A 115,343-nucleotide genomic window follows, 5' to 3' on the forward strand; every position below is an offset into this window, starting at 1 on the left:
TCGCGATATCACTGCAAAATGGGTCACGCTGCCAAACTGGGCACGGATTCGCAACCAATTGGCCATTCGCTTTGACGGACGCTTTCCGGGGTAATGGGGCGAAATACACAATCTACTTGACAGTCCCGTCATGACCGATACCCTAGGTGCGGTCACCACCTATACCTATGATGATGCTGGCCGCACGATTGCCGTCACCGATGCGCGGGGCGCAACCACGCAGACTCACTATGATGCAGCAGGTCGGGTGATTGCCAGCACGGATGCCTTGTCGCACACCACGCACACGACCCGTGATGCCGTGGGCCGCGCGATTCGGGTGACCGATCCGTTGGGCTTTGCGACCGTGACCAGCTATGATCGGCTTGGCCGCGTGGTCGCGACCACCAATCCACTGAGTCATACCACAACCTATCAGTATGATGCCATGGGCAATACCGTGGCAATCACCAATCCGCGTGGCTTGGTTAGCCGCACGAACTACAATGTGCTGGGGCAGCGGATTGCCGACGAGAATCCCCTTGGTCAAGTCACCACCTATCAGTATGATGGCATGGGACGGCTGACAACGGTCACCGATACCCTTGGGCTAGTCACGCAGACTCAGTATGATGCTGTGGGCCGCACCGTGGGAACCAGCACATCGATGGGCTTCAGCACTGCGATCGCCTATGATGTGCGGGGAAACCCCAGTCTGATCACGGATACCTTGGGCATTACCACGACGACGGCGGTCGATCAGCTGGGCCGCACCACGGCGGTGACCACCGCTGGTCAATTCGTCACCCAGACACGCTATGATGTGGTCGGGAACGTGAACCAGGCCATCGATGCCAATGGGGTGACCACGGGCTATCGCCATGATGCCGCTGGCCGCGTGACGGCGGTGATTGAGCATGAACAGCCGGGGCAGCCATCCACCACGACCACGAATGTGGAAACCCTGATTGGCTACGATGCGGTGGGCAATACGATCGCGATTACCGATGCCAACGGCCATGTCCGCACGACTCAGTACACCCTGCTGAACCAGCCAGCGCAGATCTGCGACGGCCTCCAGCGCTGTACCACGATCACCTATACCGCGCGGGGTGAGCGGGCAACCGTGACGGATCCACGCGGAGTCGTCACCACCTATACCTATGATCCTGCTGGACGAGTCGTGACGATCACCTATTCCGATGGCACGCCAGCGGTCAATTATGGCTACAATCCGACCAATTCGGTGATCGCGATGGTGGATGGCAGTGGCCTGACCACCTATACCTATGATGCCCTCGAACGGATGACCACGCGCAGTCAGAATGGCGTGACGATTACCACCACGATTGCGCCTGATGCACGCAGCGTCACCACTGAGTATTGGGGGACGGGCAGCGTTGAGGCCACGCGTGACCCCATGGGCCGGACGACGACCATGAGCGCATGGAATGCACCCGCAACCCAGTATACCTATCGTGGGGCAACCACGGCAGTCACCGCGATGGATCGACCAGCGCTCGGGCAGCAGACCACCCACCGCTATCGGGCTGATGGGGCGCTGCTCCAGATTCGCTATGGCCCCAATACCGACCTGACCTATACCCGCGATGCGGTGGGCTTGCCCACGATGCTGGCCGAAACGCTGAATGGGCAGGCGCTGACGACCCAGCTGGCCTATGATGCGCGTCAGCGCGTCGTCGCAGTGACCCAAACCAGCGATCTGGCGAGTGTGCCAGCGAGCAGCCAGCACTATACCCTCGATGCCGTTGGCAACCGTCTGCACGATGGGACAGCGGCCACCACCCATACCTACGATGCGGCAGATCAGGTGCAGGCCTTCACCTATGATCAGGCGGGCAATCTGCTTGATGATGGGCAAACGATCTATAGCTATGATGGGGCCAATCGCCTGCGCCAAACCCAGAGTGCCACCATGACCGTGGCTTATGGCTATAACGGCTGGGGCACGCTGGTCACCGAAACGATCACCCATGGCCTTGTGGTCACCCACACGCTGTTACTCTGGGATGAAACAAGCACTTTACCGCGCTTGCTCGGCACGCAAGCCTCCAATGGGGTTGAAACCCAGTATGCCTATGGCCCTGAAGGCGTGCATGCGGTGCGTGAGCGGCAGCACACGGCCCCGTGGCTGGTGGCCTATACCCAACTCGATGCCCAAGGCACGATTCGCGCCTTAATCACCCCAGCGGGCGTGGAGCAACAACGGACGCATTTCAGCATCTGGGGCACGATCCGCAGCCAAACCGGCACCAGCAGCAATCGCTTGGGCTATACGGGCGAGTTGATGGGCCATGATGGCACGGTCTACCTCCGCGCCCGTCATTATCTGCCAACGATGGGCCGCTTTCTCCAGCAAGATAGCTTTGCGGGTATTCCGACCAGTCCGCAATCACTGCATAAATATAGCTATGCCCACAATAGTCCGGCGTGGCATACCGACCCCAGCGGCAACGTCGTTCCGTTGCTCTTGGCGGCGTGGGCAGCCGTTGAAATCACCCTCTCGGTGTATGATGCGTTTACGACGATGAATACCCTGCTCGATCCGTGTGTCAGCGGCTGGGAGAAGGCATCAACGGCAGGACTTTGGCTTGCGGGCATGTTTCTGCCGGGTGGTGGCTATGCCAGTGGTGGGAAGGCGGCCAAACGCGCCATTGTCAATAATCTTGACCACGCTGATACTGCCCTGTATCGGTTTAATCACTATACCGACGATGTGATCGATAGTGGGAAAGCGGTGACCCATGTCGATGATGCCACCCACGTGGCGCATCAGGCGGATACGGTCGCCAGCCAACGTGATGAGTTAATCAAAGTTACGGATAATCTTCCCTGTGTGCCGGGCAATAGCTTTGTCGCAGGGACGTTGGTCGAGACCAGCCATGGCCTCGTGCCGATTGAAACCTTGGTGGTGGGCGATACGGTCTGGGCGATCGACCCCCAAACCAACCAGGCTGGCTATTACCCGATTACCTGGACGACGGCCCATACCGCTACCTTGGTGATTGAACTAACCATCCAGCCGCTCACCGATACACTGGGGTTGGCGCAGGAACAGATTCAGGCCACCGACCATCACCCGTTCTGGGTCTATGGGCGCGGCTGGATTGATGCAGGTAAACTGCGGGTTGGCGATCGGTTGTTGGGTGATGCGGGCTATACCATCACCGTGGTGGATGTGGGTGTGGAGTTGCAGCCCGTCATGGTCTACAACTTCACCGTGGCTACCCTCCATACCTATACCATTGGCCATGCGGGGATTCTCGTTCATAATACGGGCTGTCTTGAATTTCTTAAGAACGAGCTTGATACCTATGCTGATGGATTTATTCAAAGAGGGGATTTAGACCACTTAGCACCAGGTGAGAGTAAAACAGTAGCGATTTTCAAATCACCACACTCACCGCGAACATTTAAGGCAATAAGCGGAGATACAGGATCTCCATTTCCTGAAGAACTCCGTAACAGTCTTGGCCATAATAAGAATAATACTAGTGGTCCGAAAAAGACACATCGTATGCGCTGGAATTGTGCAGAAATGAATTGTCTCAGGGATATACTCGCAGAATCAGGGGTTACTGATACAACACCCATAAGAAAGGTACGGCCTATCTTAAAGGATTTTGAATTTACCACGATGAATATAGAACGAACATCCACTGGATTTCTAAAACAGTATATCCCTCCATGTCCTGGAAAGGGAAATGTCATTGGATGTCATGACGTACTCGATAAATTAAATATGCTTGAAGGCCTTCTGGAGTGGGAGCCTAGAGTTCGATAAAATAGACTTTCTTGGTAGCCAATGCAGTCGAATTGCAACCGATGGGAAATGGACAAGAGTCCATTTCCCATCGGTTGCAATTCCGAAAGGAATTCTATGAGTAATGATCTCGATCTGATTCCATGGCATACGCTGAGCCATGCCTATGGTGCTGCCACCGATACACCCCAGCATCTACGCAACCTAACCGATCCTGATCCAGTGGTGATCAAGCAAGCGTATTCGGCGCTCTCGATGTCGATTGTGCATCAAGGCTGGGTCTCACCAACGGCCATCGCGGCATTCCCCTATCTCCTCCGGCTGAGCCTAACATCTTCGGGGCCGACCCGATCCTATGCTGCGGTGTTCGCCATGATCATTATCGAAGGGATTGCCCCACCACACGCATCGAGCGTTCCTTGTGGCTATTTTCTCTCTTCCAATGGACAGATGGAGGATAATCTGGATGCCGTTGAAGCACGGGCCATCCTCTATCCGTTGGTTATCCAAAGCTTCCCAGCATTATTGCCCTTGTTGCACGACCCTGATGAAGATATTGCGGCCAAAATGCTTCACATCGTCGCGTGCTGTGTGACAACCGATGAGACCGTATGGTCACAGATCGCTCCCTATGCACAGACCGAACAGCGCCTGACATTTCAGGCGAGTTATCAGGTCATCGCATGGCGCAGCGGCAATCCGATGGCGCGTGCATGGGTGGCTGAAACTTTTGCGCAATCGCAGGAGCCGCTGGTCACGCTCACCGCAGCCTTGGTGCTTGCCCACACGAAGCAACCGGTTCCTGAAGTGGTTACGTCATGGCTGGTCACGATCAGTCAATCTCACGATCAGACGCTGATCAAACAGTATAATGCGCTTCGACTCACTCGCTGGTACTGGTTCGATTGTGCGCTGGTGCTCTATCATCGGCCATTGCCTGAGCGAACCATGATCGTTCGCCAATGGCTTATCCACTTTGACTCCCGAGGACTATCGGTGAATGATGCGGAGGCTATCGCACTCCTCATGATGGCCTTTGGGCGGCTCCAGTATAAAAAGTCGGCTGTTGAACACGGTGATATCCAAGCAACGGTGATGTTGTGGCTCGCACAGCGTGCTTTTACTCGTGCTGACCGGGATCATGGAGTCCCTGAACGGATACTCCGTGCGTTTGGCCTTCCGTGGAAACCCGCCGCTATCAATGGCTTTTTACGGCTGCCGAACGCGACCCATCCTGCATTCGCTACGGAGTAAGCGAGCCGATCTGTGATGGTTTGCGCTGAATTTTAGAGGGAAGAGAACAGGGTAAAAATGGGTTCATCCCAAGGGCTGACTTTGCAACCAAAACACCCCGCCATGAAAATAGACCCCATAGCGATAGGCAAATTCCGTCACCAGGCTCGTTTTGCCAATCCCGCCTAGTCCGGTGGTCACGGCTGGCATGACGACCGCTGGCTGCGCCGTGCCAATCGCCTGCGCGAGCGCTTTTAATTCCGTCTCGCGCCCAACAAAGTGCGGACTGGCTTCAAAGGGCAAGCGTGAGGCTTGAGGGAGATCGGAACGGGGCTTGGGCACATCATTCAATGGAATCGAGGCAAGGGCCGCAAGCGCAGCGGGTAGCGGGTCAATCGGCTGGGGGAGCGTCACCGTGACATGCACCTGATTTCCGGCATGCACATCACCAATCGTAATCGTGGCATTGGTAAGATCATTGTTCTGGCCAAGCAGCATGGAGATCGTATTGCCACCAAGCAGCGTGGGATGGCCCGCAAAAACCGATTCGAGCGCCACCGTGACACTCACCCGATCATACTGCGGGCATTGAAGCAGAATCGCATCGACCAGAACGGCACTAAGGGCTGGCAATTCCATCGGGGACTCCTCACACGGCGCTTACGCTGGGGTTTGTTATTAATAGATACATTGCATCACAATTTCTGGGATGGATGGCGCAAAAATCACCCGTATGGGTGAAATTCACGCAGCGGTAGTCATCGCCGCTCGCCACCATGCGTGTTTCCATACAGCGGTACACCATAGATACTTATTTCGGCGGCTGCAACCCAAGTACGAACGCACGATCGTGTGCATCAAGCGCCCCTTGCTCCAGCATCTGCCAAAGCATACTACGCACACTTTTTGGTGCCATTGGATCGGGATTCCATACCGCCTGCGCTGCCACGCGGGTTCGTGCCTCGGCCATTAGTCGTTGCAAGCCATCAAGCCCTACCACCGCGATCAACCGACGCAAGGTGTTGTAGCGTTTTGGACTTAACTCCCCAAGATCGATACGGATATCGACTGGAATCTCCTCAGGTGGGGATCTGCGACTGGCGGCACTCCTGCCTGACTCCCAAGCGTATAGTAATCATCAACGTAGGTTCCATCAAGTGTGGTCCAGAAATGATAGTGACCAAGCAGCATGGCGGCTCGTCCACGCACGGCAAGCATAACCTCAACTTGGAGTGGACGGCCTGCGTCGAGCGGGAAAACAAGCTGGACCTGTGCCGTATCAAGCGTCAGCGTGTCCGGTATCCATGCCGAAGTATTGGTTGGCTGCTCGCGTTCATGCGAAGCGAACACGCGATGCCCCTCAGCATGGGCCAGTTCAGTTCGTCCGTTCATATCGAGCGCCCAGCGCAGTGCAGCGACGAGTGACGCTGGGATAGAAGCGGCGGGGGTTGGCGCATGCCAGAGGGTGCGGACGAGCCGTCGAGCCATGGGCGTTGACATCATACCCGGACAGCGGTGCACGTACCCGATCCGCAGCAGCCTCCTGGCGTGACAGCCAGCGATCACGCGCCGTTTGGGCCGTATCGATCGTGAGGGTCGTCGTGGTGATCCAACCACGCAGGTCTGTTTCGAACCAAAATGTTCCGACATCCACGAAATCGCCATGCCGACCCCTTCGTCCATCGGGGATGCCAATATCAATGCTGGTCAGCATATGCGCTTCATCTTCGGTGCGCAGATCAAGTGCCAATGAATGGGGATAGAGCGCAAGCCTATCGAGTGCCAGCGGGTGCGCAGTGGTGCGATACCACTGCCGAAGCGCATCGGCAGCGGCATCGATCGCGCGGGGAACCAACCACTGCTGATTCAAGCGGGTCTGCATCAACACAATTCGTGCATCGGTATCCAGCATCTAGTTCCTCTCACAATCGATCGTTCAACGGCATCGAGGACGGGCAGCAGGCAGGAATCGCATCAGACAACCGAGTGCCGCTCCATGGCGATTGCTCGCATGCATGGCCGAAAAATCGCGTCCATGTCCATCGCTGACCGTCATGGGCTGGCTCGCACGTGGTGGCACTCCATGGTTCAAGCAATCGACCCGCGCCATACCTGAACCGCATGCAGTACAACCGTTCGCTGCATGATTTCAGGGCCACTTGGGTTCATACGTGCAACTACACGAGCAGTAAAAACTCGGAGGCACTACCCCGATAATGGCAGCGATGGCGCACTCATCGGATCAGACCGGAAACCCGCATACCACCCGCGAACGGTCGCCTCCCAATCACCATTGAGCACCTGGGTTCGCACTTGCAGCAGCAGATGTGCCCCCTTGGGTGTCCACTACATCTGCTGTTTTTTGACCATGCGTTTGCTGACCACATACTTCACCGTTGACTCCACAAAGCTCGTGCTCATCCGCTCGCCCTGCCGGTAGCGCTCCCCATAATTGATCATTGACCCGCTGTTGTGTTCAATGTAGGTGCTAAGGTCATGGACATACCGCCCCATCGTTGCCGCTGCCGCGCTCCCCGGCTGGATGGTATCACCCCATCCTCATCGTCATCCTAGCCATCCAACCACGCGGCAAGCGTGTCCACGGCCTCCAACGCGCTGGCCGTATCCCCATGCCAGAGGTGGTGTTTGATCCGCTCGATACTGTCTGCCAATGATCGTCCATCCCAGGGTTGGGAGGTCGGGCGGACGGGAAGACCACGAGCGCACTGCTGGAGCACGGTCAGCCGCATCGTGAGATGAAACCAATCCAGCACCTGCTCGGCCTGCGGGTACAGGTCATCGGGCAGACGGCGGACGGTATCGCCCCCATCCATGAAGAAGGTCACCTGCTGATTGGCGTGCATGCCCTGGGATCGGAGCAGGTCAAACAGTCGCCGGCGTGGCTTCCGATCATAGCGCTGGACCAAGGCGAAACATTTACTGGTTGGCGGCGGCACGCCCTCCGGCTCATCCCGGCGAAAGGCGAGGATACTTTTGCCCGCGATGACCTCAAAGGAATCGACAGTAAATTCCCCATGCGCATCAAGCTTATGTTGAAAGGACGCTCCTCTGGCATCATGGCTGTGCAACCAAACACGATATCCAAGCAGCGTCCATGGAGATCATACCGCAGATCAGTCACGCCATGCACACCCTGTTGACCACCACGACTGAGGCAATCGCCGCCGCCCAGCAGTACGGCAAACACCCTGACCGCGCCGAATGTTGTCCCAGCACCTTAGTCCAAACCCTCGTCTATGACCATCTGGCCCAGTCGACCGCGACCGTTGAGCAGCTGGCCCAGATGGCCTGCTGCATCGGGGTCGATGTCTCACCGCAAGCGATTGATCAACGCGTTACCATGGCCACCGCCGACCTGCTCCACCAGCTCGTCCTCGCCAGCATCCAGCCCGTCATCACGACGCATCCCGTTGCCCTGACCATCCTCCAGCGCGTTGCCAGCGTGCGCGTCCATGATAGGCTTGCCCGATGCGCTCACCCGCACCTGGCGCGGCTGTGGGAATGCAACGACGGGCGGCAGAGTCACGCTCAAATGTGGCATCCAACTTGATGTGCGCACGGGCGCGATCACCGCGCCCGATCTGGTCAACGGACGGGCCGCCGATCGGGCGCTCCCGCTCCAGCAGCGCGATCTGCCGCCGGGGAGTTTGCTGCTCGCCGATCGCGGGTTTTACCATCTGGAGCGCTTGCCCCAGCACGACCAGCACGGGGTCTTTTGGATTACCCGTCTGCCCAGCAACACCCACGTTGCCTATCCGGGGCACGCCGCGCAGCCGTTGACCACATTTGTCCGCGAGCTTGGCCCGGTGGCAACGTGGGATTGTGCGATCATCGTTGGCAAGGAGCAGCACGTGCACGCTCGTTTGGTGGTCACGCGGGTGGCGCAGGCGGTTGCCGTTCAGCGGCGGGCACGCATTCGCCAGCATGCCCAGCACCAGCATCGCATGCCGTCGGCAACGGCCTTGGCACTGGCGGACTGGAATGTGGTGCTTACGAATGCGCCGCGCACGCTGATCAGCCCGACCGAAGTCTGGGCGTTGGTGCGGGTGCGCTGGCAGATTGAGCTGCTGTTTAAGCTGGGGAAAAGCCATGCCCGCCTTGATGACTGGCGCACGACCAATCCGGCACGGGTCTTGGGTGAAATCGATGCGAAATTGATTGGGTTGGTCTTCCAGCATAGGTTTTAAGCCCCCTCATCCCCAATCCCTCTCCCACTGCGGCGTTTAAGGGCGGACAGGTTGGCTATTGGATAGCAGTATATGTTAGGTCATATCCATGCCCAGTCGTCCGCCCCGCGTCACCATCATGGCCCACGTCTCGTGCAACGCGGTTCCTGCTACCACCAGCCGCTCCCCCAGCGCTGGTCTGCCTCCCATCCAGACCCACCGCAGGAGGCCGTACCGTCCCAACCGAAACAGACTCTCCCGCGCTGCCCATGGGCGCGGCGATGGAGTCGCACCACGCTCAGCCAGCACTGTCTGCGCCTCTGCCGTCCCGATCAGCAGCATGAACACTGTCGCCAGTGCCATGCCCAGTACCAATGCCTCCTGCGTCGCCTGATCGCGCGACTGGCTGGCTTCCCACTGCCAGCCTGCCGTTTTCCAATCGCGAACCAGCGCTTCAATCGCCTATCGCCGCCCATAGCCATGCCGTCCCACCCCGATTGCTGACCAGCAGCAGCGGTTCCGCACACGCCACCTGCCACGTCGCCACTACCGTCACCGATCGCCAGCCCACCTTTTTGAAAGCGTGCCCCCACCGCACCACGTGGTGGCCTCGCGTCACGAGCGTGCGGATCATGGTTTCGGTGTGCCCGCGCAGCTGGATGCGGGTATGACCTTGGACGCGCACGACCCAGCCCCAGCCATAGGCCGCCACCTGATCGGTGAAGGCCGGACAGCCGAAGGCCCGGTCAGCCACCACAACCACGGGCGTGGTGGGGGGGGATGACCTGCCGCACGCGATCGAGGAGGGTGGCGGTATCATCCACAAGGCAGTGGCACGGCGGGTGTTGCCCAGATGGAGCATCCACGCAAGCGGGATGGCGCGACCGTGATACCAGAGGGCGGCAGTGAGCAGCGTCCAACGGTCGGTGTGGGTGGTTTCATCGATGATGACGGTGACGGGGTCGTTGGGGGCGAGGTGCAGGGTGGTGGCAAGGACAACGCGATAGAGCGACCACTGAAGCTGGGCATCCCGATAGGTGCGGCGCAGTCGGCGTTCGTGACTGGCGGCGTGGGCAGCGGTGGACAGTCCCAAGGCACAGCCCCAAGCCACGAGGCGGGTGGTGATGGACTGCATAAGCAGGATACTGACGAGCCAATCGGTGAGGCGACGGGCAGTCCAAGACGACAGGGTGGGGACGGCGGTGATCAGGATCGTGTTGATCCAGTGGGTAAGGGCTGGTATACTCGACATACGGCCTCGGGTGGGAACGGATATGGTGTTGCGCCATCCAGTATACTAGCACGAGGCCGTTGTTTGTCCCGTTCTTCCCCACCCTGTCCGCCTTAAACACTGTGGCAGGCGAGGGGAGTTCCAATCGTCATGATTGTATGGTTCCCCCTCGCCTCGCGTGCGGGCTAGGGGGTGAGGGCATGAAAATCGTAAAAACAGCAACGCCCAGAGCAATTGCCCTGGGCGTTGACTGAACCTCGGAAGTAAGAATTAGAACTTGCTCCAGAGGAATTGGTTGGTTACTTCGTGGTGGAATTGAACTTCCGAGCGTTTGATCAACGTGCCCAAGCGATGTGGACAGCGATCAGCCGAGGCAATCTTCAATTCAGCATACTTGGCTTGAATTTCTTCGCCCAAGACTGAAGCGATAATTTCGCTTGCCTGGAAGGCTTCGATTGCATCGTAGATGTTGTCGGGCAATACTTTTGCGCCCTTGCGAACTGAGGTATCGGCCTTTGGCCCTTCTAATCCAACCTTCAAGATCGAGTAAATCGCCATGTGTGGGTTGGCATCTGGGGCAATCGAGCGCACTTCAATACGAGCTGAACGAGCATTGCCCAATGGAATCCGCACCATCGAACCACGGTCGATCGCCGAAGCCTTGATTTGGTTTGGCGCTTCGTAGTGTGGGTCGAGGCGGCGATATGAATTGACGCTGGAGTTCAGTAACAAACACAGATCCAAGCCGCTGGTCAAGATGCGATCAACATAGCTCCAGCCATATTCTGAAAGGCCTTCTTCGCCGTTAGCATCATAGAATAAGTTGGTATCGCCCTTGGCCAACGACATGTTAGTGTGCATCCCGCTACCATTGACACCCGTCACTGGCTTGGGCAAGAAGCTGGCGGTCAAATCGAGTTTGTAGGCCAATTGGCGACAAATCAATTTATACAGCAACACTTGGTCGGCTGCGACTGAAGCTTCGGTGTAGGAGTAGTTCATTTCAAACTGTGAAGGCGCAACTTCTGGGTGATCTTTTTCATTGGCAAAGCCCATTGCGCGTTGTGCTTCAGCCGCAGCATCGATAAACAAGCGCAGCGGATCGCCTGGCAATGAGTTGTAATACCCGCCAGTGCTCACAAATTCAAAGTGACCAGTATCGCGGTAGTGTTGCTCGGCGTTGCGGCCCTTGAATAAGAAGCCTTCAATTTCGTTGGCAACATTACAAACAATGCCTTGTTTGGCAAACAATTCAGCGGTGTAGGCTTGCAAGCGTGAGCGGAAGTCGGCAGGATACGCCGAACCATCGCGTTCCAACACTTGCCCAAACACCAAGACTTTACCAGGCCCAAAGATATCGGCTGGCAACCAATAGAATGCACCCCAATCGATGCCCAAGCGCAAGTCGGATTCTGATTGTTGTGAGAAGCCACGGATCGAGGAGCCGTCAAAGGTCAAGTTATCAGCTGATTTCAACAAGAATTTTTTGTCGTAATCAAGCATGTGCAAGCGGCCTTCAAGGTCGGTGAAACAAACGGTCACAGCCTTGATACGCTTTTCATCGTTTAAATAGCGCATGCGCTCTTCTTGCAACTTGTCCAATGGGGTACGACCAACCCGTTGAGCTTTAGCAGCTAGGTTCAGTTCTTCCAACTCTTCGTAGGGAATTTCGAGAAAATCGCGAAGTGTCATGGTGTGTCATCCTTTGTACTAACAAAGCCATACTCGGTGTCCCGCGAGCATGGTGGTTTAGTATTGTGCTTGGGAAGTTTTGGGATATTGCCAAGGAACGCGCGATCCATTCAACAGGTCGCATTATACGCAATCCCACCACACCAGAACTTGTGTATTCTATCCAAACTTTAAATCACGCTATTTGTACAAAGTGCACAAAAGGTTGTTAAATTGCTTGCCACTAGAGGCCTTAGCCACCATGCTTAAATTTCCAAACCATGTAGCAATTTGCCTAATCAAGCGCCTCAACCAAGCATGGAAAGACAATGGTAAAGATCGAGCCTTGGCCAAAAACGCTTTCAACTTGAATTGAGCCGTTCAAGAGTTCGATAAAATGGCGACAAAGCGCCAAACCCAAGCCTGTGCCACCATAGCGCCGTGTGGTCGAGGCATCGCCTTGGGTAAATGGCTCAAACAAGCGCTGCATTTGGGCATCACTCATGCCAATGCCCGTATCGCGCACCCGACATTGCACATGTTGACTGGCTGGATCAAAGCTCACGCTGATGTTAATTGTGCCTTCTTTAGTAAATTTGGCAGCATTGCTCAATAAATTCAGCAAAATCTGGCGTAACATTGAACGATCAGTATGAATTAACGGCAGATGTTTGTTTGGCTCGAAATAGAGGCTGTTGGCATTTTTCTGGGCCATCGGGTTAATTGTGGCAATCAAATCGCGTACAAGGCTGTTGAGATCAAAAGTTTCGGCAGCAATTTGGTACTTGCCAGCCTCAACTTTGGCCAAATCAAGCACATCGTTGACCAAATTGAGCAATTGATGACCTGCATCATTAATTTGAGCAATATCGTGATGAAACTGTTCAACCATGGTCGGGTCAGCAAAATCTGTCTCGTCCATCAGCAATTCGCTGTAGCCAATAATTGCATTCAGTGGTGTACGTAGCTCGTGGCTCATATTGGCCAAAAAGGTGCTTTTGGCATGATTGGCGGCTTCGGCAGCATCACGGGCATGGCGTAAAGCCTCCTCGGCCTGTTTGCGTGCCGTAATTTCTTGAATTGTGCCTTCGGTGTAGAGCACCGAACCATCATCAGCATAGACCAAACGTGAGGTTTCGCTGATCCAAATCCGTTCGCCAGTTGCAGGCCGATAGACTTCCGATTCAATTTCATCATACGAGCCATTGGTTTGCAGCAGCTCACGCAAATCGTCAAAGCGCTGTGGATCAACATACATGGTGGTTAAATCGGCCACATAATCGACCAATTCATGTTCATGGGCAAAGCCTGCCAAGCGCACCAAAGCTGGGTTAGCCCGCAACACCCGTCCATCGGGCGTAATCCGAAAGATGCCAATTTTGGTGGTTTCAAAAATTGTGCGATAGTCACGCTCGGCCACGCGCAAGGCCTCAGTTAATTGATGATGCTCAGTTACATCTTGCAGCGAGCCATAAATTTTAATCGGCTGACCAAACTCTAGCTCAACTCGCCCGGTAAAACGCCCCCAAAACGAGCGCCCACGAAACGTCCGCATTTCGACGCTCAGATCAAACGAGCCACGCTGCTCGATCATTTGGCGAAAAATTGCTTCAAGTTGAATTAACGTGGCATTGGTATGGAAAAAATTCTGATTCTCAATTGTGGGCGTATATTCATGTGGGGTGGTATCCAAAATATGGTACATTTCGCGCGTCCAAAAAACTTGATTGGTCCTTAAGTCGATCTCCCAGCCACCGACGCGGGCAGTTTGTTCAGTTTGTAGCATCAAGCGCTCAAGCCGATTGCTCTCGGTAATATCGCGCACCAACCAGACCTGACGATGGCCATGCGAAGCCAAGGTGCATTCTAAAAGACAACTTTGGTTCTGACGATTCACAATAAATCCATGGATAGTTTGGCCTAAGGCTGCTGCCGAGGTTGCAGCATACAATTGGCGCATGCTAGCAGCTTCAGAGCCATACAAGGTGCTAAACCATTGCTCAGTCGTCGTAATTTCAGCATTGCTATAGCCAATCATCGCCGTGACCGCTTGATTAAAAAAAACCTGTGAGCCTTGAAACCAAACCAAGCCAACCGGAAATTGCTCAAGCGTTACATCTTTACGGCGAGTTGCTTTAATCAAGCGGCGTTGCCATGCGCCAGCGAGTGGCCATTTCAATTTCCGAGGCATAACGATCCTCACAACACAAGTTTCAAGCCTAAGGTCTATGCTGTATTGTAGTATGAGAAAGGCCACGATCCAAGTGGTTTTAGCGGCTTTTTAAGCCAATTTAGGGGTACACTATTAATATATGACGCACTGCACAGCAACCCGCAACGACCGTGCTATAATGAGTTTCCCGCAGCACAATTCAGATCGTAGGAGGCGTTGTGGAATTAATTAAGAAATACGGCAATCGGAAGCTTTATCATACCAATGCCAAACAATATATTACGTTGCATGGCATTGCCAAGTTGATTCGGGCAGGCAGTGATGTTCGGGTCGTCGATAATGTGACTGGCGAAGATCTGACCGTGCAAACCTTATCGCAAATTTTGCTCAATAGCAAAGGTCGCCGCTCAGGCTCGCTGCCAATTCCGATTTTGTCTGATCTGATTCAAACCAGCGGCGAGACGCTCTCGCAGATGCGCCGGAATCTGTTTCAGTCGCTGGGCGGGAGCCAAATTGTTGATGCCGAAATTCGCTTACGCCTCGAACATTTGCTCGATGAAGGCAAAATTAGCGAAGATGTCTGTCAACATATGGGCCAATTATTGCTGAAAGATTCGGGCCATGCCCACGCCGAAAACCTACCTGATCGCTCCGATGTTGAACGCTTGAAAAGCCAAGTTGAGCAACTAGCCAATTTAGTTGAGCAACTGTTGCACGATAAATAATCAATCTTCGTTTCACCATTTCGTTTGCTGATTTATCGCCCATGGCAATGAGGCCACGATCAATGAAGAAATCAACCCCATCCAAACGCGCTCTTGTCCTCGCTGGTGGTGGCATCTCTGGTGCCGTTTACGAAATTGGCGCTCTCCGTGCCATTGATGATCTCCTCACAACCCTAAGCATCAACGATTTTGATATGTATGTTGGCACAAGTGCTGGCAGCCTGATTAGCTCGTGCTTGGCGAATGGCATTACTACCCGCGAGTTGCTACGCATTCTCGAAGGAGCCTTGCCCGATGCCAAGCGGCTGCAACGCGACCAAATTCTAGCGCTCAATTTGCGCGGCTTGATCAAGCGTGGTCGCCGTTTGCCGCGCCTGCTAGCGCAACGGGCGATCGAAACCTTGCGTCGGCCACAAGATTTTGCCCCCCTCGACTGGGCTTGGAAGTTGCTCGAAGGCTTGCCCAACGGCATTTATTCAACCAACAGCTTAGAGCGCTATCTGCGCCATTTCTTGACTGAGCGGGGTAGCAACCACTTTGCCGAGTTACAACGTGAGCTTTATATTGTGGCAACTGAGCTTGATAGTGGCGAACGGGCGGTGTTTGGCGAAGGCAGCCTGCGCAATGTTCCAATTTCGGCGGCGGTTGCAGCTTCTAGCGCTATGCCAATTGTCTATGAGCCTGTTCGGATCAATGGGGTTGATTATATTGATGGTGGCGTGCGCGGTACTGCCAGCCTCGATGTAGCAATTGATCGCGGAGCAAAACTGATTGTCTGTGTCAATCCATTGGTAGCCTTCGATAACCGCAAGCATCAGCTTGGTAGCCGGATCGCCGATGCTGGCATTCAGGCGATTGGTAACCAGGTATTTCGCACCTTTATTCAGGCTGGCTTGCACTATCACATCAAAAAATTGCGCCAGCAGCACCCTGATGTTGATATTATTTTGATCGAGCCACGCGCCGATGATGCGATTGTATTTGCCGAACATGTGCTGCATTACGATGAGCGTATGTTGCTCGCTCGCCATGGCTACGAATCAGCCACAATTCGTTTAGCCGATAAATATCAAGATTACAAGGCAATTTTGGCTAAACATGGCGTACACATCAGCCGCCAACGGGTCGCAAAAGAATTACATCATCTCTTTGCGAGTGACGATGCCGATACTTTACACTCGTTATTAGAGAACGATCCCAATGGCAAGCGTCTGACTCACCCGCAGAAAAGCTGGCGTACTGTCAACCTAGCCCACACCCTCGACGACCTTGATGCCCGCCTCGGCAATTTAGAATAGTAAATGTGTCCTCACCTCTCTCTCACGCTGCCGGAGAGGGGGATCATCCAAACAAACGATCTGCTCCCGCTGTGGCGGGAGCAGATTTGGGAATGAGGGAATATAGGCTCCTGACCCCTGCCCCCGTTATTGCAACTTCAAATTCATTTGCTCTTGAGATTCAGTTGCCCGCCAGCAAGCCACAAAATGGCCGCCACCATAATCGTGGAAGGGTGGATCTTCGGCTTTGCACTTGTCGATCACAATTGGGCAGCGGGTATGGAAGTGACAACCTGTGGGTGGATTAAGCGGGCTGGGCACATCGCCCTGCAAAATAATCCGCTGGCGTTGCTTCTCGACCTCAGGATCGGGAATTGGTACAGCCGAGAGCAAGGCTTGGGTGTATGGGTGCATCGGGTTGGCATATAAATCTTTCGAGGGAGCCAACTCAACCATTTTGCCCAAATACATCACCGCTACCCGATCGCTGATGTGCTTGACCACGCTCAGGTTATGGGCGATAAACAGATAGGTCAAACCAAACTGACCCTGCAAATCTTGCAGCAGATTGATAATTTGGGCTTGAATTGACACGTCAAGCGCCGAAACTGGCTCATCGCAGACGATAAAATCTGGTTCGACCGCCAAAGCGCGGGCAATCCCAATCCGTTGGCGTTGGCCACCTGAAAATTCATGCGGGTAACGGTTGATAAAGTAAGGATTGAGACCGACCACCCGCAGCAATTCCTCGACCCGCGTGCGGACATCTTTACCGGTGCGTAGGCCGTGTACTCGAATCGGCTCACCAACAATATCGCCAACGGTCATGCGTGGGTTGAGCGAGGCATAGGGGTCTTGGAAAATAATCTGGACTTTACGGCGCATTTGGCGCATGGCCTCGCCTTTGAGTTTGGTCAAGTCCGTGCCATCAAAACTTACCGTACCAGCGGTGGGGCGATGCAACTGCAAAATTGCCCGCCCAGTTGTTGATTTACCACAGCCTGATTCACCGACCAAGCCGAGGGTTTCACCACGTTTGACTGAAAAGCTCAAGCCATCAACTGCTTTAACTGCCCCGATCGTGCGGCGTAATAAACCGTTGGATTTGACCGGGAAGTGCATTTTTAAGCCGTTGATATCGAGCAGAGTATCATTTTGTACTGCCATTTGGCCTTCCTCTGGTTCTACGATGCTTGTTCGTGGGCTAAAACATCTTCAAGCGCAGCATCCAAGGCGGCTTGTTCTTCGGCAATTTTCTTTGCGGCCATCGCTTGGCGCTGTTCACGATCAATCTCAAATAAACAGGCTGCGGTATGTTCAGGCGCAACTTGGCGCAAACTTGGCGTTTCACTCCAACATTGCTCTTGCACAAAATCACAGCGTGGCGCAAATGGGCAGCGCTCGGTTTTCTCCAGCAAATCCGGTGGCAACCCTGGAATTGGCGTGAGGCGGGTTTGGATTCCATCAAGCCGTGGAATCGAATCGAGCAAGCCGATGGTGTAGGGCATACGCGGATTGTGGAACAGCTCGTTGGTTGAAGCCTGTTCGACCACCCGCCCAGCATACATCACAATCACCCGGTCGGTCATGCCCGCCACCACCCCAAGGTCGTGGGTAATAAAAATAATCGCTGTGCCTGTCTCGTTCTTGAGACGGTTAAGCAATTCTAAAATTTGGGCTTGAATAGTTACATCGAGTGCTGTCGTTGGCTCGTCGGCAATCAATAGCTCAGGGTTACAAGCTAGACCCATAGCGATCATCACCCGTTGGCGCATCCCACCAGAAAATTGATGCGGAAAATCATCAAGGCGTTTGTCAGGAGCCGGAATCCCAACCATTGAGAGCAAGTCAATGGCGCGGTTTCGGGCCTGTTTAGCAGTCATACCCATGTGCAATTGCAGCGATTCAGTCATCTGCCGACCAATCCGTAGTACCGGATTGAGCGAAGTCATGGGGTCTTGGAAGATCATCGAAATCCGATTACCACGGATTTTACGCATCTCCGACTCGCTAAAATCGATCAGATTATCGCCATCGAATAAAATCTGGCCACCAGCAATTTTGCCTGGGGGCGAGGGAATCAAGCGCATAATCGAAAGTGATGTAACGCTTTTGCCTGAGCCAGATTCGCCGACGATGCCTAAGGTTTCGCCGCGATTGACCGAGAACGAGACATTATTGACAGCATTGACCACGCCATCGGCGGTTTTAAATTGAACTTGTAGGTTTTTGACCTCAAGCAAAGGTGCTTCAGCCATATATGCTCCTCATGATGTCGAGCAATTTGCCTTGATCTATTGACGGGGATCAAGCGCATCACGTAAACCATCGCCCAAAGCCACAAAGGCAATCGTAATTGAAGCAATTGCAATCGCCGACGCGATCAGAATCCATGGTTGCGAATCAATCGCTGACTTACCTTCCAAAATCATCTGGCCCCAGCTGGTTGGGAATGGATTATTGGGGTTGGTATCAGGCTGGATACCAATGCCCAAAAAGCTCAAGGTTGCTTCGGTGACAATCGCGCTTGGCACAATAAACGCCCCTGCCACAATAATTGGCGCAAGCGTGTTGGGCAAAATATGGCGGAATAAAATTGAGCCACGTCGAACCCCAACCGCTTCTGCCGCTTCAACAAACTCTTTTTCTTTCAACGAGAGCACTTGACCACGCACCAAGCGCGAAACACTGGCCCAGTTCACCGCCGAGAATGATAAGAAAATCAATAATAAACCATTGAAGGTTTTACCAAAGGCAGTTTGATTGAAAGCAGTTTGCACAATAATAAAGAACAAGATATCAGGCAGCGAAAAAATGATATCAGTAAAGCGCATCAGCAAACTATCGAGTTTGCCGCCAGCAAAACCTGAAATCAAGCCAATCGTGATCCCAATTGTCAGGGTAAAGATCATGGGAATAAAGCCCACAACCATCGAAACCCGCGTACCATAGATCAAGCGACTAAGCACATCGCCGCCAGCAGAATCAGTGCCGAGCGGAAATTTCCAAACCCCGCTGCGTTTAGGATTTTTCTCATCAACAATCCAAGCAGCTTGACGATAGGTGCCACGTTCGCGTAATTCGGTTGAAGTTGGGCGGCTAGGCGCATGCGGGGCAATGACTGGTGCGAAAATTGCTACCAATGCCAGCAAAAACAAATAAACGATACTTGCCATTGCTAAACGATTGCGCCGCAAACGCAGCCAAGCATCGCTCCACAGACTCCGAACAGGCCGCGTAAATTCTTGGGCTTGGGCAGGGTTTTTGCCTGCCACATTCGATGCGGTTGCCATACGTTCGGGTCTCCTAGCTGTTACGAATCCGTGGATCAATCAAGCCATACGAAAGATCAACCATAATATTGCCCAAGGCTACCAGCAATGAGAAAAACAGGGTTGAACCCATAATCATCGAGTAATCGCGGCTGCCAATTGCTCCAATAAATTCACTGCCAATCCCGGGCACTCGGAACACTGATTCAATAATAAACGAGCCAGTTACCAAGCCTGCCACTGCTGGCCCAAGAATCGTAATCACTGGAATCAAGCTATTGCGCAAGATATGGCGCAAAATCACCACCCGATCACCGAGACCTTTGGCACGGGCCGTGCGAATATAATCTTGGCGCTTGACTTCGAGCACACTACTGCGGGTCAAACGCGTAATATAGGCCATCGTGCCCAAGCCCAAAATGATTGCTGGTGGAATATACGAGCTACTGAAGCCTTCCCAAACTGAAGGATCTTTAATCGGAGCCACCCCAAATACCTTGCTCATAACCAGCAGCAACAGCAAACCAGTTACAAAGGTCGGCACCGAAAAGCCAATTGTTGAGATGATTAGGCTAAAGTAATCAAAAATCGTATTTTGCCGCAAAGCTCCCAAAATACCGAGGGGAAAGCCCACCAGTAGGGCAAAAGCCAGCGAAATCATGCCAAGGCGCAGCGAAATCGGAAACGTTTCTTTAATTTTATCTTGAACTGTCTCGGTGCCTTTCGAAGCATAGGTTGGGCCTAGATCGCCTTGGACTGCATTGATCATATAGTTGCCAAATTGGCTGTCGAGCAAGCCCCGCAGCGCCGAAAAGGGGTTACCCTCGGCACTCAAGCGATTATTAAATTCTGCCGAGTTGAGCCAAGCGGGTTTATCTAAGCCAAATTTACGATTCAGCAGGGCAATCGTTGACGGGGCAACTTCCTTTTCTTGATCAAATGGCCCGCCTTTGGCCTGTTTCATCATAAAAAAAGTAATGAGTGCCACAAGAAACAACACCGGAATCATCGCCAAGACGCGACGAATTATAAAGCCAATCATGCCATGCCTCCATTGGCGCGAGAGCGTGCCGGGGTGTTGCCTCGCGAGCCTTGATTGCAATTTAACAGGGTGCTTGCAAAGAATTAATGAGTGGGAGCTAGGTTGGCGGGGAGCAGCGCAGGTCCGCGCTACTCCCCAGAAGTTAAATCAATTACTTGATTTCGATGCTGTATGATGTCCATTGGCCAGGGAATTGATCGTCAGCGGCGGTTTGTGAGAAGCCGCTCACCCGTGGGTTGATCACATATTTGTTGACCCGGTTGTACATCATAGCGGTTGGCAAATCACCAACAATCAACTTTTGGGCAGCGCCATAGGCTTCCAAGCGAGTTGCGTCGTCGGTGCTGGTGTCGGCCTTGGTCAAGAACTCGTCAACCGCAGGGTTGCCGTAACCTTGGCGTTGAGCAAAGGTTGCTTTGCTATTCCAGAACACACTCAACCAGTTTTGAGCATCTGGATAGTCTTGAATCCAGCCACCCAATGAAATTTGAGGATAGGTTGCGTTATCTTTCTTGGCAGCGCTCAAATCTTTGCTTGGCAATGGTTGCAACTTAACTTCAACACCCAAGACTTCGCGGAAGGTGTTGGCCAAGAACTCGTGGCGAGCTTGGTTGGCAGTGTCGTTGCTGCTGTAGGCCATGGTGATTTCAGGCAACTTATCGGCTGAGCCATAGGTTGATTCAGCCAAAGCCGCTTTCGCCTTTTCAGGGTCGAAGGCAAAGCGATCTTCGGTTGCATCATAACCAGGAATCCCTTGAGGAATCCAGGTCAAGGTTGGCAAACAGTCGCCGTTGCGGATAACTTCGCAGAAGGTTGCGCGATCGATCGCATAGGCAAATGCTTCACGTACCTTAGGATCATTGAATGGTTCCTTGGTCGTGTTGAACTGCAAACCAGTGGTGTTTGCACCTGGATATGAAATGTACAATGGACCAAGATCAGCATCGCTTTGGACGGCTGGAATTTGGCTTGGATCTGGAGCGAAGATATCAAGTTGACCTTGGCGATAAGCTTCCAAAGCAACCGATGAATCGTCGATGTAGATCATGCTGATGCCATCAAGTTTGGCTTTGTTCCAGTAGTTTTCGTTACGCACAAAGTCAATTTGTTGGTCTTCAGCAATCCGGCTGAATTGGAATGGGCCGTTACCAACTTGCAAGCTGGCATCTTTCCACCAGTTTTCGCCACCTTTTTCGATCAACTCGGCTTTAGCTGGATACATCACCCACAAGCCAGCGATGGTTGGCAAGTAAGGAGCAGCTTGGACGGTTGAGATGACGATGGTTTTATCGTCGGGAGTGCTCACGCCCAAAGCAGCCTTAGCTGCATCGTATTGAGCAGTATCGGTTACAACTGCGCTAGCGAAATCGGCACAGCCAGTGATATCAAACAAAATTGATTGATATTCGCCAGCGGTTACTGGGTCACAGGTGCGTTCGATCGCATAGGCAAAGTTCTTTGAGGTCAGAGCTGAACCGTCGCTGTATTTGAGGTCAGGGCGCAAGGTGAAGGTAAACACGGTACCTTCAGCGTTTGATTCCCATTTTTCAGCAGCACCAGGTACGGTTTCCAGTTTGTCATTGAGGCGAGTTAGGCCTTCGTAGTTTTGCGACAGCAACACAATTTCGGCGCTGTACGAACTTTTCTGTGGGTCAAAGACATCTGGATAGGCAACTTGGTGAACCCGTAAGACATTTCCATCGGTAGCGGCTGGCTCAGCGGTCGCTTCGGTCGTGGCAGTTGCTTCAGCCACAGGAGCGGTCGTGGCAGTTGCTTCAGCACCAGTAGCAGGTGCAGTCGTTGCGGTAGCAGCGGCAGGTGCAGTCGTTGGAGTTGCATCCCCAGCGCCACAAGCGGCCAAGGTTGGTACTGTCAATACCATTAAGGCCAATAAGCGGGTCAAACGACGTTTGAGCATGAAGGCTATCTCCTTAATTCAAAGAGTCCGAAAACTAACACGATCTGAGAACTTGCAGTGTCACCCATCACCCCCTTTCAAACGCCTGGTTGATCGAGCAAAGCCTAGGCTGGCATAATGCTCCATGATGCGCGTGATGAATTCATCACATAAAATAGCAAATAAAAACTTGAGCAGGGCTGGCCACCAGGGCCGCCACCACGCAGGCGCGGCTCATAACTTGGCGCAGATTTAATCCGTTGGGGTAAGCTCACTTTTGGTGCTGAATGTGTTAGTTCTTGCTTCAATGCATCACGAAACAGCATGTCCACGGTAGTATCTTCAAGATCGTTGTGAACTGGCATAAGCAGCTTCCTACCCTAATAGAGCAAAGAGTCGGTTAAACCTACCAAGGTCGTGCTTGGTAGTTGGGCAAGTTGGCGATGCAACAAGGCCTCAATTGCGGCGCTATGCTGCGGTTGCCCCCAAAGCCTTAACAACAATTGGCGTGCCATGACAAATGAATAGGCAAACTGGGCGTTGTTAAGCACATCATATGGAATAAAAAGTCCGTGCCCTTCTATGGTAAAGCTATTTGCCACAGCCCGCAACATGGTACTACGCCAAGTCTGGGTGTAGGTTAAGTTACTTTGCCACAAAATTGCCATCAACTCACTGGGCGGTTGCAAAATATCGTCAAGATGTGGGCCAAGCAAGGCGTGTAAACGCTCAGTGGCAGCCTCATCACTGCGATACTGTTGCTCAAGCAACAAGCGTTGCATGCCAACCGGAGCCATGCGTTGTTGACGTTTAACTGTGCGAATATTGCTTTGCAACCATTGGGGCTGCATATAAACACAGTTAATTTGGGCTAAAAGGGCGCTTTGATCACTATCAACCGGATGTTCAGCATCAAGCGTTCCCGTGATAATGACATTACTGGGCAAGGCGGGCCATTTATCAGGTGGATAACCCCGCATCACCAAGCGCGTAATTCCATCAGCATCACGGCTCACATTGGCAAAGTAGGTATATACATCATGGGGTCGCAAATTATCGAGACATAAGAAGAACAAACGACCAGCATTGGCCGGAGCAGCGGCGTTCTCCAAGGTCTCGACAAATTTCATCCAACCAAAACGATCTTGGATTTCGGGTGCTTGCAGGCTACTCCCTAAGTTCACATAGGTATATTGATCATCAAAGGGATGGATTAACGCCTGGGCAAACAGCCGTGCCAATTCAGTTTTACCCTGCCCAGTTGGCCCAAACAACAAAACAAATGGGCTGGTTTTGAGCGCAATTACATAATCAATCACTAGCAAGGGCGGGATGGCATAACCAGCGGCGTGGCAGTAGGTCAACACCTGAGCAATCAACCGATATTCATCGGCGATCAGATGGTGAAAGCCAGTGCCACGCTGCAAACTGGTTGGTGGGGACATCCTGTTCCCTGCTTGATCATGCATTACTGAATCGTGCTACCAAATGTAATAACTGATGAATCACCGACGTTAAGGTGTTGGAATTCGCCTTTGATATGCGCTCCTTCACCGATAAGTGAGCCTTCCAAGGTTGATGATTGAATGCTGGCTCCTTGATTGATAATCGAATCACGCACAATCGAATCGACAATCACGCTATGGTCAGCAACTGAGACGTATGGCCCAATAATTGAGTTGCGAATCTCAACATTCTCGCCGATAAAGACTGGCGGAACGATGATCGCACCATCACGTTGTTCGACGTTGCCTGTTTCGTGTTGCAATAAATAACGATTGGTACGTAACAAGGCGGGGGCGGTGCCACAATCTTCCCACATGGTTGCAGTTTCGGCACTAAATCGCGTGCCATTGCTAATCATGAGTTGGAGGGCATCGGCCAAATAAAACTCGCCTTTGGTTTGAATGTTCTGCTCGATCAGCACATCGATCGCTGCGAACAATTCTTTGACTTCACGCACATAGTATGCGCCGATTAAGGCCAAGTTGGAAACTGGCGTACTTGGTTTTTCCACCAGCTTGGTAATAATCCCATCTTCGAGCAATGCCACCCCGAAGCGCGAGGGATCTTCAACTTCGCTTACATAGATCACACCATCGGCATCAGTTTGGTTCAAAACATTCAGGTTAGCTTCAAAAATCGTATCGACAAATAAAATCAAGGTTGGGCCAGAAACCATCTCGCGGGCCAAAGCAATGGCATGAGCTTGGCCTTTCAGCTCGGTTTGTTCAACAAAATGGCTCTTGAAGTTATAGTTCTTGCGAACATATTCCTCAATTTGTGTACCCAAATACCCGGTAATAAACACCACGTCGTCGAGTGGTAGCACCTTGAGCTTATCAAGCAGGTGGCCAATCACGGCTTTGCCTGCAACCGGAACCAACGGCTTTGGACGGGTATGGGTATGTGGACGCAGGCGGGTTCCAAGACCGGCGGTAGGAATAATTACATTCATACTGCATTTTACGGTGGTGTGATCACGTTAAACGCGCCACCAAACCGTACTCCCTTTCATTGATTTGCAGAATTTAGCTCTTATTTTGGAATGCATGCACGCAGTTTTTTCAGCGTGGATTGCAAACCCACGGTACACTGAGGACGCATTGAGTATATCAGGCAGCCTGATGATTGGCAAATATCCCAATCGACTCTAGTCTAGCATACAAGCTGCATGTTAAGCCGAGCCTAAGGCCAATTTCACCCTATGGAGTGAGATCGTATCTGCCCCAACTAGCCCATTGCTTAAACGACGGCTACGGACTAAGGAACCATGGCGCTTATGCCCGAACTTGCATATACTTTAACTAATTAAAGCCGATCACTTATTAATCACGACCACCAGCCTAACTAAACTTACAATCGACCAAGAGTCCTGCCTGTAAATTGGCTAGTAAGGTTGTATCGCTATAGTACGTTTGGATACGAGTAACGAGAAGGCCCAAATTTAGGAGATACCCATATGCCAACCATCTTAGTTGTTGATGATATGCCTGACAACCGTCAGCTTTTAGGAATAATGCTCCAACGGTCTGGTTATACAACCGAGATGGCTCGTGATGGGGTTGAGGCGCTGGAAGCGATTCAAAAAAGCCGACCAGACCTTATATTGCTTGATTTGAACTTGCCACGTATGGATGGCTGGGCAGTCTGTCGCACCGTTAAATCCGACCCTCGCTTGGCACATATTCCAATTGTGGCATTAACCGCTAGTTGCAGCCCTGGCGAAGTCAAGCAATTGATGACCCCCGATTGGACTGATTATGTCAGCAAGCCTTTCGACGTTATGTCATTAATGGAGAAGGTTAAGCTTTGGCTGGCTGGGTCCAATCAATCCAAGCCATGGTATGGTTAAGCTTTCAAGCAGTAATCAAGCTTAAATAAATAGCGCTAGTTGAATTGCTTCAACTAGCGCTATTTCGTGTCTTTGGTTGATTATCAATTTAGGTCGAGGGTGCTTCGATAAACTGCAACATGGCATTCCAAAGATCGCGCAAATTAATCGGCTTGGAAACATAGCCATCACAGCCAGCGGCAATCGCCTTTTCAGCATCGCCCTTAAGCGCGTTGGCCGTCACCGCTACAATTGGAATTGTGGCTGTTTGCGGAGTATCACGCAAGCGACGGGCTACCTCGTAACCATCAATATCAGGCAAGTTAATATCCAACAAAATAATTTGCGGATTATGCGCCAAAGCTAGTTCGATCCCAGTTGAGCCATTGATTGCCTTGAGCATTTGACAACCACGGGCAATCAACAGGCGCTCCACCAACAGCATATTATCAGGGTTATCTTCGATATATAAGACAACGGTTGTACTCATTGGTCCTCACTATCACGCTCTTTGTGTTCAATGACACTCACAACCTGTTCGACAAAGGCAACTGGTGAAAGTGAGCCTTTTTGATACACAGCACGGGTATGGGTTGCTAAATGATGGCGCTCGGCGGGCGTAATATCCTTGGCGCTCACCACAATAATCGGAATATCGCGGGTTTTGGGGTGTTGGCGTAAGGTGCTCATCACCTGAAACCCATCCATATTTGGCATCATTAAATCCATCACAATCGCATCGGGCAAGCGTTGAATTGCTTGTTGCACCCCATCGGCTCCATCGGTTGCCCGATAGACGCGGTAGGCTTTACGCCGCTCTAAAATGCGCTGCACCAATTGAGCATCATCAGGATTATCATCGATCAACAGCACCGTTGTCGCTTTTTCATTCAATTGTTCCAGCGCCGCCTGAAGCCCTTCTTGGGGCGCTGATTGCTGGGTATCACTGACATGTACATCAATATGCCATTGATCGTTTAGCACATGTTTATCGACAGGGAAGGTGTGCCCAGTACAATTTACCACAATTAATTCTTCAGGGTTAACTTGGCCTTGAGCAACCATTTTTTGCAGACCCGCAAAGGCCACAGCCGTCGCTGGCTCAACTGAAATGCCTTCAGTTCGCGCCAATAAGCGCATTGCACTGAAGGCCTCTTCATCAGTGACGGCTTCCATTGTGCCGCCCGATGTTTGGATGCGTTGCCAAAGCCGGGTATAGATCTTACCAGGATCGCCCGTTGAGAGAATCGCAATTCGGGTATTTGGCACAACTTTTTCGGCCACCGATTTGCCAGCCTGAAATGCCTGGACCATCGGAGAGCAGCCTTCAGCTTGGATAATTGCAGTTTGGGGTACGCGCTGGGTCAAACCCATGGCATGCAATTCGGCAAAGCCATGATACACGCCTAATGGCCCCAAGCCACCGCTAACTGCCTGAATATACCAATCGGGCGCTTGCCAGCCGAGCTGCTCGCAAATTTCGTAGCTAATCGTTTTCATAGCTTCCCGCGCCGGAATGCTGTTAGCTCCACGATCGTAGATAATGTTGCGGTTTTGGGCAAAATCAGCGGCAATCTGCTTGGTTTGATCATAATTGCCACTAACTTTGATCACCTCAGCCCCAAACAAGGCCGCTTCACGCAATTTTGCTTCTGGTACCACGCTGGTCATAAAGACCCACAGTTTGATCCCAACTGCGGCACAAGCCGAGGCATACGCTACCGCCGCATTACCAGTCGAGGCAATCACGCACTCGCGAATATCATTCGAAACCAAGGCTGCCACGGCCAAGGCGGCTTGGCGATCTTTAAACGAATTGGTTGGGCTATAGCGCTCATCTTTAATATACAAGCGGGGCAAGCCCAACAAACCACCAAAGCGTTGGGCATGCAACAAGGGCGTTCCACCAACATGGGTTGGTGCGACGGGCGGTGGCACAGGCAAAACGCTACTATAGCGCCATAAGGTCTGGCCGCTCAATTGTTGATTGCGCACCAAATCGCAAAAGCCGGCATAATCGTAATGCGTCTCAAGCCAATCATTAGCACATTGGGCACAGCTATTCGAGCTACGAAAGGTGTATGGCTGAATATGGCCACAGTTTTGGCAAACTAAATCTGTCATAACGCCCTTACCACGCGCTTATGCCGCAGCACAATGCGCATAACCATTATTCTACAGACATAGGTTGATTGGCTGGCGCTGCATTAGGATTAACTTCATCTTCGCTGGCGTTGATTGGCAATTCGATCGTGAAGAGTGAGCCTTCACCAGGGTTGCCGCTACTAACCATCGAAAGTTTGCCGCCATGCATTTCGACAAGGTGGCGACTAATTGGCAAGCCTAAGCCCGTACCACCCGCCTTACGGGTTGTCGAATTATCGACCTGATGGAATTCCATAAAAATCGTGTCTTGATTATCCAGCGGAATTCCAATGCCTGTATCTTGGATTTTAATCATACGGGTCGTTGGCGTTGTGTCAATGCCTATTGTCACCGAACCTTGCTCGGTAAATTTCAAGGCATTGCCTACGATATTCAATAATACTTGGCGGATACGGAAACGGTCGGCGTAGACTGGCAATTTGAGATTTGGCTCAATATCGACCAGTAGCTCCAGATGTTTCTGAGTAGCCAACGGCCCAACAGTGCTTGCCACTTCATGCAATACTTCAACCACATCGAAGGTTTCACGGAAGAGCGTGAGCTTGCCCGATTCGATCTTAGCCATATCCAAAATGTCGTTGATTAAGTTGAGCAAGTGGCGACCGTTACGATGAATAATGCTCAAGTCATTATGAATCAGGTCGTTGATTGGCCCGTTAATACCTTCGAGAATTACCTCGGTAAAGCCAAGGATCGAATTGAGCGGTGTGCGTAACTCATGCGACATATTGGCCAAGAAAGCCGATTTAAGTTGGTCTAGCTCTTGCAAGCGCTGCATGGTAGCCGTTTGTTCAGCAAACAAGCGAGCATTTTGTAAGGCAATCGCAATTTGGCTCGCCAAAGTGGTTTGAATCTTACGATCATCGTCAGTAAAAATGTTGCTTTGGTCGGATTGAACGTCAAGCACGCCGAGCAGCATCGAGCCAGCAATCAGCGGTGTTGCCATTTCAGCGCGAGTTTCGGGCAACAGTGGGTGTGGCAAGAAGTTCGGGTTAGAACGCACATCATTTTCAATAATCGAGCGCCGTGCCCGTCCAGCTTGAGCCACCAATGATTGTTCACGATCTAATGGAATCGTGCGGCCTTCCTTGACCATTGTGCGGCCAATTTCGCCAGCACCGAAGGCCAATTCTAAGAGTTGGCTCTCAGGGTTGTACAAGTAGATGTGGGCATGGTAGAGGCCGAAACGGTGTTTGGTGAGATCAACCACGGTTTGCAGCAATTCTTCCACATTCAACAAACCTGCCGCCGAGGTACTAACTTGAGCCACTGTTTCCAATTCGAGTGCCCGATATTCCACTTGGCTCAAAAGTTGTTCACGTTCGCGTTGAGCATTACGCTGCTCAGTTACATCCTGAATCAGTGAAAGTACACCAGTCAGTTGTTCTTGTTCATCAAACATGGGAACCGACGTTGAATCGACTGAAACCCGTGTACCATCAAAGCGCATCACATCGACCAATTCACGCGATGGTTTTTTAGTCGCTAAGGCTTTGAACAAACCAGTGTCATGGACATCCAATTCTTTCTCAGTGCCTTCATACAAGAACTTAGGTCGTGGCAAATCCGCTTGGTCTAAGACTGCCGCGCCCATTTGGCCGGATACCCCCAGAATCTCAATCGTCGAGCGATTGATCATCTGGCTGACACCCTTGTTATTGACCACATAGACCCCAATCGGCATGTTATCGAGAATCGCCTTGAGCAAGCGTTCTTGTTCGATTGTGGCTTGCAGCAAGCGTTCACGTTCTTGCTCGTTGATTTTGCGGTCAGTAATATCTTGCAAGAGTGCAATCCCGCTGATAACGTGGCCTTCGCTATTGAAGATTGGTGCACCGCTACTTAGCACGGTAAAGCGACGACCATCATCATGGACAATATCAAACTCAACTTGGGTACGTTCACCAGTATTCATCGCATGAAATACTGGAATCGACTTTGGATCAAATGGCGTATCCGTTCCTGGTACAAACAACGTATATGTTTCGCTATTTACATCAAGTTCATCGGGGTTGGTATCTCCAATAGGACGACCAACAATCAATTCAGCACTCTGATTTTGAAGCTGCATTTCAAACTGGGTGTTGTAGACAATAACACCCACTGGCAGGGCTTCGAGAATCCCTTGCAATGTTCGACGTTGGCGGTCAGTTTCAACCAAGTTGCGCTCGCGTTCTTGTTCGTCACGCTTGCGGTCGGTAATGTTACGGCCAACGCTCATAATCAATTCGGGACTGCTCGTTTGATCATCCATAATTGGTAGTAATTGGAAGTCGAACCAGGTTTCTTCGCCATTGACCATAAACATCGATTCACGATTGAGGTTTTGGGCGGTGCTGAAAATAATCTCGGCATCAGCCCGTCGCGATTCGACCGTAGCAGGGGTAAGCATTTGCTCATCAAGCAAGCCAATTAGCTCAGCGGGCGTGCGATTAAAGATGCTCGCCGCAAATTCGTTGATATATTGCAAACGGTGTTCGCGGTCGAAGATAAACACCACGTCGCGCGAGGATTCAGCCAATGATCGATAACGAGTTTCACTATCTCGCAAGGCTTGTTCTTGTTGTTTTTGGTTACTAATATCGTTGGCAATTCCCAAATAGCCAGTGACATTCCCTTGTTGATCACGCAAAGCAGTAATTGAAAGCTGGACTGGGAATCGGCGGCCATCTTGAGCAATATACGTCCATTCTTTAACCGAAGGTTGACCTTGTTTGGCCTCATACACAATTGCATCAAATGGTTCGATTGCGTAGCCTAGTTTTGACCGCAACGCTTCAGTATGCTGCATAACTTCAGCTTGATCATGAAATGCGCCTGCGGGACTTTTGCCAACCATATCGTGCGCACTATAGCCAAGTGCAACCTCAGCACTACGGTTGAAAGAGGTAATCTGTCCATCAACCGTCGTTGAGATAATCATATAGCTAGCACTATCAACCATGGTCTTTTGGAAACCTAAGGATTCCTGCAAGGCTTGCTGAGCCTCAACCCGTTCGCTTACGTCTTGTTGCACCCCGATAAAGTTGATCAACTCGCCGTTTTCATCAAAAACAGGGTTGATATCGAGTTCGTTCCAGAATAGGCTGCCATCTTTGCGATAATTGCGCAAAAGCACCCGTGTAGCGCGTTTTTCCCGCACTGCATAACGCAATTCGCGCAAGCCTTGTTGGTCAGTATCATCGCCTTGCAGGAAACGACAATTTTTGCCAAGCACTTCTTCAGGTGTATAACCCGTAATCCGTTCGAAGGCTGGGTTGACATACACCACTGGCATATCAAACTGATGTGGATCGACAATCACAATCCCGTCGTTACTAGCGGTGATCGCCCGTTCGCGAATTCGCAAGAGTTCTTGAGTGCGAGTAATTTCTTCAAACGATTGAGCGTTTTCCAAGGCAACTGCCACTTGGGCTGCAATCGATTGGAGCAAGGTCGCATCATCGTTGGTTAGCGAATTAACTTCAGCATTTTGCACGTCCAACACACCGAGCACTTCATCGCCAAGCATAATTGGCACAGCAATTTCAGCCTTGGTTTCAGGGAGCAAGGGGTTGGCCAACCAGCCAGCTTCACGGCTCACATCAGGCACCAACACCACAGCTTTGGTGTTGGCGGCACGGCCAACCAAACCACGGCCTTGCGGAATGCGGTGATTACGCGCCAACAAGGTCCGCCCAGCTTGGCCTGTACCACCCATCATCACAAACTCATTAGTCTGTTGGTCAACCAAATAAATGTGGGCGTGATAATAGTTAAAGGTATTTTTGAGCTGCTCAACCACTTCCAACACCAATTGATTGGGGTTCAAAATCGTTGAAAGTCGGCGGCTGACCTCGTTCGATGTTTCCAAGGCAATTGTGCGTTGTTGCAAACCTTGCAGAGTTTCTTGCAACTGATCAGACATACTATTAAAGGTGGTCGTCAGTTGGCCAATTTCGTCTTGGGAGCTAACTGGAGCACGCGTTGATAAATCGCCTTGGCGGAAACGTTCAACAAATTCCGTCAAACGCTCAATTGGATTCGTCAAAATTCGCGCTGCAAACACAGCGATCATACTAATTCCAACCAATAACGCCAACACAATCAAGGTTGTATAGCGCTCCGATTGGCGAATTGGCGCTAAGAAGGTTGCTTCGCTTTGGTGATAGAGAATCCGCCATGGCACGGTTTTGGTCGCGGTGTAGGCATAAATATCGTTACCTTCAGGGTCGGGATCGCCGGGTTTATCCTGTTCCGCAATCGTACTCGAAATCGAAATCACTTCGCCATTAGTTTGCGGATCAAGCACAATCGCTTTGATTGCATTGATTAATTCAGGATATGGCACAAGCAGATTTTCTGGATTAATATTCTGCAAACGCCGTTCATCTTGGAGCCGTTTAATTTCATCAGGCTGCAAATTATCGGCAATTTTATACAAGAGGGTTAATTCGCTGCCCTGAGCAATCCGCATACCATATTCATCAAGTACAATCCCAAACGAGTTTTGACCAGCACGATCATTACTCCGGGCGACCAATGATTGAATAATACTAGCGCTATAACGAATCCGTAACACACCGATAATTTCTTGGCTTTGGGGATTACGAACGGGCGTACTGAAATAAATTGAAGGCAGGTTATCGTTACCGAAGGTTACTGGTGAGATAATGCTCTGACCAGTACGAATTGCATCTTGATAATATGAAAGCCCTGAATCATTAACTCCAACGTTGGTTGGCACAGTATCGACCAAGACCACACCACGATTATTCAGCAAAGCGACCGAGAGTGTATCGTTATTTTCGGTGGTAACTGCACGGAACAAATTACGGGTATCGCGATCTTGGTCGGGAACCAAGGTATTTTGTTCGGCAGCCAACAAATATTCGCTTAATTCAGGAATGCGCGAGAGTGCGCTAACCCGGTTAATATTCCGATTAACAAAATCATCAATTTCATTGGCAATATTCGTAGCATTAACCAAAATCAAGCTATTGGCCTGATTTGTCAGCGAATCACGGGTTGAGCGCAACGTAATAAACGAGATAATCGCAATTGGTAGGGTTGTTACCAACACAAACGAGATCAGAATTTTGTTGCGAATCGAGAGTGTACCAAATTCACGAAACACAAAGAAAAGCAAAATGGCAATTGCAGCAATGCTCATCAAAGGCATGTAAATTTCTTGGCTGCCAGAAACTCGCACTTCTTGAATATTCAAGAAGGTTTTGAGCAAGGTGGCAATCACGCCAAGGCTAATCGTGCCTAAGATAACTGGGAAAATATGGCGTTCAGGCAGGGTTTGGATCGAAATAACCAGCACAAAGAACACATTCAGAATCGAGAGCATAAAGCCAAACTCAGCAATAAAGAGTTGGCTCGGAAAGGTAGCAACAGCAATTGAGACGATTAAACTGTAAGCACCTGCAATCAACCAGCCTTTTTTGGCCGAAATAGTAGCGCATAAGCCACCAATCGCTGCCACAACAATGCTGATGACGCTCATGTAGTTTTGCCACGATGGCAAGCGCAAAGCTTCTAGGCCATAGGGCACGGCCATGATTACACCAATAATCATGGTAAAAATCCCAAAGCGCAAAATACGCTTGAGCCGAATGCTATTCAATGCGGTATCAGTCAGTCCACTAGCCATAACCCTACCTCGTATACTGTGCCAAAAGTTACTTTTGTGCTGTGTTGATTCAGGCCAACGTACCAGCGTTGTTCAAGGTTAACCAACATTAGAACAACTGCGCTTTGTGATTATACCTATTTCCTCCCCAAACTGACTGCTATTGTGATTTGTCCTTAGTCCCGTTTATGATGCGGATTGGGGGGGATTTTTATTGACCCGTTCGTTGGCTACAAGGTTTAAAAGCATTTCGATGCGCTGGAAGGCTTCAATATAGCCATGCTGTTCATAGGCTGCCAAGTGTGGGTCATCGCAGCGAATATTCTCGGCTTGGGTATCCAATCGGCTATGGCGTTGATGAACATGGGCCAGTAGCGCTGAGCCAACCGCATTGGGATCGCCAACCTCGGTATGCAAGCGAATATGCGAGAGCACCAAGGGTTGGCGACGAAAAATGCACCAACCACGGCCACCATCAGGCAAATTGACCCGACATCCTTCGACCATGGCCATGTGATCATATGAATCAGCTTGGTTTGTCCATGGTACGCCCCGAGGTTGTTGGCGCACAAGTCGTTGTAATTGCGACCAATCGAGCCATTCGATTGAGCCAACAGCAGGCTGTTTAACTGGGCCTGGCGGTCGCCGCATCACCAAAAGCTGGTTGGTTTCCTCAAAGCCCAGCGCCAAAAACAGCTTATGCGCGGGAGTATTATTCAAAATAACTTCAAGCTGGACATATTTGAGCCAATGTTGGCGGGCGGCTTCAACCATGGCGACCATTAACGCGCGGCCAATTCCACCTTTACGTCGATTGGGCAACACCCCCAAACGAGTGACCCACGCATGATCGCGGCGCACGCCCAACATCGCGAGGCCTAAAATGTCGCCATCGGCCTTGGCGACAAACGAAGCATCCAAATTAACATCATATAACCGAATATATTCAGCGAGCCGTTGGCTATTCATTGGCATTGGCACAATATAATCGATCCGAGTTTGGTTATAAATTGCGACCAATTCATCAATGGTAAAGCTGGCTGCTGGCGTAAGCTCTATGGCCGAACCATCGTGAAAACCATCTGTAGTCATATACATCCTTGATATATGGTGCTAAGCCTTTTAGGAAAGGTAACTGGCAATCGCTTGAGCAAAATCGATCACTGATAAAGGTTTGCGAATAAAGCCATTGCACCCATAGGCACGAACCATTTGGCGGGCGGTTTCTTCGGGCCAAGCGGTAAAAACCACAATCGGGATGTTTTGAGTCTCGGGTGTACCACGTAACACTCCGGCCACGGTTTGGCCATCGGCATCAGGCAGCCCCAAATCAAGCAAAATCAGGTCGGGATGTTGTTCGAGGGCCATATCCAGCCCACTGGCAGCATCAGCCGCCTCAAGCACCGAATAGCCATAGGCATTCAGCACCCGACGGGCCAAAGCTGCATTATCGGGAATATCTTCAATCACTAAAATCGTCGGCATATATACCTCTATTCTTGATCATACCGTCGTCTATTGTAACGGCTTTGGTAGATCGTGCCTAGACCTTTTGCTGACGAGATCTTAACAATTTGTCCCAAATTGGCGTTATAGTTCGATCTTGGTTGGTGCGATACCGTTATTGTAGCATAGCACTTAGGCTTTTTCAGTAGCCAATTCTTGCATAATCGCAGGCAGTACTTGCTCAAATGGCGTTGTCGGGCGCTGGCTCATAATCAGCCATTGGGTCTCGCCCAAAATTTGAATTAGCTTGGGTTTGAGTTTATCAATTGCAGCATGAATTTCACTATCAATTGCTTCATGATGCAGCACAATCTGAATCAAGTGAGCGCTGGCATCAGCTTGATTGGTCGCCAAACGCCATTCAGCCAAAGCCACCAAACTATGCAAACAGACTAAAGTCATGTGTTTGGCATAACCCAAGCTCAACGCTTGATGCAAATAATGGCGGGCTTCATCCCAAGCTTGTTCTACAATCGCTAAACCACCCAAATTGAGTTGATTGACGGCGATGCCAAAATCGTGGCCTTGCTCGATTGAAATTGCTAAACCATCGCGATAAGCTTCACGGGCAACTTGATAATCGCCCCGCGCAAACGCCACCACGCCAACATTACTAACCCCGCTAATAATTCCGCTGGGATAATTGGCCTTGCGTGCTCGGGCTACGCTGGCTAGAAAATGTTGTTGGGCAGTGTAGAGGTCACCTTGGACATAGGCAATGTTGCCAAATTGGCGCAGCACATCGGCTTCACCAACCCCATCACCAATTTGTTGCGCGGTTACCAATGCCGCATCCAAATTGGTCAAGGCCATACTATGGTCGCCCAACCGCCAGCGGGCTTGGCTCAGATTAAATTGCATGCGCACAATTTGTTGCTGCGCGGCAAAATCATCATCAATTGCCAGCAAATGCAAGGCTCGCTCGAAAAACGGAATCGCCTCGCGATAGCTACAGCGCACAAGGGTTTGCTCACCCGCCCGCCGCAAGGCATCGATCGCAGGCTGACGGCTTTCCGGCTCATCAGGATCGATTGCATGGCTCCAGTGATGGGCCAAAAGGCTGCTGCCTGCCTCAACCAAATGCGGATGTTCGCGAGTATACCATTCGGCAATTGCCCGATGTAAGGCCCGCCGTTGGCCAAACAACAACAACGAATAAGCCACATCATGAATAATTGCCTGACTAAATTGATAGCCCTCGGCAGCCTCGTGAATAAAACCCTGTTGCAGCAACAACTCAAGGTGCGCTGGAATCTGCTCACGCTCATGGGCTACTGGATAAATCGCATCAAGCACCGCCAAACTAAAATCATGGCCGATGACGCTGGCGATTTTGAGGGTTAATTGAGGTTGCGGCGGCAGTTGATCGATACGGCTGACCAGCACGCCCTGAATTGTACTTGGGAGATTGAGTTTTTCCAGTTGGCTAAATTGATCGAGCTTGCAAACCCCATTGTTGACTCGAATCATACCAGCATTGCGCAAGGCTTGGGCTAGCTCGATGCTCCACAACGGGTGGCCTGCTGAACGCTGATTGATAAACAAGGCCACGCTTGGCGGAATCGCCTGTACGCCCAACGATTGAGCAACCACCGCGATACACGCCACCGGATCAAGTGCTTGCAGATGGATGGTTTGCTGGGGCTCAAGACATGCTACAGTGGCTGGCGCAGTCGTGATCAGAATAATGTCGCCATGCTGTTGCAATAACAATTCAAGCGTCGCCAAGGCCAACGAATCGAACCACTGCAAATTATCAATGCATAAGACCAACGGGCGTTGGGCATGCAGTTGATACAAGGCATGGCCAATTAATTCATGGATGATTTGAACCTGCTGAGCGTGATCAGTCGCATTGGCTTCAGCGCGACCTGGTAATTCTAAAACATCGTGCAACAGTTGCACCGATTTAGCTAGATGTTCAGGCAATTGCAAACGCTGAATAATTAATTGATAGCATTGAGCCGCTTGATTGGGCCATTGCTCAACCGCCAAACAAGCCTCAAGCAACAAACGCCAGCCTGGATACTGCGCCGATTGACGCAGGCTGCTGCTGGTAATCAACATAGCTTGGCGTTCGTAATGCTGGGCAATTTCAACAGCCTCATACAACAAAGCCGATTTGCCCATGCCGCTATCGCCAGTTATCGCCACATGTTGAATGGTTGACTGAGTTTGGCTAAATAAAGCCTCAATTTGCCCACGCTCGCGCCGCCGCCCGATCAAGCGTCGAGGCCGAATTTGGTCGGGGCTGTGGTTGGTTTGTTGTGGGCGATAGATTGTAATTGGCTGGCTTTTGCCTTTAATCGTAATTGGCGGAAGTACTTGAAAGCGCACATGCTGTTGGCTAGCTTGGGCGGTGGTTTGATCGCAGAGAATTGGCGCAAGATTGGCTTCCATCAAACGCGCAGCGCGATTGACGACATCACCAATCATGGTAAATTCGCGGCGCTGGCTATTGCCAATCTCGCCGCAAAAGGCTGGACCAGTGGCAATGCCAATCGTGTGAGTTAAGCTGAGTTTGCTCAATGCGGCTGAGGCTTCTAAAGCCGAGCGCACCGCCCGTTCAGCATCATCGCGATGCGAGAGCGGCGGTAAACCAAAGGCCGCCAGCAAACTTACACCTTTATCATCAACCGACAGTTTGTCGATGCTACCTTCGTAGCGAAAAATCACGGTTTGCAAGGCACTGACTGCGGCTTGCACTTGCTCTAACGTGGTAAAAAAGCTCAAAGCTGGCACGTTAATAAACATCACGCTCAAATGGCGTAATTCGGCCAGCCATTCGTGCAAACCGGCATTAATGCGGGCAATCACCGCCGTGGGCATAAACGGGGTCAGTTGTTCCGTGGGATAATCAGGTATAGTTTGATTAATTGTTGGCAAGGGCAAATTTTCGGCCATCGCAGTTAGGCGAAAAGCCTGAGCACGTAAATCTTCGCCCAGTCCATATTTGCGAATCAACGAACGCGCTTCGGGCGAAATGATCACTTGGCCAGCAAAGCTTTGCGAGCCAAGCAAATGCACTTGTAACAGCGCCTCGCCTGTAATCAATTGCTCCCAATGATTGTTCACACCGCCCACGATAAAACTTGAAATCGAGCCAGCCCCAATTTGCACCCGAATCGCCAAACGCTCAGATTCACTAGGATTGTTAAAGCTTGCTTGAATCGCTAGGCCACATTGAGCTGCAAGCTGGGTATTTTGGGTTAATTGATCAAGATCGTCAGCCATCCAAATTGCAATTAATGCATCGCCAGCAAACTTCACCACATCGCCGCCGTGGGCAATCACCGTGTCGATTAGTTGACTAAATGAGTCGTTGAGCACATCGGAAATATATTCGAGGATTGTGGTTTGATCGTAGGCAAATTGCTCGCTGAGACGACTAAAACCAGAAAAATCGGCAAACAAAACCGTTGCCAATTGATCTTCGGCTAGCGGCTGGCGCGGTTGATGCTCTTCGATAAGCCGTTGTAGGACATAGCGTGGCAGAAAGCTGCTGATCTGAGGGTTGGCGGCCATGCAGGTGCGTCCTTTATCAAACGATCAAGCATACGCAGAAATTCTGAACATGAATACATCCATCCTAGCGGCAGTAGAGTAGGATCGCAAGAGACGATTTTACTATTTCAGGGGTGAACTTTGTGGCTAGTCTACGTGTGGGGCATTGGGTTTGGGTGGGCTACTTGTTCGTTTGGGCTTGGAGCGTGCCATTATTGGCCTTTGATCTAGTGCCAGCTGGCGGCGAATTTATGGCAACCGTGATGCTGGTCGTGCCGGGCGGGCTGGCAGCTTGGTGGCTAATTCAACGTTATGGTAAGCTAGGTTGGCTCAGCAGCCTGATTATTGCGGTTGGTTCGTGGCTTACCGAGCATCTCGGGGTTACCACAGGTTGGCCGTTTGGTGCATATCAATATAATGCTGTGCTTTTGCCCGAAATTGTTGGCGTTGTGCCCTTGGCGATTCCGTTTGCATGGCTGTTGGTTGTGCCAGGCGCACTCGAATTAAGTCGAATGCTCATGCCAAAAGTTGGTTTTTGGCCAACGGTCTTGGGTGCTGCCAGCCTTGCCATGCTGTTTGATTTGGTGATCGAGCCAGTGGCGGTGTATGTCAATCGCTATTGGACTTGGCTCGAAACCGGCCCGCTGTTTGGAATTCCAACCGCCAATTTTGTAGCGTGGTGGGGCTTAGCCTTCATTTTAGCCTTGGCAACTGAAATGCTTGGGCAAAGCACAACCAAAGCAGCCCAAAGCCCCAAACTCAACTTGCCAATTGCAATCTATTTGCTCAATTTAGCACTGTTCACGCTGGTCAATCTGACCCATCAGCAATTAGCTGCGGGAGCCTTGGGTTTATTGTTGTTGGCAGGCTTTGGCTGGCGCTTGCAACAACGCCAGATTGCTTGGCATTGGCGTTACGATCAATTAATTCAATAACAATTATGCCAATAAATTTCGTAGCCGCGCCGCCAAACGATCAAGCAACGGCGCATCGTCATCAACTAAGCCAAGTTGGGCAGCTTTATGACCAATCGTTTGGGCGATTGAATGGTGGATGGTGACGGTATTAATATCCCACAATGGCTCACGTTGCGGTTCCAAGCGCGGCCAGCCCTGCACGCGGCTCAGGTGATCGGCATAGCCTCGCGCGGCCAAGGGCAAACTATGCTTTTCGGCGACATAACGGCGGGCATTGGTTTCCATGGCCTCGCGTAGGGCAACATCGGCCCATAAACGCTGGGCATAGGCCGCGATCAAGGCAACTTCATCGCGATCGACGGGAACATGCGCCACCACATCGGCGGGCAATTCGCTAAATGTAGCAATATCGCTAACTAACACTGCGCGGCCAGCACCCAACAAGCGCAACAAACTGGCCGAAGTCTCGCCAGCCGAAGGGTAGCGCCCATTGAAACAAAGATCAGCCGCCGCAACATAGCGGTTAAAATCAGCATGATCAACATAGCCCGTGACTTGGACGCTTTCGCCAAGCTGCAAACGTTGGAGCAAGGCCTTGAGATCGTAGCTCGGCGAGACGCTACCAACTAAAATATACCGTGCATCGGGATAGTTACGGCGAAATTGGGCAAAAGCCTGAAGTGCCTGTTCAATCCGTTTATAAGGGTTGATATGGCCGAAACTGGCCCAAATTGGAATGTCGGCGGGCAATTGGAGCGCTTGACGCGCAGCCAATCGATCAGGCGGTGGCAGCAAGGGCACACCCATTGGAACCAGCGAAGTCGCCAAATTGAGACGCTGTTGCTGCACTCGATCAAGCACATATTGGCTATGGGCAATCAGGCTGCTGGCTTGGGCGATAACTGGCTCAGAAAGCGGAAAATCGAATACTGCATCGCCAAGTTGACCACGCTCCATACGTTGGGCAATGCTTGTGCCGTTCTCAGCATAATAGTGCTGGATTAATTGGCGGTAGCTTGTGACATTTTTCAAGCGATTGGCAGCATGCCAAAGCATTAAATGGTGTAAGACATAATCGTGTAGCACCACAATTCCAGGCAAGCTTTGCAAACTTTGCCAAAAACGACTGTGGGCAGGGCTATTGCCCATATGATAGATAATTGCATCGAAGGGTTGCCGCGTATGCTGCTTGGCTAAATCGCTAATGCGGATAATCGGCAGTTTCGCGAGTAGTTGTTGATTGGTCGGCTGAACCTCAGGATCAACCACCAAGGTCAGATCAACATACTGCCCCAAGTAGGGCAATAATTCCTCGCTATAATCCGAAATACCCGATTCAACTGGATTGACTGGGGTGCAAAAAGCCACACGCTGCATGACAGGCCTCAACTAGCATTTTGGCTATAGTACCTTAACTGCTGCCAGTTGGTGCAAATCGTCCAAGCGATTGAGATTATGTAAATGCTGATACCACGGACTAGTGCTGGTGATTGGCCAAACTTGGGGCTGGAGTTGTTCAATCAGTTGGGTTAATCGATATTGACCAGTGGTCAACGCCTGCTCAAAGTGGGGCAAGCAAGCGCGTTGATAGAGTGCACACAATGGTTCCCACCCACCACGCTGTTGCGAATCGGCTTGGCGTTGCGGTACGACTGCCAAGCTATGGCGTGGCAGATTCAGCAATTCTTGTAACAATCCGGTTGAGAGTAAGGGCAAATCGGCGGCTAACACCAACGTCCATTCAGTCGCAAGTTGGCGCATGCCCGCTACAATTCCGGCCAGCGGGCCAGCATCAGGCACAGCATCTTGAAGCAATGGCACACTTAATTCAGGCCACTCAGTCGGATCGTTTAAGCTTATGACAACTTGATTGGACATCGTTTGAGCAACTGCCAGCGTATGTTCGAGCAAGGTTAGGCCATGCTCGCCCCACAACCGCAGGCGGCGTTTATCACTACCAAAACGTCGCGCCTTGCCGCCAGCAATAATTACACAACCAAGCTCAGCCATCATTGGCTCAATTCCGTAATCCGCTTTTGAATTTCCGCAATATCTTGGCGCAAGTCATCTTGTTGGTTCAATAAATGAACAGGCACGCCAATCCCATATTTAGCAATTTGCATCTTGGTGTTATGTAAATTCTTCTCTTTGAGCGCCAGCAATTCACGCTCTGCTGCTAGGGCTTGTTGCTTATCATTCGCTGAACTTGGAGTATTTGGCTGGCTAGAACCATGATTGATAGTCGTTTGATTATGATTACCAGCCACCACGTTGCCAAAAGAGAAATTACCGCCACTAAAGGTATTGCCGCTGCCCATGAAATTATTGATGCTATTGCCAGAAGTTGGCGTTGCGGGAGGAGCGGTTTCGTTCGTTGGCGCTGTGGTTGGGGTTACCACCTGATTACTTGGCGCTGGAGGATTAGGAAGATTGAACAACACTCCATCATCAGCCCGCATATACAGCGTCGCCAAGCCCCAATCAAGCTGGCCAAAATTATAGGCAATAATTGCTTTACGTCCTTCAGCAACACAAGCATCAATTGGCGTACCGGTTGCGAGTACCCGATAAAATTCCTCAGCAAAGGCCTTGCCTGCTGTATCTAAAATTGATGATTGCATGGCCACAACCGCCGGAATATTGGCTGCCATCAGGGCTGGGGCAATTCCGCGCAGCAAGGCAGTTGAGGAAACCGTACTGGTTTTACAAGCATTCAGCACCACCAAACGCACCGAGGAATTGCGCAAGAGCGTTGCTAATGTACGAGCAGTTGAAAGATGTTTTTTACCATTGCCATCATCGAGAATTAATGCTCCAGTTGTGCCTTGGAAATCGCCATGACCTACATAATGCACAATATGTGGTCGCCATTCACGCACAAGCCGCTGAAGTTTCGGCGCAGTTAATTGAGTTTCTTCAATAATTTCAACTTGATTTTGGGTAACCAACGGCTCTAACGAACGATGAATCGCCGCTAGTTCACCTTGAATATCGACAGGATGGGTAGTAGCCATTTCGGCTGGCAAGGCTCCCACTAAGGCGATCCGTAATTTTTCTTGGCCCAAACTCAAAACTGGCACCGATTCAGGAAAAGTCAAAAATCGACAGATTGAATGATCGGTTGTCAGGGGAATTCCCGCGCTATCGCAGGCAAACTCCCATGGAATCGTGGCAACTGTAGCTAAAGCAGGGTTGTTGGCATCAATATTGAGTTTAATCCGCAATGATTGACCTTGGGAGCGAGCCGTCTCACGGGCTGTTGTAAATAACGCCCAAATTTTGCCTTTCAACAATGTTTCGTAGAGCACAATTCCAAAATCAACCACCTGATCTTCAGTAAGAGGGGTGTTATAATCCAAGGCGGTTTGAAAGGCCTGATAGCGCGGATCATCAACGGGCAAAATTAGGCTATCGCTATCTTGCATGCCTTTGGCTGTGCGCCCATGCACTACAAAACTATTTTCAGCATCTTTTGGGTTGATCGTTAATTCAAAGTCGGCATAGCTACTCATACGCAACAACTCCATAGCGCTACAGTGCGAAACTAGCAGCATCATACACTTAAAGGGCTTGTTGGGGCAAGAGTGAGCCGAGGGATTAAAACCAGCAAAGAATTATTTGTTTTTTGCGGTTAGTAGTCTAATCAGCAAGCACACGACGTTTATGGTTTGGAGCAACCGCATAAATAATAGCTGGACGAGCCAATCACTTAATTGATAGCTCATCCAGCTATTATTTAAACGTAAATGCTTAGTTTAGGCGGCTGGGCCAGCCACACCAATCACATAGCGTTCGCTGGAAAGCAAGCGTTTAGCAGCAGCATGAATTTGTTCAAGCGTGATCGATCCGATAATCTCGGGATAGCGCTGCACATAATCGAGGCCTAAGTTGTAGCGCTCGATATTCAGCAACATATTAGCGATGCCACTGTTGGCCTCAAGGCTAATCCCCAGCATGCCTGTGAGATAGGCCACTGAATCGCTACGTTCGAGTTCGCTAATACCTTCGGCCAGCAAGTGATCAACTTCCTCTTGGATGGCACTCAGTGCCCGATCAACATTCTTGGCATTGATCCCAGCATAGATGATCCACGCGCCAGCCCCAACATCAGCATCGATCCGGCTGGTGGCATAATAGGCAAGGCCTTGTTTATCGCGCACATTTTCGCCTAAACGCCCCATCAACCCCAATTGACCAAGCACTAAATTGGCCATCATCGCTGCATAGAAATCGGGGTCGGTGCGAGCCAAACCTGGCACGGCCCAAACCAAGTCGGATTGGGTTTTGCCTGCGACCTCGATTTCGCGGCGCAGCACAGTTGGCGGCAGATCGACAGTTGGTACGGCGGTCGTTGGTGGCTCGCCTTGACCTTGCCAATCGCCAAACCAACGCTCAACTTCGGCCAAAATCGCCGTTTCGTCAATAGCGCCAACAATTGCGATGGTGGTGGCGGCAGGGTGATAACGTTTGGCAAAGGCGGCAAGATCAGCAGTAGTAATCCCAGGCACGGTGTCTAACGAGCCGTTGGGTGAAAAATAATAAGGATGATTGCTGGGATACAGTTGTTCCCGCGCAGCTTTCGATGCCTGCGAACGGGTATCTTGCTCACTTTGGCGCAGCATGGTGGTAAATTGGGTACGCAAACGCTCGATTTCACGCTCAGGGAAAGTCGGGTTGCGCAGCACATCAGCCAATAATTCTAAAATTAATGGGGCATCATCGCTTAAGGCTTTGCCCCCAAACGAGGTGGTGTGACGGCCTGCACTAGCGGCAATCGAGCAGCCGCGATCTTCGGTAAGATTGGTAATATCGTGGAAACTGCGGGTGGTCGTGCCACGAGTGAGTGCGGCAGCAGTAAACACCGCCACACCATTTAATGCACTTGGCTCGTGCACTTGACCCAGCGCAATTTCGCCCTGAATGCTGACGGTTGGGCTATTGGGGTTACGCTGCAATAACACCACAATGCCGTTGCTCAACACATGGCGGGTTGCTGGCGGTGCATTGTTGGCGGCAGCGGTGGCTTCAGCTTCAGCCGCCTTGGCATTATAAAAACTTAAGGCTGGGTGAAATGTGCGAGCAGTTGGGGTAATTTGGCCTCCGCCACTGCTATTGCTTGGCGTAAAGACCCCAACATTGCGCTGTTTTGGTGCGAGATACTGCTGAGCAACTCGTTGAACATCGGCAGCAGTTACCGCCGCAATCTCATCCAACGAACTATCAGCACGTTCATATGAGTCAAGGGTTTGCCACATCCCCAACATCATGGCTTGATTGCTAATCCGTTCGAGGCTGTAGGCTTGTTGGGCCCGCACTTGGCGCTGAATTTTGTGCAATTCAGCCTCGCTAATTGGCGTTTGTTGCAGCTTCTCGATTTCAGTGTAGAGCGCTTGCTCAACTTGCTCGACTGTACGATCAGGCCGCACGGTTGCCCCAATTTCAAATAAAAATGGATCAAGCGTTGCCATAAACGATGAATAAGCGCCAGTTGCCAATTCGCCCTCAACCAAGGCCCGATACAAACGGGCTGAGCGATTGGTTTGAGCGCCGCCGCCCGTGAACGAAGGCGATTTACCACCTGTCAAGACGGCATCAAGCACAGTCAAGGCGGCCCAATCGGGCGAGGTGGCTGGTGGTGCATGGAAAGCCATTTGAATCATTGAGTTGGGGCCAGGCCGCGAAACATGCACACGGCGTTCACCCTGTTGTTCTGGCTCCTCGCCACGCACTTCGGGCAAGGGCAAGCCTTGGGGAATCGAGCCATACAATTCTTCGATTTGTTTGAGCACTTCGTCGGTGTTGAACGCGCCGACGACCACCAAAACTGCGTTGTTGGGAGCGTAAAAGGTCTTGTAGTGGGTATATAAATCTTCGCGGGTCATGGCTCGCAGGTCGCTCTTCCAGCCGATAACCCCATTGCGATAGGGATGCACTTTGAAGGCGGTTGAACGCAATTCTTCATCAAGCCAAAAACTCGGGCTGTTTTCGTTGCCCTCGCGTTCCGAGATGATTACTGTGCGTTCAGAAGCCACTTCATCAGGATCAAATGATGAATTGACCATGCGATCGGCTTCGATTTGCAACCCCAAACTGAGACGATCGGCTGGCAAGGTTTCATAATAGGCGGTGTAGTCAATCCAAGTAAAGCCATTGAATGTACCGCCATTACGGGCAATCGTGGCATCAAACGCGCCTTTGGGCATCGATGGCGTGCCCTTAAACAACATATGCTCACACCAGTGCGAAATGCCCGAAATGCCCACCCGTTCGTTGCGCCCGCCAACTTTATACCAAATCCAGTTGGTCGCGATTGGTGCGGTATGCACCTCGCGGGTGAGCACAGTCAAGCCATTGGGTAGCCGATGAAGATTGGTTGCAAGTGTCATTCAGCTGTCTCCTGCAAAAGAAACCTGTCAGTATTATAGAGCCGAAAAGCTGACCGTGCCGCTTGCAAGCTATTAACATTGGCAAGCGTAATTCACACTAAAAGGGGATTTAGTACGGGCGCATAAACAGGATTGCGAGCACGATTATTCTAGGCTATGATGTTTTTAGCCCTTGGTAATCAACTAAATACATTAGCGCCACTCTGATCAATCGCTATGTTCGATCAATGATGCCGCAACAACGGAGCCTATCGATGCAATCTATTCTTGAGCATATTCAAGCGCACCTTGATCGCTACGTTACTACCGCCACCGATCGCGTCTTCGCAGCCAAAATTAATTTGTATCGTAGTTTTGGCTATGATCAATTGCAAACCTCAATTCGCTATGCCTACATGGCCTTTGTGAGCGATCTCAGCACTGGTAAAGTTGAGGCGATGCCCAATTTTCTGATGCGAATTGGTCCACAACGCGCTGAACAAGGTGCAACTGTTGAAGATATTTTGTTCGGCATCAACATGGGCGTTGAGGTAATTACCGAAGATCTGAATGCGACATTTGCCGATAATCCTGCTGCGCTTTTGTGGTGGATGCAACAAATGCATGCGATTGTCTATACTGGGGCGATGAAACTCTCGGATACGATTCTCAAAGCGCGGGAACAGCATATTCGTGAGCAGGCCAGCCAAATCGCCGAATTTTCAACCCCAATTATTCCACTTTCGCAAGGTGTGTTAGTTGTCCCATTGATTGGCGTTTTGGGCGAACAACGGGCCAGCCGCATTACCGAAGCCTTATTGCAACGCATCAGCGAGGAGCAAGCCTCAACAGTATTAATTGATGTAACTGGGGTTCCGGTAGTTGATACCCAAGTTGCCCACAACTTAATTCAATCGGCGCAGGCGGCCAAATTGGTCGGAGCCGAGGTTTTATTGGTGGGCATTCGGCCTGAAATGGCCCAAACCTTGGTGCAACTCGGGGTAAATTTGCAGGGCGTGCGCACTCAAGGCACCTTACAGGCCGGGGTTGAATATGCCTTTGAACGCCAGAAACGCCAAAGCAGCAAACCGATGCGGCGCTAACTCAAGCCCAAATCTGACCTAAATTGGTAGTACAATGAGTGCCAACAGAACCTGTGTGCGGCTCAGCGCCGAGTTGTTGCTAGGTTTTCTCGCTGTAGCAGCCAGTTTGTGGCCGTGAGGGAGCATTCATGATCACTGGGGATTTCTTTGATCAAGTGATTGATCGAGTTAACACCAATTCGGTAAAGTGGGATATGCGTGAGCAATTCTTAGGTGGTGCTGATGTGCTGCCGTTATGGGTTGCAGATATGGATTTTCGCTCGCCGCCAGCCGTGACTGCGGCGCTGATCGAGCGGGCACAACACCCAATTTATGGCTATGCGGCGAGACCTGAGCGCATGTTCAAAGCCATTCAACATTGGAATCAAACTCGCCACAATTGGGAAATCCCCCAAGAGCAAATTGTGATTAATCCAGGGGTAGTGTTTGCATTAAATGTCGCTGTGCGAGCTTTTACCCAAGCTGGCGATGGGATTGTCGTTCAGCCACCAGTCTATGCACCGTTTTATGGCGCAATCACCGAGAATGGCCGCACAATTATCGAAAATCGTTTGCTCGAAGTCGATGGTCACTACCAGATTGATTTTGCTGATCTTGAGGCCAAACTTGCTCAAGCCAAAATGCTGGTTTTGTGCAGCCCACACAATCCGGTTGGCCGGGTTTGGAACACCGATGAGCTAAATCGAATTGCCGATTTGTGTCTGCAATATAACGTGATTGTAGTGAGCGACGAAATTCACTGCGATTTGGCCTTATTTACTGAATTTACCCCGCTTGGCCGTTTACGCCCCGATTTGGCCGACCAGCTGATTACCTTGGCTGCTCCCAGCAAAACCTTTAATTTACCTGGCCTAACGACTTCGTATGGCGTAATTGCCAACGAGGAGCATCGCCAGCGTTACGAAGCCGAAAAAGGCCGCAGCGGCTATCATGTTGGCACGGTTTTTGGCGATATTGGCCTAGCGGTAGCCTACGAATCGGGAGCTGAATGGCTCGATGCGCTGCATGACTATCTGCGCGAAAACTATCGCCTGATCGAACAAACCTTTGCCGACAATCCATTGGTACGGCTAACACCACTCGAAGGCACCTACTTGGCGTGGCTCGATTTTCGGGCAACTGGCTGGAGCGAAGAGGAATTGACCGAGCGTTTTCGCACCCATGCCAAAGTTGGTCCAGAAAAGGGCGGCTTGTATGGCGAAGCTGGCTTGGGCTTTTGGCGAGTCAATTTTGCCACGCCGCGCTCATTGTTGGCTGAAGGGTTGCGGCGCATGCAAGTGGCATTGGAAGAACATAGAACATAGAGCATAGAACATAAGAATGGAGATTGGGGATCGGGGATCAGGGATCGGTTCGGTTGTTGGCAGTTGGTGATGGAGTTATGATTGAAGCTTTCAATCATAACTGGATAAGCATCAAAAACAGCCCGAGATTCGATTGATTCTCGGGCTGTTTGGCTTTATTGGTTAGATTATGCTAGGGAATTACGCCAATATCGCTATTCCGATCGCCATCCCAATTACCAACAATGGGATAGTTAGCGGGATCGCCATACATAAAGGATAGATCGGCCCAGCCACCATTGAGATTATTGGATAGATACCACATATTGCCACGCACAACTCCAGGGGTATCATCGCCATCGCCATCCCAATCGCCAACGATGAATTTATCGCCTAGCTCACCAAACCCAAGCGAAATATCAGCCCAGCCACCATTGAGGTTATTGGAAAGATACCATGTTATGCCGCGCACTACGCCCGGCGTATCTTTGCCATCGCCGTTCCAATCGCCAACGACTGGAATATCACCAGCCTCACCAAACCCAAAGGAACGATCGGCCCAGCCGCCATTAAGGCTATTCGAGATATACCAGATTGTTCCACGAACAAGCCCAGGGGTATCTTTGCCGTCGCCATCCCAATCGCCAACCACTGGAATGTCGCCAGCCTCACCAAAGTTAAAACTAATAGTATATGGCTCACCGTAGCTGTTTGAGAGATACCACATATTGCCACGTACAACGCCAGGGGTATCTTTGCCATCACCATCCCAATCACCAACAATAGGAATATCATTGGCTTGGCCATAATTGAATGAGAAATCGGCATTTCCGTTTGATAAGTTGTAACGCATATGCCACTTTGTTTGATGTTGAGGGCCACTCGTATTGACCCAAACTGATCCTGATTCATAGCCTTCTAAGACACTGATTCCTCCTGTTGTTGAAACAGCACGCGCTTGGATTTGATAGCGACTAGCAGTAATTCGTGATGTGTCCCAAGTAAAACTCCAGCCAAAATTACCACCTAAATCATTACGATATTCACCATACTTAGCATTACCAAGTTTGATGAAATTTTGATAATTTGGGAGATACATCCAAATTTCAACTCGTTCAATTGCGCCACCACTGGCAGGTTTATAGCTGTTCGTCTGGAAAGTTCTAGTAACCTTAGCCCAGCCACGAATGGAGACAAGACCTGCTACTGTGCTATTTGAGGCTGGATTTTCGATCCTGCCAGTATCAGGATAGGTTGGCATCCACAAATTGGTTGTATCAGGATTGATTCCATTGTTTTCCTGATAAACCCAAAAATGGAGATGATTGCCTGTGGCACAACCACTATTGCCACTCTTACCGATTACTTCACCAGCAAAAATCTGGTCGCCAGCTTTCCATTCTTGGCCTGTACGTGGATTGATTCCAAATGAACCAAGATGAAGATAGCCAGTACCATAGCTATTTTGATGATCAATTCGAAATTCGCGTTCAAAAGTACCATTAAACGGAACCCCACTACCACAATTCCGCCGAGGATTTGTGCCTACACGATTAACCACCCCATCACCGGCTGCCACAACCGGGCTTGTTCCAGTTGGGAAGTCTACTGCATAGCCGTTGTGATAGCCTTGACTACGATTGTATACACTCCATGATGGGTTACGCAGAAACTGTTGTGGTGGGGCTGCTTGGCTCGTATTTGGTTCTCCAATACTCATCAAACTCAGACCAAACCAAAGAAAGATCAACAAAGATAACCGTTTGAATTGCATAAATTGACTCCTAAATGCTAAATTAATCCATACGTAGCTATGGTTGCTATCTTTCCCTCCTTTACCTTAATTTAAAGCTTAATCTGATTGAGCAGAGTATAGTGATTGCGCTATAATTGCGCTGCTAGGATCTCCTAGCTTTTAATGGTGTATGCTAGGAATCCCTAGCATGCTGAGTGGGTTCAATTGCTAGATAGGCCAGTGTAGCACTCACTCGATTATCAACGTTGAGTTTGCTATAAATTCGATGCAAGCTGGTTTCGATCGTGCCTTCGGTTGTTTGCAGCATGTGGGCAATCGCTTTGTTGGTTTTGCCTTGAATTAGGATTTGCATAATCCGCTGTTCGCTGGCGGTGAGCTGAGTTGTTGGTATTGGCATAACTACTCCATGTTTTAGCGCAACCATTTCGATGAGCTTGGTCAATTGCTCGGCCTTGGGATATTGCTATGATAGGAAATTATCCATGTATCCACATCACCAAAATTAGCGATTTTTGGCTGTTGTTGCTTGTTGTAATACAGCTATGGCGCGAGCTGCATGGGCTGCTTGTTGGCGCGATTTCACACCTAGCTTGCTAGCACTACTGCGCAGATGCGTTCGGACTGTCCAGATCGAAATCGATAAACGCTTGGCAATCTCAGCATCACTCCAGCCCTGATCAACTAATGCCAAAACATCGCATTCACGGGCACTCAGGCTATGCATACGTTAGGTCTCCTTATATCAATTGAGCCTTCTGAATGGTCTGAAGCCATATGCTGCGCAGCACAAGAACTTATTGGAATGACTGTAACAGGGGCGGGGTTGGACGAGTTATATTTTTTTAGCACTCAGCTATGAATCTGCGATTTACCTAAAATATGGATGGGTTCTTGGGTGCATGCCTGTGGATTTATTGGGGGAACCATGGATCATCGCTATCAACCATATACTTTTGCTGAATTGCTACGGCTGTTCTTTGAGCGGAGTCGTGATGAACATGTGAACCAGAATCTGCTAGCCCAAAAAGTTGGCGTAGCAGTGCCAACCTTAAGTAATTGGTTTAATGGCAAATATACGCCGCGCTTTAAAGATCAGGTGTTGCGGCTGGCTCAAGCACTTGGTTTGACCGCTTTAGAAGCAGATTTAATGCTTTGTTCGGTCAAGCAAGCATGGAATACCTATGGCACGCCGCATGATGTGCTCCAGAAATACACAATTGTGCGCTATCGCGAAGAATTGCTTTCAAGTCGGCATAGTAACAGTGCCGAGGATATTTCGCTGGCAACGGTACAAGCCACTTGGCAGCTCTATTTTCATGATCTGTTTGTCGGCAATAATCAACATTGGGGCTTGGGCTATAAAGATGATGGGGTATGTCGGGTTGAGCGAACGATCGCTGATGGCGCTTATCAGCTTACCTTGCACAATCGTTTTCATAATGATGTTTTTATCGGTGGCGATTCCCATTGTTTTGCGCCACCCATTTACTACCTGAGTGTTTATGCCAAGCGTTGCGCAGGTGGAAGCGAAAATGATGGCTTTGCACTGATTTTTGAAGAAATGAGCGATGCTAGCCATGCAATTTTCCGAATCCGCGACCAACCTCAATTAGCCTCAGTGATCAGCACTCGCAATGGTGGCGATAGCTTTCAAATTCATCTTGATCGAATGTCTGTTCCAACAATTCGTCCAGGCGAGGTCAATCAACTAGGCATGTTGGTTATGCATAATCAGCATTGTTTTTTTGTGAATAATGTTTGGATCGGTTCTGCCGAAATTGAACGGATTCCCTATAGTCGGCTTGATGTTGGGATTATTAGCCAGTCAATGGTTCCGGTTGTTTGCACCTTTCAAGATTTTCGGGTCTATATTCCACCCAATATCTATGAACAACAAGAAATTTTGGAGTAGCGAAAGCATTGGCTCTAACCCAAATGCGCAGAGGATTGAGGGGCCAGTTGTTGATCCACGAAGGGCACGGAAATGCTATGACTATTGGCTTATGTCTATTGGCGTTTGATTTCCCAATCAATGCCTTTGCACTATTCAACTTACATTCGTGATCTTCGTGCCCTTCGTGGTTAAAAACTCCTGATCGCTAGCGCCCCCAATCAATGCTACCCTCAGCATCGACATTTTGAATCAGTGGGGTACTGAGTTTAGTTCTAGGGTCATAGAGTTGAATCGTACCACTCCCGCCAGGGGTACAAGCGAACCCATCGTTAGCACAAACCACAAGCGCAAGAATCTCGCCTGCAGGAGCCCAAGTAGCCTGCGAAACAAACTCAGTACCAAGATCAACTAGCGCCGAAACTTCAATGGGAATATCAATATAATTAATAATTTGGGGTTGGTTGCCCGTGTGCACCAGATTCAACATTGGGCTACCTTTGGCTCCCAGCGAAATAAACGCGGCCCCATCGCCTCGCAAGGTTGGCCGCACGCTGGCACTTTGTACATCCAAAGCCAAACCAATTGGCTTGGTTCCACCATTGATTGGATCGATCTGTTCAATCGTGCTGAAATCAATCAGGATTCGATAGCCAATAAAACCAAAGCTATACAAAGCGCTGCCATCACGGTTCCAGAACGGTGCATAGAAAATTCGTCGGGGATCAGGGAATGCCGCGTTTTGCACTGGAGCACTCACTGGAGTCCAGCCATTTTGGCCTTGACGACCAACCAAACCAACGGTATTAAAACCTTCGTTGATATCGCCAATTGTTGGTGAAACATAAGCCAAGCGTTTGCCATCAGGTGACCAAGCTGGCTGGCAACCTTGGGCAATCGTCGTGCTGGTGTTGCTATTCAAATCGACCACGATCAATTGGCTATCGTTGGCACAAGCCAAAGGATAGCGATTATCAGGACTACCGCTGACCACAGCCAAAGCCGTGCTATCAGGTGCCCAACGTGGCGCTTCATTGACATTTTGGGTCAAGGCTTGGCGATTTTCACCATCGCGATCAGCAACGAACAGGGTACGGTTATCCAAATAGGCGATTTTAGCGCCATTTGGCGAAACGCGGGCCAACTCGCCCTGCTCAGCAATCAGTTGCTCAGTTTTCGCTTTAACGTCATAGCTCCACAATGCGCCTGCTCGCTCAAAGAAAATCAAGCCACTACTCGCGCTTGGTGGAGCAGGAGTGGCGGTTGGCTCGGGAGTTGGCGTTTCAGTTGGCAACGGAGTCTCGGTTGGCGTTGGGCTTTCCAAGGGCGTTGGGCTTGGCAACGGGGTAACTGTAATCGGACCAAGATTAACTGTTGGCGTTGCCTGCGGATTGCTTGAAGTTGTTGGCGTTGGCGCACCTGGTTCTGCGGTTGCGGTTGGTGTGGCAGTTCGGCGTTGCAGCCCTTGGTTTACTAAAGCAAAAGCCGTTGCAGTTTGTTGACGTAAATTTGGTGTAACGGTGATATTAACTGTTGCTGGGGCTGTGCTGCATCCTACGAGGATGGCAGACAGCAGCAACCAAGAAACCAATCGACGCATACGCCTTTTCTCCTACACAGTAACTTAATCATACCCAGGCAGCGCACGCTGTGGTTGTTGGGTAAGTAGTGCCCAATACAGTTGTTCAACTTGCTCGGCAACAATCGTGGTTGCCAAACGGGTTTGGGCTGTTTGATAGGCGGCCTGGCCCAATCGTGCAGCTTGTTGCGGATTATCCAGCAATTCTGCCGCTAAAACTCCCAGTTGCTTGGCTGAGCGGGCCAGATAACCATTCTGGCCATGCTGAATCAGATCTGGGGTGCCGCCCGTGGCCATTGCCACAATCGGCATACGCACAGCACAAGCCTCAAGTAAAACCCGACTCAGCGGTTCGCCCCATGTTGATGGAAAGAGCAAGAGTTTGGCCCCCGCCATCAAGCGCAAAACCTCGTCATGCTCAACCCAATCTAGGGCTAAAACCTCAATCCCTTGGGCTTGAATTTCTGCAACAAGCTCTGGATTCTTGCCACCAGCAATGACAAGGGTTGCAACCCCACCAGCAGCCCGAAAACTAGCCATAATTTCGGGTAGTAAATAGGCTCCTTTATTGCGAGCCAATTTGCCAGTAAACAAGATATATGGTTGATTAATGGTCGTTTTGGTGGGCGTTGCTAGCACTTTGCTAATCGCCGCCAAATTAACCATATTCGGAATTGGCCATAATTTTTCTGGCGCAACCACTGTGCTAAGCCGCTGTGTGATGTAATTGCTCAAAGAAACGACAGCATCACAGGCTTGCAACCATTGCCGTCGCCGTTGCATATGGGCTTGGACATAGGGCAAAGCCAATAACGAAAGTACGCCCAGCAAAGGTTTGCGCCGTGCGATTAAATCGGTAGCGGCGGCAGACCAACCAAAATCCTCAAGCGGTAGCTGATCGCCATGTAAATTTGTGCCAAAATAATGATTTGGCCAGTGATCACGCACAGTTGCTACAACTGGAATGTTAAGCTGTCGCCCAGCCAAAACTGCCGCACCAATTCCTTGGACGTGCTGTCCATGGATGATTACATTATCGCGCTGGTTACCGATCGTCTGGACAATTGCTTGGGCAAATTGGGGCCAGAATAGCTCAAAACGCGACCAATTGGCGACAAATGGCAAGCGAGCAGGTTGATAGCCAACCTCAACTACCGAAACACTCGCCTCAACCCGCCGATGCAACCCGCGCATGCCAGCCTTGGGAACCAATGCCGTCACCTGATGACCGCGTTCGAGTAATGCCAGCGCCAAGGCATGGCTACTCCAACCTGCGCCACCAGTACGCGGTGGAAAAACATCGGTTGGCAATAGCACATGCAACGGTTTCATGGCTGTTCCTTAATCATCGTTTGCAATAATTGATGCAAAGTTTGGCAATGTTGCTCCCACGAATAATGTTCGACCACCCGTTGACGGGCATTCAAGCCCCATTGTTGGCGTTGCGGATCATTGGCAACCAGTTGCATGACGCGAGCAAGGTCGTTGATATTGCCAGCTTCAAACAATTCACCTTCTTGCCGAGGCCGAATAATTGTATCCAGTGGCGGAATATTGGCAGTCACCACGGGCAAGCCAGCCGCCATATATTCGTAAATTTTCAGCGGCGACCAAAAGAAGCCTGCCGCTTGCAAAGCTGGGTGGCGAGCCGGATTGAACGGCGCAACTCCAACACTAGCACGGGCTAATAACGCTGGTACTTGTTCGTGAGCTACCGCTCCGGCCCATTCAAAACGCTCAGCATAAGGCGCTGCTAAACGTTGGGCTTCGGCTTGTTCTGGGCCACTGCCAATTAATAAAAATCGCGCTGGGCTGCCTTGTTGAATCAAACGAATTGCTGCGCGAATAAAATCAGTCACCCCATGCCAATGGCGAAACGAGCCAAGAAAGACAAACACTGGCTGGGCTGGCGCTTGGGTTTGCGGGCTAAATGCTTGAACATTCGCACCCCAAGGCAACTCGACAATCCGGCTGCGCTCAATTTCTGGCGGCACGGTTGTATGCAATGGAGTCACAATCTTGGTGCTATGGCGACATTGCCAAGCAGCCCAGCGCCGCAACGGGCCATGCTTGCCAGGCAAAAGCCAAGCCAAAGCATCATCAAGTTGGCGTTTGCGCACTTGGGGCGGGTCAACAATTAAGGCATTAACTTCCAAAAGCGTTGGAATCCCTTGGCGAGCCGCTGCCAAAATGCCAGCCCCCGCAAAATTGTAGTAGCGCTCCATCACTGCATCGGGCCGCAACTCGCGAACAAGTCGTGCAATCGCTGCGTAGCCAAGCAAACTCAAGGGCTTGGGTAGATCTGCCTCATACCACGTAATAGCCCCGATTTGCCGTTTAGGCAGTTGCCATGGTTTGCGGCGTTGGCCTTGAGCTGGCCGCGTCACTACATGCATTTCAACCCCAAGTTGGGCCAAGCCTTGGGCAACTTCGGTTGTATGAATTGCGCCACCAAATGCACCAGGCACGCGAATGCCGCTGGCAATATACAAGACTTTCACATGTAATCCCTACAGTTTGTCGTTCAACACGTATTATAGCCGCAAACAGCGAAGCTTGAGCAAAAAATCTAGGGTAGGTGTCAGGGGCGAGGTGTCAGGGGCGAGGTGTCAGGGGCGAGGCGCAGAGCATTTATTAATCCATTATGCTCTGCGCCTCTGCGTTAAAGTGACTATACTTTTGAGCGTTTGCTGCTACCCTTTGCGAATTGCCTCAGCACGAGTAGCAAACTTGTTAGCATAATCGGCATCATCAGTCCAATTATTGCTCAAGCCAGCCAAGGTTTTGGCAACTCCACGCAAGTTAGCTGGAATCTTGCCATGGCGTGGATTGGCGGCCATCATGGTTTTTTGGGCTTGATTAGCTTCATCATCACGCAAAGCTAAGGCCAATAATTGGCCAATATGCGCTTGAACTGCTCCATCCCAGGTGCTGAACGAAAGACCACCCTCTTGACGCACGCCCAAGCCAGCCGGATTTCGTTTTGGTCGCGCGGCCCAGCCTGAGGTCAAGCCAGCGGTTTCAAAAATACATTGGGCTGCGGCCAAGAAGGGATCTAGCCCAACGCTCGGGGCATAGACCCAGTAATAGCCCATAATCGTCTCAATATCGTTCTTATATTCAGAGTTGTCAGGTAAGCTCTTGCGAATAAAGGCAATCGCCTTTTCGCGGCTGCCCGAGGGCGTTGCACTCAATAATGGTGTATTTGTGGTAATTGGGCTATCGGCAATTGGGGTGCTTTGAACATTGCTTAAGCGATCGAAGGCATTTTGAATTGTGCTGATGTAATACGATTCGGTAATAGCTGCGCCTGGACATGAAGGTTTATTGTAGTCACGGTGTGATGAAATGCCACCACCAAATTTTTGATAGCGAATCTCAAAGCTGTTTAATTTGCGTTTGAGCACTGCCACTGCATGACCAACCAAGGCTGCGACGGGAGCCGACCACTGCATTTTTTCAAAGTAACCACAAACTTCGATCCCAATTGAATATTGCAACGTGCCTTTGCTATCGCGATAGCCATTGCCTTGGGCGGCATGAATCCCTTGGTCATACATCGGCGTGAACAACCAGATCCACGTTTCATCGATAAATAAGTGTGGGCCACGATCCCAGCCAGCGCTGGTGCGATAGTATTCGCGTAGGGTTTCTAGCTGTTTAAGGCGTTTACGGTAAATTTGGCCTTCGCTCAAGCCCGCTTCTTGGTTATCCCAGCGCCAGCCCGAGGGATAGGGCGCGGCAGCGGTGCTGGGTACGGCGGTATGGTGTAACACTACAAAATTGGGTGGCACAGCCCCAAAGTTATAGGTATCAACATAATGGGTAAATTCATCGGCTTTTAGACCCTGACCGATATACAAAAACTGGTCAACAGGCACAACCCCGCGCGTGCCTTCCTCGCTGAGCGTATCTTCATGCGGCATGGCATCTTTGGGGTCAGGCAAATCAAACGAGGGTAAGGGTTCGTCTTGCAGCGGTTGATTGGCATCAGTCATTGATTGATCTCCTTCGCACAAAACACCGAGAGTAGCCCAATTATATAGTTGGAGTTGGGTGATTGGCTAGACACAATTTCAATATCTAGCCCTAGTTGCCAACATACAAACTGGTGAGCGTAAACAGAAAGAGCACACCAGCAATATAGCTATTAACATTAAAGAAGGCAATATCAATTTTGGAAAGGTCGCGGGGGTTGATTAAGCTATGCTCATAGACCAACAAGCCTGCTGCCGCTGCAACCCCAACGTAAAATGGCCAACTTAGGCTTAATGAAACTCCTACCGCCAAGAGCAAACCAATCATCGCAATATGGCAGATCTTGGCGACACGCAGCGATGTTGCAATGCTAAAACGAGCTGGCAACGAGTGTAGACCTTCGCGCCGATCAAAATCAACATCTTGGCAGGCGTAAATTAAATCAAAGCCAGCAATCCAAATGCCGACTGCTGCCGCCAGTAACAGCATTGAAAGCCGAAAATTGGGATCAACTGCCAGCCAGCCGCCAGCCGGGGCAATTGCATCAGTAAAACCTAAACCAAAGTGGCACAACCAAGTAAAGCGCTTCATGTAGGAATATCCGGTCAGCGCAATTAACGCAATCGGCGAGAGCAGCAAACACAACGGGTTTAACAAGCCAGCCGAGATCACCAGCACGGTTAACGAAACTAAGCCAACGATCAAGACCGATTTGGCCGAAAGTGTCCCAGCCGGAATTGGCCGAATGCTGGTGCGCGGGTTTCGTGCATCAAAATGGCGATCAAGATAGCGATTAAAGGACATTGCAGCGGTGCGAGCTGCCACCATCGCTAAAGTTACCAAAATGAGTGGTTGCCAACCAGGGAATTGTTTATTGGCTAAAAACAGACCCAAATAGGCGAAGGGAAGGGCAAAAACTGTGTGTTCTACCTTGATATTGATCGCGGTTTGGTGCAAGGTTTGGCGTAAACTTGTCATGCTGCGTTTCCTATGGTCGATAAATCAAGCCTCTCTCTGTATTCATTATATAGCAGCCCTTTGCTTGTGGTAATCCTACTTTATGCTCGCTATGTGGGCTAATTTGCCAATTAATCCAGCTTTGACTTTTATGCCAGCATTCCCTACAATGTGCCTTGTATCACAAACTGCTGGCAATGCTGCCTGAGCTAAACGACCACCTCGTGTTCAACGTTGAATACGTTTGGATAGGGGCTTTTTTTGTTTGCGCCGAGGAGTGTACAAATGACGGTCTACAACTTCAATGCCGGTCCGGCGATTTTGCCACCCAGTGTTTTGAGCCAAGCCCAAGAAGAACTTCGCGATTTTGCGGGCACTGGTATTTCGGTGATGGAAACCAGCCATCGTGCCAAAGAATTCGAAGCGGTTAATAATGAAGTAGAAGCCCGTTTTAAGGCTTTGTTAGGCATTGAAAGCGGCTATCGGGTCTTGTTATTGCAAGGCGGAGCCAGCACTCAATTTGCCATGATTCCCATGAATTTCTTGGGAGCCGATCAGGTTGCTGATTATATCGTAACAGGCACATGGGCCGAAAAAGCTCGTGATGAAGCCCAAAAAATCGGCAAGGTACATATTGCAGCTACCACCGAAGCAGATAATCACAACCGTATCCCCAGCCAAGCTGAACTGCAATTCAGCGAAAATCCAGTTTATGTGCACTTAACCACCAACAACACGATTTATGGCACGCAATGGCAGAACATCCCTGAAACCAACGGTGTGCCAATCGTAGCCGATATGAGCAGCGATATCTTCTCGCGGCCTTTTGACGCTAGTAAGTTTGGCTTGGTGTATGCCGGAGCACAAAAAAATCTTGGGCCTTCCGGGGTAACCGTGGTGCTGATTCGCGAAGATTGGCTCGACAAAGGCGCAAAGAATGTTCCTACGATGTTGCGCTATAGCACCCACGCCAAAAATAATTCGCTCTATAACACCCCACCAACCTTTGGGGTCTATATGCTTAACCTCGTTTTAGCTTGGATTCAAGAGCAGGGTGGTTTGGCTGGCATGGCTGAATACAACACTCGCAAAGCGAATATTATCTACAATGCCATCGATAACTCAGGTGGTTTCTATCGCGGTCATGCAGTCGCTGATAGCCGCTCACAAATGAATGTAACCTTCAATCTTCCCAATCAAGAGCTTGAAAAGCAATTCTTGGCCGAAGCCAAAGCCCAAGGAATGATCGGCTTGCCAGGCCATCGCTCGGTCGGCGGGGTTCGGGCCTCGATCTACAACGCCATGAGCATTGAAGGGGTTGAAGCCCTCGCCAGCTTTATGGCTCATTTTGCCGCCAAACAAGGCTAATTAACCTACAACAAGCCCTCAGTGATTGGATGGTGAGCCAGTCGCTGAGGGCTTATTTGATCCACGAAGAGCACGAAGGGGCCAGGGATCAGGAGCTAGGGGGCCAGTTGTTGATCCACGAAGAGCACGAAGGAACACGAAGATCAGGCTATTGGCTTTATTTCGTTGGAGTATCAACTAATGCCCGATAGCCAACCTCAAGCCTGAATCCTAATCCCTAGCTCCTGACCCCTAAACTAAGCCTTAACTTCGTTTTGCATGGGGGTAAAGCTAGGTTGGCAGGTTGTTTGGCGATTGTAGGGCAACTTGCTAAGTAGCATGCCCATGGCGCAACTATCGGTCAGCGCCGAATAGGTCAAGCCAGCACCCATAAACGCGGCAACCCAGCGCAGTGGCGACCAAAACAAACTCCCAATCATGCTAAACAATACAATACTGCCTGCTAAGCCACGCACTTGGCGATCCAAGGCCCAGCGTTGGCGGCCTTGCTTAACTGGCTCGTTGGCAGCCTGCCACGCCTGAATCCCACCCTCTAAAATATGTAAGTTTGGGAGATTGACATGCTGTAATAAGGCTGCGGCTTGGCGTGCCCGATTGCCACTGCGGCAGACCAATACTACTGGATGTTTGAGGCTTTCGCTCAGCTGCTGGCGTTGCTGTTCAATTTGATCAAGGGCAACATTCAAGCTACCATCGATATGCACACTTTCAAATTCAACAGCAGTTCGTACATCAAGCAACACCAAATCATTCCCCGCTTGCAGTTGTTGCTTAACGTGTTGAACATTGACCATCAAGGGTAATTCCATGAACAAGACTCCATAATCACTAAACTAAGGTCGTTGGACACTCTCATCGCAAGGTTGCGCTTCCGTAGTTTAGAGATGCAGGTTGCTTGTCAAAGGTTACATCATGCGAGGATGATCAATAAACGGCCAAGGAACAAGATCCTTGGCCGTTGGGTATTTTAGTGGTTGACCCATGAATAGGTGTAGCTCGGTTCTTCGAGACTCAAGGCTTCTTTGGTCAGATACAGCGGCTTGAAGGTATCGACCATCACGGCCAATTCTTCGGTCGCAGCTTTGCCAATTGATCCCTCAACCGTACCTGGATGCGGCCCATGCGGCATGCCCGATGGGTGTAAGGTGATCGAGCCGAGATCAACCCCACGTCGCGACATAAAATTGCCTTCGACATAATACAGCACTTCATCGCTCTCAACATTGGAGTGATTGTACGGCGCTGGAATTGCCTCAGGATGATAATCGAACAGGCGCGGCACAAACGAGCAAACCACAAAATTTGGCCCACTGAAGGTTTGGTGAACTGGCGGTGGTTGATGCACCCGCCCAGTAATTGGCTCGAAATCTTCAATATTAAAGGCAAATGGATAGAGATAGCCATCCCAGCCAACTACATCAAAGGGATGGTGATCGAGCACATGCTTGGTCATGCGGCCATGCGCCCGCACATGCACGGCAAATTCGCCTTTTTCGTCGTGCGGCGTAAGTTCCAGCGGCACGCGAATATCACGTTCGCAAAATGGCGCATGCTCCAGCAATTGGCCATGTTCGTTGCGATAGCGATTGGGCGTGGTGATTTCACCCATGGTTTCGAGCACCAGCATCTTAGTTGGCGTGCCGTTGGTGTTCACCCGATAGGTTGTACCAATAGGAATCACCAAGTAATCACCACGGCGATAGGGAATATTGCCAAAAATCGTTTCGAGCACGCCCTCGCCTTCGTGGATGAACAACATTTCATCGCCTTCGCCATTGCGATAGAAATAGTTTTGCGGCTCGGTTGGGTGCACAATCCCCATGCGCACATCATTGTTGACCAACAACATCCGTCGCCCGCCGATGGGATCGCCACCAGGCTTGTGGGCAAAGGTTTTGAGGTGACGATGGCGCAATGCTCCATCTTCCTCAAGCGCGATCGCGGTTGAACCGAGATCTTCGACTTTGAGAATTGCAGTTGGCGGATAATGGTGATAAAGCAAGGCCTCGACCCCACTAAATCCCTTTGTGCCCATCAACTGTTCCGAATACAGCGAACCGTCGGGCTTGCGAAATTGGGTATGGCGCTTGTGTGGAATGTTGCCAAGTTTGTGATAGAAGGGCATCTTTGACCTCCTGCAAAAGTGAAAACGACAAGACCAATTCAGCCCTACTTCTGTATTGGCCAACAGCCTGATTATAATGCCAAATTGCAAAATTGGGGAGACTTCGGTCTGAACAATCACGGCCAATTAATGATTTCAAGCGATCAATCGTTCTCTAGACCCATGTTGCTAGCACACAGTTGAGCTATGCTAATCACCAGATGATCAATTGTTGATAGCGAATACCAATTACACTGCCGCAAGGCGGTGTTTACTTTCTGTGCGAGGAACTATGCAGCCTGAATATGCCATTCGAACCGTCAATTTGCAACGAACCTATAAAACTAAAGAACGGGTCTTGAAGGCGCTTGATGGGGTAGATTTAGCGGTACGGCCAGGCGAATTATTTGGTTTTCTCGGGCCAAACGGCGCTGGCAAAACCACCACGATCAAAATTTTAACCACGCTGTTATTGCCCAGCGGCGGTACGGCTGAGGTTTGGGGCTTCGATGTGCTGCATGAAGCCGATGCAGTTCGCCGCCATATCAACATGGTTTCGGGCGGCGAATCATCAGGCTATGGTTTGTTGACTGTGCGCGAAAACTTATGGATGTTTACCCAGTTTCATGGCATGGATAGTAAACTTGCCAATAAACGGATCGACGAATTGCTCGAAGTGATGGGCTTGGCTGATCGGGCTAAAACTCGCGTGAGCTTTCTTTCGACGGGCTTGCGCCAAAAAATGAACTATATTCGTGGTTTATTGACCGATCCTGATGTGTTGTTTCTTGATGAGCCAACGCTTGGGTTGGATGTTGAGGCGGCTCGCACGCTGCGCAACTATACCCGCCATTGGCTCGATACCAATCCAGGCAAAACTGTTGTGCTAACCACCCACTATATGCAAGAAGCTGATGAACTATGCGATCGGGTGGCGATTATCAGCGGCGGCACGATTTTGGCCTGCGATACACCAACCAGCCTCAAGCACTCGCTGCAAGAAGATGTCGTATTTCGCTTATTCACTACACCTGTAAATCCGGCCTTTTTGCAAGCGGTTGAGCAAATTGCTGGCGTGCAAAGCATCAGCCAACGGAGCGGCGATCAACGTGATGAATTAAGCCTGATTCTACGTGATGATGCGATTTTGCCCCAAGTATTGAGCCAACTAGCCGCACATAATGCAGGTTTGTTATCGCTCGAAAAACGTCAACCAACCCTTGAAGATGTGTTTGTCAACCTCGTTGGCCACTCATTATCAGAAAGTGAGGCCAGTGCATGAGCGTGATTCTCGATAAACATACAGCAGTTGAACGCCAACCAAACCCACGCCGTGGCAAAGGGCCAAGTGCTTTTACAATCTTTTGGCGCTCAGTCATTGGGCGGGCTTATCCGCGGATTATCGGCACACAACGCGAACTAAGTTGGTTGTTCTTCGATATATTTTTGCCGTTTATGGCTACTATGTCGTATGTGTTGGTCTACGAGGCGATTGGTGCGCCGGCTTCCTACAAGGGCTTGGTGTTGGTCGGCGGAGCCATGACCGCTTTTTGGCTGAATGTGCTTTGGTCGATGGCGATGCAGTTGTATTGGGATAAAGAGCAAGGCAATTTACAACTGTATATGCTTGCTCCAACCTCGCGCATGGCGATTTTAACGGGCATGGCCTTGGGTGGTTTGTTCGCAACAACGATTCGTGCCGCAATTATTTTAATTGGCGGCTCCTTGATCTTTGGAATTCGCTATCAAGCCACTAATTGGTTTGCCTTGGTGGGCATTTTCTTCTTGTCGCTGATTGCCTTGTATGGCTTGGGCATGCTGCTCAGCTCTATTTTCTTGGTCTACGGACGCGGCGCTTGGCAGATGACTGCCGCCTTGCAAGAGCCTGTTTTCTTTGTTTCAGGCTTTCATTTTCCGGTCAAAGCACTGGGTACGGTTGTCGCCACCGGAGCTTCGGTTGTGCCATTAACCTTGGGCCTTGATGCAATGCGCCAATTGCTGTTCCCTGAAATGATGCAGCAATTTCAATTTTTGAGCGTTGGCACAGAAGCAGCAATTTTGGCAGGCCTAGCCTTGGGCTTCGGGCTTGTCGCCCGCTGGGCCTTGCTGTGCATGGAACATAAATCACGCCAAGATGGCCGCCTAACCGAGCGAGGCAATTAATAAAAGGATGAATTATGAAGGATGAGGGATGAAGCCACTATCAAAACTCTACTTTCATCCTTCATAACTCATAATTCATCCTTCCAAAAGGGGTTTCTATGCAGCGATTTTTGCAGGCGTTTCGCGTAGGCTTTTGGTTGGGCTGGAAAACCGAAAGCAACTGGACGAATCCGCTTTTTTATATTTTGTGGTCATTGTTAGTGCCAATGTCGAATGGCTTGATTATGACCATGATGCTGCGGGTGTTGCAGCGCACTGGCAACGTGAATGGGGCCGATCTCTTGCCCTACGTGTTTATCGGCACGGTGGTGTATTCAATTGTGGCCTTGTTGCTCGATAGCATGGCATGGGCGGTGCTCGAAGATCGTGAACGAATGGGCATGCTCAAATATATTGCGATTACTCCATCGTCGATGTATGGCTATTTGTGGGGCCGTGGCTTTGCCAAAGTTTCAGTTAATTTCTTGGCAGTGCCGCTCACCTTGACCTTTGGCGCATTGGTGCTCGATATTCCAATTCGGCTGAGCACGATCGATTGGCCGTTGTTGCTGGCAGTCGTTGTGCTTGGTTTATTGATCGTGACCTTTGCCGCCCAGATTTTAGCGGGCGTGACCTTGATGATTGCCCGCCACGCTGGCTTTGTGGGTCAAGCAGTTTCCGGCGCATTGTATCTTTTCACTGGGGCTTTGTTTCCAATTACCGTGCTGCCAATTTGGATGCAAACGATTGCCCGTGCCGTACCGTTAACCTATTGGCTTGAAGGCATGCGTCGCGCCTTATGGGTCGATGCCCGCAATCCAGTCTATAAAACCGGGCTTGAGCAATTGAGCACCAGCAATTTATTGTGGATTTTGGTTGGCGCAGCCATGGCAATGGCCTTAATTTCAATTCCATTGCAGCGCCGCGCCGAACATCGGGCCAAAGAAAAAGGCTTGTTGGATATGAACACGGCCTACTAAGGCGTGAACAAGACTTTGCCACCAGTCATATTGTTTTGATACAGTTCAAGGGCGTTTTGGGCTTCAGAAAGCTTAAAACGCCCTTGAATCGTTGAAGCCAGCTCATCAATCAACAATTTTTGGATATTTTTGGTGATCCGCGCAAAATTCAAAGGGTTGATCTGGCTAATCCAATCAGTCAGCCAAAAACCCGTCACATGTTTATTTTCAAAGATTAAGCTCCGTGGATCAATTTGGCATGCGCCATCGGCTAATGCGCCATAAACCATCATCGTGCTACCTTTGGGCATTGCTTTGAGCACTTGTCCAACTAATTCCCCACCAACTGCATCAAAAGCCAAATTGGCTTGCTGGGCTGCGCATAGACTGGCAAGTTCCTCGGCAAAATCAGGGCTATTGGAATTAAGCACATACTCCGCCCCTAAAACCCGCAATAATTCGACCTGTTCTGGCCGTCGCACAATATTGATCAAGGTTAATTTTTCGCGTTGGGCCAAGCGGATTAACATACGGCCCAATTGGCTAGCAGCGGCGGTTTGCACCAAGGCTTTAGCGTTGCGCTGACGCGCAATATCGATCAAAGCCCAAGCACTCACCGGATTGACAATGGCTGATGCGGCTTGCTCAAAACCTAGGCTATCGGCCAAAGGTAGGCATTGACGCGCCGCCACAATCACATAATCGGCCCACGCACCATCATCATCAGGCGATTGGGTGGCGAACGAAACCCGCTTGCCCAGCAACACTTTGCTATATAATTGATCACCAGTGCTCACAATTGTGCCACTACCTTCGAAACCAGGTACGGCAGGCAGCGGCTTTGTGATACCATACACACCATTGATAAACATCATATCCGAGGGATTAATCGGAGTAGCAGCGACTTTGACCAAGACTTCATGGGGCTTGAGTGGGCGTAAACTGCGCTCGACAAGCTCAAGTTTGGCCAAATCGCCGCTATAATCGCTAATAATCAAGGCTTTGCTACGAATAATCGTCGGATCAAACGCTGGTTGTTCGCTCATAAAATCCAGATCCTTCTCTAGGCACGTTGCGCTGCTATCATACCGCGTTTTGGCCAGAATGATCGCCTTATTTTTAACAATCTGCTACTTGACGCTGGATTATTTTGCAGTATGATCAAGATAGTTAGTTAACTTAACTAAATTGTAAGCGGCGATGTAGCCGTTAGATACAGTGACCTATTATGACAACAAGCCGTGAATATGCCCAACAATTCATTCAATTGATCGATCGAACCAAGCGCATGCCCTTGGATGGAGCCTATGCCAAAATCCATGAGCTAGGTTTATCGCATTCGCATCTACGGGCGATGTTTATTTTGGAGCACCAGCCAGGCCTGCCGATGAAGGATTTGGCCGAAGCGCTCGCCATGACTCCGCCTTCAGTCACGGTGCTCACGCGCAAGCTTGAGGCCAGTGGTTTACTCGAACGCTTACCCGATCAGGTTGATAGTCGGCGGGTATTGTTACAGCTGAGCGCCGATGGTTCGCGGATGCTCGCCGAAATGCACAATGCCCATCTTGATCGTTTTACTCAGTTGCTGAGTGGGCTTTCGCCCAGCGATCAAGCCCAATTTTTGGAGCTGATGAATCGCGCGGTCGAGGCGTTAGAGCGGATGTATCGCGAGGAATCTGAGGTTTAGCCAATATGAGCATCGAGCTTGTCCACTTCTGGAAATTCCATAGTTTAGTTATGATCACCACCCTTCCGTCCCGCCTCAAGGCGGGAAACGCAGGGGGTTTTCCTCCCCCTGCACCCCCAAAAGCACATTTAGGGGGATTTGCACATATTCACCGATGAATCCTAGGACTGTTGGCTCACAGCGGAATGCGATTAAACCTTTACGATTGTTAGGCGATAATCTGTTCTTGATCGTCGAGGTTGTTCCAGTAGGCGTGGGTCATGCGCTGTGAATTGAAGGCTGCGCCGATTTGGCCATTGCTGGCAACCAAAATCAAGCCGCCCTCGCCACCTTCGATCCGTTGGCCGAGTACTGCCACAGCGGCTTCAGCAGCAGCTTGCACATCCATGCCACGTTCAAGATTCTCGATTGCCCGCCGTGCCAGCAACACCCGAGCGATAGTTTCGCCCCAACCTGTGGTCGAACAACCGCCAGCATGGCTATCGGCGTAAAAACCACCGCCAGGAATTGGCGAATCGCCGATTCGGCCTAACGGCTTGCCACTCATCCCGCCAGTTGAGGTTGCCGCTGCAATATTACCCAAGCCATCAAGTGCCACTGCCCCCACCGTATCGGCAATCGTTTCGCTATCAGTGCTGCCTGAATCAACTTTAAAATCGCGATCACCGCTGGCCCATTGGGCCTGCCGTCGGGGCGTGATCAGGCTGGCATTATCGACAAATTCAACGCCGGCTGCTCGCGCAACTGCCTCGGCATCGGTCTTAGCAAACAAAATATGCGGGGTTTTAAGCACTGCTTGCGCGGCCAGAATGGGATTTTTGATGCCCTCGACAGCGGCAACTGCGCCTACATCAAGGCTCGTGCCATCCATCAAGCCAGCATCCATTTGCACAAAGCCTTCGCGATTGAGCACACTGCCATAACCAGCATTGAAGGCTGGCAAATCTTCCAAGATAATCACAGCGGCGGTAGCGGCTTCAAGCGCCGTGCCACCAGCCTGCAATACCGCCTTGCCTGCTTGCAATGCAGCTTGAATTCCAGCGGCGTGGTCTGGGCGTAATGAATCGGGAATATCGCCAGCGCCACCGTGAACGGCAATTGCTAAGGGCATAAATACCTCATATCGAATTAAATAAAAAAACTACGCCCAGCAATTATACGCTAGACGTAGTGATTTTTTAGAAGGCTTTTTTGAGCAAACCAATCGCGCCTTGTTTCCACGGCACGCGGTGGGTCACCCCTGAAGCATTGGCAAACGAGTTGCGATTGTCGATATACCACTTGAAGTTACGAATCAAGGCATCTTGGTTGGAGAATTTAGGCTTCCAGCCAAGTTGGGTTTCGGCCTTTTCGATTGAGACAAATGAGTCTTTCGAGGCGGTTTCGTAAACCCACTTGTAGAGCGGCGAAACCCGCAAAAATTCCAACGCGCGTAGCGTCCAAATGGCTGGAGTTGCTGGTGAGCCAATGATTTTTTTGCCATGGCCAGCATAATCAAGCACCGCTTGATAATCTTCCTTCATGGTGGCGAATTCTTTCGCGCCAACATTGAAGGTATCGTTGGCAACTTCAGCAGGCAAGGTCATCGACAAATAAATCGCATCGCAGAGATCTTCAACATCGAGCAATTGATAGCGATTTTTGCCATTGCCAATCATCGGGAAGTTGTGACCATCGATGGCCCAATCGTAGAGCAAAGCGAAAACACCAAGCCGTTCTGGCCCGATAAACGATTTCGGACGAATAATCGGCACTTCCATGCCTTTGGCGCGATATTCCAAGGCCACATATTCGGCCATCACTTTGGCTTTGCCATATGGCCCAACTCCATCCAAACGGTCGTTTTCAACCAATGGATGATGGTCGGGAATGCCATAAACTGCGGTTGATGAGATGTGAACCACCCGTTTTACGCCATGTTTTTTGGCAACTTCCAGCACATTGCGCGTGCCATCAATATCGGTCGAAAAAATATCTTCAGCTGGATAAAGCGGCAAGGCTGCGGCAGTATGTACAACGAAATCAACGCCTTGCATGGCCCGATCAAGCCCAGCAACGTTGCGAATATCGTCTTTAACAATCGTGATATGATCTTTGAGATCAGTATAGGTCCAATCGGCAAAATCATAGGAAACTAAGTCGTAGCCTTTGGCATCAAGGTAGCGCAAAAGGTTAATTCCAAGGAAGCCTGCGCCGCCTGTTACGAGCACTTTTTGACGAGTCATGATTGTATCAATCCTCAAACAATTCAATTTTAGATTATTTGCACATAATATCACAATTTGTTGGGGCTATGCTACACTAGGAGTTAGGGATCAGGCTTCGGGTTTCAGGGTTCAGATGAAGGGAAGTATAACTATTCCTAGCCCCTCATCCCTAGCCCCTGGCCCCTTCAAGTAACAATTTCGCGCATGAGGCGCTGTTTGACATGAGTGTTGACGTTGAAGTTCTGCGGCAATTTACCCGTTTTGCTGCACTCGATCCATTAGCTTTGCGCGATCTTGCCCGAGCGATGGAAGTTCGTTCGTTTCGGCCTGGCCAATATTTGGTGCTGGAAGATGATCCGCGCTTTGGCTTGTTTGGCATTTTAGAGGGGCGGGTGCGGCTTTCGCGTACCGCCAGTGATGGCCGTGAACAGGTGCTCTCGATTGCTGAAACTGGCGAGTTGTTTAATATTGAGCCATTTGTTGATGCTGGGCCAGCTCCGGCAACTGCCCGTGCTATGGCTCCGACCCGCTGTGTGCATTTGCCAACTGCCGCCTTGCCCGATGTGTTACGAAGTCATCCTGAGTTTACCTTGATTTTGCTGCGCGATTTGGCGGCCCAAGCGCGTGATTTAGCAGTGTTACTGGAAGATTTGGCGTTTCGCACGGTGCGAGCACGTTTGGCACGAATTTTATTGCACGAGGCGGCTGATGGAACCGCTGCATTGACTCATCAGGAATTGGCAGCCCGGGCAGGCACGGTGCGCGAAATTATTGGCCGAACCCTGCGCCAAATGTCCGATGAAGGCTTAGTGGAGTTAGCTCGTGGCCATGTATTGGTCTTAGATATGCAAGGGTTGGCAGCGCTGATCGAAAATTAGGCTAATTCAATATATTCATACACGTCGTTCAGCTTGAGTTGCGCATTAATCGCCTCAAGCTGAATTGTTTGCTCTAGCGACCAAAACTCGATCAATAACCAACGGTGATCAGTTTGGCGTAGATACAACTCGCAATGACAGCGATCTTGCGCAATTACAAGGTAAATTTGCAGGCTGCTGATGGTTCGATAGTGCTCAAATTTCATTCCGCGATCATAATTTTCGGTGCTTGGCGATAACACTTCGATTAAACATGTTGGATTAAGCAGGGTATCTGGGTGTTCGCTACCAAATTCAAATGTTCCACAGGCAACCGAAATATCAGGATAGGTATATAAACCTGTTTGACTAATTTGTAAACGGAGATCGCTAGGAAAAACTCGACAAGGGCTTTTGCGTAATTGTTGATGTAGACTTGCAATAATGTTGCTCACAATTAAATTATGCCGAGCGCTAGCTCCAGTCATTGCATAAACTTTGCCTTGATAATATTCGTGTTTGATGCCCGTTTCTTTTTCGATGGCTATATACTCATCGAATGTTTTAGATGGTATAGCCTCTGCACTCATAACAACTCCTTATCGATAAAGTCTCCCTCATAATTCCAAAAAGCGCTTGACTGCTTGCTCGGAGCTAAGTTGAGGGTCGGCTTTGAGCCATTGTTGATGTAGCCGCAAAAATGGCACAACATGATGCGTGCCAAGTTGGACTTCGCGCAAATAGAGTCGGCTCATGGGGTAGGCTGCTTCGTAATACCCTGAGCTATGAAAACGCTTGACCGTGGTTTCGATGTCGTAGATCACCACCCGATGTTTGACCCGCCAACCCTGTGGTTTGCGCTCGGCAATCGCATATTTAGCCCACGGATTACCATCAAGCGGCTGGCCCACCGCTCCAGTCGTGACGATCATCCGCCCATCCCAAGGCCGAAATTGCGGAATATGGTTGTGCGAACGAATGATCGTCTGCGGAGTATCGACAAACATCGCGGCTAATTCACGTTGGGGAGTGATTGCAAACACTGAATCTTGATCGTGGCGCGGCGAGGCATGGACCACCAATAAATCATCGGTGTGATAGGTTGTTGCCAGATTATGTAATGCAGCCCGTTCAGCTTGACTAAATTGATTGACCGTCCACAGCGAGGGTTTCCACAAATCGCTGGCCCATTCTGGTGGGCGCACGGGCAAATCATAATCACGAATATAGCGTTCATGATTGCCTGCCAGCAAGGTGTAGCCAGTGGCGCGGGCCAAATCGAGGCATTCACGCGGATCAGGCCCGCCGTTGATCACATCGCCATTAATGACGACGTGATCAACCGCTTGGCTTTGAAGATCGGCCAGCACAGCCTCGAAAGCGGCTAAATTGCTATGAATATCGCTGAGGATGGCAATTCGCATTATTCTGCATCTGGATCTGTGGGGGGTTCCCACGGATACACAATCCACTGATCGGTTTCAGCGGCAAAGAAATCGGGCTTGCCTTCAACTTTCGATGAACCTGGTTTGAAGTGCAGCACCGCAACTTCGTAATTGGCTCCGGCAGTATCGAGCCGTTGTTTCACAGCAGCGATCGTGCGGCCACTATCCCAAATATCATCAATCACTAATAATTTCTTGCCCACAATCAGCGGATCGCTGGGGAATTGCAAGAAAGTAGGGACTTCACGGGTTGTGCCAATTCCAGTGTAAAATTGCACCGCTGCAACCAGAATATTGCGCCAGTTGCGACGTTGGCTAATCAAGCAGGCTGGAATCATCCCGCCACGGGTCACAACGAGCAAGGCATCATAATCATTATGCAATTGTTCGTTAATAATTTCAACTAATGATTGAATTTCATCCCATGAAAGGACATGTTTGATGGTCATACGTTCTGCCTCGTTGAATCGCATTAGGCCTCTCATCGTGGGGGACCTCCCCAAACTAGGCGGTAATGAGCGCCGTCAATTAAGCTATTCGCGCTATTGTACCAGATAGGAGCTAGTATGAAACATTCTTCAACCGCGATCGCCCAACTGTTGCTCGAGGCTGGAGCGGTGGTGCTTTCGCCCGATAGGCCCTTTCGCTTTGCATCGGGCATTCTTTCGCCCATTTATTGCGATAATCGCTTACTGTTGGCCCAAGTAAGCGCCCGCCGCACCATCACCGAAGCAATGTGCCAGCAAATTAGCGATGAATTATTGAACAGCGAAGTGATCGCTGGAACGGCTACTGCTGGAGTGCCATGGGCGGCGTGGGTGGCCCATGAATTAAGCTTACCAATGGCCTATGTACGTTCGGGAGCCAAAAAATATGGCCGTGGCCAGCAAGTTGAAGGCGGGGTTCAAGCCAATCAGCGGGTCGTCGTCATCGAAGATCTAATCAGCACAGGCGGTAGTTCATTGGATGCCGTCGCGGGGTTGCGTCAGATTAACGCACTTGTGGCCGATTGTTGTGCGATCTTTACCTATGAGATGGAAGAATCCAAACAGCGCTTTAATGCTGCTGGCGTGCGCTTGATGACCTTGACCAATCTTTCGACCTTGTTGGATGTGGCGGCTCAACAAAACTACATTCGCCCTGAACATCGCAGCTTAATCAGCGATTGGGCCAGCGATCCTGCTGGCTGGGCCGATCGAGCTGGAATTAGCGCCGAGTAACTCTCCACACTTACAGATAAACTTCTGAGCACGAAGTTTGTTTCGTGCTCATTTTAATTAACTGGTTGTCCACGGCATTAATGTTGCGATTACCCGTTCGATATGCTGCTCAAGCTCAGCCTCAGCCAGAATATTGATTTGAGCTAAAGCATTGCTAAAAGAAGCTAAGGCCAAGGGCAAAATTCCCAATGAAATTACGGCGAGTAAAAATGTAGGATGACTAAATTGTTGAAATTTGCCTTCAGCCCGCAGCGCCTCGAAAAATGGCTGCATCATGGCGCTGAGCGGGCGTAATTGCTGCATAAAATAATTAAGCCGTTCGCCGCCAGTAATGCTTTCGTGCACCATCAAGCATGGCACTTCGCAAAAGCTCGCCGAAAGCCGAATAATCGTAGCAAGTGAGCGTTTGATCACGGCGCTTGGTTCGTGCTGCTCGGCAATCGCGCTATTAACCAATGGCACTAAGGCACTGAGATATTCGGCCAATGCTGCATCGACTACTGCCTGCCAAATCGCCTCTTTCGAGCCAAAATGATGTCGCAACAGGCCATGCGTTACCTCAGCATGGCTGGCAATATCGCGCAAACTAATGCCTTCAAAACCCTGCATTGCGAAAAGCGTGCGAGCGCTGACCAAAATCCGTTGGCGAGTTTGTTGGGCGGTGCTATCGGGCTGGCGACCGCTGAGTTTTTCGTTAGGTTGGTTCATTGGTAATTCATTTCTAGAATTAATAGTGCTCCCTCACCCCAACCCCTCTCCCACTGCAACGGGCGAGGGGCTTTTGGTTTGGTAGTTCCCCCTCGCTCAGCGGACTAGGGGGTGAGGGAATTAAACTAATAATTATCCTCTTGACAAATTATGCTATCCGACTGTATAGTCATTGTCAAATACTACACGAACGGATAGCAAAAAAAATATGTGAGGAATTGATAATGACCGAAACCGCCTATGCAAGCCCCGCCTTAATTGCGCCCAGCCCACGTGGCCGCCTGTTGATTGGCAATTTACACGATTTTATCGATGATTTTCTGGTAACGATGGAGCGCGATTTTATCAACCACGGCGATATTGTGCGCTACCAAATTGGCTCGCGCATTGTGCATGTGGTTTCGCACCCCGATTATGCCCAGCATGTATTGGTTGAGCATCAGCGGGATTTTCCCAAGGTTGGTGGCAATGGTGGTTTACAAATTATCGCTGGCAATGGCTTGATTTCGAATCCCAGCCCTGAATCGTGGCTGATTCAGCGGCGCATGATGCAGCCAATGTTCCATCGCAAACGCCTCGCGGCCATGGGTGAAAAAATCGATGCCGCCGGAGCACGTATGATCCAGCGTTGGCAAGCTTTGCCCGATGCAGCGACCATCGATATGGATCATGAGATGCTGCAAGTGACCCTTGATATTATTATGCAAACCATGTTTAGTGCCGATATGCTGGGCGAGGTGGGCAAATTGGCTCCAGCAGTTACGGCGGCGGTCGATTATGCCAATTATCGCATTTTCAACCCATTCAGCTTGCCCTTGCCAATGCCAACCCGCCGCAATCGGGCCTATATGCAAGCTCGCAAAGTGCTGGATAGCATGATTTTTGGCTTGATCAAACAGCGGAGAGCTGCTACCGAGCCAGTTGGCGATTTGCTGGATATGTTGCTCGAGGCCCAAGATGCCGAAACTGGTGAGCGCATGAGCGATGAGCAAATCCGTGATGAGGTGCTCACAATTTTTGCAGCTGGCCACGAAACCACGGCCAATACCTTGACTTTTGCCTGGTATTTGCTCAGTGAGCATCCCGAAATTCGCAGTCAATTGCAAGCTGAATTAGATCAAGTGTTGCAAGGACGAGCGCCTAGCGTCAACGATTTGCCAAATTTGCCCTATACATTGCAAGTATTCAAAGAGGCCATGCGCTTATATCCAGCTGCGCCAATTACCGGGCCACGCCGCGTAACCAAGCCAACCCAGCTTGGTGGCTACGATTTGCCGCTCAATTCGCAAGTGATCGTCAGCATCACCAATTTGCATCGGCATCCGGCTTTTTGGGAAAATCCTTTGCAATTTGATCCGAGCCGTTTCGCGCCAAATGCCAATCAGCCACGCCACCATTTGGCGTTTATGCCGTTTGGGGCGGGGCCGCGCAAGTGTATCGGCAATAATTTGGCCGAGATGGAAGGCGCATTATTGCTGGCATGCGTGGCCCAACATTACAACCCACAATTACAGCCAGGCCACCAAGTTAAGCCTGAAATGGCAATTACCATGCGAGCCAAGGACGGAATGCCGATGTTCTTGAAACGCCGTTAAATGCCAAAGCCCCGCGATCAACGCTTTGATCACGGGGTAAATTGCTGGATTAAGTTTCTTTCAGCAGTTTGTAATCATCGGGATTATCGAAGCCCGCGATCCAAGCGGCGGCTTGATGGCAACTGCGCATGGTTGGGGGCACACGCAAAACATAGCGCCGATCAGTTGAAGGGCATTGCACCGCCAAACAAACCAAATCTTCGTCATTGGGCATGGGCATTTGCAACAAGCGCCGCACGCCGCCAGTATCACGGTCGCGATCAAGCTCTTTGGCTTCGGCTTGAGCAAAAAACTCTTCGTAGCCTTTGCGTTCGAGCAATACCCGCCGCCGCTCAACATTAACCTCGTCGATAATTTCGCTAACGCTGATCGTTTCTGGTTGGAAGGCGATGCGCTCATCAATTGGCACGCCATTCCAGCGCAATTGACTCACTTGGCTAGCTTCGGGCAGGCTGGTAATTTCGGTATTGCCCAAATCGAGCCATGAATGCACTACTAAACCTGCTGGCAATTCGGTCAAACTACTGCATCCGCGCACACTGAGCTGAGCTAATTCGCCGAGCCAATTGGGCAAATTGGGCATGTTGATACAGTTGCGGGCCACAATCCGCCCAACGCTGATCCGGCCTGTGCTTGGCCAACGCCGAAAATTCACACAATCGGTCAAATCGAGGAAATTAACATCAATTCCTTCGGGCAGGCTTTCGAGCGCACTACAACCACGTAGCACCAACGAGCCAACCTTGAGATTGCGCGGCAAACTCTTGAGATGAATATTGTTGCTCAGATTCAGCCGATTTTGCACATGCACCAAGGGCAAATGCTCAATGCTCGTGCCACGGAGATCAAGTTCAAAGCAGTGCAAACCTTCGGGAATGCTGGTCAAGCCCGTGCAACCACTCAGATCCAAGCGGCCAGCGTGTAAATCTTTGGGCAAATAGCGCAATTTGGTGCAATTTTTGGCTTCAATCGCGGTTGCCACCAGCCCGCGTGGCAAAAATTCAATATTGTTATCCAAAACCAACGTGCCATTAATTGGGCGGCCACCGAGATCTTCGACCCCAGCGCGAATTTGGGCTAAGGCAGTGGCGACAGTCAGCATTGCATCATTCATCGAACTATCCTCAAGGGCTGGTGGTAATGGGAGAGGATTACCACCAGCCGCAGCATTAATCAACGACTCGGCGAATTTCTTGGGGTGAATATTCGCGTTGCATCCAAACCCGATACGTACCGCGTGGCAATTCGATCATGGCATGTTCTTCATGAATAAGTTGGGCGTTATCGGCGGTTACTTCGACGAACAATGAATCGCCGCGTTGCCACAATGCCACAGTGTCGGCCAGCTTAAAACGATGGCTATGACCAGTGACTTCGCCATAGGCCAAAGTCGAGCCATTGCGCGGCGTTGCATCACTAGGAATTTGATCAATTGCTGCGATGAGGACATCACCATGTCGCCACATTGAAGCACCCTTTCTGCTCTGTTGAGCACTAATGCCGCTGCGAATGCTGCCGTTCCAGCGACCTTGCTTAAGCTAGTATAGGGCTTCGACGTGTCAAAGAATGTCACAGTAATCAAGCGTTTGATCTTTCTCGATGCGAGGTAATCATTTTGTAAAGTCTTTAATCTTGGTTTGCCACCATAATCCTGCTAATCAGCCAAACTGCTGCTTGAGCCACTTGACCACAACTTGCAAACTATCCAAATTAATTTCGTGGCCCATGGCAAATTCATGGTATTCCAACTGCACAGGCAGAGTTTGCAGAAAATCGCGAATCGCCCGCCCATATTGAATTGGAATAACCTCATCGTATACGCCATGCACCGCCACAATGGGCTTGTTGGCGATGTGCTCACGGTCGGTTTGCGGGCCAACTTCGGGCATCCAACGGCCACTCATCAAAATTGTGCCAGCAATCAATTCGGGCTTGGTCAGGGTTGCGCCTAAACTCATAATTGCGCCTTGCGAAAAACCACCCAAGTAAATTTGTTTAGGATCGCAATCGTAGGCGTTGCATGCTTCGAGCAAAAAGCGTTGCACTGTCTCCCAGCTTTTTTGGGCTTGTTCGGTATCAATGTTAAAACCTTTGGCATGCCAATGAATATCGAACCATGAAAAGCCGCCAAATTGATAGCGATGTGGTGCACGGGCCGAAACCACGCATAACCGTGGGTCGAGATATTGAGCCAAAGGCAACAGATCATGCTCGTTGGCTCCTACGCCATGCAGCATGACTAACAAGGGAGCTTTAGCCTCGGCATTGGCTTGGCGCGGTTTAACGACTTCGTGGGTTAATGAAAATTGACTCATAGAATTTATTTTGCTCCTTAGGCCCAGCGACGACCGCCATCAACAAAGATGGTTTCGCCAGTAAAATAGGGCGATTCAACGATAAAACGCACAGCTTTGGCAATATCTTCGGGCACGCCCAGCCGTTTCAAAGGAATTTTGTTTAATGAATTGCTGTCTTCTTGCCAACCATCGGGCAAAAGTGCTACCCCAGGCCCAACCGCTCCAACCCGAACATTGGGCGCTAAAGCCAAAGCCAAACCACGGGTCATCATAATTAATGCAGCTTTGGTCATGCCATAGGGCACAAAACTAGGCCATGGCACTTCGCCACCAACATCAGCAATATTTACAATCACGCCGTGTTCAGGCATCAATTTGGCGGCAGCTTGGGCACAAAAAAAGGGGGCACGTTGATTGAGTGCAACTAAATCATCCCAAGTTTGCTGGCTTATGCTGCCAATCGGCGTGCGTGGAAAATCGGCGGCACTATTGACCAAAACTGCCAACGTACCACAACGTTCGCCAATTGTTTGAAACATTGTCTCGATTGCAGCCACATCACGCAGATCGGCGCTATAAGCCCAAGCCTCACGACCAAGTGACTGAACCTCGCTACAGGTTTGTTCGGCCTCAGCCTGAGCTGCATTGTAGTGAATAATTAAATTGTAGCCAGCGCGGGCTAATTCAAGTGCAATTGATTTGCCCAAGCGCCGTGCGCCGCCCGTAACGATGGCCCAGCCATTGCTCATAATTCGACCTCTGTTTGCTTCTGAAAAATTAATAAAAACTGATGCACCTGATTGGCGACAAAGCTATAGGGATAGCCAAATGGATAGAGCATCGCACTTTGATCGTACCAGATGCGATAGCCACGATAGCGCAGCTGTGATAATTGATACAACGCTGACACAATATCGGCATGGAGCATGTTATGATGCTCTGGGGTTGGTTGCAGATCTTTGACAAACAACACCAAATGGCCGCCAACCCGCAACGGTTGCAAGGTTTGCGCCACAATCGTGGTCAACTCACGCAGAAAGGTCGGATAATCGACATTGCCAAGATCGGCGGGATCATCGGTGAAGGGCGTGGCCGCCCCATTGCCCTGTTTGCGGCGTTGACCAGTCCGCGCCCGACTGAGCATTGAACTGTAGGGTGGGTCGGTCAAAACCAAATCAAAGCGTTGTTGTTGGATACTTGGGCTGTTGAGCAATTCGCGGGCATCGCCTTGCAAGACTGGTAAACGAGCCAAATTCAGCGCATCAGCCGCCTGTGCATACAAATCGATATATTGCGGCGACAATTCGATGCCAATTGCTTGGCGTTGGGTTTGGGCACAAGCCAGCAGCGTGCCACCAACCCCTGCAAATGGGTCGAGCACCCAACCATTGGGCTTGGTAAAAAAACGAATAATTTCGCTAAGCAAGGCTGGTGGTTTGGGCGATGGATGGGCTTTGCGAATATGATGGGCTGCCGAGGCAGGGCCACGAGTTGGGTAAGCACTGGCTAAAATTGGGGCTGACCAAGCCGCCCATTCCTCAGCAGTTAAATCATTGAGTGGCGTTGGTGGCGTGCCAGTTAGCGCAATCGAACGCGTTGCATAAAGCCATTCGCGCCCCGATAAATCGTTTAACTGGTTGCGACGGTGGGGCTGTTGCGCTTCTGAATCGCTCATAACGGCTCCTTCTTTCGCGGACACACGGGTTGAGCTATTGTAGCATTGAACCAGCAGACCTCAGCATTGCCAAAACCTAGCCGCCATGAATTTAGAAAAATCATTCTCAAGGAGTACAATTTATGAGTGACCAATCATCACGGGCCGCGTATGCTAATCAAGTGCAAATTAGCGGCAGTCCCTACGATTTTACGATCGATTTTGCCTGTGTCGAAGATGTTCGTAACAATACTGCCAGTGTTCAACCAATCGCCCGAATTATGATGAGCCCGCAACATACTAAAGTGTTGGCGTTGATGTTGCTCAAGCATGTGGCGGCCTATGAGCATGCAATTGGCGTGATTGAATTGCCAACAGCCTTGCTGAATGATATGAAACTGGGTAACTTAGAACATTTCATCAGCCAAGTCAATCTCAATGAATAATCGGCAGGGACAGAGAAGAAATAGCATGTCAGTCCATTCGAAGTCGTTATCGCCATTACCAACAACTCGCCAACGTTGGTATCAACGCCTGCCTTTAGGCTGGGTAATTGTGATCGGTTTTTTAGTTGTGGGTTTGTGTTACCCAATCATCTACTTTGGACGCACCGCAGTTCCATTAATCTATATCGATCAAGGCGATCAGGCCATGCTCGATGGCAAATGGGATACTGCTCGTGAAGCCTACACCAAGGCGATGGATTGGAGTGTCGATTACGAAGAACCATTCGATCTGCGCTGGAGTTTAGCCCTTCGTGCTAACGCGATTCAGGCAGCAGTTGATGATTTTGGCACGGTGATTACGGCGCATCCTGGGCGTTATATGGCTTATTGCTATCGCGCTGAAGCCTATCTGGAGTTGGATCAACCAAATCCAGCGTTGGCCGATTATCAAGCCTGTTTAGCCCATGATCCTAGCCCAATTTGGCAGGCAACCGCCCGCAACATGATCGATTTTTTGCAAAATAAATAATGGAATTAGCTGATGCAAGCAGTATTGATTATTGGCCATGGGAGTTTGTTCGCTGGTTCAGGCGCAACCATGCTACGTTTGGCCGCGCGACTGCGTGAACGTGGCGTTACCCAATTGGCTGGAGCAGGCTTTCTCAATTATAGCCAGCCAGATTTGGCCCAAGCAACTGCCCGTTTGGTAGAGCAAGGCGCAACTGAAATTAGCGTCTTGCCTTATTTTTTGATCGATGGCTATTTTGTCCAAGTGAGTTTACGTCAACAAGTTGAGCAAATTGCCGCCAATTATCCTGATGTGGCTTTTTCTATGGCTCCAGCGTTTGGCGAACACCCAGCCTTGGCCCAACTTGTGCAAAAACGGGCTGATCAAGCATGGCCTAAATTGGATTATGCACAAGCTGGATTGCTGGTGATGGTGCATGGTAGCCCACGCCCAACCTCGAATGCCCCAATTGAAGCAGTTGCTGAACGGGTGCGCCAAGCAACGCCTTGGGCGGCAGTTCAGGTCTGTTTTATGGATTTGAATGAACCAAGCATCGCGGATGCACTTGATAGGCTAGTGGATCAAGGCTTGGCGCAGCTTGTGGCCGTGCCCTATTTTATTCAATTTGGCAGCCATGTGCGCGAAGATTTGCCCGAAATTATTCAAGCAGGCCGTGAGCGTCATGCGCATACCGCAATCATGTTGGCGCAGCATCTTGATTACGACGAATTATTAATCGATGTGCTAACAGATCGGGCAGCTGAGCGCCGACCTATTAGCAATATTGGATGAGGAAATAGATGAGTCGTTTTCCAAATAGCCAAGTGCATCGCTGGGATCTAACGCCTGAGCAAGCGATCGATCTGCAACTGCAACTACGCGATCAAGTGCGTTTAGTCGATGATTTTGCTCAGCCGCTCCAAACGGTAGCTGGCGTTGATGCCGCCTTTGAGGATGATGGCGCGACGACGCGTGCGGCAATCGTCACATTGAGCTTTCCAGCGCTTCAGCCAATCGAAAAAACTTTAGTTCGTCGCCCAACCACATTTCCCTATATTCCTGGTTTGCTGTCGTTTCGCGAAATTCCGGCAGTTTTGGCGGCGTTGGAGCAATTGCAGCAGTTGCCTGATGTGTTGTTGTGCGATGGAATGGGCGTTATGCACCCGCGTCGTTTTGGCATTGCCGCCCACTTGGGCGTTTTGACCGATTTACCAACGATTGGCGTTGGCAAAAGCTACTTATGTGGAACCCACGAACCAGTGCCTGATCAGCAAGGCGCGTGGGTTCCAATGTTTGATGTTGGTGAACAAATTGGGGCAGTTGTGCGGACGCGGGTTGGCACAAAGCCACTGTACATCTCACCTGGCCATAGAGTGAGTCTTGCTACCGCTGTCGATTTAGTGTTGCGTTGTACAACCAAATATCGATTGCCCGAAACCACCCGCCAGGCCGACCAGCTTTCCAAAGATAAAGCCAACAATGGTGGACTGCAATTGCCCTAACTACCAACGATTAGGCTATGGGCTATCGGAATATTGATTGCTATTTCCAACCAATCCCCATAGCCATGAACCCCTGCGCCTCTGGGTTAAAAATCTAGGCTAAATCTACCCCATGGCCTGCGACATCGGCTAATTGCAGGGTTCCGCCAGTTTGGGCAAAGCCACCAACAAACGGGTGCTCAGCAATAAATAACGGTGTATCAAGATCGATAAAATCGAAGCCGCCATTGCCAGCCGCCAGATTGGCCGAAAAGCTCATAGCCAAAATACTTTCAACCATGCCGCCAATCATCAAGCCCAAGCCAGCTGCCTGCGCAATTGCAATCATCTTTAAGCCTTCAGCTACGCCAGCCTTCATCAATTTAATGTTAATCACTGAGGCTGTGCCTTCGCGAGCAATTCGTAGCACATCGTGAGCCGAACGCGCCGATTCATCGGCAGCCACAGCAAAGCCTGATTGAGCCGTCACTTGGGCCATACCCACCCAATCTTCGCGCGGCAACGGTTGCTCGAACAATACCATCGGAATCGCTGCAGCCTTGCAAGCAGCGCAAAAAGCTAGTGCTCGCTCAGCATCATAGCCACAATTGCCATCAACAATTAATGGTGCTGTGGGTGCAGCTTGATGAATTGCCCGCAGCCGCGCCAAATCATAGGCCACATCAACCCCAGCCGTTTTAACTTTGATCGATTTGATGCCACGGGCAAGAATGGCCTTGGCTGAAGCCGCCGCATGCACCTCATCACCTGCGGTAATCGTCATGTCAGTTTCAAGTTGCTGAGTTACGCCACCAAAAAAGGTATGCAACGGCATGTGATAATGGCGGGTTAAGGCATCGAGCATGGCCATTTCAAGGCCACAACGAGCGGCAGCAGCCTCATGCTCAGCCTGATCAAGCGTCGCTGCTAGTTTGCGCCATGAACGTACATCGGCTCCAATCAAATGGCTTTGCAAGCGCTCGATCGCGGCAATTGTGCCAGCCTGGGTTTCGCCGCTGACCGCTGGAAAAGGAGCTGCCTCGCCCAAGCCAAGCGTGCCATCAGCCAACTGAACTTTGACTAAAACATTGGCGGCGACCGCTTGCGCCCCGCTAGCAATTGCAAAAGGCTCGGTCAAAGGCAAATTAATCGCTTCGGCACTGATTGACTGAATCGTTGTCGGCATAGCAAAGCTCCTATCCTACAAAGCTGTTGATGTTTGTATTATAGCGGGGTTAGCTGGGCGACCCATGCTTGAACTTCGTTGGTGCGACGATGGCCGATTGCCTGCAACATAGCCAAACTAGCCTCACCAAATTCCAAGGCTTGTTCTGGTTGGGCTTGAGCTAAATAGGTGCGAGCCAACCCATAGCCCATCAAGCCTTGCCACTCTTTGAGGCCAATTGCGCTGGCTTGCTCGTAGCCTTGCTGAAATTTCGCTAAGGCCAAGCCATAATCACCCTGCACCAGCCCAAGTTCAGCAAAATTATTCAGATAAACACAGATAATTAAGGGAATATTGAGGGTGGTTGCAATTGGATAGCCAGCGTTGGCCACAGCCAAGGCCTCACTATATTTGGCTTGATGGCGTAGGGTTTCGCTCAAATGGCCTTGCAAAAAGCTGATAATTAATTGATTACCCACTTGGCGAGCTAAATCCAAGCCCTGATTAAGCTGTTGAGCCGCTCGCACATATGCGCCTTTATAGTTGCTGATACTGCCTAAATAAACCAATAAAAAGCCCATCCGCTCCTGTTGGCCTTGGCTACGGGCAATTTCAAAAGCTTCGTTAAGATAGGCCTCGGCTTGATCATCAAGCCCTTGGCGCATACAAATCACGCCCAGATTATTTAACAACTCGCTAATTCGTTCAGGAATATTCAACTGGCGACAGATAGTCAAGCCTTCGGAAAAATAGGCTTTGGCTGCTGCATAATCGCCGCGATTGGTTTCAACTGTACCTAATAATGCCAAAGCCTTGCCGATTACATCAATATGGTTGGTTAAACGAGCTGCGGTTAATGCCGTTTGTAAATCGGCAATTGCTGCATCGTAAGCACCACGATTGGAATAAGCCGCCCCACGTTTGACCAAAATATCGGCAATCAGTTCATTATCCTGATGACGTTGGGCAATCTCTAAGGCCTGTTCTAAATAGACATAGGCTTGATCATAAAAGCCTTGGTTAATGGAACTTGCCCCTAAATCATTTAAAATACTGGCTTCGATTAAGCTTGCATGGGCTTGACGTGCCCGTTGTAAGCCTTGCTCGAAATAATTCAGTGCCACCGAATATGATTTAGAAAATGTCGCTAAACGGCCAGCGTACAACAAGGCCGAGGCGGCACTTTGATGATCATTACTGGTTTGAGCGGCCTCAACTGCCCAATTGCATAAATTATGGCGACGCTCAATATCGCTGCTATATTCGATGAAATAGCTAAATGCCACAGCGCTGGCTAAAAATTGCGAATGTTTTTCGTTATAGGCAGTTGCCAAAGCATTATAAATATTATCAGCATCCAGCTCAAAAGCAGCAAGATCACGCGGATTTTCAATCACAAAATTCAACCAATAATTCAAAAATCGCTGATGACATTGTTGATAATATAATTGCCAATCAAGGTTTGGCTGTTGGATAGTTGTTGCAAGAATGCTCATATCACAACACCTGAGCAATTTCAGAAAGTACAAAATGCTGAGTTAATGGGTGCAGATAGTAGCGTAATTGGCCAAAATGCTCACCTTCATTTAATTCCAGTAGCGATAATTTCCACAACATATCAATACTATGGGCTAATTCAGCCGCAGGTAAGGCACTAATTTGCTGCATTGCTCGCCAATCGCAGCCATTCGATGGCACAAACCGCGCTAGCGAAACTAATAATTGCTTGGCGCTTAGCTCCAGCAGTGTCCATGAACGTTGAAACAGAAACATATAAAAGCGCACATAGGCATCTTCATCGCCAGGGTTGAGTTGAGTCACACTTTGAACATGCTGCAACACCAAATCCAATGGCAACGAAGCCAATTGACTAACAACCAATTTCATGGCCAAGGGTGAGCCACCAGTCGCCTTGATAATTGGCTGAAGATCGTCAAGGCTGGCCTGTTGCAGCCATTGCACGCCTTTTTCGCTGGCATCTTGGCGAATAAACAGCGCTGCTTGTTCAGCTTCCAAGCCAATCAAGTGCACGCTAAATACTTCGCCCTTGAAGCGTTGGCGGCTAGTCAAGATAACTTTGCTTGGTTGCAACAGCGGGCGCAATTTTTCTAATAGCACTTGCTGTGGCTCGCCCGAGGTTTCCAAATTATCGAGCACTAAAAGGATGGGCTGATGTTTGAGCACCTGTTGCAGTCGTTGAAATTTTTCTTCAACGCTCAACTGAGCCACATCGGCCAAGGCCAATTGCCGCGCCAAATTGGTAATCAGGCTATCAAAGGTGAGGGGTTGATTGGGTAAAATGCCACCACCCTGTTGCGGTTCAGCGCTAATCCAAATTGGGCGATATTCAGGCTGTTGGGCCACAAAACGCTGCATTAAATCCATTGCTAGCGCCGTTTTGCCAATGCCGCCCATGCCGTCAATCGCAATCACCCAATAGCCTTCACGGTCACCGAGGTGTTGCAACACTTGGCGCACAAGGCTATCACGGCCAACCAATTGGCGATAGCGTTTGGGCAAATTTGGATCAAGCACTTTGCTAGCCACCACTGGCTGGATTAGTGTTTGAGCTGGTGGATAACCGCCAGCCGTCAAAAAAGCCTCAATCCAGCGTTGATCATGCACGCCACGTTGTTGGAGCGTGCGGGTTAGTTGCTCCAAATCGGCTAATTTAGTCGGGAGATTACCACGCCGCCAATAATCGATCACGCTACCGCCGTTGCGCCCCATGGCATAGCCCAATTCATCTTGGATCACTTGGAGCGGCTTGGACTCACGCAGGCGAATCTGATAGAGCGCCTCGGTTAATAATTGGGCAAATTTTTCCCCTGAAGCAGGCATAGCAAACTCCCAACAAGCAAGATTGACAACTGGTAGTAGCAGCAACTATAGCATAGCTGGCTAGCTGGCTAGTATGACTTTTTGCACACTGCTCGGATCATTTTTGGAGCAAATTCGGAGCACAAAACCAACTCTTCGGAGTCGGCTTGCATTATGCTCTAGCTACAGTAGAAGCACGGCGAAGGTGCTGTGTGAGTAGCAAAAGGATGCAATGATGTCACGAATTCTAGTTGTTGGCTTGTTGGTGTTGATGAGTTTGTTTAGCTCAATGGTTGTACCGTTGGCCGCCGCCAAACCACAGGCTGCTCCCGCATTTTGTGAGTGTACCCAATATGTCTATGCCAAAAAAGGCTTGAGTGGTAGCTATGGTCATGCGCATACGTGGGATGATAGCAATGGCGTGCTCCCACGCAACGGTTATCGGCAATATTCAATCCCGCAAGTTGGTGATGTAGTGGTTTTCTCACAGGCAGCCATGGGCAATCAGTATGGTCATGTTGCGATTATCACAGCGGTCGCGCCAAACTATGGGCCAATCAGCGTGCGTGGAGCGAACCAAGGTGGTAGCGAAACTGAAGGCAATTGCAATAATGTTAACACTCGGAGCTACAACCGCAACGGGGCAACCTTCTGGCGTAAATAATTACAAAGCTGGTTAAAATAACAAACGCTGGTTGAATATTCAACCAGCGTTTGTATGTTTGGAGGCGACAATGGGATTCGAACCCATGGATCGCGGTTTTGCAGACCACTGCCTTACCACTTGGCTATGTCGCCAACAGGCGGGATTATACCACAGCATCGATTTCACTGCAAGAATAAGCAGAAGGCACAGTCGGGAATCAGTGGTCAACGCATAAGAACATAAAGCTGGTTCACCAAGGTCACAAGCACCTAGACCTTAATCCTAGCCCCGTTCTCGCGGATTTTCTATGTTCTATGTTCTATGCGCTGCTTCGCCATCAGCAACTCATCGTGATAGACACCTTCGTAATAAATTGCCATTGGCTCAACCCCATAGACTGTATAGCCACAACGGGTATACAGCTGAATGGCGCTGGTGTTGGCAACATTGACCATCAAGCGTATGATCAGCGCTGATTGTTGCCAAGCCCAGGCTTCGGCCAGGCCCAAAAGCTGGCGACTGAGGCCATAACCACGCCAAGCAGGGTCGGTGTATACGCCCCAAATATCAGCTTGATGGCTTGATTTTGGGTCGGTAAAGCGCCGAATACCAACCATTGCCACAAACTGCGACTCATAGGTTGCCACAAAGATTTGCTGTTTGGTTGGGTCTAAATTGGCCATGCGTTCTTGCCAATAGCGATCAGGCTCAGCCGCGTTTTGGTCGTAATCCGAACCGAAGAAGCTAGGGTTTTGCTGGAGTGCCATCAAGCGCAAGCGCCGAAATTCTGGCCATTCATTAGTTTGGGCTGCTCGCAGAGTAAGATCGCCATGTTCAGTTGATAGTTGCATTATGATTGCTCCACACAAGCAAGGAAACCGCACCATGGTACAATAAGCGCGGATTCTTTCTCTACAACTTGAGGTGGATATGCTGCTTTTGCTGATTAAATTAACTATGCTTGCAGTGATGATCGCAGGTGTTGTTGCAGTAACCCGTCAATTAAGCCAAGCTGCGCGGGGCAAAACCTTGGTTCAAGCCAAACCTACGGCAGCAGCCAGTGAAGGCGAGGAAGCGGCTTAATGGCATCGACCATCCTGCACCTTTCCGATTTGCACGCTGGCCCACCCTTCAACCCCGAAAAAGCCCAACAAATTCTTGAGGCAGCTTGGCAGATCAAGCCAACCTTAACCGTGTTGTCTGGCGATTTTGTGCAGCGGGCTGATATTCGCAGCCAATGGCTGACGATTCGCGATTTTGTGGCCCAATTGCCTCAGCCAACGATTGCGGTGATGGGCAATCACGATGTGCCGCTTTACAACGCACTCTATCGAATGCTGCGGCCCAATTATTACTACAAAAAATATATCTCGCCGATTTTGGAGCCAGTTTGGGGCAACGATGATTTTGTGGCGGTTGGGGTCAATACCACGCGCTCGTTTACGGTCGATGGCGGCAAACTGACCGATCAACAATTGTTGGAGCTTGAACGAACTTTAGTCCGCTATCCCGATAGCTTATGTAAAATTGTGGTTATGCACCATCATCCAGTCATGCCGCCAGGCGAAACCCGCGATGTGATTCAGAATGCGGCGGCGGCACTCAGAACCTTCGATCGCAGCAATGTGGAGTTGGTGCTATGTGGCCATACCCATGCTTCGTACATTGGCAATACCTTGGAGTTTGACCCTGATTTGCGCCAAGGCACCGTGATTGTGCAAGCTGGCACAGCAACCTCACGGCGCGGGCGACGTTGGTATCGTGGCAAGAATGCTTTCAATGTCTTGGAAATTGAGCATATGCGCAGTGTTATCACTCAATATCTCTATTTGGAAGATGCAGGGCGCTTCTTGCCAGTTAGCCAACATCAATTCCCACGGCGTTCAGCAGGAGCCTATGCCTTACCATTAAATGAGGCAGTGCTCGAAATTGTGGAGCCAAGTGAGTAAAACCAACGAGCGTTGACTGTTCAGCGCTCGTTCTAGATTAAATCTACGGTTGGTTTGGAATTTCAAAGCCACTATTTGCCACCAACCATGTGCCATCATCTTGCTCGATCAACTCGACTAACTGATTGGCAGGATATTCAACCGTTTGGCCATCGGTCATTTGCGCCACCAAAATACCATTAACTTGCACATACGCCCGACCATCATCAATTTTTTCGAGTGTATATTGATCATCTTGATAATCGATTGATTGAATTCGTGGCATCACCTGCCGCAGCTGCCAACCAGCATCACGCCGCATATCGGGAACCATCAAGGCAATCATCCGATCAACATTCCGTTCTTCAGTTGCTGCAACAAATGCCTTGACTTGGTTGACGGGTGCGGTATCATCGCCACCACAGGCTGTGAGTGTAAGCAAAAGGCAGCCAATAAGCAACTGTTTGAAACGCATGGGGAATCCTCCAGCGTGCTGAGTGTTTGTCAGGAGGCGATTATATCATGAGCCGTCGCATTGCACTTGTTTTTTGTTTGATCTTGCTGGTCGGCACGCCAGTCTATGCCCAAAATGCCTTAACTGGCCCACCCAACGATCCCGACGCGAATAAACAATGGGTTATTCGTCAACTTGGTTTAGCTTGTGCGTGGGAGCATCTGACGGGAAATTCCGATGTTACCGTGGCCGTAATCGACTCAGGCGTTGATATGAACCACCCTGATTTGGTCGATGTCTTGCGTACCGATGGCTTTGATGCTGTTGATGGCGATGATGATCCATCGGATGAGAATGGCCATGGAACCCACGTTGCGGGCATTATCGCCGCCACCATCAACAATAGCAAAGGAATTGCTGGGGTTGCCGGTGGGGGCACACGCATTTTGCCAATTCGGGTAATGGAAGCCGATGGTTCGGGTACGAATCAAGATATTATTGCAGGCATCCGCTATGCCGTTAGCAAAAATGTGCAGATCATCAATATGAGCCTTGGCTCGATGTTGCCGCTTGATAGCGAAGATATTGTCGCAGCGATCAAAGAGGCCGATGCGGCTGGTGTGCTGGTGATTATCGCCGCTGGTAATTCGTTTGTGCCCTTGCCAAACTTTGCCTTTGGGGTTGAAGAATTTGCCATGGTCGTGGCTGCAACCGATCCCGATGATCGCAAGACCGATTTCTCGAACTATGGCAAGTGGATTTCGGTTTCGGCTCCAGGGGCAGGCATTTACTCAACCATGCCCACCTACGATGTGTATATGACCAGTCAGTTGCCTGCCGAAGAACGCTTCAACAAAAACTACGATCAAATGAGCGGCACATCGCAGGCAACTCCCGTGGTTGCTGGCTTGGCAGCCTTGCTATTTGCCCAACACCCCGATTGGAATGCCGACCAAGTACGGGCCGAAATCGAAAAAACTGCTGATGATATTTCAGATCAAAATCCAATTAAGCGCTACGGCCCAATCACCTATTTCGAGCCAAGCAACCTTGGTAAAGGCCGCGTTAATGCCTGTAATGCCTTAGGTGGCCCGATTAAAGGCAGCGCTGCGGCAGTTGGCGGCCCTGAAGCAAAATCCAGTTTAATTATGTTGCTTGGGTTTAGCGCAGTCATGTTGGTGATTTTGGGCGGATTAAGTGTGTTCTTGATTCGCCGCCGCAAGCGCAACGCCCGACCTGCGGCGATTCCGGCTGGTGGGTTCGCCCCACCTCCACCAATTCACTACGATCAAGCAATGGCCCAACAACAACGCAACCTTGCCTCGCAACCAATCGTCGGATCAACGCCGCCATTGAATCAGAGTTATGCCCCACCCAGCGCGGCTTCGGCAGGCGGGCCAGCTTGGGGCAAATTGACGGTTGTGCGGGGAGCCGAATTGAACAAGTTCTATTTGCTGCGCGAAAATCAAATTTTTATTGGCCGTGAAGCCTCGCTGGCCGTGGCAATTAGCGGTGATAGTACCGTTTCACGCCGCCATACGATCATCTATCGTGATCCTCGTGGCATTGAAATTGAAGATGCGGGCAGCAGTCATGGCACCAAAATCAACGGCATTCCGGTTCAAGGCCGCCAACTGGTTCGACCAGGCGATGTGATCGAAGTTGGGCAGACCCATTTACGTTTTGAGGGCTAACATTTGGCACTAACACTTGCATTATTGATTATGTTTCTTGGCTTGGTGAGCGTGGTAATTTTGCCAATCTTGCCAGGCGCAGCCTTGATTTGGCTTGGGGCATTATTGTATGCCTCAATGACCGATTTTGTGGTGATTGGTTGGGGCACGCTGGCCGTTTTGGGAGCGATTGCCCTGATTGCGATGACCAGCGATATTTGGGTTGGTGCATTGGGCCAGCGCCGTGGTGGAGCCTCAATTTGGGCAACAATCTTTAGCATGATTGGTGGTATTATTGGCCTATTCATCCTGAACATTCCAGGCATGCTGATTGGCTCGATCATTGGGGCATTATTGCCAGAATGGCAACGCTGGCGCGATGGCAAATTCGTGCTCGATGTTTCATGGCGCACCATCAAAAATTGGCTCGTAAGTATTGCAATTCAGGTTTCACTGGGGCTTGTAATGGTTACGATCTTTTTGGTGCGCGTGATTACTGGTTAAGTAACCCCCGCGATTGCAACAACGTATAGCCTAACGCTGACAGAAGATATGCGCCACACGGTTTGTCGCACTTGGCAAAACCAGTGGCGCATTTTAGAGCGAATTAACCAAGTGGCGAAGGCTGTCAATCCACTTTGAAAGGACATCAACCATGAATATCAAACAGCTACTCATCGGGAAGCCGTTCCCCAGCAGTAGTGCCCATCACGAACGGCTCGACAAAGTTCGCGGATTGGCAGTCTTTGCATCCGACCCAATTAGCTCCAACGCCTATGCCACCGAAGCAATTATGCGGGTGCTGATTTTGATCAGCGCCGCAGCGTTAAGTTATACCTTGCCGATTGCGATTGGGATTGCGGCGTTGGTGCTGTTGGTCGTCTTGAGCTACAACCAAACCATCCACCACTACCCCATGGGTGGCGGTGCGTATATGGTCAGTAAGGATAACCTCGGTCGCACAGCTTCATGGTTGGCAGGTGCTTCGATTCTTAGTGATTATGTGCTGACAGTGGCGGTTTCGGTTTCGGCGGGGGTCAAAGCAATTTCCTCGGCCTTCCCCGACGTGGCGTTTTTTCATGAGCATCGGGTATTAATTGGGATTGGGATTATCCTGTTAATTACGTGGCTCAACTTACGTGGTGTGCGCGAAAGCGGCACGATCTTTGCCATCCCCACCTATGCCTTTGTGTTTGGGGTGTTCGTGGTGATCGCGATTGGCCTAGCCCGCTATTTTGGAATTTTCGGCGAGCCATTGCCACCCCGCAGCGTCGCAACCGATGAAACCGCTCGTTCAGGCCTCGATAACTTTGGCTTGATCTGGCTAGTCTTGCGGGCCTTTGCTGGTGGTTGTACCGCCTTGACTGGGATTGAAGCAATTAGCGACGGCGTACAAGCCTTCAAAAATCCAGCACCAAAAAATGCGATTATCACGATGCGAGCCATGGCGGTGATGGCCATGACCTTGTTTATTGGGATTAGCTTTATCGCTACCCATATTCCAATTACGATTTTGCATGAAGGTGGCGAGAGCGTGCTTTCGCAAATGACCCGGACGGTTGTGGGCAGCGGTTTTATGTACTACTGGGTTCAATTTACAACCATGTTGATTTTGATCCTTGCTGCTAATACCGCCTATGCCGACTTCCCACGGATCGCGGCCTTCTTATCGAATGATGGTTTCTTGCCGCGTTGGCTTTCGCGCTTGGGCAGTCGTTTAGTTTATAGCTCAGGCGTGATCGCGTTAGCCTTTTTGGCATCGGCCTTGCTGGCAGCTTTCGGCGGCGAAGAACATCACCTATTGCCATTGTATGCGATTGGCGTGTTCCTCTCGTTTACGCTTTCACAAGCTGGCATGATCGTAATGTGGCGCAAAGTTGCTAAACTCAAGCCAGGCGAAAGCCTCGACACAGGGATCACGACCCTGCACTATGAACCAAACTACAAGCTCAAACGGATTCCCAGTATTATTGGGGTTGGCTTGACGGCTGTGGTTTTGGTGGTGCTGACGGTTACCAAATTTACCGAAGGTGCTTGGTTAATTATTGTGGCCTTGCCGCTGATCATGCTGTTGTTCCGCAAGATCAAAGCGCACTATGATCATGTGGCAACCAATTTAAGCCTGACGGGTTTGAAACCAAGTGATTTGCGTTCGCCAGCTGATGTGGCAATTGTGCCAGTTGGCAGCATTCACCGTGGCTCATTGCGGGCGATCAAATATGCCTTGAAACTAACCGACGATGTGCGCGTGGTGCAAGTCGTAGGTAGCGAAGAGGAAGAAATAAAAACCCGCAAACGCTGGGAACAGTGGGATGAAGTGCTGGGCAAGGCCAAATTGGTCTTCTTGCACACCGACTACCGCGATTATCTCACGCCACTGGTCGATTACGTCGATCAAGTCAACAATAAAGAATTTCCAGGCGATTTGATTACCGTGGTTATTCCCGAGTTTGTGCCCGATTCGACCATGGCCAAAGTGCTGCACAACCAAACTGCCGTGATGCTGTTGCTGGCATTGCGCAAATATGAAGATGTGGTGGTGATCAGCGTCCCTTATCACTTGCACTATATTCCAACTGGCTCGGAAGATATTGTGGCCCAAAAACCAGCCGCCTAATTCCATGCCCTCACCCCCGACCCCCTCCTTTCAAGGGTAGGTTTTAATAATGATTGGGTGGGATCTGGAGTCGATTTTCATGCCCTCACCCCCTGACCCCCTCTCCCGCCCTGCGAGGCGAGGGGGGACCATCCCCATCCGATCATAACGCCCCTCTCCCGCCGCAGTGGGAGGGGGGCTAGGGGGTGAGGGCATTAATTTCCACATTCGTTAACAATCTCATTGACAAAAGCTTTGAGTGGACTATAATCAAAGCCTGTGTTCACCGCCGACATATCTGAATAGTGGCGGTTTTTTTATGCAAATGGAAACGGGTATGCGCTTTCAGCTACACCAATCCAACTTAACCAATGTCGTTTTACCGTATTGTTCCCAACAAGCACGGCACTCACCGCATTCTCCACCCCAAACCTAATTTCACTTCAACAATAATGCTCCAATAAATGCTTGTTTAAGCTGCTTAGTCGAGGTGTCGCAGCTTAAGGGTATTTTATTGCGACCTTAAATACAGAACATTTGTTCAATTTAATATGTGCTATTAACCCTCGTTTTGAGGAAACGCCAAGGAGTTTGTCCATGTTGACCCAATTGAAGCGGGTTTTAGTGGGGAATCCGTTGGAGACTGCCGCCCAATCGCATGAGCGCTTGGATAAAAAAACCGCGCTGGCAGTCTTCTCGTCCGATGCTTTGTCGTCAGTCGCCTATGCCACCGAAGAAATGTTAGTCCACCTTGTGCCAGCAGGCATCATTGCATTTAGCTCATCGCTGTGGCTGGGTATTGGCATCGCTGTTTTGCTCATGATTGTGACGATCTCCTATCGCCAAACGATCACAGCCTACCCCAGTGGTGGTGGCTCGTACATTGTAGCCTCGGATAATTTGGGAACGTTGGCGGGTTTGATCGCTGGCGGCGCATTGTTAATCGACTATATTCTGACCGTCGCCGTGTCAATCTCGTCGGGCGTATCGCAGTTGATCTCGCTGGTCGAGCCATTGCGTGATTATCGGATTGAAATTTGTGTTATTGGGATTGTGATTCTGACTCTGGCCAATTTGCGGGGGATTCGCGAATCGGGGGCGATTTTCTCGCTGCCCACCTACTTTTTTGTGACGATCATTTTGCTGACCCTCGGCTACGGCTTTTACAAACAATTTACAGGCAATATTCAGCCATTGGTGCTTTCGGATAACCTGATGGGGCCGCACGAACAAAGTTTCTCGCCATTTGGCACCGAAGCTATGACCGCATTTTTGCTGATGGGTGCGTTTGCTTCGGGCTGTTCGGCATTGACTGGGGTTGAAGCAATTTCGAATGGTGTGCCAGCGTTTCGCAAGCCCGAGCCACATAACGCCCGCGTCACCATGGTGTGGATGGCCGGTTTGCTGTTAGTCATGTTCGCTGGGATTACCTGGTTTGCCCACAAATATGGGGCACGCCCACAATTCAACGAAACCGTGATTTCGCAAATTGGGCGGGGGATTTGGGGTCGCACGACGGGCAGCGAAACAGGTTTCCCCAAAGTGATGCATGGTATGTTGCAAATCTCGACCGCTGCAATTTTGTTGGTTGCCGCCAATACGAGCTACGCCGATTTTCCCCGTTTGATGTCGTTGCTGGCCCGCGATGGCTTCTTGCCCCGCCAATTCTCATCATTGGGCGATCGTTTGGTCTTCTCGAATGGGATTCTCTTTCTGTCGGTGGCCGCAGCGCTGTTGGTGATTGGCTTTGATGGCTCGGTTACCAACTTGATTCCATTGTATGCGGTTGGCGTGTTCCTTTCATTTACGCTTTCACAATCGGGGATGGTCTTGCGCTGGTTGCGGCTCAAAACCAAGGGTTGGCAACTTAATTTAGTGGTGAATGCAGTTGGTGCAATTGCGACAGGCATCGTTTTGATCATCAATGGCACAACCAAATTCAAAGAAGGTGCATGGCTGGTTGTTATTTGTATTCCCATTCTCGTTTTGATTTTTACTGCGATCAATCGCCATTACAAAGGCGTAGCTAAACAACTTTCCTTGGAAGGGTTTAGCAAACCTGTACCCTTAGAAAATAATGTGATTGTGCTGGTATCATCATTGCATCGTGGCACAGTTAAAGCGCTTGAATATGCTAAATCGATTGCACCAGGTAAAGTTCGCGCTTTGTATATTGAATTTGAGCATGAACACGAAAAAACTGAACGTCTCCAAGAACGTTGGCAACAGTGGGAGCCAGATGTGCCCTTGGATATTGAAATATCTAAATATCGTTCATTATTACGCCCAGTCTTACGCTATGTTGATCGAATTGAAGCTGAGCGCAATGATGATATTCTAACCATTATCTTGCCTGAATTTATTCCGGCACGAATTTGGGAATATGCCTTACATAACCAAACTGCCTTCTTCTTGAAAGGTGCGTTGTTATTCCGACGCAATAAAATCGTAATTAGCGTGCCATATCATCTTGAACGCTAAAACTTAGCAACTCTTAATCAAAAAACGCCTGAACTGCCTGCGCAGTCGGGCGTTTTTTCTTGACAGGCAGTGATGGGCAACGTATGATTACCGCCGTCTAAACCGACACCCACCACAATCTTAGGAAGGTCAGAAGTGATGTATTTTGTGAGTCAAACCAAGCGCCGCCTAACAGCTGGTCTGTTTGGCGCTGTTGCGTTGGTGCTTGCCGCCTGTGGCAGTAGCAATCCGCCACTGACGGGGATTGTAACAGATAGCTATACCCAAAAGCCCGTTGCTGGAGTAACCATTCAAGTTGGCGAAGCAAGTGCTACCAGTGATGCTGACGGTAAATGGACAATTAATGAATGGGAAAATATCAATTCACTCTTAGTTCAAGCCAGCGACTATAGCTCAGCCACGCTTAGTTTGACCGATAAAACTCCAGTCGATGAGCAAACTCCGGTAGAAGTCAATCTGACGATTCGGCCCAACACGATCAGCGGGGTTGTGCTTGATCAATACTCACAACAGCCTGTGGCTGGCGTGACGGTCAAGGCTGGCACTAGCCAAGCCACCAGTGGTACCGATGGTCGCTATAAATTAACCGATGTTGCTGAAAAAGCCGAAGTGGTAATTGTGGCAACCGATTACACCAGCGCCACCGCTACCCTCGAAAAACAAACCAGCTATGATGTTTCGCTGCGCCCAACTAGCTTAACTGGGATTATTAGCGATAAATATAGCCAAAAACCAGTCAGTGGAGCCACGGTCAGCGTTGGTAGTGCCACCGCCCAAAGCGATGCCGAAGGCCGCTATACCGTGCGCAACATTGATTTGACTGCACCAGTTGTCTTCAGCGCTACCGATTACAGCAGCCAAACCTTAGATTTGCCGCAAGCCGCCTCGTTGGATGTGGTTTTGCGACCTTCGACGGTGCGTGGCTCAGTCGTCGATAGCGCGACAGGCAAGCCATTGAGCAAAGGCACGGTTATCGCCATGGTCAAGCCATTTGAAGGGGCCGACGAAACCTACCCCTACACTGGCACAGCCGTCACCATGGCACGGCTGAATTCCGATGGTAGCTATGAACTGACTGATGTGCCCGAAAATGCCCAAATTCAAGTGCTCTCACCTGGTTATCGCAAGGCTTGGACGGCGCTCAGCGAAGGCAAATTTACCGCCGATCTAGAAGCCGAAGAATTTATTGCCAAAGCAATTTATATTACCGCTGCCACTGGCTCATCGAAAGCTTCATTAAGCGAATTGTTTGATTTGGTTGATCAAACCGAAGTTAACGCTGTGGTGATCGATATCAAGCTGGATATTGCCGGCGATGTTGGTGGGGTTGGCTATCTCTCGCAGCATCCATTGGTTTTAGCCGCCGAAACCTCATCCGACTATTTGGATATGGAATGGATTGTGGCCGAAGCTCGCAAACGTAATATCTACTTAATTGGCCGGATGGCGGTGATGCGCGATAATCGTTTGGCCGATGCCCATCCCGAATGGGCTGCCCAAAGCAAAGTTACTGGCGGTGTTTGGGAAGATGACGGCGGCCTCAAGTGGCTTGATCCATTCAATCCCAACGTTACCGAGTATAATGTGGGCATTGCCAAAGAAATTGCCGCATTTGGCTTTGATGAAGTACAATTCGATTACATTCGCTTCCCATCGGATGGCAGCACCAGCAATTTGGTTTTCTCCAAGCCGATTGATCCCAAAAATAATCCGGAAGTGATGTACGAAGCGATTGGCAATGTGCTCAAACGCGCTCATGGCGATATCAATGGTTCAGGCGCATTCTTCTCAATCGATGTGTTTGGCTATGCCACCTGGCGTAATATGTGGGAAATTGGCCAAAGCCTTGAAATTATGGCCGATCACACCGATTATGTCTGTGCAATGGTCTATCCTTCACACTACGATCGTAATGAGTTGGGCTTCGATAACGCCGATGCCTATCCTTATGAGATCGTCAAGGATAGTATCGAAAAGGGCCAAAAACGCATGGAAGGCAAATATGCAGTCCAACGACCGTGGCTGCAAGCCTTTACCGCGACATGGCTCGACCCGGTAACCCAATATGGTCGCACCGAAGTTCGCGCCCAAATGCAAGCAGTTGCCGAAGTCGAAGGTACGTATGGTTGGATTCTCTGGAATGCTGCCAATTATTACGACCCCGACTGGCTCGATTAATTAACCTTCGCAAGTAGCAAAAATTAAGGGCTATGCTCCCTCACCCCCTACCCCTCTCCCACCAAATGGGAGAGGGGCTTGATCCAATATTCTCCCTCGCTTCGCGTGCGGGCTAGGGGGTGAGGGGATATATTTTGGTCAATCGAATGAACCATTATATCGATAGCCTATAGTCCTTAATTTCGTAGTCGTTATCGACGAGGTACCTATGCGCCGTAAGTTTTTCATGGCAGCAATTGGCTTATCGCTAGCATTCGGTGGCATAACTTGGCAAGCCCAAGCCCAAACCAACACCGCCAACAAGGTGCAAACTGCCACATTTGCCCAAAGCTCAGTCGCCGATTGGCAAGCTGGCACGCTCGAAGGCTTGTTGGTGACCAATAACAGCGATGGCGAGTTGCGGCTCGATCAAGCGGCCACCCAAGGTACTTTTACGTCGGTTGCCCACGAAGTGCCGTTCGTTTGGAATGCGGTTTCGGCTCATTGGAATTTCGAACTGCCAGTTGGCACGAGCCTAAGCCTCAAATTGCGTACCAGCGCCAATGGCACCGAATGGCGCGAATGGCAAACCTTAAATGTGGCCCAAATTTTGGCCGAGGGTGAGCAATTGCTTGGGCCAATTGGAGTTGAGACCGATTCACGCTGGTTGCAATATCAGGTTGATTTTGCCAGCAGCAATCAGCCAGCTGCACCAAGTTTACAGGCCATCGCATGGCGTTTTATTGACACCAGCAATGGCCCCAAACTCACCGATCAGCTTAATCGTGCTCCAGCCGCCTTTGGTGGCACAACTTTTACTCGCCCACCGCAAGTAATTAGCCGCAATAGCTGGGGCGCATTGCCTGGCATTCCCAATTTGCTGCCTTCACGCCCACGCCGAATCGAGTTAGTCAGTTTGCCCTTGAATAACCAAGCTGATCCGCCGACAATGTTGCGGGCCTTGCAAGCTGCTGCCCAAGCTGAGGGAGCCGCCGATCTGCCCTATCAATTTGTGATCGATCAGGCTGGCAATGTGTATGCTGGGCGCAACGGCTTTCCGGCCAGCAATGGCACCATTCGCTTGGCGCTACTTGGCGATTTAACCGATGCTGCCCGTACCGGCTTGGGCCAAATTATCGCTTGGATCAGCGAAGCCTATCGTTTACCCCAAACATTAACCGTCTTGGGCAGTTTGAATGTTGAGCAAGCTGAATCGATTCGGCGTACCGCCGACCAACTGACTGTGCGCAAACGATTGACCTTCGTGGAAAGCAACACCCGCGATTACAATGAGCGGATTATGCTGTTCAACCCAACCAATCAAATTGCCCGCACGATCGTGACCTTCTTGCCTGGTCAAACCAATGCCGTGCGTCGCGAATATGAAATTCAGCCTGGCCAACGAGTTAATATCATCGCCAACGAAATTTTCAGCGATACCTTTAATTTGCCAATTGAAGTCAGTTCCAATCAAGCGATTGTTGGTGATCGCACGATGTTATTTGCCAACGATGCCTTGGGCGAATCAGGAATTAGTCGTTGGAGCCGTACTTGGTATTTTGCTGAGGGCGATGGCTCGAACGATCGCAGTACCCTGTTGTGGCTCTACAATCCACAGCCCAGCGAAGTTGTAGCTAATTTGCTAATGATGCCAACCGATGGCATTACGACCACGCGCCAAGTGTTGCTGCCGCCCTTCACCCGCACCCAAGTTGATTTGAGCAGCAATTATCCCAAAGCGTTTGGTTTGCGCATCGCAGCGACTGCGCCGATTGCAGCCGAACGCACAATCTTGGTTGGCCCAACTAAAGGCGGCGGTTTCCTAACCCACGGTGCAGTTGCGCCATCGAATACCTGGTATTTTGCCGAAGGTGCAACCCTCGATCCCTTCGTTACAACCTTAGCCTTGCTCAACCCGAATCCGGTTTCGGCGGCAATTACCACCACCTTTATGACCGAGGAAGGTTCGACGTTCACGCGGCGTTATCAAGTGCCCGCCTTGGCGCGACTCGATGTCGATCTGCGTGAGATTGTGCCTTCACCCCAAGGCGTTGGGACGATGTTGACCGCAAGCCAGCCGATTGTGGCCGAACGCACCAGCTATTTCAATGGCGGCAATAGTGCCACCAATAGCTTGGGTGCTGCCGAGCCAGATTATGTTTGGCACTTTGCCGAAGGCCGAACCGCCGATCCTGCTACCGAATTCTTGCTGGTGCTGAATCCCAATCAACGTCCAGCCCAGGTTAAGGTAACGCTAGGCAAAGACGATGGCACAACCCAAGTCGTCGAGTATACGATTCCACGCACAGGCCGAATTTCGATTTTGCTTGATGCGATTGATCCGAATTTGCAATCGCATACAATCAGCGTTGAAGCCAATTTACCAGTTGTCGCCGAACGCACGATTTTGATTGACAATACCAGCGGCGGCGGCGGACATAGCGCCCTTGGTACGCCTGAACGTTAATCAGCAAACAAGCGGGTTGCAACTGCAATCCGCTTATCTATTTTAGAAAAAAACACTTATGCCAGAACTACCAGAAGTTGAAACCGTTCGTCGTTCGCTTGAGCAAGAACTCGTTGGGCGGCATTTTGTGGCATTGCGCAGCCTTGGCTGGCCCAAAATTGTCGATACGCATAGCCCTGAATTGTTTGCCGAAGCTATTGCCCAACGCCAAATTCAGCAAGTTCAGCGGCGGGCCAAATATCTGCTGATCGCGCTTGATAACCACGAAACCTTGATTGTGCATCTGCGCATGACTGGCCAAATGTTGGTTGTGGCTGCCGACGAACCTACCGATCGCCATACCCATGTGGTAGTAGCGTTGGATAATGGCCGCGAACTGCGCTTTCACGATCCACGCAAATTTGGTCGCTGGAGCCTCGTTGATCGCAGTGGCGTGGCGGCGCTTAATCAACGTTTAGGGCCAGAGCCGCTTGGCGACGATTTTACGTTGGATGATTTTGCTCAACGTTTAAGCCGCAAAGCCACCAAGATTAAACCAACCTTGCTTGATCAAAGCGTCTTGGCTGGAGTTGGCAATATTTATGCTGATGAGGCCTTGTGGTTAGCTAAAATTCACCCATTGCACCCCGCCAATAGCCTAAACGCCAGCGAAATTGCTGAGCTTTTCGCGGCGATTAAAATTGTGCTGAACAACTCAATTGAGCATCGTGGCACAACCTTGGTCAATTATCGCGATGCCTATGGCGCAAGCGGCGAAAACCAATATCACCTTGAAGCCTATGGTCGGACTGGCGAGCCATGTCGGCGCTGTGGCACACCAATCGAACGCATCGTCGTGGCCCAACGCTCAACCCATATTTGCCCAAGTTGCCAACATTAAAGAGCATAGAACATAGGGGAATTGGTATTTAACGCAGAGCTGATCCCTGAAGCCCAACTTCTATGTTCTATGTTCTATGTGTAATGGTTTATAGCGTCAACAACGGTCAGCATGCCCTCACGCATGAACCGTGTTGTTCTAGGCAAATCAAAGCCGTTCTTGGTTTATAGCGTCAACAACGGTCAGCATGCCCTCACCCCCAACCCCTCTCCCACTGCGGCGGGCGAGGGGAGCACTCCTGGAGCGGTTCCCCCTCGCCTCGCGTGCGGGAGAGGGGGTGAGGGGGTGAGGGGGTGAGGGCACGAGAATTGGTTGTTAATCCAATGAACCATTACATCTATGTTCTATGTTCTACTCTTCGCCCAACACAAAATGGCGAATGCCATAGGCCGCGCCATCGTCGCTGAGCGCAGGCAACACATGATTAGCCGCAGCTAAGGCAAACCGATCAGCATTGCCCATGGCCATGCCAAAGCCTGCCCAAGCCAACATCGAAGCATCATTCTCGCGATCACCAATTGCCGCAACTTCAGCTTGGGGAATGCCCAAATGTTCAGCAAGCACGGCTAAACCAACGCCTTTGGAGCTACCAATCGCCGCTGCCTCGCCAAAATGGTCGTGCGAACGAAAAATCTCCAAGCGCCCTTTCCAACGTGCACCCCATTCTTGCATCGTGCGTTCTAATTCAGTTGGGTCGGTGATCCAAACAAGTTTGGTCACGGGTTTGTGGCGCACAATTTCAACCAAGTTTGGGGCAATATTCACTGGAATATCGACCAGCGAGAAGCCCAAATATTCTTCAACCTCAGGGCTACGCTCAACAATCCACAGCTCATCATCGATATAGGCCTGAATATACAAGCCCTCAGCCAAGGACAATTCGACCACTTCGGCAGCCAAATCGGCGGGCAAAGGATTATCGTAGAGCACCGTACCATCGGCGGTTTGGACATGTGCGCCTTGGTAGGTAATCAATGGGGTGGTTATCTGCAACATATCGGCAAATGGCTGAGCGGTGCGAATCATGCGGCCAGTCGCAATTGTGACATGCACTCCAGCCGCTTGGGCATCAGCAATCGCGGCTCTGGTAGCGGCACTCGGTTCTAAACGCGAATCAAGCAAGGTTCCATCAAGATCAAGCGCCAACAAACGATAGTTCGGGGTCATGAACAATCCTCTAAAACGCAACAACGACGTGCGATTAGTATACCGCAGCGTCGTTGAGTCGATATCCTGTAATGCTCGTTAGTATAGCATCATCACTTAACTTCATCCTTCGGTGGCTCGATCACGATCATTGGTTGCAGACTTGGGTCAACATACACGATCGGCTGGCCTTGAAATAATTGCTCGGTTTCAACCGGCAACGGCGAACCTGCTCGATCCAAGCGCCCACGCAATTTGGCATTCAGCATATAAATCGTCAGCGCAATCATAATCAGATAGCCAACCACCAAAAATGTATTAATCCACGGATGCAATTCAACACTCAAAAGAAAGCCCAAGCCCAACAAGCATCCCCAACGGAATAAGCCAATCAAGCCGGCTTGCCAAGCAACACTGCGCACCACAGGTTGCTCGTCAAACAGCAACAGCAACGGCAGCAAGGCCAGCACAACGGAAACTGTGCCAAGCAAGCTATACAGCAAATCATTCGAATTGATCAACTGATAGCTAGCAATACTAATCAGGCTTTCTTCCCATGCCCATTCTAAGAACGCAGGATACAGCCCGATTAGCATAATCACCGTGATAATTGGCTCGATCAGGCTAATGCCCAATACATGCTGCATACGTCCAATTGAATTTTTAGCGCGAATCGACCACCAAATTGCCCCCGCCAGCGCCAGCCAAATTGCAAGATAAACTCCAATAAACATTCAATTCTCCCTCGTTATAAGCCTAGGCTACGCCACTTTGCGACATAGCACCTTCTAAAACATGCTGAAACGCATCCATATCGGCGTTCAAATTGCTCAGTCGTTCGGCAACTTCTTGCGAGGTTTGGGTAGCGCTGGCAGCTTCGGAAGCTCGTAAACGCACGGTTTCAGCCAAGACATTATCAAGGTTGGCCGCAATATTTTGCAATTGGGCCGTAATCCGATCATAGTAGGTTGCCAAGGCTTGGGCATTTTGCTGACGATCAATTAGGGCCGCCCGCGTTTCTTTCAATTGATCAACCGTATAGCTATCTTTGGTCATGGCGATACGTTGATCAAGGCTATCGATTTGGGGTTGCAAGCCATGCGGCTGCGAGGTTTGCAAATATTGCTCGATCAATTGGCCTTTATCGGCTAAACCATGAGCTTGCTGAAATAATTCATTGGCTTGATCAGCAATTGGCTGAAGCAGGCGTTGCAACGGGCCAGCAGTCACATTGGTTGAGCGCACAATCTCACGGCGGGTACGATCGATCGCCTCAAGGTGTGATTGAAAGGTAAGGCTAGTAATTTTGGCCAACTTTGGCGCTTCTTGCTTTTGCACTAAAATATTCGGATCATTCGCCAACATCCAGACCATCAGACCATAGGCGATAATCGCAACCACAATCAACCATGGATAAATCGTTAGCGCCATGACCACCCCGACTGCCAAAACAATCAAGGGCAGTGGTTTGGTAGCGGCAACTTGTAAAGGGTGGCGTGAGTTCATAATACGCGATCCATTCTCTAGAAAAATGTAGCAATTTCATGATAAACCTGACGAATTGTCGCCGGATCGCCAGTATATGATTTGGCTCCAGTGATTTCGGCAATTCGTTGCAAAACCTCTTGATTAGCATCAGAGCCATAGGCAATTGTGAAAATTTTAATCGATGTGCCAGCTTCATCTTGGCGAATTTGCTCATTCAATTGCTCTAAACTCAATGAGCTAGCAGTATCTTCACCGTCAGTCAACACCACCAAAGCTCGAATGCGCTGCTCTTCGGTGTGTTGCTGAATATCGGCATAGACTTCGCCAATGGTGCTATACAAGCGAGTTTCGCCATCGGCCACCAAGCCATCAATGCGGGTGTGCAAATCGGCACGTTTGGGACCAATCGGCGAGAGATCAGAAAGCTCAGTTGCATTGGTGCTAAAAACCGTTACTTGAACATTATCTTGATCAGCGAAGATATCGATAAAATCACCAAGCGCAGTTTTAGCTTCGCGCAAACGGTTTTCTTGGCGCATTGAGCCAGAAGTATCAATAATCAAGGCTACATCAACTTGTTTTTTGTGCTGCTGCCACAATTGGGTGATAGCCTGCAAAACTTCTGCCGAAGGCGTTGGCAAGGCAACTTGCAATTGGCTTGGGTCAACGCCATGCGCCGTATCAATCGGCGCAGCCAAACTAATATCAACATTGGCAGGCCGAAAACCATACTGCATAGCCTTGGCTTGTTGGGGCTGAGCCAGCAAAAAATCTTGCAATACTTGCGCCGCAGCCCGTTTGTCGGTATTCATGCGCTCGGTTTCAAGCACCACCAAAGGATGATCACTCCAAAATGAGCCTTCCTTGGGGTAAATCGCTACCATCGGCAACTCAAGGTTGGGATACAACGCTTGATCATAGGACTCGATGATTAGATTTTCATACAAAATTGCCGCCGATAGATATGAAGGGCCATGCTCATACATGGTTTTGGCAAAAAAGCCCGTGCTTGAGCCATAGTGAATGACTGATTGTTCGACAGCGTTGATCAAACTAGCGGTTTCGGGCTTATCCAAATCAGCGACGGTCAGATCGCTGGTTTTTTGATTGGCAGCGTAGGCCATCGCCACAATCGTGGCCAGCCCACTATTGGAGAACTCAGGGTGAGTGTGACCAAACTGAAATGCGCCCCACTCAGGATGGCCAAAATCGGCCCAAGTTTTGCCACTAGTCGCCAAATCGGCCAAATCAGCCCAGCCAATTTGCTGATCGGGGTAGCCCAAGGCTTGAGCCATTGGTTTCCACATGCCAATCACAACCGGGCTAAGCACCAACGAGGCTGGAGTTTGATCGCTAAATAATGCTTGACCCTTGGCCGCCTGCCAACGTTGATTAGCTAACGGTAAGGATAAACTGCTGGCTGGACTCCATAAATCGGCCTGTTGCGAACCATCAAGCAAGCCGTTGATTGTTTCGAGCGAGCCAACGGGCACTGTCTCAACCTGAATCCGTTGGCCACTGGCGGTTTTAGCTGAGCTAGCATTAAAATCGCTCACCACCGCATCAATCCAGAGTTGCTTTTCGCTGCCATAGAGCAAGCGCAACACCAGATCGTCACTGTTAGCTTGGCCTGATTGGCTTGGTTGAGTTAGGTTAGCGGCCTGACCACAAGCGCTCAAAAGTGTGAAGAGCAACAATAAGCGTAGTGCAAATCGAAAACGCATTGGTGATCCTCCTTGATTAGCGTTTAACACTGGTTGCTAGCGAGTTCCACAAATCCAGTACTGCCTTGATTGTGGCAGCATCTGGCTCAGCCGCCAAATTTGGAATGCTCATTTGCACTCCGGAACTTTGATATTTCACAAAGGGCGAATCGGCGGCATCGATTGTAATATCAGGATCGACTGGACGAAAGCCTTGTTGGACAGCCGTGGTTTGTTGCGGCTTGGCAAGCAGAAATTCGCGCAATAACCCAGCAGCTTCACGTTGATCGTCGCTGCTCCACGAAGCATCCAAAATTGCCAAAGGGTGGTCGCTATAGAGATTTTGCGGTGGATACACCAAGATTAATTTACCAAAACGGCCTTGAGCTTTAGGCAAATATTCGAGCGCGATACTTTCATACACGACGGCTGCGCCATAACTACTTGGCCCAACCTGCACCATTTTGAGCATCATCGAACCAGTGCTCTCGGCAAACAATTCAACATTTTTGGCATAGCCTTGGAGCCATTCCACAAATTTAGGATCATTAATATCTCCAGCGGTCAAGCCACTAGCCTTATTATGATAAGCATAGGCCATCAAAATCCAAGCTTGAAAACCGCTATTCGAAGTAGTGGGGCTAGTTTGGGCAAATAGAATTTTTTGATTGCGCTGTGGCAACAAAACCCCATCATGCAGTGCTTGCCAAAGCTGCGGATCTTGCGATTTCAACAAGTTAGCGGCAGGCGAACCTTCGTAGGCAGCCAGTACCAACGGCGAAATCAACAACGGTTGGGCATCAGTAGCCAAATTGGTTTTACCATCAATTTGCATCGCATTAATTTGGGTAATTTGTAAGGTACTGGCTGGGCTGATCGCGGTTGGTCGCAAACGTCCATCTTGCAACTGGATCACAATCTCTTGCGAGCCACGCGAAATTAACTCAACCTGAATCGGCTTGCCATCGACAGTCGGATTGGTTGCCAGCCAAGTATTGACCGATTGCTTGAGCCAAGCCTCTTTTTCACTGCTATAGACCACTTGCAGTTTTATTGCCTGGCTTGGGTCGGGCGTGCCAGGAACCCGGGTGGGCAAAATTGCCAAGGGCGCTGATGAAGCCAACCAACCTTGGCTCACCGCAACCACGACTAACACACAAATCAGAAAAAAGCCTGCTGCAACCACCCATGCCTTACGCATAACAACTCCGTTCTATCCAAAATCCAGAATGCTAAAATGTTATGGTTTTGTTAAGCAAAAATAGCATTTCAGCCCATTAGAATGGGCAATTTATCTACGCCACCAGTTTGGTTTGGTTACAGCAAGTCTAGTGCAAGTAGGGGCAAAAAGCTAGTCCGAAAATTATCTACATCAGCGTAAATCCAGCTGCTATTGGCAAAACTTGCCTATAGTTCCAGTGATCGTTGATTTATCCAGCAATCCCCATAAGCGCAATGTTACCTTCATCCCTCATCCTTCATCCTTCAGAATTTACCCGACTTGCTGGCCAATTGGACAGGTTTAGGCCTGTCTAGTTGCGCTGGCAATTGACCCTCCCTTGGCTGAGTTGAACTCACCCGTCAATCGCTATACTGCTGGGCAGATGGAGGTTGGCTATGAACAACGACGATTTTCGAGGCTGGTGTAGCAGTCTAGCCACAGTTTGGAACCAACATAATCTTGTAGCTTTACCCAAATTATTTAGCCCAGCAATTCGTTATCAAGAGCATCCCTTTGAGCCGGACTTGCATGGTTTGGCGGCGGTGATTGGCTATTGGCGCACAACCTTGGCCCAGCATGATCAAGTCGAATGTGTGATCACGCCTGTCGTCTTTGCAAATGGGCGCGGGGTTGCCGAATGGCGTACCAGTTTATATCACAACAATCAACAGCAAACCCAAACTCTAGCCGGAATCTTTATTGTAAATTTTGATGCCTACGGCCAAGCTACCGAACTTCGTGAATGGTGGTTGGCACAGGCAGTTGAGGAGCAACATTTATGCAACGCATTGGATTAATAACCGGAGCTTCGCGTGGTTTAGGTCTAGCCTTGGCCCAACAATTAGCCTTGGATGGCTGGCACGTAATTATTACTGGTCGTGGAGCAACCGCGCTTGAGCAGGCCCGCGCAGCCTTGGCAACTCGCACAAAAGTTCAAGCAATTGCTGGCGATATTGCCGACCCAGCCCATCGCCAAGCGTTAGCAGTTGCAGCCCAAGCATGGGGTGGCATCAATCTTTTGGTAAATAATGCCAGCATTTTGGGGCCAAGCCCCCAGCCAAATCTGCTGGCTTACCCACTTGAGGTTCTAGCCCAAGTTTATGCAATTAACGTATTTGCCCCATTGGCAGCAATTCAAGCCTTGGCAACCAGTTTCAAGCCCAGCATTCGCATTATCAACATCAGCAGCGATGCGGCAGTGCAAGCCTACGAGGGTTGGGGTGGCTATGGCTCAAGCAAAGCTGCGCTCGATCAATTGACCGCAATTTTAGCTGCCGAGCAACCAACATGGCGAGTGTATGCGCTTGATCCTGGCGATATGAATACCCAAATGCACCAAGAGGCTTTTCCTGGCGAGGATATTAGCGATCGGCCACCACCAGAAGCCAGTGTGCCAGCCATTCTGCGCTTGATTAACGACGATCTGCCAAGTGGGCGTTATCGGAAGTAACGAGGGGCCAGGGGTCAGAAGGCAGGGATCAGCGAGCAGAGCTAAAAAATAAGTCCTAACCATCTTTCGTATAGGCAATATGCTAAAAACAAGGGTTCAGAAGAAAACTAACCCCTAGCCCCTGACTCCTGATCCCTATTCATGAAAGTGACAAATAAATGCTTGCAACGATAGATTTTGAATTACCCGCCATGCTTGAGGCAGGCGAGCCACCCGAAGCCCGTGGCCTTGAGCGCGATCAAGTGCGCTTGATGGTTTCGCACAGTCGCTCGAATCAGATTGAGCATTATCGCTTTGATCAACTGCCAACGATTTTACAAGCAGGCGATGTGCTGGCAATTAATACCAGTGGCACGTTGAATGCCGCAATTCCGGCGACAGATGCTGCTGGCGAACGCTTAATTGTGCATCTTTCAACCCAGTTGTTAGCCGAGCTATGGCTGATCGAAGTTCGCCAGCCCTATGCCACAAGCAGTCAGCCTTATCGTGCGACGCTTGCTGGGAGCAGCCTGGATTTAAAGTCTGGTGGGCAGATTGATATTCATCGCGGTTATGCCAATAATGACGAAACTATTAGTCGCTTGTGGATTGCTAGTTTGCGCTTGCCCCAGCCATTACCGCACTATCTTGCCGAGCATGCCAAGCCAATTCATTATCAATATGTGGCGAATGATTGGCCTAACAGCTATTATCAAACGGTGTATGCAACCGAGCTTGGTAGCGCCGAAATGCCCTCGGCTGGGCGAGCATTCTCCGAGCGTTTGTTAACGCGTTTAGTAGCGCAAGGTATTCAAATTGCGCCATTGCTGTTGCATACGGGCGTTGCCAGCCTCGAAGATCACGAACCGCCCTATGCCGAGTGGTATAGTTTGCCAGCAACCAGCGCCGATCTGATTAATCGGGCGCGGGCAGATCGTCGTCGCGTGATCGCCGTCGGCACAACCAGCGTGCGAGCGATTGAAAGCACCGTTGATCAACGTGGATTGGTGCATCCTCAAACGGGCTGGACAGAGTTGGTGATTACGCCCGAACGCGGGTTGCATGCGGTTGATGGTATTTTAACTGGGTTGCATGAACCTAAAGCGACTCACTTGGCGATGCTCGCAGCCTTAGCGGGCTATCATCATCTGGAGCTATGCTATCGCGAAGCATTAGACCAGCACTATCTCTGGCATGAATTTGGCGATTTACACTTGATTTTGCCCTAAGCTAACTCATTCGTTGGGTTGATCAGCATTCAAGCATTGTTTGGCATACTGCTTGAATGCTGATCTTTCATTTTAAGGATATTTAGGCCATTGATGCACCCAAATGAACAAGCAATTGATCACGCTTTAGTCCAAAACTTATTGGCAAGCCAATTTCCCGAATGGGCTGGATTGCCGTTGCAAAAGGTAGATTCAGCAGGAACCGATAATGCAATCTATCGGCTTGGGCCAGATTTGGCAGTGCGGCTACCACGCATCGATTGGGCCGTCGATCAAATTGCCAGCGATTTTCGTTGGTTGCCATGGTTACAAGCGCAATTGCCACTGCAAATTCCTCAGCCAATCGCTCAAGGCCAACCAACAGCCAATTACCCGTGGCCATGGGGCATTTATGCTTGGCTGGCTGGCGAGAATGCAATCAATGCAAAACCAAAACATCCAGATCTGGTGTTGAGTCAATTTTTGCATGCGCTCCAACGCATCGATTCGAGCACTGGCCCAGCCCCAGCCTCGGCAACTTCAAGGGGTGTACCATTAATTCAGCGCGATACAGCGACAAGGGCAGCGATTGGCGAAGCGCAGGCCTTGCTTGATGCTGAACGAGTGCTAGCAGTGTGGGAACATGCCTTGGAGATTGAGCCATGGCCACATGCACCAGTTTGGATTCATGGCGATTTGCATGCTGGAAATTTGTTGGTTGTTGACGGCAAGATCAATGCAGTGATCGATTTTGGGGCGCTGGCGGTGGGCGACCCTGCTTGCGATTTACTGCCAGCCTGGAATATGTTTGATCGCCAAACGCGGCTTCATTTTCGTCAAGCCCTGGCGGTTGATCCCGCCACATGGATACGCGGACGGGGTTGGACTTTGTCGGTTGCTGTGATTGCTTTGCCTTATTATCACCAAAGTAACCCAGTGTTAGCGCAGATGGCCCGCTATAGCATCCAGCAAGTGTTAGTTGATTGGGAACAGGAGCAGCGATGACGTTCTATTTAATTCAACTCATCTATATCAATCAAGATCAAGCAGCAGTATTTGAGCAATTCGAGGCGCAGGTTTTACCATTGTTAGCGCAGCATAATGGGCGCTTGCTGTTGCGTATTCGTCCAACTGATACAACGATCATCGAGCAAACGATTGAACCACCCTACGAAATTCATCTGCTTGAATTTACTTCGCAGGCCGATTTTGAGCGCTACCTTACAGATCCTCAGCGCCAAGCAGCTTTACCCTTGAAAGATCAAGCAATTCATTCGACATTTGTAATCCAAGGGCAAACGCTTTAATTAAAATTTAGGGCGTTCACTATTTGCGATAGGTTTCAATTAAAACATCAGTAGCAATCCATTGTCCAGTCTCATTATGGACACTACACAACCAAGTCCAAGTTTCTGTTTGCACGGTTTTAGCATTCATTCGAAGCATGACTAAAACCGTTGATCGAATGACACGAACATGTGGCTCAGGTTGGAGGATTGTGTGATTCGAATCGAGAAAAACAACAGTCCAAATATTGAATTTATTGACCACGGCTTGTTTGCAGGTAGCTAATGCCTGTGCTTCTAGATCGATTGTTGGAACTGTTGGGGTTGATACAATAATTGCGGTGGGTTGGGTGATAGACTGGATAGTTTGATTGGAACACCCTACAAAGAGGCTTAGAGCCACAATTACAATGCTAATCAGCGTGCGCATGCATTTCCTCATCTCTCAAAGATGCTAGTGAATTGCCCAAATTATACCTGATTAACAAGATTTTACTTATACATGCACTATCAAGACTAATAATAGTGCCTCAACCAACATTGAATATCTAAATGTTGGTTGAGGCACTGAAAGATTAAGCACGATTAGTTGCATTATGCCCACCAGCAAGGGTTGGCTTGTGCCCGAGCGGTCAATGCTGTCCATTTTGACGAGCTAGGTTGGGTTATGCTTATAAAGCTTTATCAATAAATAATCCTTGGATTATTATGTAATTCACTTTTGGGGTTATCAGCATATTCCCTAATAATAACTTCATGAATTTCAGGAATAACTTCTCTAATAGCAATATTATCATTCTCATTTGGCAAAGAATCAATAAATGATTGCTTACCTAGATCAAGGCGCAGGGTAATTGTATGATCATTTCTTAAAGAATTATTATAAGCAAGTGAAACTAATACAATAGGGATATTTATATTATCTGATATTTGAGCATTTATAAATCGAATTGGTGGATTATTTAACCTAATATTGTTCAGTTTAATCGTTTTCATAGATAAAACTCCTTAGATCGACCAACCATGCATACCATTCCACACATCAATTCGATCAATAATATTATTATGATCGATCGTGCCATGGACAAGCAACTCAGAATCCCGAAGTGCCATAACAGCTGCACGTAAATCGTCTGAAATAGAAGGGGTAAAATATGGATCTGGCTGATTATTGGTCACAGCATGTGGACAACTTCTTTTGCGGAAACGTCCAAAATTGCCAGGATCAATTACTGAATGTAAGAGATCCATCAGTCCATTATGTTGATATGCTGGAGAAGCAAATACCCCTTGTTGTTGTAAGAGATAGCTAGCCGGATCAATAACCGATAGATGCGTAGGCAAGGGTTCATTCAGTTGAATGACATACACATAGGCAACATCTCGCATTTTAGTTCGAGGATCAAGCTGACCATTGGGTCGGTCTTGAGTCATCAATGCATATGTCCAAGCGATAGCGAACGATCGGCTTAGGGAGATAAATGGACTATTTCTAGCCCCATGAATAATATGTTCCCTAACCAGATCTGAACTCGGAGCAAGATGTGATTTTGCTGCGCTAAAACCTCCATTCTGCATTGGGTTCTTATTAAACCAGTACGTGCCTTTTCCAACACCCTTATAGAACAAAGCCATAGATATGCCCTCCTCTATAATGCGAACCCTCCAAATAGTTTCGTATCATGCAATATAAAACAAATGAGCTATTTCAATCTATTGATCTATAACACATCAATCTACTCGAGTTTTAACACTATGTCAAGATATATTAGTTCACCCATGAGTGTGATTTATTTCAATTTTATAAACCCTAATATTGGATGTTATTATTTGCGATGGATATCTGTAAACAGATTTTACAGTTTCAGTAACCTATTGACAACTAACGATAGTTACGTTATCGTTAACTAACGATAGTTACGTTATCTGTGAAAGAACAAAACCATGGCACTCTTTAATCATCAACTGGCTGAACAAATTACGGCTTTAGTGTTGCAACGCTATCGCAGCTTGGGTCAAGCTTTGGGAGCAACCAACCTAGCCGAGGAAACCGCCAACGAAACCGCCTTTCAACATAACCTTAATCTGTTGATCGAGGTGGCCAATGGGCGGCATATGCGCAGCGAAATTATGTTGCGCCGCATTGAATTAGCGCTTGAGCAATTGCTTGATTTGTTGTTGGGCAATGCCTTGCAAAGTAAAGCGGTGTTTCCTGAGGATTTTTGGCAGAGCGATATTGGCATTTTGGTGTCACGCACGCGCTGGTGGATTTCTGCCGAAGATTTGATCACGATTAGCAATGCCGCCGCTTTAGCCTTTGGCCAAAATAATCAGGCCAATCGCATGCGGATCGCCCGAGCAATCGACAATGGTTTGTTGGATTGGGTTCCCGATCCATCAGTGGCCAATCCACAGCAAAATCGGCGGGTCTTGCGTTCGCAAGTTGAGCGTTTGCGCGACCTTAGTCGTTTGCCAGAACTTGGCGATTAAAGGAGCAGCAATGAACCACCAATCAATTCCGCAAACTGCTAGTGAATTAGGCTTGATGCAAGGTTTTCCGCCTGCATCAAGCGTCGAACACACGCAGCAATTACTCAAGCCGTATAATCGCTGGAGCTTCCAACATATTCAATTACTCAATCCGGTAGCCGATGTGTGGCACGGCACTGAGCCAAGCAGTCGATTTGAGTATGATCTACACGATTTAGATTCAATTAGCTACAAAAATTATCTTGGGCAGGAATTGAGCTTTAATCATATGGTTGAGCAAAGCTACACCGATGGCCTGATGGTTCTGCATCGTGGCAAGGTAATTTATGAACGCTATTTGAATGGAATGCAGCCACACATTGGGCTTCGGGGAGCAAATCGGTCACTGGCACGTTGGCAGCGCTACTGGTCGCTGAACAAGTGCTTGATCCTCAGGCAACGATTGCCTACTATTTGCCGGAACTCGCCAATAGTGGATTTGGCGATGCAACCCTCGGCCAAGTGCTAGGGATGAGCACGGCGGTGGGTTTTGCCGAGCACACTGGAAATTTGGTTACCGAAAATTTCAAGTATGGAGTGGCCTTGGGCTGGAATTCGCGCCCAGCCGATTATCAAGGTCCAAACAATGTCTATGAATTTTTGCCAACGATGCTGAAAACTGACGTGCATGGACAACGCTTTAGCTACCAAACTCCCAATACTGATGTACTGGCATGGATTATCAAGCGCGTGCTGAATTGCAGTTTGGCTGAGGCTGTGTCGGGCTTTATCTGGCAAAAACTTGGGGCTGAGCGTGATGCCTTGTGGGTAGTTGATTCAGCTTGTGCCGAAACCGCTGGCTCAGGTTTTTGTTCAACCCTGCGCGATATGGCACGGTTTGGCCAAATGTTGCTCAGGCGTGGTACATTCAATCGCCAGCAAATCTTGCCTGAAACAGCTATTTTGGCGCTTGAGGCTGGGGGCGATCAAGCAGCTTTTGAGCGGAGTGCGATCGCCCATCCTAGCAATGCCAACTATTCCTATAACTATCAATGGTGGCATACCCACAACCAGCACGGAGCCTACATTGCCAATGGTTATGGTGGGCAGATGCTCTACATCGCACCCAAGGCTGAATTGGTATTTGCTAAAATGAGTTCGTACCCTACACCTACGCCCGATGGCTCAGAATTTTACGCGGCGATGGGCGCAATTCCAAGCCTGATTGCAGCTTTACAAGCATGATGGCGAATTTTAACGCAGCGATGCAGAGAACATAAGGCTATAGGCTTTTGGCCATTGGATTAGATCTTATGATATACCGATACATTTTCGATAGCCCAGAGCCTATAATAGCCATGAATCCTTTGCGCCGCTGCGTTAGCTAGACCCTGACCTCTGCGTCCTCAAATAAGTTTGAGGCTTGGCGTGGCATCGAGCGACCAATCTTGCTGCACGCCTGCTTGATAACGATAATAAGCGGCAGCACCGATCATGGCGGCATTATCGGTACACAGCCAAATTGGCGGGTAGGCTACCGGAATTGGTTTGGCGGTTGCACTCAAGCGCTCGCGTAAGGCAGTATTTGCAGCCACGCCACCAGCCAAAATAATCGTTTTGGCTTTGTGTTCGCGGGCAGCAGCCACGGTTTTTTGCACCAACACATCGACTGCTGAATCTTGAAAAGCTGCGGCAAGCTGAGCGGTGAAGGCTGGGTCAACTTCAGCAAGTTTAACTTTTTCCATGCGTTCGCCCAAGCGATCATTGACCACATTCAGCACAGCGGTTTTCAGGCCGCTAAAGCTCCAATCATAGGTTCCGCGCAACCATGCTCGAGGCAATTTGAGTGCTCCCGGGTTAACCCCACGGGCAACTTTTTCCATTTGTGGGCCACCTGGATAGCCCAAGCCCATAATTCTCGCCACCTTATCGAAGGCCTCGCCCACAGCATCATCGCGGGTTTGCCCAAGCAAGCGATAATCGCCATGATCGTTGAGCAACACCAAAGCTGTGTGTCCACCAGATACAATCAAGGCCACACACGGAAATTCGGGAGCTTGGTAGGCTAGATCGTTGGCGGTATGCAACCACGAAGCATAAATATGGCCTTCGAGGTGATTCACTCCGATAAAGGGCAAATTGCGTGACCAGGCAATCGCTTTGGCAGTGTTAATTCCAGTTAATAACGCTCCGGCTAAGCCTGGGCCATAGGTTGTGGCAACCGCATTAATCGCACTCCAACCACCAGGCACTTGGGCCAAAACCGTATTAATCACTGGCGTAATCGTCAGAATATGTTGGCGCGAAGCCACTTCGGGCACAACACCACCATAACGTTGATGAATATCGATTTGCGAAGCAACGCTATTGGCCACAATCTCGCGGCCATCGCGAATAACGGCGGCGGCGGTTTCATCGCACGATGTTTCAATCGCTAAAATCGTAAAACCTGCGGGCATTTGATGTGACATGAATTCCTACGTTCTATTTCACCTAGCTGTCAGTTGCGCTACATTGACGCTGTGCCGTGGCTATGGCATGATATGAGTGGTAAAAACGACAACACCCCGTTTTTGGGGTGCTGTCGTGCGTTTAGTGCTGTGAAGTGATTTCCTCAGCGTGACTACCAACAACGACTTGGGTGTCATGGCTATCGTGATTGATCGCATCATGATGCTCATGGCCGTGGTCAGCATCATGATGATCGTGATGACCATGACCACCAATGCTATATTCACGAACTTCACTGGCGGCTTTAACTCGCCGATCATATTCGCCATCGATGGCATCTCGAAATGCCACAAAAAACTCTTTAATGCCCATTACGGTTCTCCGTTGAATGATCTGCTGTCGCATTATACCAAAAGTGGCCGCAGGGTGTAAGAAAGATCATAATTCATGTCAACTGTTGGTTGTTTAATTCTTCACGGCTTTACGTCATGCGCCGATTCAGTCAATCGCGTGCCAAGCCGTTTAGTACCACATCAGATTCCATATCGCATGCCCTATTTACGTGGTCA

Annotated in this window: 105 protein-coding genes and 1 tRNA gene (1 of these 106 running past the window's edge); 42 read left to right on the forward strand and 64 right to left on the reverse strand. The window is 50.0% G+C overall.

Features of this window, described 5'->3' with window-relative positions; genetic code table 11:
* Positions 1-130: 130 nt before the first annotated feature.
* Entirely contained in the window at positions 131-3,784 is a 3,654-nt protein-coding gene (locus ABEB26_RS10455) for a polymorphic toxin-type HINT domain-containing protein (protein ID WP_345721941.1), read from the forward strand.
* A gap of 96 nt (positions 3,785-3,880) precedes the next feature.
* Positions 3,881-5,017 (forward strand): hypothetical protein, encoded by a 1,137-nt coding sequence (locus ABEB26_RS10460; RefSeq protein WP_345721942.1) that lies wholly within the window; start codon positions 3,881-3,883, stop codon positions 5,015-5,017.
* A 63-nt stretch (positions 5,018-5,080) separates the two neighbouring features.
* Here ABEB26_RS10460 and ABEB26_RS10465 read toward each other — a convergent pair whose 3' ends face one another.
* The 5 genes from ABEB26_RS10465 to ABEB26_RS10485 form a co-directional block, all read right to left on the reverse strand.
* Positions 5,081-5,635 carry an ATP-binding protein gene (locus ABEB26_RS10465; RefSeq protein ID WP_345721943.1) on the reverse strand — a complete coding sequence of 185 codons (555 nt, stop codon included), beginning with the start codon at positions 5,633-5,635 and terminating at the stop codon, positions 5,081-5,083.
* A gap of 172 nt (positions 5,636-5,807) precedes the next feature.
* Complete coding sequence (locus ABEB26_RS10470; protein WP_345721944.1) at positions 5,808-6,014, reverse strand: hypothetical protein; 207 nt, start codon at positions 6,012-6,014, stop codon at positions 5,808-5,810.
* 20 nt (positions 6,015-6,034) lie between these two features.
* The gene (locus tag ABEB26_RS10475) at positions 6,035-6,388 is read right to left on the reverse strand and encodes a hypothetical protein (protein WP_345721945.1); all 354 of its coding nucleotides are present in this window, start codon (positions 6,386-6,388) and stop codon (positions 6,035-6,037) included.
* Positions 6,372-6,908 carry a hypothetical protein gene (locus tag ABEB26_RS10480; RefSeq protein ID WP_345721946.1) on the reverse strand — a complete coding sequence of 179 codons (537 nt, stop codon included), beginning with the start codon at positions 6,906-6,908 and terminating at the stop codon, positions 6,372-6,374. The genes ABEB26_RS10475 and ABEB26_RS10480 overlap by 17 nt, the downstream gene beginning before the upstream one ends.
* 658 nt (positions 6,909-7,566) lie before the next feature.
* On the reverse strand, positions 7,567-8,085 hold the full coding sequence (locus ABEB26_RS10485; protein WP_345721947.1) for a hypothetical protein: 519 nt from the start codon (positions 8,083-8,085) through the stop codon (positions 7,567-7,569).
* Positions 8,086-8,111: 26 nt separating this feature from the next.
* Between ABEB26_RS10485 and ABEB26_RS10490 the strand changes: the two genes are divergently transcribed.
* Together ABEB26_RS10490 and ABEB26_RS10495 are read left to right on the forward strand one after the other, a co-directional pair.
* Positions 8,112-8,567 (forward strand): hypothetical protein, encoded by a 456-nt coding sequence (locus ABEB26_RS10490; protein ID WP_345721948.1) that lies wholly within the window; start codon positions 8,112-8,114, stop codon positions 8,565-8,567.
* A complete protein-coding gene (locus ABEB26_RS10495) occupies positions 8,470-9,204 on the forward strand; it encodes an IS4 family transposase (protein ID WP_345721949.1) in 735 nt (244 codons plus the stop codon). The genes ABEB26_RS10490 and ABEB26_RS10495 overlap by 98 nt, the downstream gene beginning before the upstream one ends.
* Positions 9,205-9,637: 433 nt before the next feature.
* Here ABEB26_RS10495 and ABEB26_RS10500 read toward each other — a convergent pair whose 3' ends face one another.
* The 3 genes from ABEB26_RS10500 to ABEB26_RS10510 all read right to left on the reverse strand — a co-directional run bounded on the left by ABEB26_RS10500 (position 9,638) and on the right by ABEB26_RS10510 (position 14,276).
* Complete coding sequence (locus tag ABEB26_RS10500; protein ID WP_345721950.1) at positions 9,638-10,435, reverse strand: hypothetical protein; 798 nt, start codon at positions 10,433-10,435, stop codon at positions 9,638-9,640.
* A 249-nt stretch (positions 10,436-10,684) separates the two neighbouring features.
* A complete protein-coding gene (locus ABEB26_RS10505) occupies positions 10,685-12,106 on the reverse strand; it encodes a glutamine synthetase family protein (protein WP_345721951.1) in 1,422 nt (473 codons plus the stop codon).
* 274 nt (positions 12,107-12,380) lie between these two features.
* The gene (locus tag ABEB26_RS10510) at positions 12,381-14,276 is read right to left on the reverse strand and encodes a PAS domain-containing sensor histidine kinase (RefSeq protein WP_345721952.1); all 1,896 of its coding nucleotides are present in this window, start codon (positions 14,274-14,276) and stop codon (positions 12,381-12,383) included.
* A 200-nt stretch (positions 14,277-14,476) separates the two neighbouring features.
* On the opposite strand from ABEB26_RS10510, the gene ABEB26_RS10515 reads away from it, so the two are divergent.
* The gene (locus ABEB26_RS10515) at positions 14,477-14,983 is read left to right on the forward strand and encodes a polyhydroxyalkanoate synthesis regulator DNA-binding domain-containing protein (RefSeq protein WP_012188698.1); all 507 of its coding nucleotides are present in this window, start codon (positions 14,477-14,479) and stop codon (positions 14,981-14,983) included.
* Positions 14,984-15,045: 62 nt separating this feature from the next.
* Positions 15,046-16,281, forward strand: coding sequence for a patatin-like phospholipase family protein (locus ABEB26_RS10520; protein WP_345721953.1), 1,236 nt, complete (start codon positions 15,046-15,048; stop codon positions 16,279-16,281).
* Positions 16,282-16,407: 126 nt separating this feature from the next.
* On the opposite strand, the gene ABEB26_RS10525 is transcribed toward ABEB26_RS10520, so the two are convergent.
* From ABEB26_RS10525 to ABEB26_RS10560, 8 genes are all read right to left on the reverse strand, one after another.
* Positions 16,408-17,427 carry an ABC transporter ATP-binding protein gene (locus ABEB26_RS10525; RefSeq protein ID WP_345721954.1) on the reverse strand — a complete coding sequence of 340 codons (1,020 nt, stop codon included), beginning with the start codon at positions 17,425-17,427 and terminating at the stop codon, positions 16,408-16,410.
* 17 nt (positions 17,428-17,444) lie between these two features.
* The gene (locus ABEB26_RS10530) at positions 17,445-18,518 is read right to left on the reverse strand and encodes an ABC transporter ATP-binding protein (RefSeq protein ID WP_345721955.1); all 1,074 of its coding nucleotides are present in this window, start codon (positions 18,516-18,518) and stop codon (positions 17,445-17,447) included.
* A gap of 36 nt (positions 18,519-18,554) precedes the next feature.
* Entirely contained in the window at positions 18,555-19,553 is a 999-nt protein-coding gene (locus ABEB26_RS10535) for an ABC transporter permease (protein ID WP_345721956.1), read from the reverse strand.
* A gap of 13 nt (positions 19,554-19,566) precedes the next feature.
* Positions 19,567-20,574 (reverse strand): ABC transporter permease, encoded by a 1,008-nt coding sequence (locus ABEB26_RS10540; RefSeq protein ID WP_345721957.1) that lies wholly within the window; start codon positions 20,572-20,574, stop codon positions 19,567-19,569.
* A gap of 151 nt (positions 20,575-20,725) precedes the next feature.
* Positions 20,726-22,492 (reverse strand): peptide ABC transporter substrate-binding protein, encoded by a 1,767-nt coding sequence (locus tag ABEB26_RS10545; RefSeq protein ID WP_345721958.1) that lies wholly within the window; start codon positions 22,490-22,492, stop codon positions 20,726-20,728.
* A gap of 104 nt (positions 22,493-22,596) precedes the next feature.
* Positions 22,597-22,836, reverse strand: coding sequence for a hypothetical protein (locus tag ABEB26_RS10550; protein WP_345721959.1), 240 nt, complete (start codon positions 22,834-22,836; stop codon positions 22,597-22,599).
* Positions 22,837-22,851: 15 nt separating this feature from the next.
* Positions 22,852-23,916 (reverse strand): AAA family ATPase, encoded by a 1,065-nt coding sequence (locus tag ABEB26_RS10555; protein WP_345721960.1) that lies wholly within the window; start codon positions 23,914-23,916, stop codon positions 22,852-22,854.
* A 23-nt stretch (positions 23,917-23,939) separates the two neighbouring features.
* Positions 23,940-24,929, reverse strand: coding sequence for a sugar phosphate nucleotidyltransferase (locus tag ABEB26_RS10560; protein ID WP_012188775.1), 990 nt, complete (start codon positions 24,927-24,929; stop codon positions 23,940-23,942).
* Positions 24,930-25,433: 504 nt separating this feature from the next.
* Here ABEB26_RS10560 and ABEB26_RS10565 point away from each other — a divergent pair.
* Positions 25,434-25,826 (forward strand): response regulator, encoded by a 393-nt coding sequence (locus tag ABEB26_RS10565; RefSeq protein ID WP_345721962.1) that lies wholly within the window; start codon positions 25,434-25,436, stop codon positions 25,824-25,826.
* Positions 25,827-25,914: 88 nt separating this feature from the next.
* Here ABEB26_RS10565 and ABEB26_RS10570 read toward each other — a convergent pair whose 3' ends face one another.
* From ABEB26_RS10570 to ABEB26_RS10595, 6 genes are all read right to left on the reverse strand, one after another.
* On the reverse strand, positions 25,915-26,295 hold the full coding sequence (locus ABEB26_RS10570) for a response regulator (protein WP_345721964.1): 381 nt from the start codon (positions 26,293-26,295) through the stop codon (positions 25,915-25,917).
* Entirely contained in the window at positions 26,292-27,929 is a 1,638-nt protein-coding gene (locus ABEB26_RS10575) for a pyridoxal-phosphate dependent enzyme (protein WP_345721965.1), read from the reverse strand. The genes ABEB26_RS10570 and ABEB26_RS10575 overlap by 4 nt, the downstream gene beginning before the upstream one ends.
* Before the next feature lie 46 nt (positions 27,930-27,975).
* Positions 27,976-33,609, reverse strand: a complete 5,634-nt coding sequence (locus ABEB26_RS10580; RefSeq protein WP_345721966.1) for a PAS domain S-box protein — start codon at positions 33,607-33,609, stop codon at positions 27,976-27,978.
* Between the two features lie 165 nt (positions 33,610-33,774).
* The gene (locus ABEB26_RS10585; RefSeq protein WP_345721967.1) at positions 33,775-34,680 is read right to left on the reverse strand and encodes a GNAT family N-acetyltransferase; all 906 of its coding nucleotides are present in this window, start codon (positions 34,678-34,680) and stop codon (positions 33,775-33,777) included.
* A 30-nt stretch (positions 34,681-34,710) separates the two neighbouring features.
* Entirely contained in the window at positions 34,711-35,073 is a 363-nt protein-coding gene (locus tag ABEB26_RS10590) for a response regulator (protein WP_012188769.1), read from the reverse strand.
* A gap of 153 nt (positions 35,074-35,226) precedes the next feature.
* Positions 35,227-38,619, reverse strand: a complete 3,393-nt coding sequence (locus ABEB26_RS10595) for an AAA family ATPase (RefSeq protein ID WP_345721969.1) — start codon at positions 38,617-38,619, stop codon at positions 35,227-35,229.
* Between the two features lie 122 nt (positions 38,620-38,741).
* On the opposite strand from ABEB26_RS10595, the gene ABEB26_RS10600 reads away from it, so the two are divergent.
* Positions 38,742-39,533: a carotenoid biosynthesis protein gene (locus ABEB26_RS10600; protein WP_345721970.1), complete on the forward strand. Its 792-nt coding sequence runs from the start codon at positions 38,742-38,744 to the stop codon at positions 39,531-39,533.
* A 3-nt stretch (positions 39,534-39,536) separates the two neighbouring features.
* Here the strand turns inward: ABEB26_RS10600 and ABEB26_RS10605 are convergent, their stop codons facing one another.
* From ABEB26_RS10605 to ABEB26_RS10620, 4 genes are all read right to left on the reverse strand, one after another.
* A complete protein-coding gene (locus tag ABEB26_RS10605; protein ID WP_345721971.1) occupies positions 39,537-40,892 on the reverse strand; it encodes a glycosyltransferase family 4 protein in 1,356 nt (451 codons plus the stop codon).
* A 24-nt stretch (positions 40,893-40,916) separates the two neighbouring features.
* A complete protein-coding gene (gene mobA / locus ABEB26_RS10610; protein WP_345721973.1) occupies positions 40,917-41,528 on the reverse strand; it encodes a molybdenum cofactor guanylyltransferase in 612 nt (203 codons plus the stop codon).
* On the reverse strand, positions 41,525-43,027 hold the full coding sequence (locus tag ABEB26_RS10615) for a CHAT domain-containing protein (protein WP_345721974.1): 1,503 nt from the start codon (positions 43,025-43,027) through the stop codon (positions 41,525-41,527). Before ABEB26_RS10615 ends, mobA begins: the two co-directional genes overlap by 4 nt.
* A gap of 243 nt (positions 43,028-43,270) precedes the next feature.
* Positions 43,271-45,901, reverse strand: coding sequence for a M16 family metallopeptidase (locus tag ABEB26_RS10620; RefSeq protein ID WP_345721975.1), 2,631 nt, complete (start codon positions 45,899-45,901; stop codon positions 43,271-43,273).
* A 254-nt stretch (positions 45,902-46,155) separates the two neighbouring features.
* Between ABEB26_RS10620 and ABEB26_RS10625 the strand changes: the two genes are divergently transcribed.
* Positions 46,156-46,983: an STAS domain-containing protein gene (locus tag ABEB26_RS10625; protein WP_345721976.1), complete on the forward strand. Its 828-nt coding sequence runs from the start codon at positions 46,156-46,158 to the stop codon at positions 46,981-46,983.
* Between the two features lie 128 nt (positions 46,984-47,111).
* On the forward strand, positions 47,112-48,287 hold the full coding sequence (locus tag ABEB26_RS10630) for a MalY/PatB family protein (protein ID WP_345721977.1): 1,176 nt from the start codon (positions 47,112-47,114) through the stop codon (positions 48,285-48,287).
* A gap of 172 nt (positions 48,288-48,459) precedes the next feature.
* Here ABEB26_RS10630 and ABEB26_RS10635 read toward each other — a convergent pair whose 3' ends face one another.
* The 3 genes from ABEB26_RS10635 to ABEB26_RS10645 all read right to left on the reverse strand — a co-directional run bounded on the left by ABEB26_RS10635 (position 48,460) and on the right by ABEB26_RS10645 (position 50,746).
* Positions 48,460-50,040, reverse strand: a complete 1,581-nt coding sequence (locus tag ABEB26_RS10635; RefSeq protein WP_345721978.1) for a M23 family metallopeptidase — start codon at positions 50,038-50,040, stop codon at positions 48,460-48,462.
* A 154-nt stretch (positions 50,041-50,194) separates the two neighbouring features.
* On the reverse strand, positions 50,195-50,419 hold the full coding sequence (locus ABEB26_RS10640) for a response regulator transcription factor (RefSeq protein ID WP_345721979.1): 225 nt from the start codon (positions 50,417-50,419) through the stop codon (positions 50,195-50,197).
* Between the two features lie 105 nt (positions 50,420-50,524).
* Complete coding sequence (locus tag ABEB26_RS10645) at positions 50,525-50,746, reverse strand: helix-turn-helix domain-containing protein (protein WP_345721980.1); 222 nt, start codon at positions 50,744-50,746, stop codon at positions 50,525-50,527.
* Between the two features lie 201 nt (positions 50,747-50,947).
* Between ABEB26_RS10645 and ABEB26_RS10650 the strand changes: the two genes are divergently transcribed.
* Complete coding sequence (locus tag ABEB26_RS10650; RefSeq protein ID WP_345721981.1) at positions 50,948-51,934, forward strand: helix-turn-helix domain-containing protein; 987 nt, start codon at positions 50,948-50,950, stop codon at positions 51,932-51,934.
* A gap of 187 nt (positions 51,935-52,121) precedes the next feature.
* Here ABEB26_RS10650 and ABEB26_RS10655 read toward each other — a convergent pair whose 3' ends face one another.
* The 5 genes from ABEB26_RS10655 to ABEB26_RS10675 all read right to left on the reverse strand — a co-directional run bounded on the left by ABEB26_RS10655 (position 52,122) and on the right by ABEB26_RS10675 (position 58,448).
* Complete coding sequence (locus ABEB26_RS10655) at positions 52,122-53,513, reverse strand: TolB family protein (RefSeq protein ID WP_345721982.1); 1,392 nt, start codon at positions 53,511-53,513, stop codon at positions 52,122-52,124.
* Positions 53,514-53,537: 24 nt separating this feature from the next.
* Positions 53,538-54,824, reverse strand: a complete 1,287-nt coding sequence (locus tag ABEB26_RS10660; protein WP_345721983.1) for a glycosyltransferase family 4 protein — start codon at positions 54,822-54,824, stop codon at positions 53,538-53,540.
* On the reverse strand, positions 54,821-55,993 hold the full coding sequence (locus ABEB26_RS10665; RefSeq protein WP_345721984.1) for a glycosyltransferase family 4 protein: 1,173 nt from the start codon (positions 55,991-55,993) through the stop codon (positions 54,821-54,823). Before ABEB26_RS10665 ends, ABEB26_RS10660 begins: the two co-directional genes overlap by 4 nt.
* Positions 55,994-56,185: 192 nt before the next feature.
* The gene (locus ABEB26_RS10670) at positions 56,186-57,490 is read right to left on the reverse strand and encodes a peptidoglycan recognition protein family protein (RefSeq protein WP_345721985.1); all 1,305 of its coding nucleotides are present in this window, start codon (positions 57,488-57,490) and stop codon (positions 56,186-56,188) included.
* A 91-nt stretch (positions 57,491-57,581) separates the two neighbouring features.
* On the reverse strand, positions 57,582-58,448 hold the full coding sequence (locus ABEB26_RS10675; RefSeq protein WP_345721986.1) for a UbiA-like polyprenyltransferase: 867 nt from the start codon (positions 58,446-58,448) through the stop codon (positions 57,582-57,584).
* 264 nt (positions 58,449-58,712) lie between these two features.
* On the opposite strand from ABEB26_RS10675, the gene serC reads away from it, so the two are divergent.
* A complete protein-coding gene (gene serC, locus ABEB26_RS10680; RefSeq protein WP_345721987.1) occupies positions 58,713-59,795 on the forward strand; it encodes a 3-phosphoserine/phosphohydroxythreonine transaminase in 1,083 nt (360 codons plus the stop codon).
* Between the two features lie 236 nt (positions 59,796-60,031).
* On the opposite strand, the gene ABEB26_RS10685 is transcribed toward serC, so the two are convergent.
* On the reverse strand, positions 60,032-60,604 hold the full coding sequence (locus ABEB26_RS10685) for a rhodanese-like domain-containing protein (protein ID WP_345721988.1): 573 nt from the start codon (positions 60,602-60,604) through the stop codon (positions 60,032-60,034).
* A 158-nt stretch (positions 60,605-60,762) separates the two neighbouring features.
* A complete protein-coding gene (locus tag ABEB26_RS10690) occupies positions 60,763-61,920 on the reverse strand; it encodes a homogentisate 1,2-dioxygenase (RefSeq protein WP_345721989.1) in 1,158 nt (385 codons plus the stop codon).
* Between the two features lie 271 nt (positions 61,921-62,191).
* Here ABEB26_RS10690 and ABEB26_RS10695 point away from each other — a divergent pair, with 271 nt between their 5' ends.
* The 3 genes from ABEB26_RS10695 (at position 62,192) to ABEB26_RS10705 (ending at position 65,021) form a co-directional block, all read left to right on the forward strand.
* On the forward strand, positions 62,192-63,181 hold the full coding sequence (locus tag ABEB26_RS10695; protein ID WP_345721991.1) for an ABC transporter ATP-binding protein: 990 nt from the start codon (positions 62,192-62,194) through the stop codon (positions 63,179-63,181).
* Positions 63,178-64,062: an ABC transporter permease gene (locus tag ABEB26_RS10700; protein WP_345721992.1), complete on the forward strand. Its 885-nt coding sequence runs from the start codon at positions 63,178-63,180 to the stop codon at positions 64,060-64,062. The genes ABEB26_RS10695 and ABEB26_RS10700 overlap by 4 nt, the downstream gene beginning before the upstream one ends.
* A gap of 98 nt (positions 64,063-64,160) precedes the next feature.
* The gene (locus tag ABEB26_RS10705; RefSeq protein ID WP_345721993.1) at positions 64,161-65,021 is read left to right on the forward strand and encodes an ABC transporter permease; all 861 of its coding nucleotides are present in this window, start codon (positions 64,161-64,163) and stop codon (positions 65,019-65,021) included.
* On the opposite strand, the gene ABEB26_RS10710 is transcribed toward ABEB26_RS10705, so the two are convergent.
* On the reverse strand, positions 65,018-66,046 hold the full coding sequence (locus ABEB26_RS10710; protein WP_345721994.1) for a zinc-binding dehydrogenase: 1,029 nt from the start codon (positions 66,044-66,046) through the stop codon (positions 65,018-65,020). The genes ABEB26_RS10705 and ABEB26_RS10710 overlap by 4 nt on opposite strands.
* A 182-nt stretch (positions 66,047-66,228) precedes the next feature.
* Between ABEB26_RS10710 and ABEB26_RS10715 the strand changes: the two genes are divergently transcribed.
* Positions 66,229-66,687, forward strand: coding sequence for a MarR family winged helix-turn-helix transcriptional regulator (locus ABEB26_RS10715; RefSeq protein WP_012190419.1), 459 nt, complete (start codon positions 66,229-66,231; stop codon positions 66,685-66,687).
* A 208-nt stretch (positions 66,688-66,895) separates the two neighbouring features.
* Here ABEB26_RS10715 and ABEB26_RS10720 read toward each other — a convergent pair whose 3' ends face one another.
* Positions 66,896-67,798, reverse strand: a complete 903-nt coding sequence (locus ABEB26_RS10720; protein WP_345721995.1) for an isoaspartyl peptidase/L-asparaginase family protein — start codon at positions 67,796-67,798, stop codon at positions 66,896-66,898.
* A 67-nt stretch (positions 67,799-67,865) separates the two neighbouring features.
* Complete coding sequence (locus ABEB26_RS10725) at positions 67,866-68,912, reverse strand: NAD-dependent epimerase/dehydratase family protein (RefSeq protein ID WP_345721996.1); 1,047 nt, start codon at positions 68,910-68,912, stop codon at positions 67,866-67,868.
* Between the two features lie 203 nt (positions 68,913-69,115).
* Here ABEB26_RS10725 and ABEB26_RS10730 point away from each other — a divergent pair, with 203 nt between their 5' ends.
* The gene (locus ABEB26_RS10730; RefSeq protein WP_012190422.1) at positions 69,116-69,772 is read left to right on the forward strand and encodes a Crp/Fnr family transcriptional regulator; all 657 of its coding nucleotides are present in this window, start codon (positions 69,116-69,118) and stop codon (positions 69,770-69,772) included.
* Here ABEB26_RS10730 and ABEB26_RS10735 read toward each other — a convergent pair.
* Genes ABEB26_RS10735 through ABEB26_RS10745 form a run of 3 tightly spaced genes read right to left on the reverse strand, consistent with a single transcriptional unit; the run spans position 69,769 to position 71,645 of the window.
* Positions 69,769-70,341 carry a Uma2 family endonuclease gene (locus ABEB26_RS10735; RefSeq protein ID WP_345721997.1) on the reverse strand — a complete coding sequence of 191 codons (573 nt, stop codon included), beginning with the start codon at positions 70,339-70,341 and terminating at the stop codon, positions 69,769-69,771. The two genes, ABEB26_RS10730 and ABEB26_RS10735, sit on opposite strands and share 4 nt — an antisense overlap.
* Before the next feature lie 27 nt (positions 70,342-70,368).
* Complete coding sequence (locus tag ABEB26_RS10740) at positions 70,369-71,175, reverse strand: metallophosphoesterase family protein (RefSeq protein ID WP_345721998.1); 807 nt, start codon at positions 71,173-71,175, stop codon at positions 70,369-70,371.
* Entirely contained in the window at positions 71,175-71,645 is a 471-nt protein-coding gene (locus ABEB26_RS10745; protein WP_345721999.1) for a phosphoribosyltransferase, read from the reverse strand. The genes ABEB26_RS10740 and ABEB26_RS10745 overlap by 1 nt, the downstream gene beginning before the upstream one ends.
* Positions 71,646-71,762: 117 nt before the next feature.
* On the opposite strand from ABEB26_RS10745, the gene pyrE reads away from it, so the two are divergent.
* On the forward strand, positions 71,763-72,416 hold the full coding sequence (pyrE, locus tag ABEB26_RS10750) for an orotate phosphoribosyltransferase (protein ID WP_345722000.1): 654 nt from the start codon (positions 71,763-71,765) through the stop codon (positions 72,414-72,416).
* Positions 72,417-72,473: 57 nt separating this feature from the next.
* Here pyrE and ABEB26_RS10755 read toward each other — a convergent pair whose 3' ends face one another.
* Positions 72,474-73,124: a TetR/AcrR family transcriptional regulator gene (locus ABEB26_RS10755; RefSeq protein WP_345722001.1), complete on the reverse strand. Its 651-nt coding sequence runs from the start codon at positions 73,122-73,124 to the stop codon at positions 72,474-72,476.
* Positions 73,125-73,348: 224 nt separating this feature from the next.
* On the opposite strand from ABEB26_RS10755, the gene ABEB26_RS10760 reads away from it, so the two are divergent.
* On the forward strand, positions 73,349-74,719 hold the full coding sequence (locus ABEB26_RS10760; protein WP_345722002.1) for a cytochrome P450: 1,371 nt from the start codon (positions 73,349-73,351) through the stop codon (positions 74,717-74,719).
* 49 nt (positions 74,720-74,768) lie between these two features.
* Here the strand turns inward: ABEB26_RS10760 and ABEB26_RS10765 are convergent, their stop codons facing one another.
* The 5 genes from ABEB26_RS10765 to ABEB26_RS10785 all read right to left on the reverse strand — a co-directional run bounded on the left by ABEB26_RS10765 (position 74,769) and on the right by ABEB26_RS10785 (position 78,691).
* Entirely contained in the window at positions 74,769-75,833 is a 1,065-nt protein-coding gene (locus tag ABEB26_RS10765; protein ID WP_345722003.1) for a DUF6745 domain-containing protein, read from the reverse strand.
* A 55-nt stretch (positions 75,834-75,888) separates the two neighbouring features.
* A complete protein-coding gene (locus tag ABEB26_RS10770) occupies positions 75,889-76,185 on the reverse strand; it encodes a hypothetical protein (protein ID WP_012190430.1) in 297 nt (98 codons plus the stop codon).
* Positions 76,186-76,377: 192 nt separating this feature from the next.
* On the reverse strand, positions 76,378-77,034 hold the full coding sequence (locus tag ABEB26_RS10775) for an alpha/beta hydrolase (protein ID WP_345722004.1): 657 nt from the start codon (positions 77,032-77,034) through the stop codon (positions 76,378-76,380).
* A gap of 17 nt (positions 77,035-77,051) precedes the next feature.
* Positions 77,052-77,765, reverse strand: a complete 714-nt coding sequence (locus ABEB26_RS10780; protein ID WP_345722005.1) for an SDR family oxidoreductase — start codon at positions 77,763-77,765, stop codon at positions 77,052-77,054.
* Positions 77,762-78,691, reverse strand: a complete 930-nt coding sequence (locus ABEB26_RS10785; RefSeq protein ID WP_345722007.1) for a DNA methyltransferase — start codon at positions 78,689-78,691, stop codon at positions 77,762-77,764. The genes ABEB26_RS10780 and ABEB26_RS10785 overlap by 4 nt, the downstream gene beginning before the upstream one ends.
* A 122-nt stretch (positions 78,692-78,813) precedes the next feature.
* Here ABEB26_RS10785 and ABEB26_RS10790 point away from each other — a divergent pair, with 122 nt between their 5' ends.
* The 4 genes from ABEB26_RS10790 to nfi are packed head-to-tail and all read left to right on the forward strand — an operon-like array spanning position 78,814 to position 81,126.
* Entirely contained in the window at positions 78,814-79,116 is a 303-nt protein-coding gene (locus tag ABEB26_RS10790; protein WP_345722008.1) for a DUF3467 domain-containing protein, read from the forward strand.
* Positions 79,117-79,141: 25 nt separating this feature from the next.
* The gene (locus ABEB26_RS10795; protein ID WP_345722009.1) at positions 79,142-79,645 is read left to right on the forward strand and encodes a tetratricopeptide repeat protein; all 504 of its coding nucleotides are present in this window, start codon (positions 79,142-79,144) and stop codon (positions 79,643-79,645) included.
* 12 nt (positions 79,646-79,657) lie between these two features.
* Positions 79,658-80,416: a sirohydrochlorin chelatase gene (locus tag ABEB26_RS10800; protein ID WP_345722010.1), complete on the forward strand. Its 759-nt coding sequence runs from the start codon at positions 79,658-79,660 to the stop codon at positions 80,414-80,416.
* Positions 80,417-80,424: 8 nt separating this feature from the next.
* Positions 80,425-81,126 carry a deoxyribonuclease V gene (gene nfi / locus ABEB26_RS10805; RefSeq protein WP_345722011.1) on the forward strand — a complete coding sequence of 234 codons (702 nt, stop codon included), beginning with the start codon at positions 80,425-80,427 and terminating at the stop codon, positions 81,124-81,126.
* Between the two features lie 94 nt (positions 81,127-81,220).
* Here the strand turns inward: nfi and ABEB26_RS10810 are convergent, their stop codons facing one another.
* The 3 genes from ABEB26_RS10810 to ABEB26_RS10820 are packed head-to-tail and all read right to left on the reverse strand — an operon-like array spanning position 81,221 to position 85,111.
* Positions 81,221-82,291 (reverse strand): dipeptide epimerase, encoded by a 1,071-nt coding sequence (locus tag ABEB26_RS10810; RefSeq protein WP_345722012.1) that lies wholly within the window; start codon positions 82,289-82,291, stop codon positions 81,221-81,223.
* Positions 82,292-82,329: 38 nt separating this feature from the next.
* On the reverse strand, positions 82,330-83,766 hold the full coding sequence (locus tag ABEB26_RS10815; RefSeq protein ID WP_345722013.1) for a tetratricopeptide repeat protein: 1,437 nt from the start codon (positions 83,764-83,766) through the stop codon (positions 82,330-82,332).
* A gap of 1 nt (position 83,767) precedes the next feature.
* Positions 83,768-85,111, reverse strand: coding sequence for an NB-ARC domain-containing protein (locus ABEB26_RS10820; RefSeq protein WP_345722014.1), 1,344 nt, complete (start codon positions 85,109-85,111; stop codon positions 83,768-83,770).
* A 211-nt stretch (positions 85,112-85,322) separates the two neighbouring features.
* On the opposite strand from ABEB26_RS10820, the gene ABEB26_RS10825 reads away from it, so the two are divergent.
* A complete protein-coding gene (locus ABEB26_RS10825) occupies positions 85,323-85,754 on the forward strand; it encodes a CHAP domain-containing protein (RefSeq protein WP_345722015.1) in 432 nt (143 codons plus the stop codon).
* A 59-nt stretch (positions 85,755-85,813) separates the two neighbouring features.
* Here ABEB26_RS10825 and ABEB26_RS10830 read toward each other — a convergent pair.
* Positions 85,814-85,888: transfer RNA gene (locus ABEB26_RS10830), tRNA-Cys, on the reverse strand.
* Positions 85,889-86,041: 153 nt separating this feature from the next.
* On the reverse strand, positions 86,042-86,587 hold the full coding sequence (locus ABEB26_RS10835; RefSeq protein WP_345722016.1) for a GNAT family N-acetyltransferase: 546 nt from the start codon (positions 86,585-86,587) through the stop codon (positions 86,042-86,044).
* A 79-nt stretch (positions 86,588-86,666) separates the two neighbouring features.
* On the opposite strand from ABEB26_RS10835, the gene ABEB26_RS10840 reads away from it, so the two are divergent.
* Both ABEB26_RS10840 and ABEB26_RS10845 read left to right on the forward strand, forming a co-directional pair.
* Positions 86,667-86,819 carry a hypothetical protein gene (locus ABEB26_RS10840; RefSeq protein ID WP_345722017.1) on the forward strand — a complete coding sequence of 51 codons (153 nt, stop codon included), beginning with the start codon at positions 86,667-86,669 and terminating at the stop codon, positions 86,817-86,819.
* Positions 86,819-87,685: a metallophosphoesterase family protein gene (locus ABEB26_RS10845; RefSeq protein ID WP_345722018.1), complete on the forward strand. Its 867-nt coding sequence runs from the start codon at positions 86,819-86,821 to the stop codon at positions 87,683-87,685. Before ABEB26_RS10840 ends, ABEB26_RS10845 begins: the two co-directional genes overlap by 1 nt.
* A 43-nt stretch (positions 87,686-87,728) precedes the next feature.
* Here the strand turns inward: ABEB26_RS10845 and ABEB26_RS10850 are convergent, their stop codons facing one another.
* The gene (locus ABEB26_RS10850) at positions 87,729-88,139 is read right to left on the reverse strand and encodes a hypothetical protein (protein WP_012188742.1); all 411 of its coding nucleotides are present in this window, start codon (positions 88,137-88,139) and stop codon (positions 87,729-87,731) included.
* A gap of 47 nt (positions 88,140-88,186) precedes the next feature.
* Here ABEB26_RS10850 and ABEB26_RS10855 point away from each other — a divergent pair, with 47 nt between their 5' ends.
* The 7 genes from ABEB26_RS10855 (at position 88,187) to mutM (ending at position 100,372) form a co-directional block, all read left to right on the forward strand.
* Positions 88,187-89,812: a S8 family serine peptidase gene (locus ABEB26_RS10855; protein WP_345722019.1), complete on the forward strand. Its 1,626-nt coding sequence runs from the start codon at positions 88,187-88,189 to the stop codon at positions 89,810-89,812.
* 3 nt (positions 89,813-89,815) lie between these two features.
* On the forward strand, positions 89,816-90,295 hold the full coding sequence (locus tag ABEB26_RS10860) for a DUF456 domain-containing protein (RefSeq protein ID WP_345722020.1): 480 nt from the start codon (positions 89,816-89,818) through the stop codon (positions 90,293-90,295).
* Positions 90,296-90,446: 151 nt separating this feature from the next.
* Positions 90,447-92,408, forward strand: coding sequence for an APC family permease (locus ABEB26_RS10865; protein WP_345722021.1), 1,962 nt, complete (start codon positions 90,447-90,449; stop codon positions 92,406-92,408).
* 576 nt (positions 92,409-92,984) lie between these two features.
* Positions 92,985-94,868 carry an APC family permease gene (locus tag ABEB26_RS10870; RefSeq protein WP_345722022.1) on the forward strand — a complete coding sequence of 628 codons (1,884 nt, stop codon included), beginning with the start codon at positions 92,985-92,987 and terminating at the stop codon, positions 94,866-94,868.
* Positions 94,869-95,006: 138 nt separating this feature from the next.
* Positions 95,007-97,046, forward strand: coding sequence for a putative glycoside hydrolase (locus tag ABEB26_RS10875; protein ID WP_345722265.1), 2,040 nt, complete (start codon positions 95,007-95,009; stop codon positions 97,044-97,046).
* Between the two features lie 208 nt (positions 97,047-97,254).
* Complete coding sequence (locus tag ABEB26_RS10880) at positions 97,255-99,492, forward strand: DUF5719 family protein (protein ID WP_345722023.1); 2,238 nt, start codon at positions 97,255-97,257, stop codon at positions 99,490-99,492.
* A 58-nt stretch (positions 99,493-99,550) separates the two neighbouring features.
* Positions 99,551-100,372, forward strand: a complete 822-nt coding sequence (gene mutM / locus ABEB26_RS10885) for a bifunctional DNA-formamidopyrimidine glycosylase/DNA-(apurinic or apyrimidinic site) lyase (protein ID WP_345722024.1) — start codon at positions 99,551-99,553, stop codon at positions 100,370-100,372.
* Between the two features lie 351 nt (positions 100,373-100,723).
* Here the strand turns inward: mutM and ABEB26_RS10890 are convergent, their stop codons facing one another.
* The 5 genes from ABEB26_RS10890 to ABEB26_RS10910 all read right to left on the reverse strand — a co-directional run bounded on the left by ABEB26_RS10890 (position 100,724) and on the right by ABEB26_RS10910 (position 105,910).
* Positions 100,724-101,539, reverse strand: a complete 816-nt coding sequence (locus ABEB26_RS10890; protein WP_345722025.1) for a Cof-type HAD-IIB family hydrolase — start codon at positions 101,537-101,539, stop codon at positions 100,724-100,726.
* 92 nt (positions 101,540-101,631) lie between these two features.
* Positions 101,632-102,252: a hypothetical protein gene (locus ABEB26_RS10895; protein ID WP_345722026.1), complete on the reverse strand. Its 621-nt coding sequence runs from the start codon at positions 102,250-102,252 to the stop codon at positions 101,632-101,634.
* 22 nt (positions 102,253-102,274) lie between these two features.
* On the reverse strand, positions 102,275-103,024 hold the full coding sequence (locus ABEB26_RS10900) for a VirB3 family type IV secretion system protein (protein ID WP_345722027.1): 750 nt from the start codon (positions 103,022-103,024) through the stop codon (positions 102,275-102,277).
* 17 nt (positions 103,025-103,041) lie between these two features.
* Positions 103,042-104,730 carry a VWA domain-containing protein gene (locus tag ABEB26_RS10905; protein ID WP_345722028.1) on the reverse strand — a complete coding sequence of 563 codons (1,689 nt, stop codon included), beginning with the start codon at positions 104,728-104,730 and terminating at the stop codon, positions 103,042-103,044.
* A 16-nt stretch (positions 104,731-104,746) separates the two neighbouring features.
* Positions 104,747-105,910 carry a substrate-binding domain-containing protein gene (locus tag ABEB26_RS10910; RefSeq protein ID WP_345722029.1) on the reverse strand — a complete coding sequence of 388 codons (1,164 nt, stop codon included), beginning with the start codon at positions 105,908-105,910 and terminating at the stop codon, positions 104,747-104,749.
* Positions 105,911-106,326: 416 nt separating this feature from the next.
* Here ABEB26_RS10910 and ABEB26_RS10915 point away from each other — a divergent pair, with 416 nt between their 5' ends.
* The 5 genes from ABEB26_RS10915 (at position 106,327) to ABEB26_RS10935 (ending at position 109,875) form a co-directional block, all read left to right on the forward strand.
* Positions 106,327-106,728, forward strand: a complete 402-nt coding sequence (locus ABEB26_RS10915; RefSeq protein ID WP_345722030.1) for a nuclear transport factor 2 family protein — start codon at positions 106,327-106,329, stop codon at positions 106,726-106,728.
* On the forward strand, positions 106,710-107,381 hold the full coding sequence (locus tag ABEB26_RS10920; RefSeq protein ID WP_345722031.1) for an SDR family NAD(P)-dependent oxidoreductase: 672 nt from the start codon (positions 106,710-106,712) through the stop codon (positions 107,379-107,381). The genes ABEB26_RS10915 and ABEB26_RS10920 overlap by 19 nt, the downstream gene beginning before the upstream one ends.
* 158 nt (positions 107,382-107,539) lie before the next feature.
* Positions 107,540-108,589: an S-adenosylmethionine:tRNA ribosyltransferase-isomerase gene (locus tag ABEB26_RS10925; protein ID WP_345722032.1), complete on the forward strand. Its 1,050-nt coding sequence runs from the start codon at positions 107,540-107,542 to the stop codon at positions 108,587-108,589.
* A 93-nt stretch (positions 108,590-108,682) separates the two neighbouring features.
* Positions 108,683-109,573: an aminoglycoside phosphotransferase family protein gene (locus tag ABEB26_RS10930; RefSeq protein ID WP_345722266.1), complete on the forward strand. Its 891-nt coding sequence runs from the start codon at positions 108,683-108,685 to the stop codon at positions 109,571-109,573.
* Positions 109,570-109,875: a DUF1330 domain-containing protein gene (locus ABEB26_RS10935; protein ID WP_345722033.1), complete on the forward strand. Its 306-nt coding sequence runs from the start codon at positions 109,570-109,572 to the stop codon at positions 109,873-109,875. The genes ABEB26_RS10930 and ABEB26_RS10935 overlap by 4 nt, the downstream gene beginning before the upstream one ends.
* Before the next feature lie 19 nt (positions 109,876-109,894).
* Here the strand turns inward: ABEB26_RS10935 and ABEB26_RS10940 are convergent, their stop codons facing one another.
* The 3 genes from ABEB26_RS10940 to ABEB26_RS10950 form a co-directional block, all read right to left on the reverse strand.
* Positions 109,895-110,284: a hypothetical protein gene (locus ABEB26_RS10940; protein WP_345722034.1), complete on the reverse strand. Its 390-nt coding sequence runs from the start codon at positions 110,282-110,284 to the stop codon at positions 109,895-109,897.
* Between the two features lie 254 nt (positions 110,285-110,538).
* Positions 110,539-110,850, reverse strand: coding sequence for a hypothetical protein (locus ABEB26_RS10945; RefSeq protein ID WP_345722035.1), 312 nt, complete (start codon positions 110,848-110,850; stop codon positions 110,539-110,541).
* A gap of 12 nt (positions 110,851-110,862) precedes the next feature.
* Positions 110,863-111,489 (reverse strand): hypothetical protein, encoded by a 627-nt coding sequence (locus ABEB26_RS10950; RefSeq protein ID WP_345722036.1) that lies wholly within the window; start codon positions 111,487-111,489, stop codon positions 110,863-110,865.
* A 309-nt stretch (positions 111,490-111,798) separates the two neighbouring features.
* On the opposite strand from ABEB26_RS10950, the gene ABEB26_RS10955 reads away from it, so the two are divergent.
* The 3 genes from ABEB26_RS10955 to ABEB26_RS10965 are packed head-to-tail and all read left to right on the forward strand — an operon-like array spanning position 111,799 to position 113,568.
* Complete coding sequence (locus ABEB26_RS10955) at positions 111,799-112,344, forward strand: hypothetical protein (protein ID WP_345722037.1); 546 nt, start codon at positions 111,799-111,801, stop codon at positions 112,342-112,344.
* 10 nt (positions 112,345-112,354) lie between these two features.
* Positions 112,355-112,852, forward strand: coding sequence for a hypothetical protein (locus ABEB26_RS10960; protein WP_345722038.1), 498 nt, complete (start codon positions 112,355-112,357; stop codon positions 112,850-112,852).
* A complete protein-coding gene (locus ABEB26_RS10965; protein ID WP_345722039.1) occupies positions 112,738-113,568 on the forward strand; it encodes a serine hydrolase domain-containing protein in 831 nt (276 codons plus the stop codon). The genes ABEB26_RS10960 and ABEB26_RS10965 overlap by 115 nt, the downstream gene beginning before the upstream one ends.
* Before the next feature lie 161 nt (positions 113,569-113,729).
* Here ABEB26_RS10965 and tsaD read toward each other — a convergent pair whose 3' ends face one another.
* Positions 113,730-114,794 carry a tRNA (adenosine(37)-N6)-threonylcarbamoyltransferase complex transferase subunit TsaD gene (tsaD, locus tag ABEB26_RS10970; protein ID WP_345722040.1) on the reverse strand — a complete coding sequence of 355 codons (1,065 nt, stop codon included), beginning with the start codon at positions 114,792-114,794 and terminating at the stop codon, positions 113,730-113,732.
* Between the two features lie 121 nt (positions 114,795-114,915).
* A complete protein-coding gene (locus ABEB26_RS10975; RefSeq protein ID WP_345722041.1) occupies positions 114,916-115,125 on the reverse strand; it encodes a hypothetical protein in 210 nt (69 codons plus the stop codon).
* Positions 115,126-115,221: 96 nt separating this feature from the next.
* Here ABEB26_RS10975 and ABEB26_RS10980 point away from each other — a divergent pair, with 96 nt between their 5' ends.
* Positions 115,222-115,343, forward strand: the beginning of a protein-coding gene (locus ABEB26_RS10980; protein ID WP_345722042.1) for an alpha/beta hydrolase. It continues 631 nt past the right edge of the window; only the first 122 of its 753 coding nucleotides appear in the window; it begins with the start codon at positions 115,222-115,224; its stop codon lies off the right edge, out of view.

The organism is Herpetosiphon gulosus, from assembly GCF_039545135.1.
GTDB lineage: Bacteria > Chloroflexota > Chloroflexia > Chloroflexales > Herpetosiphonaceae > Herpetosiphon > Herpetosiphon gulosus.

Bases quoted from the DNA above. Each gene is read 5' to 3' on its own strand.
- ABEB26_RS10925 (WP_345722032.1), top strand. From the start codon at position 107,540: ATGCTTGCAACGATAGATTTTGAATTACCCGCCATGCTTGAGGCAGGC.
- ABEB26_RS10815 (WP_345722013.1), bottom strand. From the start codon at position 83,766: ATGAGCATTCTTGCAACAACTATCCAACAGCCAAACCTTGATTGGCAA.
- ABEB26_RS10920 (WP_345722031.1), top strand. From the start codon at position 106,710: ATGCAACGCATTGGATTAATAACCGGAGCTTCGCGTGGTTTAGGTCTA.
- ABEB26_RS10580 (WP_345721966.1), bottom strand. From the start codon at position 33,609: ATGGCTAGTGGACTGACTGATACCGCATTGAATAGCATTCGGCTCAAG.
- ABEB26_RS10850 (WP_012188742.1), bottom strand. From the start codon at position 88,139: ATGCGTTTCAAACAGTTGCTTATTGGCTGCCTTTTGCTTACACTCACA.
- ABEB26_RS10785 (WP_345722007.1), bottom strand. From the start codon at position 78,691: ATGAGCGATTCAGAAGCGCAACAGCCCCACCGTCGCAACCAGTTAAAC.
- ABEB26_RS10675 (WP_345721986.1), bottom strand. From the start codon at position 58,448: ATGACAAGTTTACGCCAAACCTTGCACCAAACCGCGATCAATATCAAG.
- ABEB26_RS10730 (WP_012190422.1), top strand. From the start codon at position 69,116: ATGAGTGTTGACGTTGAAGTTCTGCGGCAATTTACCCGTTTTGCTGCA.
- ABEB26_RS10870 (WP_345722022.1), top strand. From the start codon at position 92,985: ATGTTGACCCAATTGAAGCGGGTTTTAGTGGGGAATCCGTTGGAGACT.
- ABEB26_RS10475 (WP_345721945.1), bottom strand. From the start codon at position 6,388: ATGAACGGACGAACTGAACTGGCCCATGCTGAGGGGCATCGCGTGTTC.
- ABEB26_RS10480 (WP_345721946.1), bottom strand. From the start codon at position 6,908: ATGCTGGATACCGATGCACGAATTGTGTTGATGCAGACCCGCTTGAAT.
- ABEB26_RS10865 (WP_345722021.1), top strand. From the start codon at position 90,447: ATGAATATCAAACAGCTACTCATCGGGAAGCCGTTCCCCAGCAGTAGT.
- ABEB26_RS10465 (WP_345721943.1), bottom strand. From the start codon at position 5,635: ATGGAATTGCCAGCCCTTAGTGCCGTTCTGGTCGATGCGATTCTGCTT.
- ABEB26_RS10690 (WP_345721989.1), bottom strand. From the start codon at position 61,920: ATGCCCTTCTATCACAAACTTGGCAACATTCCACACAAGCGCCATACC.
- ABEB26_RS10930 (WP_345722266.1), top strand. From the start codon at position 108,683: ATGCACCCAAATGAACAAGCAATTGATCACGCTTTAGTCCAAAACTTA.
- ABEB26_RS10705 (WP_345721993.1), top strand. From the start codon at position 64,161: ATGCAGCGATTTTTGCAGGCGTTTCGCGTAGGCTTTTGGTTGGGCTGG.
- ABEB26_RS10740 (WP_345721998.1), bottom strand. From the start codon at position 71,175: ATGCGAATTGCCATCCTCAGCGATATTCATAGCAATTTAGCCGCTTTC.
- ABEB26_RS10490 (WP_345721948.1), top strand. From the start codon at position 8,112: ATGGAGATCATACCGCAGATCAGTCACGCCATGCACACCCTGTTGACC.
- ABEB26_RS10955 (WP_345722037.1), top strand. From the start codon at position 111,799: ATGGCACTCTTTAATCATCAACTGGCTGAACAAATTACGGCTTTAGTG.
- ABEB26_RS10845 (WP_345722018.1), top strand. From the start codon at position 86,819: ATGGCATCGACCATCCTGCACCTTTCCGATTTGCACGCTGGCCCACCC.
- tsaD (WP_345722040.1), bottom strand. From the start codon at position 114,794: ATGTCACATCAAATGCCCGCAGGTTTTACGATTTTAGCGATTGAAACA.
- ABEB26_RS10525 (WP_345721954.1), bottom strand. From the start codon at position 17,427: ATGGCAGTACAAAATGATACTCTGCTCGATATCAACGGCTTAAAAATG.
- ABEB26_RS10625 (WP_345721976.1), top strand. From the start codon at position 46,156: ATGCAATCTATTCTTGAGCATATTCAAGCGCACCTTGATCGCTACGTT.
- ABEB26_RS10820 (WP_345722014.1), bottom strand. From the start codon at position 85,111: ATGCCTGCTTCAGGGGAAAAATTTGCCCAATTATTAACCGAGGCGCTC.
- ABEB26_RS10825 (WP_345722015.1), top strand. From the start codon at position 85,323: ATGATGTCACGAATTCTAGTTGTTGGCTTGTTGGTGTTGATGAGTTTG.
- ABEB26_RS10760 (WP_345722002.1), top strand. From the start codon at position 73,349: ATGACCGAAACCGCCTATGCAAGCCCCGCCTTAATTGCGCCCAGCCCA.
- ABEB26_RS10540 (WP_345721957.1), bottom strand. From the start codon at position 20,574: ATGATTGGCTTTATAATTCGTCGCGTCTTGGCGATGATTCCGGTGTTG.
- ABEB26_RS10725 (WP_345721996.1), bottom strand. From the start codon at position 68,912: ATGACTCGTCAAAAAGTGCTCGTAACAGGCGGCGCAGGCTTCCTTGGA.
- ABEB26_RS10570 (WP_345721964.1), bottom strand. From the start codon at position 26,295: ATGAGTACAACCGTTGTCTTATATATCGAAGATAACCCTGATAATATG.
- ABEB26_RS10775 (WP_345722004.1), bottom strand. From the start codon at position 77,034: ATGAGTCAATTTTCATTAACCCACGAAGTCGTTAAACCGCGCCAAGCC.
- ABEB26_RS10655 (WP_345721982.1), bottom strand. From the start codon at position 53,513: ATGCGTCGATTGGTTTCTTGGTTGCTGCTGTCTGCCATCCTCGTAGGA.
- ABEB26_RS10935 (WP_345722033.1), top strand. From the start codon at position 109,570: ATGACGTTCTATTTAATTCAACTCATCTATATCAATCAAGATCAAGCA.
- ABEB26_RS10840 (WP_345722017.1), top strand. From the start codon at position 86,667: ATGCTGCTTTTGCTGATTAAATTAACTATGCTTGCAGTGATGATCGCA.
- ABEB26_RS10810 (WP_345722012.1), bottom strand. From the start codon at position 82,291: ATGCCGACAACGATTCAGTCAATCAGTGCCGAAGCGATTAATTTGCCT.
- serC (WP_345721987.1), top strand. From the start codon at position 58,713: ATGACGGTCTACAACTTCAATGCCGGTCCGGCGATTTTGCCACCCAGT.
- ABEB26_RS10905 (WP_345722028.1), bottom strand. From the start codon at position 104,730: ATGCGTTTTCGATTTGCACTACGCTTATTGTTGCTCTTCACACTTTTG.
- ABEB26_RS10550 (WP_345721959.1), bottom strand. From the start codon at position 22,836: ATGCCAGTTCACAACGATCTTGAAGATACTACCGTGGACATGCTGTTT.
- ABEB26_RS10960 (WP_345722038.1), top strand. From the start codon at position 112,355: ATGAACCACCAATCAATTCCGCAAACTGCTAGTGAATTAGGCTTGATG.
- ABEB26_RS10780 (WP_345722005.1), bottom strand. From the start codon at position 77,765: ATGAGCAATGGCTGGGCCATCGTTACGGGCGGCGCACGGCGCTTGGGC.
- ABEB26_RS10685 (WP_345721988.1), bottom strand. From the start codon at position 60,604: ATGGAATTACCCTTGATGGTCAATGTTCAACACGTTAAGCAACAACTG.
- ABEB26_RS10765 (WP_345722003.1), bottom strand. From the start codon at position 75,833: ATGAATGATGCAATGCTGACTGTCGCCACTGCCTTAGCCCAAATTCGC.
- ABEB26_RS10715 (WP_012190419.1), top strand. From the start codon at position 66,229: ATGACAACAAGCCGTGAATATGCCCAACAATTCATTCAATTGATCGAT.
- ABEB26_RS10940 (WP_345722034.1), bottom strand. From the start codon at position 110,284: ATGCGCACGCTGATTAGCATTGTAATTGTGGCTCTAAGCCTCTTTGTA.
- ABEB26_RS10670 (WP_345721985.1), bottom strand. From the start codon at position 57,490: ATGACTGATGCCAATCAACCGCTGCAAGACGAACCCTTACCCTCGTTT.
- ABEB26_RS10560 (WP_012188775.1), bottom strand. From the start codon at position 24,929: ATGAATGTAATTATTCCTACCGCCGGTCTTGGAACCCGCCTGCGTCCA.
- ABEB26_RS10915 (WP_345722030.1), top strand. From the start codon at position 106,327: ATGAACAACGACGATTTTCGAGGCTGGTGTAGCAGTCTAGCCACAGTT.
- ABEB26_RS10895 (WP_345722026.1), bottom strand. From the start codon at position 102,252: ATGTTTATTGGAGTTTATCTTGCAATTTGGCTGGCGCTGGCGGGGGCA.
- ABEB26_RS10530 (WP_345721955.1), bottom strand. From the start codon at position 18,518: ATGGCTGAAGCACCTTTGCTTGAGGTCAAAAACCTACAAGTTCAATTT.
- ABEB26_RS10500 (WP_345721950.1), bottom strand. From the start codon at position 10,435: ATGTCGAGTATACCAGCCCTTACCCACTGGATCAACACGATCCTGATC.
- ABEB26_RS10880 (WP_345722023.1), top strand. From the start codon at position 97,255: ATGCGCCGTAAGTTTTTCATGGCAGCAATTGGCTTATCGCTAGCATTC.
- ABEB26_RS10835 (WP_345722016.1), bottom strand. From the start codon at position 86,587: ATGCAACTATCAACTGAACATGGCGATCTTACTCTGCGAGCAGCCCAA.
- ABEB26_RS10650 (WP_345721981.1), top strand. From the start codon at position 50,948: ATGGATCATCGCTATCAACCATATACTTTTGCTGAATTGCTACGGCTG.
- ABEB26_RS10565 (WP_345721962.1), top strand. From the start codon at position 25,434: ATGCCAACCATCTTAGTTGTTGATGATATGCCTGACAACCGTCAGCTT.
- nfi (WP_345722011.1), top strand. From the start codon at position 80,425: ATGAGTCGTTTTCCAAATAGCCAAGTGCATCGCTGGGATCTAACGCCT.
- ABEB26_RS10945 (WP_345722035.1), bottom strand. From the start codon at position 110,850: ATGAAAACGATTAAACTGAACAATATTAGGTTAAATAATCCACCAATT.
- mobA (WP_345721973.1), bottom strand. From the start codon at position 41,528: ATGATGGCTGAGCTTGGTTGTGTAATTATTGCTGGCGGCAAGGCGCGA.
- ABEB26_RS10520 (WP_345721953.1), top strand. From the start codon at position 15,046: ATGAAGAAATCAACCCCATCCAAACGCGCTCTTGTCCTCGCTGGTGGT.
- ABEB26_RS10455 (WP_345721941.1), top strand. From the start codon at position 131: ATGACCGATACCCTAGGTGCGGTCACCACCTATACCTATGATGATGCT.
- ABEB26_RS10630 (WP_345721977.1), top strand. From the start codon at position 47,112: ATGATCACTGGGGATTTCTTTGATCAAGTGATTGATCGAGTTAACACC.
- ABEB26_RS10700 (WP_345721992.1), top strand. From the start codon at position 63,178: ATGAGCGTGATTCTCGATAAACATACAGCAGTTGAACGCCAACCAAAC.
- pyrE (WP_345722000.1), top strand. From the start codon at position 71,763: ATGAAACATTCTTCAACCGCGATCGCCCAACTGTTGCTCGAGGCTGGA.
- ABEB26_RS10800 (WP_345722010.1), top strand. From the start codon at position 79,658: ATGCAAGCAGTATTGATTATTGGCCATGGGAGTTTGTTCGCTGGTTCA.
- ABEB26_RS10875 (WP_345722265.1), top strand. From the start codon at position 95,007: ATGTATTTTGTGAGTCAAACCAAGCGCCGCCTAACAGCTGGTCTGTTT.
- ABEB26_RS10645 (WP_345721980.1), bottom strand. From the start codon at position 50,746: ATGCATAGCCTGAGTGCCCGTGAATGCGATGTTTTGGCATTAGTTGAT.
- ABEB26_RS10545 (WP_345721958.1), bottom strand. From the start codon at position 22,492: ATGCTCAAACGTCGTTTGACCCGCTTATTGGCCTTAATGGTATTGACA.
- ABEB26_RS10585 (WP_345721967.1), bottom strand. From the start codon at position 34,680: ATGACTACAGATGGTTTTCACGATGGTTCGGCCATAGAGCTTACGCCA.
- ABEB26_RS10910 (WP_345722029.1), bottom strand. From the start codon at position 105,910: ATGCGTAAGGCATGGGTGGTTGCAGCAGGCTTTTTTCTGATTTGTGTG.
- ABEB26_RS10640 (WP_345721979.1), bottom strand. From the start codon at position 50,419: ATGCCAATACCAACAACTCAGCTCACCGCCAGCGAACAGCGGATTATG.
- ABEB26_RS10745 (WP_345721999.1), bottom strand. From the start codon at position 71,645: ATGACCATCAAACATGTCCTTTCATGGGATGAAATTCAATCATTAGTT.
- ABEB26_RS10595 (WP_345721969.1), bottom strand. From the start codon at position 38,619: ATGGCCGCCAACCCTCAGATCAGCAGCTTTCTGCCACGCTATGTCCTA.
- mutM (WP_345722024.1), top strand. From the start codon at position 99,551: ATGCCAGAACTACCAGAAGTTGAAACCGTTCGTCGTTCGCTTGAGCAA.
- ABEB26_RS10755 (WP_345722001.1), bottom strand. From the start codon at position 73,124: ATGAACCAACCTAACGAAAAACTCAGCGGTCGCCAGCCCGATAGCACC.
- ABEB26_RS10460 (WP_345721942.1), top strand. From the start codon at position 3,881: ATGAGTAATGATCTCGATCTGATTCCATGGCATACGCTGAGCCATGCC.
- ABEB26_RS10735 (WP_345721997.1), bottom strand. From the start codon at position 70,341: ATGAGTGCAGAGGCTATACCATCTAAAACATTCGATGAGTATATAGCC.
- ABEB26_RS10505 (WP_345721951.1), bottom strand. From the start codon at position 12,106: ATGACACTTCGCGATTTTCTCGAAATTCCCTACGAAGAGTTGGAAGAA.
- ABEB26_RS10620 (WP_345721975.1), bottom strand. From the start codon at position 45,901: ATGACACTTGCAACCAATCTTCATCGGCTACCCAATGGCTTGACTGTG.
- ABEB26_RS10510 (WP_345721952.1), bottom strand. From the start codon at position 14,276: ATGCCTCGGAAATTGAAATGGCCACTCGCTGGCGCATGGCAACGCCGC.
- ABEB26_RS10695 (WP_345721991.1), top strand. From the start codon at position 62,192: ATGCAGCCTGAATATGCCATTCGAACCGTCAATTTGCAACGAACCTAT.
- ABEB26_RS10615 (WP_345721974.1), bottom strand. From the start codon at position 43,027: ATGAGTAGCTATGCCGACTTTGAATTAACGATCAACCCAAAAGATGCT.
- ABEB26_RS10535 (WP_345721956.1), bottom strand. From the start codon at position 19,553: ATGGCAACCGCATCGAATGTGGCAGGCAAAAACCCTGCCCAAGCCCAA.
- ABEB26_RS10575 (WP_345721965.1), bottom strand. From the start codon at position 27,929: ATGACAGATTTAGTTTGCCAAAACTGTGGCCATATTCAGCCATACACC.
- ABEB26_RS10495 (WP_345721949.1), top strand. From the start codon at position 8,470: ATGATAGGCTTGCCCGATGCGCTCACCCGCACCTGGCGCGGCTGTGGG.
- ABEB26_RS10790 (WP_345722008.1), top strand. From the start codon at position 78,814: ATGAGTGACCAATCATCACGGGCCGCGTATGCTAATCAAGTGCAAATT.
- ABEB26_RS10890 (WP_345722025.1), bottom strand. From the start codon at position 101,539: ATGACCCCGAACTATCGTTTGTTGGCGCTTGATCTTGATGGAACCTTG.
- ABEB26_RS10720 (WP_345721995.1), bottom strand. From the start codon at position 67,798: ATGCCCTTAGCAATTGCCGTTCACGGTGGCGCTGGCGATATTCCCGAT.
- ABEB26_RS10555 (WP_345721960.1), bottom strand. From the start codon at position 23,916: ATGTCCCCACCAACCAGTTTGCAGCGTGGCACTGGCTTTCACCATCTG.
- ABEB26_RS10770 (WP_012190430.1), bottom strand. From the start codon at position 76,185: ATGTGGCGACATGGTGATGTCCTCATCGCAGCAATTGATCAAATTCCT.
- ABEB26_RS10855 (WP_345722019.1), top strand. From the start codon at position 88,187: ATGAGCCGTCGCATTGCACTTGTTTTTTGTTTGATCTTGCTGGTCGGC.
- ABEB26_RS10605 (WP_345721971.1), bottom strand. From the start codon at position 40,892: ATGCAGCGTGTGGCTTTTTGCACCCCAGTCAATCCAGTTGAATCGGGT.
- ABEB26_RS10635 (WP_345721978.1), bottom strand. From the start codon at position 50,040: ATGCAATTCAAACGGTTATCTTTGTTGATCTTTCTTTGGTTTGGTCTG.
- ABEB26_RS10590 (WP_012188769.1), bottom strand. From the start codon at position 35,073: ATGCCGACGATTTTAGTGATTGAAGATATTCCCGATAATGCAGCTTTG.
- ABEB26_RS10950 (WP_345722036.1), bottom strand. From the start codon at position 111,489: ATGGCTTTGTTCTATAAGGGTGTTGGAAAAGGCACGTACTGGTTTAAT.
- ABEB26_RS10795 (WP_345722009.1), top strand. From the start codon at position 79,142: ATGTCAGTCCATTCGAAGTCGTTATCGCCATTACCAACAACTCGCCAA.
- ABEB26_RS10660 (WP_345721983.1), bottom strand. From the start codon at position 54,824: ATGAAACCGTTGCATGTGCTATTGCCAACCGATGTTTTTCCACCGCGT.
- ABEB26_RS10900 (WP_345722027.1), bottom strand. From the start codon at position 103,024: ATGAACTCACGCCACCCTTTACAAGTTGCCGCTACCAAACCACTGCCC.
- ABEB26_RS10710 (WP_345721994.1), bottom strand. From the start codon at position 66,046: ATGAGCGAACAACCAGCGTTTGATCCGACGATTATTCGTAGCAAAGCC.